A 113,887-nucleotide genomic window follows, 5' to 3' on the forward strand; every position below is an offset into this window, starting at 1 on the left:
CGCGCCCGCCGCGCGCTTGACGAGATGGTCGTCGACGGGATGGCCACCGCGCTGCCGTTCCACCGGCTGGTCGTGCGGGACGAGGCGTTCACCGCCGAACCGTTCACCGTGCACACCCGGTGGATCGAGACGGAGTTCCACAACACCGTGCCGCCGTTCGCCGCCGCCGCCGCCGCCGAGGCGCCGGCCGAGCGCGACACCGTCGTGGTCGAGGTGGGCGGCAAGCGCCTGGAGGTCAGCCTCCCCGCCGGCTTCGGCGGGAGTACGACCACCGCGGCACCCGCCACCCGTAAGCCGGGACGACGCGGCGGCGCGGCCAAGGGGGGCGCGCCGGTCAGCGGCGACGCGCTCACCTCACCCATGCAGGGCACCATCGTCAAGATCGCGGTAGCCGACGGCGACACCGTGGCCGAGGGGGACCTGGTGGTGGTGCTGGAGGCGATGAAGATGGAGCAGCCGCTGCACGCCCACAAGTCGGGCACGGTGAGCGGGCTCACCGCCGAGGTCGGCGCGGTGCTCACCGCCGGTGCTCCCATCTGCACCATCGCCTGACGGGCTTTGACCCTAGTCCTGCTACTTCGTCCTGCCGGCGGGGTGGTTTGCGGCACCGAGGCGGGCGCGGACGGCCGTGGCCGGGAATGATGGCCGGGTGCGGTTCCTTCACGGCGCGGCCCCCGCGCACGATCTGACCTATACCGACGTCTTCATGGCGCCGGCCCGCTCCGACCTGGGTTCCCGGCTCGACGTCGACCTGTCCACCGGTGACGGCACCGGCACCACCATCCCGCTCGTGGTGTCCAACATGACAGCGGTCGCCGGCCGGCGGATGGCCGAGACGGTGGCCCGCCGAGGCGCGATCACGGTGATCCCGCAGGACATCCCGATCGAGGTGGTGGCGAATGTCGTCGCCTGGGTCAAGCAGCGGCACCTGGTCTACGACACGCCCATCACCCTGGGCCCGACGGAGACCGTGGGTGACGCCATCCACCTGCTGCCCAAGCGCTCGCACGCCGCGGTGATCGTGGTCGACGACGCCGGCCGGCCGATGGGCGTGGTCACCGAGGCGGACACCACGGGAGTGGATCGGTTCGCCCAGCTCCGTCACGTGATGTCCACCGAGCTGCACACCGTCCCGGCCGACGCCGACCCGCGTACCGGCTTCGACCTGCTCTCCGCGGGCCGTCGTCGGCTCGCACCGGTGGTGGACGCCGACGGTCGGCTGGTCGGGGTGCTGACCCGCCAGGGCGCGCTGCGCGCCACCCTCTACACGCCGGCCGTGGACGACCGGGGCCGGCTGCGCATCGCGGCGGCCGTCGGGATCAACGGCGACGTGACCGGCAAGGCCGCCGCGCTGCTGGAGGCGGGGGTGGACACGCTTGTCGTGGACACCGCACACGGCCACCAGTCGCGGATGATCTCCGCGCTCCAGGCGGTCCGCAAGCTGGACCCGGGGGTCCCCGTCGCGGCCGGCAACGTGGTCACCGCTGAGGGAGTACGTGACCTCGTCGAGGCGGGTGCGGACATCATCAAGGTCGGCGTCGGGCCGGGCGCGATGTGCACCACCCGGATGATGACCGGCGTGGGTCGGCCGCAGTTCTCCGCCGTACTCGACTGCGCGGCCGCAGCCCGGCAACTGGGCCGGCACGTCTGGGCCGACGGCGGGGTGCGGCACCCCCGGGACGTGGCGCTCGCGCTCGCCGCCGGGGCGTCGAACGTGATGATCGGTTCGTGGTTCGCCGGCACCTACGAGTCTCCCGGCGACCTGTACACCGAGCCGGACGGCCGGCGCTACAAGGAGAGCTTCGGGATGGCCTCGGCTCGGGCCGTCAGTGCCCGTACCGCCGACGACAGCCCGTACGACCGGGCTCGCAAGGCGGTGTTCGAGGAGGGCATCTCCTCGGCGCGGATGTACCTGGACCCGGTCCGACCCGGCGTCGAGGACCTGATCGACGAGATCATCGCCGGTGTTCGCAGCGCCTTCACCTACGCCGGCGCACGAAACCTGACGCAGTTCCACGAGCGGGCGATCGTCGGCGTGCAGAGCGCCGCCGGCTTCACCGAAGGAATGCCCCTGCCCACGAGCTGGTGACCCCGGCCCCGCCTGCGTCACGATGGAGTTGCGCCGCCTTGTTCGACGGGCGGCAAGGGGCGAAACCACCACCACTTTATGAACGACGCCCGGGCGGGCGTGCCGAGGAGCTGAGCGGCGAGCGGCATCGGCCGCCGCCGTGCCGGCGCTGCTCGCGCCGCCCATGAACCGTTTGGCCGCCGGACGCGGATAACAGGTGACCCATCCCGCTCCGCGAAAGGCTTTATATGAAGCACCTGCGGCGAGCAAAAGATGTCGATGTCGGTGCGATGGCGGACGGAGCGATTATCGCCCGGTCCGTGCAGGAACCGGAGATCTTCTCGGTCATCTTCGACCGACACGCGCCGCACATCCATCGTTACCTGGCCCGTCGTCTCGGCGGGCCGGCGGCGGACGACCTGGTTGCTGAGACGTTTCTCGCGGGATTTCGTCGTCGGGATCGATTCGACGTCACCCACTCGAACGCCCGGCCATGGCTGTATGGAATCGCAGCCAACATCGTCAGCCAACACTGGCGCAATGAGGAGCGGGAGTACCGGTTACGGCAGGCGTACGTCCCCCCGACGAGCGAGACGGAGCACGCCGACCGGGTCACCAATGTGGTGACCGCGCAATCGCTACGTCGACTCCTTGTGGACGCGTTGGCCGTGCTCTCCGACGGAGACCGCGACGTGTTGCTGCTGGTCGCGTGGGAGGACCTGACCTACGACGAGGTTGCCGCCGCTCTGACGATTCCGGTCGGCACCGTGCGATCACGACTCAACCGAGCCCGCCGGCTGCTCCGTGAGCGGTTGGGCGGCGAACCGGCCGGCACTATCAAGGAGGCACTGCGCAATGGATGAGATGCGGCTGCTCCAGCAACTCGGTGGCGAGACCGGGCTGCCGACGACCGAGCGGTTGGAGCCGGCCCGTAACCGGCTGACGACCGCGATGACCACCCTGCCCTCCGTACCCGTGACGACGGTCGTACTTCCGGCGCCTCCTCGCTCGCGGCAGCCCGTTTGGCGGCTCGTGCTCAGCGGGGTGGCGGCGGCCAGCGTAGCTGCGTCGCTGGCTGCCGTACTGGTCCTTGCCCCGGACCGGCTCGGTGGCAGCACGCCGGCCGCCCGGGCCGATGCGGCCCAGGTTCTCCGGAACGCGGCGGCCGCTGCGCTGGAGCTGCCCGACGTCAATCCCCGGCCACATCAGTTTGTCTACTCGCGCAGCCAGCAGGGTCCGGAAATCCGGGAAAGTTGGCAGTCGGTGGACGGAGTCCGGGACGGTCTGATCATCGAGACCGCTACCGGTGGCCGCACGGAGACCATCCTGCCCGGCTGCCGGAACGGAAGGTCCGCGGTGACTAGGGGCAACCAGGTGGTGCCGGGCGAGACCGAGCGGTGCACTCCAACGCCCGCCTACCGTGCCGACATGCCCACCGACGCCGCCGCCATGCGGGCCTTCCTGACGAAGAATCGCAGCGGTGGACCGGGTGACGCCAATGCTGCCGGCAAGGACCTCCTCTACTACCTCGGCGAGGGCTACCTACGCCCCCGATCACGTGCGGCGCTCTACGAGGCGGCGGCGACGACGCCGGGCCTGCGGGCTGTGGAGCACGCCAAGGACGGCGCGGGCCGATCGGGTATCGGGATCACCTGGTCGTCGACGGGCGGCCCGGGACAGATCGTGCTGGTCTTCCATCCCGAGACCTACGCCTTCCTCGGCGTGGGTGGGTCGGCGGGATCGTCGGCCGTGCTGGCTCTCGCCATCGTCGACCGAGTCGGTCAAACACTCTGATCTTGCTCGGACGGGCGGGCGCCTCGGCGCCCGCCCGTCCGGTGGCTGCCGGAGCCGGTGCCGGGAGCAGAGCGGCTGTCGTTTCTCGGGGCGAGCGAAGGCATCATGCGCGTTGACCCCTCGGTGGATGATCATTTTCCGGCGATCGGCTGGTCCGGCCGGAACGGTTCGCGCGCCAGGCGGCTCAGGACTTCGCGGGCCGCGTCCCGGGGGTTGTCGCCTACCCGGTCGGGGAGAGCGCCGGCCAGCCAGAGGGTCGCGAAGCCGTGCGCGATCGACCAGGCGGCGAGCGCGTCCCGGTCGGTGTCGGCGGGCGTGTCGCCGGAGGGCAGTGTTGCCACCTGGGACCGCAGTGCGGCACCGGCACGCTCCCGCGCGGCGATCAGCTCGGGGTCGTCGGCCCGGTACAGCTCCGGCCGGAACATCACCTCGAAGTGCGCACGGTGTCGGACGGCGAAGTCGACGTACGCGACCCCGGCGGCCAGCAGGTCGTCACCCGCCGCCGCCAACTCCTGGGCCAGCAGGTCGAAGCCCTGGGTGGCGAGCGCGGTGCGCAGGCCGGCCTTGTCGCCGAAGTGATGCGCGGGTGCGGCGTGCGAGACACCGGCCCGACGGGCCAGGTCACGCAGGCTCAGCGTGGCCTGCCCGTCCTCCTCGATCGCGTCGAGCGCGGCGGCGAGCAGGGCGCGACGGAGGTCGCCGTGGTGGTAGCCGCGCGTCTCGGTCATGCCCGAATTCTATCTTGTCGTTGACAAGATGCCACCCGAAGGGCAATCTTGCCAGCGACAAGATTGCTCGAGGAGGTTTCCGATGGCACCCCTGATCGCCCTGATCGTCGGCACCGCGCTGGCCCGACTGGCCGGCCTGGCCGGCATCTCCGCGCTGGACGGATGGCATCCCGCACTGCGGGTCGGGCTGGCCCTGCTGTTCGTGCTGACCGGTGTCGCGCACTTCGTCGGTCCGCGCCGCGCCGACCTGATCGCGATGGTCCCGCCACGACTACCCCGCCCGGATCTGCTGGTCACCCTCACCGGCGTCCTCGAACTCGTCGGCGCCGTCGGGCTGCTGATCCCGGCGACAGCACGGCCGGCCGCGGCCGGGCTGGGCCTGCTCATGCTCGCCATGTTTCCCGCCAACGTGTCGGCCGCCCGCCGGAAGCTCACCCTCGCCGGACGTCCGGTGACACCGCTCGCCCAGCGCACGGTCCTGCAGATCGTGTTCGTGGTCACGGCCGCGATTATTTCGTTTGGCCCCTGACTATCAGGTGGCTAAGGTGCTTCTCGTGGACCTCGTGACCCTCCAGGACGTGCCGCTCGGCCGCCTCCTACTGGTGGCCGGGCACCTCGTCGAACAGCGGTGGAACCGCTATCTCGCCGAGGAGCACGGGCTCACCCATGCCGGCATGGTGACCCTGATGACACTCGCCCGACACGGCGAGCTGCCGCACCGTGAGGTCGCCGAGATGGGCTTCGTCCGCCCGGCGACCCTGACCGGCATCGTGGACACGCTGGCCCGGGACGGGTTGGTCGAGCGGCAGCGCGACGACAGCGACAGGCGCAGCATCCGGCTCGCCATCACCCCCGCCGGTCGGGAACGGGTGGCGAAACTCACCGCCATGATCCACTCCGGACGCCCCATCACCTCGGTCGACGCCGACCCGGTGAAGGCCCAGGTGATCCGGGAGTTCCTGCTAGAGGTCATCGGCAGCGGGGACGACCCGCGGATGACCGGCCGCCCTACCGATCCGAAGGACCCGGCGTGCTGATCCGACTGTTGCGCGGCCAACTGCGCACCTACAAACGACCGTTGCTGGCGGTGGTGCTGCTCCAGTTCGTGGGCACCATGGCCTCGCTCTACCTGCCCAGCCTCAACGCCGACATCATCGACAAGGGCGTGGCGCGGGGCGACACCGACTACATCGTCCACACCGGCGGCTGGATGCTGCTGGTCAGCCTGATCCAGATCGTCTGTGCGACCGCCGCGGTCTACCTGGGCGCGCGGACCGCGATGGGCTTCGGCCGGGACGTCCGGGCCAAGCTGTTCGGGCACGTCAACCGCTTCTCCGCCCGCGAGGTGGCCCGATTCGGAGCACCCTCGCTGATCACCCGCAACACGAACGACGTGCAACAGGTGCAGATGCTCGTCCTGATGAGCTGCACCATGCTGGTCGCCGCCCCGATCATGAGCGTTGGCGGCGTGGTGATGGCGCTGCGCGAGGACGTCGGGCTCTCCTGGCTGATGCTTGTCAGCGTGCCGGTCCTGGCCATCACGCTCGGCGCGATCATCCGTCGGATGGTGCCGGGCTTCCGGCTGATGCAGACCCGCATCGACACGGTCAACCGGGTGCTGCGCGAGCAGATCACCGGCATCCGGGTCGTCCGCGCGTTCGTCCGCGAACCGTACGAGACGGACCGGTTCGGCGTCGCCAACGCCGACCTGACCGCCACCGCGCTGCGGACCGGCCGGTTGCTGGCGCTGATCTTCCCGGTGGTCATGCTGGTGCTGAACGTGTCAAGCGTGGCGGTGCTCTGGTTCGGCGCGCAACGGGTGGACGCCAACGCGATCCAGGTCGGCGCGCTCACCGCCTTCCTGCAGTACCTGATGCAGATCCTGATGGCCGTGATGATGGCCACCTTCATGCTGATGATGGTGCCCCGGGCCGCGGTCTGCGCCGAGCGGATCGTCGAGGTGCTGGACACCGACTCCTCGGTGGTCCCCGCCGCCGAGCCGGTCAGCGAGCTGGCCACCCGGGCCGAGTTGGAGCTACGCGGCGTGCGCTTCCAGTACCCCGGCGCGGTCGAGCCGGTGCTGCGCGACATCTCCTTCCGGGCCACACCGGGCACCACCACGGCGATCATCGGCAGCACCGGCGCCGGCAAGACGACCCTGCTGTCGCTGATTCCCCGCCTGGTCGACGTCACCGCCGGCGCGGTGCTCGTCGACGGGGTGGACGTGCGTGAGCTGGCGCCGGACGAGCTGTGGCGGCGGATCGGCCTGGTGCCGCAGCGGCCGTACCTGTTCACCGGGACGGTCGCCAGCAACCTGCGCTACGGCAACCCGGACGCCACCGACGAGGAGCTGTGGGCGGCACTGGAGATCGCCCAGGCTCGGGACTTCGTGGCCCAGATGCCCGGCGGCCTGGAGGCACCGATCGCCCAGGGCGGCACCACCGTCTCCGGTGGGCAGCGGCAACGCCTGGCGATCGCGCGGGCGCTGGTCCGGCAACCCGAGATCTACCTCTTCGACGACTCGTTCTCGGCGCTCGACCTGGGCACCGACGCGCGACTCAGAGCCGCCCTGCGGCCGATCACCGCGCAGTCCGCGATGGTGATCGTGGCCCAGCGGGTGTCCACGATCATCGACGCCGACCAGATCATCGTTCTGGAGAACGGAGGGGTCGTCGGAGTGGGACGACACGCGGAACTGTTGGAGACCTGCCCGACGTACGCCGAGATCGTGGCGTCCCAGCAGACGACGGAGGTGGCGGCGTGAGCGAGCGCGACGAGCCGCGGACCGCGGCCGTACCCAGTCAGAAGCCGGCCGGCGACGAGCGGACGCCGGGAGGGGACGCGTCGCCGCCCGGCGGCGGCGCGGTGACGCCGAAGCGGCTGCCGCCCGGCCGTCCGGGCGGTGGTCCGCCGTGGATGAGTGCCGGGATGCCCGCCGAGAAGTCGATGAACTTCGGGCCGTCCGCCCGCCGGTTGCTCGGCCGGCTGCGCTCGCACCGACTGCACCTGGCCGCGATCATCACGTTGGCCGTGGTGAGCGTCGGGTTCAGCGTGGCCGGGCCGAAGATCCTCGGCCACGCGACCGACCTGATCTTCACGGGGGTGGTCGGCCGGGACCTGCGCGCCGGCACCACCGTCGCGCAGGCCGTCGCCGAGGCGCGGGCCAACGGCAACGACAGTTACGCCGACATGCTGACCCGGATGGACGTGGTGCCCGGCGTGGGCATCGACTTCACCGCCCTGGGGTGGGTGCTGCTGCTGGCGCTCGGGCTCTACCTGGCCGCGAGCGTGCTGGCCTGGTGGCAGGGCTGGCTGCTCAACGGGGTGGTCCAGCGCACCGTGCTGCGGCTGCGCGCCGAGGTGGAGGAGAAGCTCAACCGGCTGCCGCTGCCGTACTTCGACAGGCAGCCCCGCGGCGAGCTGCTCAGTCGGGTCACCAACGACATCGACAACATCTCGACGAGCCTCCAGCAGACGCTGAGCCAGCTGCTCACCTCACTGCTGACCGTGATCGGCGTGCTGGCCGCGATGTTCTGGATCTCACCGCTGCTGGCCCTGGTGGCCCTGGTCGCGGTGCCGCTGTCGGTGCTCGTCACCCAGCGCATCGCCAAACGCTCACAGAAGCAGTTCATCGCCCAGTGGACCCACACCGGCGAGTTGAACAGCCAGATCGAGGAGGCGTACACCGGTCATGAGCTGGTGAAGGTCTTCGGCCGGCAGCGTGAGGTGGAGGCCTCGTTCCACGCGAAGAACGAGGAGCTGTTCCGGGCGAGCTTCGGGGCGCAGTTCGTCTCCGGGATCATCATGCCGTCGATGATGTTCATCGGAAACCTGAGCTACGTGGCGATCGCCGTGGTCGGTGGGCTGCGGGTCGCCTCCGGCACGATGAGCCTGGGCGACGTGCAGGCGTTCATCCAGTACTCCCGGCAGTTCACCCAGCCGCTCACCCAACTGGCCTCGATGGCCAACCTGCTCCAGTCCGGGGTGGCCTCGGCCGAGCGCGTCTTCGCGGTGCTCGACGCCGACGAGCAGACCCCCGACCCGGTCGAGCCGGCCCGGGTCACCGACCCGCACGGGCGGGTCGAGTTCGAGCACGTCTCGTTCCGCTACGAGCCGGACAAGCCGCTGATCGACGACCTGTCGCTGGTCGCCGAGCCGGGGCACACGGTGGCGATCGTCGGCCCGACCGGCGCCGGCAAGACCACACTCGTCAACCTGGTCATGCGCTTCTACGAGCTGGACGCCGGCCGGATCACGCTCGACGGGGTGGACATCACGACGTTGCGCCGCGACGACCTGCGCGGCCGGATCGGCATGGTGCTGCAGGACACCTGGCTCTTCGGCGGCACCATCCGCGACAACATCGCCTACGGGCGGCCGGACGCCACCGAGGAGGAGATCCTCGCCGCGGCTCGGGCCACGTTCGTGGACCGGTTCGTGCGCAGCCTGCCGGACGGCTACGACACGGTCATCGACGAGGAGGGCAGCAACGTCAGCGCCGGCGAGAAGCAGCTCATCACCATCGCCCGCGCGTTCCTCGCCGAGCCGTCGCTGCTGATCCTGGACGAGGCCACCAGCTCGGTGGACACCCGCACCGAGGTGCTGCTGCAACGGGCGATGGCCGCGCTGCGTTCGGACCGGACCAGCTTCGTCATCGCGCACCGGCTGTCCACCATCCGCGACGCCGACCTGATCCTGATGATGGAGGACGGCCGGATCGTCGAGCAGGGCACCCACGAGCAACTGCTCGCCGCCCACGGCGCGTACCACCGGCTCTACCGCTCCCAGTTCACCGGCGGGGTGACCGACGAGGAACCGGCCGACCCCGCCGCCCAGCCGGCGTCGGTCTGAGAGGCGGGTCGCCGCCGTGCGCGCCACGCGACCGGCGGCGACCCACCCCCGCTCGGCGGGTGGGTCAGCCCGCCGGGAGCAGCTCGGTGGCGCGGGCGGCGACCTGCCCGCCGATCAGGGCCAGCGCCGCGTCGGCGGGCATCGGGTCCAGGGCCCGGCCGCCGCGCAGGCGCAACGCGAGGCGCCCGTCGGCCGCCTCCCGGGAACCCAACACCCCGAGGTACGGGACGCGACGGCGGGCCGCGTCCCGGATCCGGGCACCCAACGAACCGGTGCCGTCCACCTCGACCCGCAGGCCGGCGTCGACGGCCCGGCGGGCCAGGTCGTCCGCCGCGTCGGCCTGCCCGTCGTCGACCGGCAGCAGCACCAGTTGGACAGGCGCGTACCAGGCCGGGAAGGCTCCCTCGTGCACCTCGATCAGGTACGCGAAGAGCCGCTCCATGCTGCCGACCAGGCTGCGGTGCACCAGCACCGGTCGACGCCGGCTGCCGTCCGAGTCGGTGTACGACAGGTCGAACCGTTCCGGCTTGTCGAAGTCGAGCTGGATGGTGGAGATGGTCGACTCCCGGCCGGCCGCGTCGACGATCTGAATGTCGATCTTCGGGCCGTAGAAGGCGGCCTCGCCGGGCGCCTCGACGTACTCCACCCCGGCCAGCGCGCCCCGGAGCAGCTCCTCCGCGTGCGCCCACTGCGCGTCGTCGCCGACGTACTTCTCCCCCGGCCCGCGCAACGAGAGCCGGAAGCCGGCCGGGCGGACGCCGAGCGCGGCGTGCGCGGCGCGGATCAACCCGAGGATCTCGACGACCTCCCCGCCCACCTGCTCGGGGGCGCAGAAGGTGTGCGCGTCGTTGAGCGAGATGGCCCGCACCCGGGCCAGCCCGCCGAGCACCCCGGAGCGCTCCGAGCGGTACATGCCGCCCAGCTCCGCGATCCGCAACGGCAGTTCCCGGTAGGAGCGGCCCCGGGCCCGGAAGACCAGGGCGTGGTGCGGGCAGAGGGCGGGGCGGAGCACGAACTCGTCGTCGGCGCTCAACCGCATCGGCGGAAACATGTCGTCGGCGAAGTAGCCGAGGTGCCCGGAGAGCTCGAAGAGTTCGCGCTTGCCCAGCGGGGGCGAGTAGACGTGCTGGTGGCCGGAGACGCGCTCCAACTCCCGGACGTACTCCTCGACGGCATGCCGGGCGGCGGCGCCGGCCGGCAGCCAGATCGGCAGGCCGGCGCCGGCCAGCGGATCGGAGACGAAGAGGTCCAGCTCACGGCCGAGCCTACGGTGGTCGATCATGTCGGGCTCCTGGATCGGGTACGACCCGGAGGCGACCTGGGACCCGTTCGGCGCGCGGCCCTCGGGGGCGGATCGCCCCGGGGCCTGGTCGACTGTGGTTACGTCAGAGCGGCACGCCGGGGATTCCCGGCGTCGTGGTCACCACTACCGCGCTGCGCATACGGCGACCGTACTCGCGGGGCAACCGGGGACGCACCCGGATTTACGGCGGCGAGCAGAGAGGTGGGCCGCCGGCGCGGGACCCGCCGGCGGCCCTGGCGGCCCGAATCGTCAGGAACGGGGGACCCGACGGGCATGGGCCGCGCCCGTCAACGGTACGCCGACGTACGCCGATCCGCCGACCGGTACCGGACGGGTGGGACGGGCGGCGAACCCGTCACCCGGGATCGGTTGACCTCGTTGTACCTGGGTGGCCCCCGTCGTGTCGACCGTCACGACGGGCCGGGCCCGTCCTCGGTGACGCCGGACACGCCGTCAGGCTCAAGACACCCAATCGGCCGCATTCGGCGAGGTGGCAGGCGTGCCCGAACTACTGACTGACGTCGCATCGCCGACGTGGGCGTACCTGGTGCTGCTCGCCCTGCTGATCGCGGACGCCTTCGTTCCGGTGATCCCCACCCAGATCATCATGATCACCAGTGGGGCGCTCACCGTCTACGGCGGGCTCAACCTGCCGGTCACCATCGCCGTCGGCGCACTCGGTGTCTTCGCCGGGGACCTGGCCTGTTATCTGCTCGGACGGGTCGCACCGGACCGACGGCCACCCCGGCACGCCGAGCTGAGCCGGGCCCGCCGGATGGCCAGTCGGGTGACGCAGGGGCTCCGCCAACCCGGACCGCTCGTCATCCTGCTCTGCCGGTTCGTGCCCGGCGGCCGGATGGCGGCCTGCTTCTCGGCCGGCCGCAGCCGTTACCCGTACCGGCTGTTCGTGCTCTACGAGGCCGTCGCCGCGCTGGGCTGGGCCACCTACGGCGCGCTGGTGGGGCACCTCGGCGGCACCGCGCTCACCGAGTCGGCGTGGCGACTGGCCATCATCGCCACCGCCGCCGCGGCCGGCTTCGCCGCGGCGGGATGGGCGATGACTCTGGTCAGCGCCCGCCATGCCCGCGCCGCCGCGGTAGACGTCCCCATCGACTGAGTGTGGGCCCGTCGGCCCCACAAGATTGCCTGCGACTGGCGTACCTCTAGGGGTGGTCCCTCGGGGCGATGTCGGTGGGCTTCCCGGATCCGGTTCGGGTGCCCTCGGCGACAGGCTGAGGCATGCCCGTTACCCGGAACACCGGCCTGCTGGCTCTCGGCGGGATCGCCCTGGCGGCCCTGCTCACCGTGATCGGTCACCTCGAAGTCAACAACGACCTCAACCCGTGGGCGCTGACCGTCAGCGACTTCGCGGTCTCCGACCGGGGCGGTGTCATCGACGTCGCCATGGTGGTGCTGGCGCTCGCCACGGTGGCGCTGCTGTGGGGGCTGCGCCGCACCGGCCCACCCCGACCGCGCGCCGGGACCGCGGAGGTGCTGCTCGGCGCGTGGGTGGGCGGGCTGCTGCTGGCCGCGCTGGTGCCGACGAACGAGCCGGGCACCGCCATGACCACGTCGGCCTACCTGCACCGGTACGCCTCGGTCGTCGCCTTCCTGGCGCTGCCGGTCGGCGGCTGGCTGCTCGCCCGGCGGCCGGATCTGGCCACCGCGGCCCGGACGCTGCGCACCCTCGTCCTGCTCAGCCTGGCCCTGGCGGCGGCCATGGTCTGGTCCGCCTACCCCGGCGACCGGGCGCTCATCGGCCTGGCCGAACGCCTGCTCATCCTCACCGAGGTAGCGGTCCTCGCCACGGTGGCGGTCACCCAGACCCGAGCCGTCGATCATGGAGTCGTGGTGCGCCGCGAGAGGGACGTGACGGTGTGAACCCGCCACCACCACTCCATGATCGACCTGAGCGGACGGGGGCGGGAGCTACTCCAGCTCGTGGAGCATCAGCTGGCGGGCCGCTTCCGTGATGGAGCCGGAGAGGCTCGGGTAGATGGTGATGGTCTGGGCCAGCTCGTTGACCGTCAGGTTGTTCTCCACGGCCATGGTGATGGGCAGGATCAGCTCGCTGGCCTTCGGCGCGACCACCACACCGCCGATCACCTGGCCGCTGGCCGGCCGGCAGAACAGCTTCACGAAACCGTCGGAGAGATCGTCCATCTTCGCCCGGGCGTTGCCGGACAACGGCAGCATCACCTGCCGGGCCGGGGTCTTGCCCGCGTCCACCTCGTCCTGCGAGACGCCAACGGTGGCCAGCTCCGGGTCGGTGAAGACGTTCGCCGCGACGGTACGCAGCCGCAGCGGACGCACCGCCTCGCCGAGCGCGTGCCACATGGCGATCCGGCCCTGCATCGCGGCGACACTTGCCAGCAGCAGCACCCCGGTGCAGTCACCGGCGGCGTAGATGCCGGGCACGTTGGTCCGGGAGGCCCGGTCGACAGTGACGTAGCCGCCCCGGCCCAGCTCGACGCCGTACTCGGTCAGGCCCAGGTTCGCCGTGTTCGGGATCGACCCGACGGTGATCAGCGCGTGCGAGCCGGTGACCCGGCGGCCGTCGGACAACTCCACCTCGACGCCGTCGGCGGTACGCCGGACCGCGTCCGCCCGGGAGTTGTTGAGGATCTCCATGCCCCGGTTGCGGAACACCCGCTCGATCGCCGACGCGGCGTCGGCGTCCTCGTGCGGCATCACCCGGTCCCGGCTGGACACCAGGGTGACCTGGACCCCCATGGCCAGGTACGCGCTCGCGAACTCCGCTCCGGTGACACCCGAGCCGACCACGATCAGGTGCTCGGGCAGCTCCGGCAGGTCGTACACCTGACGCCAGGTCAGGATGCGCTCACCGTCCGGTACGGCGGTGGGCAACTGGCGGGGTGTCGAGCCGGTGGCCACCAGCACCGTGGTCGCCGCGATGGAGTATTCCTCCGTGCCGTCGGCGGGCGTCACGACGACCCGGTGGGTGTGCCCGAGGGCGTCCTCGCCGAGCCGGGCGGAGCCGGCCACGAACGTGACGCCGGCCTTGAGCAGCTTGGCGTGGATGTCGGCGGACTGCGCCAACGCCAGACGCTTGACCCGCTCGTGCACGGCCCGCGCGTCGACGGTGACCGCCTCCAGGCCGTCCGAGTGCACCCCGAACTCCTCGGTGTCCCGGTAACCGGTCACCACCTGCGAGCTGGCGATGAAGGTCTTCGACGGTACGCAGTCGGAGAGCACGCAGGCCCCACCGGCACCGTCGGCCTCCACGACTGTGACATCGGCGTCCAGTTGGGCGGCGACCAGGGCCGCCTCGTACCCGGCCGGCCCCCCACCGATGATCACGATCCGGCTCACAGCGTTCGCCCTTCGTCCAATTTCACAGTGACTTTGTTCTCCCGAGCGCATTCGACACGCACTGTCGTATTCTCCCCCACCCGTCCGTCGGGCTATCGTCATCGCCGTGCGTCATCACGCCGCCTACGGCTCAAATCTCGACCCTGCCCGGATGCGCGCCTACTGTCCGCATTCGCCGATGGTGGGCACCGGCTGGCTGGAAGGCTGGCGGCTGACCTTCGCCGGGGCGGACGTGATCGGCTGGGAGGGCGCGGTGAGCACCCTCGTCGAGTCGCCCGGTGACCGGGTCTTCGTCGCGCTCTACGACATCCACCCGTACGACGCCGGCCAGCTCGACGAGATCGAGGGAGTGACCGCCGGCACGTACCGCAAGCTGCACGTCCGGGTCTCCACCCTCGACGGCGACGTGACCGCGTGGATCTACGTCTTCAACGGGTACGAGGGCGGCCTGCCGACCTCGTGGTATCTCTCCGAGATCGCGAACGCCGCCGAGAAGGCGGGCGCCCCGGACGACTACGTCACCGAGTTGCGCTCCCGCCCCACCGGCACCGCGTCGGCGTAGCAGCGCGTATCGCACCTCCCCAGTCTGCTACCGCCGCGCACCGGACCGCGGGTCGGGTGCGACCGGGGTCGGCAATCACACACCGGCGGCGAGGTCGGCCCGGGTGCGGTGCAGCAACTCGACAAGCTCGATGCCGGCAGCCGGGCCGAGGGCCGTGAACGCCGGCGCGACGAGACGGTTGGTCACCGCCTCCGCCCAGAGTCGCCGGCGCACCAACGGCCCGATCGGCGGGTAGGGCGGCGGCCAGCCGCAGGCCACCGCCCCGGCCTCCCCCTCCGGCCCGGACAGCACGGCCTCCAGCGGGGTCATCCCGGCGGCGCGTACCGCCAGCAGGTAGGCGCCTGTGAAGTGTTCCCGGAGCAGTCGCAGCCCGGCCGCACTGCGGGCCCCGGCGGAGAGATCCGGCAGCGGCATGGCCCGCCACGCGGCGAAGAGCGGCATGGCGCTGGCGTCCGCCGCCACCACCGCCCGCTCGACGAGCACCGCCAGGCGTTCGGTGGCGGGCAGGGCGTCGAGCCGCTGCGCGCCCCACCGGCAACACTCGGCGAGGCTCGCTGCGGCCACCTCGACCGGCGAGACGATCCGGGCGGCGGCATCCCACCCGTCGGCGACCGCGTCCGGCGCGATGAACCCGAGCGCCGCGGCGGCCGTCTCGGCCCGCACGTCGCCGAGCGCGCCGGCCCGGCCACTTATGTAGAACGCCCAGCCGGAGATGCCGAGCAGCCGGGCACGGCGCAGCGTGCCCGGGTCCCGGGTGAACGCGTCGCCGAGGTCGAGCACGACCGGCTTGCTGGCGGCAGCGACCTGCTCCGGTGTCATCCGAGTGACCCTCTCGGGCAACCCGATCCGTCGACCACGGCAAGGCCCCGATCCGGGGGCACCCGCCCTGGACGGCCCGCACACTCGTCGTCGTCCATCGATTGTCAGTCTGCCGCGCCACCGCCGGCGTCCGCATTCCCCTCTTCGGCCGCCAACGCCTCCACCGCCGCCTCCACCTCGCCCGCGCGCCGCCGCGCCACGGTGACCGCCCGTTCGGCGGCCCGCCGCGCGAGTTTGGCCCGGCTGAGATCCTGCTCGGCGACCGCCCGCCGCCGCTCCAGCTCGGCCAGTTCGGCCTCGATCCCATCGAGTACGGCGGCATCGTCCCGTTCCTGTCCGGCCGCCTCGGCCAGCTCGGCCTCCGCGCGTTGCTGGTCTTTCCGAGCCTGGGCCAGCTCCCGGTCCAGGGCGCGACGTTGCCGGGCCCGCTCGGCACGGGCGGCCCGCTGCGCCGTCCGCTCGGCCTGCTCGGCGCGCTCCGCGGCCCGATCCGGGCGGGGCACCGCCTCGGGACGCCCTCGCTGGGCACCCGGTCGACGGGCCGGGCGCTCCTCCTCGGGCTCCTCGTCGTCGGCGGTGACCAACCTGAGCTGCGGCCGGGGCACCTCACCGAAACCGGCGTAGCTGGCCGCCCGGAGCAGGCGGCCCGCCCGGACCTGCTCGGCGACCTCGACGTCGGAGAACGCCGCGTTCAGTGTCGACTCCACCTCGGCCAGCGGCAGCCGACCGGCCGGTGGCGCGTCCGGCTCGGCCGCGGCGAGCTTGCGGACCTCGGCGACCAGGGCGCCGACCACCGCCCGGCGCTGCGCGGACAACTCCCGCAGTCGGGGCCCGCGCAGCTCCCGCTGGGCCGTCCGCAGCGCGTCGGCCAACTGGACCAGGTCGGCGACCAACTCCGGACGTGTGATGGCGAGCAGGTTCACCAGCCAGGCCGCCACCGTCGGGCGACGTAGCCGGGCCAACTGTCGGGCGGCGCCCGGATCGCCGGCACGGCGCGCCTCGGCCACGGCGGCGTCCCGGGCGGCCACGAACCGGTCCGGTGGGATGCGGTAGAGCTGCTGCACCAGCTCCGCTGAGGGGCCGGGCATCGCCTCAGACGTCCACCCGGCTACCGGGCTCCAGCCGCTGGTACTCGGTGCCGGACAGCGCGGTGTACTGCCCGTTCAGCACCCGCAGGCCGTTGTCGTTGAGCAGGCCGTCGTGCAGGGCGTACGCCCGCCGGGGCGCGACCGCGCGGATGAAGTCGAGCACCTCGGAGAACTTCGACCAGGGGGCGTGGATCGGCGCGAAGAGCGTGTCGACGGGTGTCTCGTCGGGCACCACCAGGGAGTCGCCCGGGTGGTAGACCACGTCGTTGATCAGGTAACCGAGGTTGTCCACCACCGGGATGTCGGGGTGGATCACGGCGTGTCGCCCCCCGTACGCCCGGACGGCGACCCCGGCGGCGGTGAACGACTCACCGGGGGTGACCGGGCGCAACGCCTCGGCCGCGTCGCCCAGGGTCTCGGCGAGCGAGGCGGGTCCGTAGATCGGGAACGGCTGCCTGTCGAGTTGTCGGCGTACCGCGGCCAGGTCGAGGTGATCGGCGTGCAGGTGGGTGATCAGCACCGCGTCCGCGCCGTCCAACGCCGTCGCGGAGTCGCTGAACACCCCGGGGTCGACGACGAGCACTCCCCCGTCGTGTTCCACCCGGAGGCAGGAGTGGGCGTACTTGGTGAGCCGCATCGTGACTCCTCGATTATCGAATCGTGATGTCCTCAGCGCAGTCTGCCGGAACCAGCCGACGTGTGCGCCGCGTCCGAGCTATCGCCACACCGGACGACGACGAGGGAGCGGGGATGGACGGACAGGTGGTACGACACCGCGGCAGACTGCTGGCGGTGACCGCACTGGCGGCGGCGCTGGCGTTGACCGGCTGCGGGGCCGACGACAGCGGGACCGCGGACTCGGTCGCCCCCGCGGTGGCCAACGGCGACGCCGCTCAGCGGGACAACGCGGCGGCAGCACCCGAGGCCGCCAAACCCGGGGAACCACAGAAGGGTGGGGTCGGGGCACCCCAGCAGGCCGGCACCGGGGCGCCGGACCTGCGCGTCGACCAGCGGGCCATCATCTACACCGGTGCGATGCGGGTGCAGGTGGACGATGTGGACGCCGAAGCCCGGGAGGTGAGCGCCCTGGTCACCCGCGCGGGTGGCTTCATCGGCGGGGACCAGCGGCGCAGTGCCGACGCCGACGCGGTGGCCGAGTTGCAGTTGCGGGTGCCGGCGGAGAAGTTCACAGCCGTGGTGGACGAGATCGCGAGGCGCGGCCGCCAGCAGAGCCGCGAGATCAGCACCGAGGACGCCACCGAGGCGATCGTCGACCTCGACGCGCGGATCACCACTCAGCGGGCCCGGGTGGAGAGCGCCCGCCGGTTGCTGGCCCGCGCCAGCTCGATCACCGACCTGGTGTCGTTGGAGAACGAGTTGGGTCGCCGCGAGGCCGACCTGGCGTCGTTGGAGGCCAAGAAGCGGCGACTGGCCGACCTGACCGCCCTCTCCACGATCACCGTGACACTTGTCGGGCCGGCGGCGAAGGTCACCGAGGAGAAGGACGAGAGCGGCTTCCTGGTCGGGCTCAAGGGCGGCTGGAAGGCGTTCGTCGCCTCGTTGACCGTCCTGCTCACCGTGCTGGGGGCGCTGCTGCCGTGGCTGGTGGCATTCGGCGTACCGGTGGCGGCGCTGCTGCTGGTGCTGCGCCGGCGGAGGAAGGCCCCGACCGTGACCGCTGGAGTCAGCGCGCCGCCGCCAGTGCCCGCAGCGCGGTCTGCACCATGACGCGGACGCCCGCGGGGATCGCCCGCTCGTCCACGTCGAAGCTTGCCCGGTGCAGGTCGACGTTGGGACCCGAGCGGCCCACGCCGAGCCGGGCGAGGGCGCCGGGGACGTACTCCAGATACCAGGAGAAGTCCTCGCCGCCCATGCTCTGCGGCGTCTCGGCGATCCCTTCCGGGCCGAGCGCGGCGGCGGTGGCCGCGGTCAGCACCTGGATGGCCCGGGCGTCGTTGCTGACCGGCGGCCGGCCGCGCAGGTATTCCAGGTCGACGGTGGCGCCGGTCGGCGCGATCACGTCCCGGACCACCTGAGCGACGATCTTGGGTGCCTGCTCCCAGGTGTCGCGGTCCATCACCCGCAGGGTGCCGGAGGCGCTCGCCTCGGAGGGGATGACGTTGTAGCGGGTGCCGGCCGAGGCGTGGCCGAAGACCAGCAGCAGACCACTGTTGGCCGGCACCCGGCGGCTGACCAGGGCGGGCACCTCGGTGACCAACCGGCCGAGCGCGTCGACCAGGTCGACGGTCAGGTGCGGCCGCGCGGTGTGCCCACCCGGGCCGGAGAGCCGGACGGTGACGTTGTCGGCGGCCGCGGTGATCGGGCCGACCCGCAGGCCGACCCGCCCCACCGGCAGGTTCGGGTCGCAGTGCAGCGCGAAGATCTGCACCACGTCGTCCAGGCCGCCGGCCTCGATGACCTCCAGCGAGCCGCAGGGCAGGATCTCCTCGGCCGGCTGGAAGATGAGTCGGACCCGCCCGTCCAGCTCACCGAGGTCGGCGAGCTGGGCCAGCAGCATGCCGACGCCCAGCAGGATCGTGGTGTGCACGTCGTGCCCGCAGGCGTGGCAGACGCCCTCGACGGTCGACCGGTAGGGCACGTCCTTGAGGTCGTCGAGGGGCAGGGCGTCGATGTCGGCGCGCAGCGCGACCACGGGGCCGTCCGGCCGGCCGTTGACGTCACAGATCACACCGTTGCCCTTGGGCAGCAGGCGCGGGTTGAGCCCGGCCAGCGAGAGCTCCCGGGCGATCAGGGCGGCCGTCTCGAACTCGTTGCCGGAGAGCTCAGGGTGCGAGTGGAGGTGACGGCGCGTAGCGATCAGCCCCGGAACCCGGAGGGCGAGGAGGTGGTCCAGTTCACCCGGCAGCGGCTGGGAGCCGGGCGGCGTCTCCAGCCAGGACGCCAGCTGGCCACCCGTGGGCAACGTCAACGCACTCGTCACGTCGAATTCTCGATCACTAGAGATGGATGGATCATCGGGGACAGCAGACAGCCTAGACCTCCGACGGTGACGCTGCGCAACCTCGTTACGGTAGTGATCAGATCGCGCAGCGTCAGATATGCCCTGTTCGGAGCGCTCGGAGATGTGTGGGATAGCAGGTAGATCGCTGTCGAACGCCGACATCCGCCCCTCACCTCCTACAACGCGTAACCGATCGCGGCGGCTCAGAATCCGGCGTGACGCGCGCGGATGCTGGTGCAAATTGTCGCATTAGTCGGGGTGATGAACTGACACTCCGACAATTAGCCGACCACACTCCGCGACAAGCCGGATGGACGCTCACACGGAGCCGTCCGCCACGGGCGCACACCGTGTGCGTCCGCGCTCCTCCGACCCGGTACCCGCCCAGCGCGACGGACACACCGCGACCGGGACGCTCAGAAGCGATCGGTGGGCCGGTACAGCCCCCACACCTCGCGCAGCGTCCCGCACACCTCACCCACGGTGGCCCGGGCCCGCAGCGCCTCCTTCATCGGGTAGAGCACGTTGTCCGAGCCCTCCGCGGCGGCCCGCAGGTCGGCGAGGGCCTGCGTCACGGCCGCGCCGTCCCGCTCGGCGCGCAGCCGCGCCAGCCGCTCGGCCTGGGCCGCCTCGATCGTCGGGTCGACGCGCAGCGGCTCGTACGGCTCCTCCTCGTCCACGGCGAACCGGTTGAGCCCGACCACCACCCGCTCACCCGAGTCGATCTCCTGCGCGATCCGGTACGCGGACTGCTCGATCTCCCGCTTCTGGAACCCGGCCTCGATCGCGTCCACCGCCGAGCCGTGATCGGCCACCCGCTCCATCAACTCGAGGGCGGCGGCCTCGATCTCGGCGGTCATCGCCTCCACCACGTACGACCCGGCGAACGGGTCGACGGTGGCGGTCAGGTCCGTCTCGTACGCCAGCACCTGCTGGGTACGCAGCGCGAGCCGGGCCGCCTTCTCGGTGGGCAGCGCGATCGCCTCGTCGAAGCTGTTGGTGTGCAGCGACTGCGTGCCGCCGAGCACCGCGCCCAGCCCCTGCACCGCCACCCGGACCAGGTTCACCTCCGGCTGCTGCGCGGTGAGCTGCACGCCCGCGGTCTGGGTGTGGAAACGCAACATCATCGACTTCGGATCCTTCGCGCCGAAGTCGTCGTGCATGAGTCGGGCCCAGATCCGCCGGGCGGCGCGGAACTTCGCCACCTCCTCGAGCAGTGTGGTGCGGGCCACGAAGAAGAACGACAGCCGGGGCGCGAAGTCGTCCACCGCGAGCCCGGCGGCCAGCGCCGCCCGCACGTACTCCACGCCGTTGGCCAGGGTGAACGCGATCTCCTGCACGGGTGTCGCGCCGGCCTCGGCCATGTGGTAGCCGGAGATGGAGATGGTGTTCCACTTCGGCACCTCCTTGCGGCAGTACGCGAACGTGTCCGCGACCAGGCGCAGCGACGGCTTCGGCGGGAAGATGTACGTCCCCCGGGCGATGTACTCCTTGAGGATGTCGTTCTGGATCGTGCCGTTGAGCGCCGCGCCGGGTACCCCGTTCTCCTCGGCGACGAGCTGGTAGAGCAGCAGCAGCACCGAGCCGGGCGCGTTGATGGTCATCGAGGTGGAGACCTTGTCCAGCGGGATGTCGGCGAAGAGCAGCCGCATGTCCTCGATGGAGTCGATGGCGACGCCCACCTTGCCGACCTCGCCGTGCGCGATCGGCTCGTCGGAGTCGTAGCCCATCTGGGTCGGCAGGTCGAACGCGACCGAGAGGCCCATCGTGCCGGCCCGCAACAGCTGGTGGTACCGCGCGTTGGACTCGGTGGCGGTGCCGAAGCCGGCGTACTGACGCATGGTCCACGGACGGGAGGTGTACATGGTGGGGTAGACCCCCCGGGTGTACGGAAACTCGCCGGGGGCGCCCAGCCGGGAGTCCAGGTCCTCCGGAAGGTCCGCGCCCGTGTAGACGCCCTTGATCGGAAAATCGGACTCGCTTGACCGCCGTTGGTTCATCCCCGGATGGTAGGACGCGCCGGCGCGTCGTCGGGTGAGGGATACCGCACAGCCCGTTCCGAGCCGTCGACAGGAGGTGAACGACGAGGCACTTTCTGTCGAGTTCGACAAACGTCCGTCGCGTCGGCTTTCGCATCGGGCGTCGGAACCAGCAAGATAGGGGAGTTGTGTCCCAGCCCCCCTCGATTTCCCCCGGTGGCTTTTCTGTGACTCAGATCCCGACGTGGAGCGGCGGACCCGTCAGTCCCGCCAACGGCCGCGCAGCACCCGGCACCACCATCGGTGACCGGTACGCGCTGCGGTCCTCGGTGGGCAACGGCGGCATGGGCACGGTGTGGCGTGCCACCGACACCCTGCTGCGCCGCGACGTGGCGGTGAAGGAGGTCGTCCTGCCTCCGGGGCTGGCCCCCAGCGACCGCGACGCCATGTACGAACGCACCCTGCGCGAGGCGCGGGCCGCCGCCGCCATCCAGCACCCGGCGGTGGTGCAGGTGTACGACGTGGTCACCGAGGCCGGTCGGCCATGGATCGTGATGGAGCTGCTGGACGCCCGCAGCCTCGCCGACATGGTGATCGAGGACGGGCCGGTCGCGCCCCGCGCCGTCGCCAAGATCGGCATAGCGCTGCTCGGCGCCTTGGAGGTGGCGCACGCGATCGGTGTGCTGCACCGCGACGTCAAACCGGCAAACGTGCTGATCTGCTCTGACGGGCGGTGTGTGCTCACCGACTTCGGTGTCGCCCGGATGCCCACCGACGTGCAGCTCACCACCCCCGGCATGGTGCTCGGGTCGCCGCACTTCATCTCGCCCGAGCGGGCCATGGGCCAGGAGTTCGGCCCGCCGAGCGACCTCTTCTCGCTGGGTGTGACGCTCTACACGGCGGTGGAGGGGCGACCCCCGTTCGACAAGGGTGACCCGATCGAGACCATGCACGCGGTGGTCGAGGACCCGCCGGCCCCGCCGCAGCGCAGCGGCCCGCTGACCCGCGTGCTGATGGGCCTGCTGGAGAAGGACCCGGCCCGGCGACTGGACGTGCACACCTCCCGGGCCATGTTGCGCGAGTTGCTCGCCGGCCCGCTCGGCAGCACCGCCACCGCGGTGCACTCGGTCACCGACCCGTACGCGGTGGTGCCGGTGCAGCAACGCCCGGTGCCGGTTCTCCCGCCGCCGCCCCCGCCGGAGCCGAAGCCGGACCACCAGATCGGTGGCCCGGCGATGCTGGCCCCGAACGAGTCCCTGACCGACCGGCTGGCCTCACTGCGCCGGGGCGAGCGCCCCCAGCCGGCCACCCCGGCCGGTGCCACCGGGTTCGACGAGACGAGCGCCGACGCGTTGGCCGGCCCGTTGCACACGCCCACCGGCGCGATGCCCGGCCCGGGCCAGCCGTCCTCCGGGCGCACCTACGGTGGCAGCGCCGACACCACTCAGCGGGTGGACGCCGGCGGGCACCCGGACGCCACCCAGCGGGTCAGCTACGGCAACTCGGCCGACGCCACCCAGCAGGTCGGATACGGCGGCGCGCCGGAGGCAACCCAACGCATCGGCGGCACCTACGGCGGTGGCAACCAGTGGTCGGTGCCCGGCACCGGCCAGCCCTGGGCCACCTCGCCCGCCGCGCCGGCCGGCGGCGCTCTCGGCAGGGTCCGCGCCACAGGTGGTCAGCTCGTCGGCACGGTGAAGGCTTGGCCCCGCAAGGTGCAGCTCGCCGCGGCCGGCGGGTTGGCCGTCGTGCTGCTGCTCACCGTGGTGGCCCTCACCAGCGGCGACGACCCCTCGCCGAACAGCCCGGCGGCGCAGCCACCCGCGTCCGCCCCGGCGGCTCCCACCGTCGAGATGGAGCAGCACGCGGCCCGCGGCATCCAGGTCATGGTGCCGAAGGGGTGGAAGAAGGCCACCGGCGGCACGTACACCGACTACATCGACCCGGAGGACAGCGGCCGCAAGGTCCGCATCATCACCGAGAAGTGGTCGACCGACTCCAACCGGTGGGCGGAGACGGCGGCGAACGGCCTCCAGACCAGGAGCACCTCCTGCGTCAAGCCGTACCAGCAGCTCAACGCCACCGCGACGGAACTGGACAGCAAGCCGGCCGCCGAATTCGAGTACACCTGCGGCGAGGGCGACGTCATGCGGCACGGCGTCTGGCGTGGCGTGGCCGAGGGCGGCAAGGCGTACTCGTTCTACCTCACCTCGACGGACGCCAAGTTCGCGGCGAGCAAGCCGATCTTCGACGAGATGGCCAGGACGTTCAAGCTCACCGGGACAGGCTGAGCCGAGGGAACCGCCAGCGGTGATCCGCCGCCGTGCTATCAAGAGGCATGGCGGCGGACACCACTGACATCGACGACATTCGCGAGCAAGCCCAGCGCTGGCTGGCCGACGACCCCGACCCGGCCAGCCGGGACGAGCTGACGGCGGTGCTCGACCGGCTGCCGGCGAGCGCCCCGGAGCTGGCCGACCGGTTCGCCGGTCCGCTGACCTTCGGCACGGCGGGCCTGCGCGGCCCGCTGCGTGCCGGCCCGAACGGCATGAACCTCGCCGTGGTCACCCAGGCCGCTGCCGGCCTGGTCGGCTGGCTCGGGGCCCAGGGTGGCACCGGTCCCCTGGTGATCGGGTACGACGCCCGGCACGGCTCCCGGCAGTTCGCCGAGCGCACCGCCCAGGTGGCCACCGGGGCGGGCCGGCCGGCGCTGCTGCTGCCCCGCCCCCTGCCCACCCCGGTGCTGGCGTACGCGGTGCGCCAACTCGGCGGGGTCGCCGGAGTGATGGTCACGGCCAGCCACAACCCACCCCAGGACAACGGCTACAAGGTCTACCTCGGCGCGGAGCTGGGCGGTGAGCTGGGTGCCGGCGCGCAGATCGTGCCGCCCGCCGACGCCGGTATCGAGGCGGCCATCCGGGCGGTCGGCCCGCTGACTCAGGTGCCGCTGGGCCCGCCCGGGCAGGTGCTCGGTGACGACCTGGCCGCCTCGTACGTGGAACGGGCCACCGCCGTGATCGATCCGGACGGGCCCCGGGACCTGACCGTGGCGTACACCCCGCTGCACGGGGTGGGCGCGGCGGTGCTCACCGCGGCCTTCGCCAGCGCCGGTTTCCCGGTGCCCGGTGTGGTGCCCGACCAGGCCGAGCCGGACCCGGCGTTTCCGACTGTGTCGTTTCCCAACCCGGAGGAGCCGGGGGCGGTGGACCGGTTGATCGCGCTGGCCGACTCCACGGGCGCGGACCTCGCCATCGCCAACGACCCGGACGCCGACCGCTGCGCGGTGGTCGTCCGCGACAGCGCTGACGGCGGGCAGACCTGGCGGATGCTGCGCGGCGACGAGGTGGGCGTACTGCTCGCCGACCACCTGATGCGCCGTGGGGTGACCGGGCTCTACGCCACCACGATCGTGTCGTCGTCACTGCTGCGGGCGATGTGCGCGGCCCGGGGCCTGCCGTACGACGAGACGCTCACCGGTTTCAAGTGGATCGTCCGGGCCGGCGGCGGCAGCGCACCGCTGGTCTTCGGCTACGAGGAGGCGCTCGGCTACTGCGTGGCGCCCGAGCACGTCCGGGACAAGGACGGCATCACCGCCGCGCTGACCGTGGCCGAGCTGGCCGCCGGCCTGAAGACGCAGGGTCGTACGTTGACCGACCGGCTGGACGAGTTGGCCGCCGAATTCGGCGTACACCACACCGACCAGCTCTCCGCCCGGGTGGACGACCTCCAGGTGATCACCGATGCGATGGCCCGGATCCGGGCGGACACCCCGACCACCCTGCTCGGGCACCCGGTCGACAGCGTTCGGGACCTGCTACCCGAGGCGGACGTGGTGATCCTGCGTACCGGGGTGGCCCGGGTGGTGATCCGCCCGTCCGGGACCGAGCCGAAGCTCAAGGCGTACCTCGAGGTGGTGGAGCCGGTCGTGGACGGTGACGTCCGGACGGCCCGCGGCAGGGCGGCGCAGGCGGTCGCCGCCCTGCGCGGCGAGATCGCCACAGCTCTGGGGCTGTGACCGGCGGGGGTCAGCGGCGCGGGCCGAGGGCCTGGTCGACGGCCCGGCCCAGGGCGGCGACGACCAGGCCGACCGAGGGACGGACCACCGAGTCGTCGGTGCTCACCTCACCGGAGAAGCCGGCGCCGGTGGCGATCTCCTCCAGCCGGCGGCGCGCGTCGGCGGCGGTCTCGCCGTCCACCCCGAGCGCGGCCTCCATCCGCAGCACCACGACCAGGGTGGCCAGCGCGGCGGTCCGCTCGTCCGGGGCCGCCGCGCCGGTCAGCGCCTCGGCCAGCCGCTGCCGGGTCTCCGCCTCCACGGTGGCGTCCACGACCGGGTAGCGGTGCACGTGGATGAAGCCCAACTCGGTCTCGTCGACGTCGCGGACCACACCCTGGCTGCACAGGTCGCCGAGAATCCGGTCCCGCAGGCCGTGCCGCAGGCGCTGCACCCAGGAAGCCGGGCTGTGCGGGGTGTCGGCCGCGACCCGGCCCAGCACCTCGTCGGCGACCGGCTCGCCGGTGGGCGTCGGGTCGATCACTGCCAACGATCCGTCGGCGTACGCGATCCGGCCGGCCAGGGCCAGCTCGACCAGCACCGCGGCGGCCATGCCCAGGTCCAGGCTGATTCGGGGCATGGTCGCCTTGCCGGTCGTGTCGTCGTAGGCGAGGAGCAGCAACTCCTCGGCGAGCGCAACACCAGTCATGGCCGGAGACGGTAGCGGGTCCGTGCACACCGCGCACGGACCCGCCGAACCCGGCACCGACCGGTTGTGCCGCCCTCAGAACCGGGGCATGCCGCCGAACTGGCGGTCGCCGGCGTCCCCGAGCCCGGGGACGATGAACATGCGGTCGTTGAGCCCCTCGTCGATCGAGGCCGTGACCAGGCGCAACGGCAGACCGGAGCGTTCCAGCCGCTCGATGCCGACCGGTGCGGCGAGCACGCAGACGACCGTGATGTCGGTGCAGCCGCGGTCGGCCAGCAGCCGACAGGAGTGCTCCAGCGAGCCACCGGTGGCCAGCATCGGGTCCAGCACCAGCACCGGCAGCCCGGCCAGGTCGCGGGGCAGCGACTCCATGTAGGCGCGCGGCTCGTAGGTCTCCTCGTCGCGGGCCAGGCCGACGAAGCCCATCGAGGACTCCGGCAGCAGGCCGAGCGCGGCGTCCGCCATGCCCAGGCCGGCCCGCAGCACCGGGACCAGCAGCGGCGGGTTGGCCAGCCGGGTGCCCTCGGTGCCGGTGACCGGCGTCTGCACCGGGTACCGCTCGACGGGGAAGGTGCGCGCCGCCTCGTACACCAGCATGGTGGTCAGTTCGTGCAGCGCGGCCCGGAACGTCGAGGAATCGGTGCGCGCGTCCCGCATGGCGGTCAGTCTCGACTGGGCCAGCGGGTGGTCAATGACGTGTACGTCCACGATCGCTCAACCTACCGGTCCGTACGGCACGCCGGTGCGGGTGCGGTCGGACCAGCGACGCCGCTCACGTCCGGCGGCCCGCTGTGAGCAAGATCACTTGGCGTTCCGGTGCGTAGACTTCGGGGCATGACGGCGACAACGACGTCGGCCCGGTCGGAGCTCTCCGAGCTGGGACGATCCGAGACCGCTCTGCGGACCTTCCTGCACGGCCTACCGGGCGTGGACCAGGTCGGCGCGGAGCAGCGGGCGGCACAGCTCGGCACCCGATCCATCAAGACCACCGCCAAGGCCCAGGCGATCGACCTGGCGATCCGGATGGTCGACCTGACCACCCTGGAGGGCGCGGACACCCCCGGCAAGGTGCGCGCGCTCGCCGCGAAGGCGCTGCGCCCCGACCCGGCCGACCCGACCTGCCCGCACGTCGGCGCGGTGTGCGTCTACCCGGCGATGGTCCCGTACGTCGCCGAGGTGCTGCGCGGCAGCGCCGCCGGGGCCGGACGGCCGGCCGGCGGACCGGTCGAGGCGGACGGCTCGGCGCCGGCCGGACCCGGCATCGTGCACCTGGCCAGCGTGGCGACGGCATTCCCGTCCGGCCAGGCGCCGCTGGAGATCAAGCTCGCCGACACCCGGGCCGCCGTGGCGGCCGGCGCCGACGAGATCGACATGGTGATCAACCGGGGCGCGTTCCTGGCCGGGCGGTACTCCGAGGTCTACGACGAGATCGTGGCCACCAAGGAGGCCTGCGGCGACGCCCACCTCAAGGTGATCCTGGAGACCGGCGAGCTGGCCACCTACGACAACGTGCGGCGGGCCTCCTGGCTGGCCATGCTGGCCGGCGGCGACTTCATCAAGACCTCCACCGGCAAGGTGCCGGTCGCGGCGACGATGCCGGTGACGCTCGTGATGCTGGAAGCGGTCCGTGACTTCCGCGAGGCGACCGGGCGGCAGGTGGGCGTGAAGCCCGCCGGTGGCATCAAGACCACCAAGGACGCCATCAAGTACCTGGTGATGGTCAACGAGACCGTCGGCCCGGACTGGCTCGACCCGGACTGGTTCCGCTTCGGCGCGTCCAGCCTGCTCAACGACCTGCTGATGCAGCGCACCAAGCTGACGACCGGCGTCTACTCCGGTCCCGACTACTTCACCCTGGACTGATAGCCGATGTTCGAATACGCCCCCGCCCCCGAGTCCCGCTCGGTGGTGGACCTCAAGCCCTCGTACGGGCTGTTCATCGACGGCACGTTCGTCGACCCGACCGACGGCGGCAGCTTCAAGTCGATCAACCCCGCCTCCGAGGAGGTGCTGGCCGAGATCGCCGAGGCCGGCACTGCCGACGTGGAGCGCGCGGTACGCGCCGCCCGCAAGGCGTACGACAAGGTCTGGGGTCCGATGCCGGGCCGCGACCGGGCGAAGTACCTGTACCGCATCGCCCGGCTCGTCCAGGAACGCTCCCGCGAACTGGCCGTCCTCGAATCACTCGACAACGGCAAGCCGATCCGCGAGTCCCGCGACGTCGACCTGCCGCTTGTCGCCGCGCACTTCTTTTACTACGCGGGCTGGGCCGACAAGCTGGGTCATGCCGGCTTCGGGCCGAACCCGCAGCCGATCGGCGTGGCCGCGCAGGTCATCCCGTGGAACTTCCCGCTGCTCATGCTGGCCTGGAAGATCGCCCCGGCGCTCGCCGCGGGAAACACGGTGGTGCTGAAGCCCGCCGAGACCACCCCGCTGACCGCGCTGCTCTTCGCCGAGATCTGCCAGCAGGCCGACCTGCCGGCCGGCGTGGTCAACATCGTCACCGGGGCCGGCGACACCGGCCGCGCCCTGGTCGAGCACCCCGGCGTCGACAAGGTCGCCTTCACCGGCTCCACCGAGGTCGGCCGGGCCATCGCCCGCTCCGTCGCCGGCACCCGCAAGAAGCTCACCCTGGAGCTGGGCGGCAAGGCCGCCAACATCGTCTTCGACGACGCGCCGATCGACCAGGCCGTCGAGGGCATCGTGAACGGCATCTTCTTCAACCAGGGGCACGTCTGCTGCGCCGGCTCCCGACTGCTGGTCCAGGAGAACGTGGCCGACCGGGTGCTGGAGTCGCTGAAGCGACGAATGGCCCAACTCCGGGTCGGCGACCCACTGGACAAGAACACCGACGTCGGCGCGATCAACTCGGCGGCCCAGTTGGAGCGGATCCGCGAGCTGTCCGACGCCGGCTCCGCCGAGGGCGCCGACCGCTGGTCACCGCCGTGCGAGCTGCCCGACCGGGGCTTCTGGTTCGCGCCGACGATCTTCACAGGCGTCACCCAGGCCCACCGCATCGCCCGCGAGGAGATCTTCGGCCCGGTGCTGTCGGTGCTCACCTTCCGCACCCCGGCCGAGGCCGTGGAGAAGGCCAACAACACGCCGTACGGGCTGTCGGCCGGGATCTGGACCGACAAGGGCTCCCGGATCCTGTGGATGGCCGACCGGCTGCGCGCCGGCGTCGTCTGGGCCAACACGTTCAACAAGTTCGACCCCACCTCGCCGTTCGGTGGCTACAAGGAGTCGGGTTACGGTCGCGAGGGCGGCCGGCACGGGCTGGAGGGCTACCTCAATGTCTGAGCGGGTCGCGGTACGCAAGACGTACAAGCTCTTCATCGGCGGGAAGTTCCCGCGCAGCGAGTCGGGACGGTCGTATCTCGTGCAGTCCTCGAATGTGTCACTGGCCTCCCGCAAGGACGCCCGGGACGCGGTGGTCGCCGCCCGCGCCGCCGTGAAGGGCTGGGCCGGCGCGACCGCGTACAACAGGGGTCAGATCCTCTACCGGGCCGCCGAGATGCTGGAGGGCCGCCGCGAACAGTTCGTCGCCCTGGGCATCCCCGGCGACGAGGTGGACGCCGCGGTGGACCGCTGGGTCTGGTACGCCGGCTGGGCCGACAAGCTCGCCCAGGTGTACGGCGGGGCCAACCCGGTCGCCGGCCCGTACTTCAACCTCTCCGCCCCGGAGCCGACAGGCGTGGTCGCGGTGGTCGCCCCCGAGCGCCCGGCGCTGCTCGGCCTGGTCAGCGTCATCGCCCCGGCGATCGTCAGCGGAAACACGGTGGTGGTGGCGGCGTCACCGTCGGAGCCACTGGCGGCGGTGACGCTGGCCGAGGTGCTGGCCACCTCCGACCTGCCCGGCGGGGTGGTCAACATCCTTACCGGCGCGATCACCGAAACCGCGCCGGCGCTGGCGGCCCACATGGACGTCAACGCCATCGACCTGACCGGGGTGACCGACACCGCGCTCGCCACCGAGCTGGAGGTCAAGGCCGCGGAGAACCTCAAGCGGGTGCTCCGACCGGCCCCGGCCGACCACGACTGGTCGGCCGACCCGGGTCTGGCTCGGATGACAGTTCTGCTGGAGACGAAGACGGTGTGGCACCCCAAGGGGGTGTGATTCGGTTCTCGGCCTTTGGGTTTTGCGCGGCCTTTGGGTTTGCGCGGCCTTTGGGTTTGCGCGGCCTTTGGGTTTGCGCGGCCTTTGGGTTTGCGCGGCCTTTGGGTTTTCCGGGGGAGCCCGCCCACTCCGGGCGGTCAGGCTTGATCCCTGCGTGGGCGGGCTCCCCCGGAAAACCTGACGTGGGCCGGGTTCGTACGGGGGGGTCGTCTCGCGACTCCTGCCTGACGCCGAGTTGCCGACCAGCGGGGTGGCCCCGCCGCCCCGCTGCCATCCCTCCGGCCACCCAAGATCCACCTACCCACCGTGCCGCCGTCGCGGCCAAGATCTGCGCAACTTCAGGGATGTTGCTGCCTCCGGGGCGCTGGAGGCAGCAACATCCCTGTTCTTGTGCGGATCTTGCACCCTCTCGGCGACCTCGGCCGGTGATCATGGGGTTAGCCGGGCAGCTGGCCTCAATGAGGCCGGCCAACCTCATGATCACCCCGGGGGTGGGCGGGGTCCGGGGCAAGAGGGCGGGGTCGGGGCAAGAGGGTGGGGTCCGGGGCAAGAGGGCCGGGTCCGGGGCAAGAGGGCGGGGTCGGGGCAAGAGGGTGGGGTCCGGGGCAAGAGGGCGGGGTCCGGGGCAAGAGGGCGGGGTCCGGGGCAAGAGGGCGGGGGTCCGGGGCAGGAGGGTGGGGTCCGGGGTGGGTGGGGGTTCCGGGGTGGGTGGGGGTTCCGGGGTGGGTGGGGGTTCCGGGGTGGGTGGGGGTCCGGGGCAAGGGGGTGGGGGTCCGGGGCAAGGGGGTGGGGGTCCGGGGCAAGGGGGTGGGGTCCGGGGCAAGGGGGTGGGGTCCGGGGCAAGGGGGTGGGGTCCGGGGTGGGTGGGGGGTCTACTACCGGGGGTAGGATTGGGCTGTGACTCGGTTGGGCGATCTTGAGCGTGCGGTGATGGACGTGTTGTGGGACGTGGTCCCCGGCACGTCGGATGGTGTGACCGTGCGCGAGGTGGCCGACGCGCTCGACGGCCGTGAGCTGGCGTACACGACGGTGATGACCGTTCTGGACCGGCTCGCCGGCAAGGGCATGGTGTCGCGCGAGCGCGAGGGTCGGGCCTGGCGATACCGGCCAGCGGCCAGCCGCGAGGCGCACATCGCCCAGCTCATGCTCGACGCCCTCGACCTGGGCGGCAGCCGGGACGCCGCGCTGGTGCGCTTCGCCCGCTCGGTCACCGGCACCGAGGCCGAGGTGCTGCGCGCGGCGCTGGGCAGCGAGGCCGGCCTGACCGGGCCGGACACCACAGGCACGGGTGTCGCCGGGCCAGACGGGCCGAGCCGGGCCGGGTCGGGCGCCGAACTGACCGATCGGGTGGACGGGCCGGCGGGCCGGCGACCCGCCGGCGAGACAGCGGAGCGGTAGGGCGCGCGCCATGGCCTACGCCGTGCACTTCGCCGCCACCATGCTGGCCTGCTATCTGACGGCTCAGGTGCTGGCCCGCTCCACCTGGACGTGGCGCAGCCCCCGAGTGGCGATCATCTGCTGGCAGGCCGTCGGGTTGGCGCTGGGCCTCTCCGCGATGGGCCTGCCGATGGCGCTCGGCCTGAGCACGTACGACCTGCCGACCGGAAGCGCACTACTCGCCCTCGCCAACGACCTCGGCCACGGCACCCTGCCGGCCGGGATGAGCACCTTCCACCTGGCCGGCGTCGGGGTGGGCTTCGGCATCGGCGCGGTGTTGGTCACCACGACCGTGCGCAGCATCCACGGCACCGTACGCGCCCAGCGCCGGCACCGGGACCTGCTCTCCCTTGTCGCCAGGGACGATCCGGCCGCCCCCGGCGCGCTGGTGCTGGACCATCCGAGTGCCGCCGCGTACTGCCTGCCGGGGGTGAAACCGCAGGTGGTGGTCAGCGCCGGCACGCTGAGCCTGCTGGATCGGGCCGAGTTGGCCGCCGTACTCAGTCACGAGCGCGCGCATGCCCACGAACGGCACGACCTGGTGCTGCTGCCGTTCACCGCGCTGTGCCGCGCGTTGCCGTGGTTCGCCTGGGTCCGCGACGCGCACGAGCGGGTCGCCCTGCTGGTCGAGATGCGAGCCGACGACAAGGCCCGCGAGCTACACGCCGAGGCGCCGTTGGCGGGAGCGCTGCGCCGGTTCGCCGCCGCTGGCCACCGCATCACCCCGGCGGGTGCGCTGGGCATGGGCGACCGCGATCTTGATGTACGGGTCCAGCGCCTCCTGGTCAGCGACCGCCCACCCCGGGTGCTCGGCGCCACCGCCCTCGCGGTCGCCACCACGCTCGTCGCCCTCCCGGTCACGCTCTTCCTGAGCTAACCCCAGCACCCCGCGCACCCCCGGGCACCCCCCACGGACCCGTGCCCGCGCGCTCGCACGCGTCCCCGCGCGCCGCGCCGCCTCCCGATCTGAAGATCGCGCTCGATCCAGGATCGAGTGGCATCCGCGGCTGAACGAGGCCACTACAACCTGGATCGAGCGCGATCTTGCGCGGTCAGCACGACCCCCTGCCGCCATCAGCACGAGCGACAGCCCGGCCGGCGCGCCCTCGTCCGGCCAGCACGACCCCGCCCCACCATCGCCACGCCGTCCGGCGACCCGCCACCCGCCCGACCAGCACAAACCCGCCCACCACCGCGTCGCCATCGGGCCCGGCCGCCGCGCCCGCCACCCTGTCCGGCAGCGCGATCGTGCCGACACCCTTAACTACTACGCGATGTCGTAGACTTGCCTACGACGTCGCGTAGTAGACAGACGTGTAGAGAAACTACGTGTAGGGTGGCTACGACAAGGGAGCCAACACTACGGAGAGCCGGCCATGGACACCCTGCTCCTCGCCCGCCTGCAGTTCGCCACCACCACCTCGATCCACTTCCTGTTCGTGGTCGTCACGCTCGGGCTGGTCACCCTGCTGGTCGGGATGCAGACCGCCTGGGTCCTCACCGGCAACCCGAAGTGGGAGCGGCTGACCCGTTACTGGGGCCAGCTCTACGTGATCAATTACGTGCTCGGCATCGCCACCGGCATCGTGATGGAGTTCCAGTTCGGGCTGAACTGGAGTGGCCTGTCGCGCTACGTCGGCAACGTCTTCGGCGCGCCACTGGCCCTGGAGACGCTTGTGGCGTTCTTCCTGGAGTCCACGTTCCTCGGGATGTGGATCTTCGGCTGGCACCGGCTCCGCAAGGGGGTCCACCTCGCCCTGCTGTGGGGCGTGGCGATCACCGCGTACGCGTCGGCCTTCTGGATCATGGTGGCCAACTCCTGGTTGCAGAACCCGGTCGGCTACGAGGTCCGCGACGGGATCGCCCACCTCACCGACTTCGGCGCGCTCCTCACCAACCCCAGTCTCGGGATGGCGTTCGGGCACGTGGTGTCGGCAGCGTTGCTGATCGGCGGGATGCTGATGGCGGCGGTCAGCGCGTGGCACCTGATCCGGCGTACCCCGGACTTCGCGCTCTTCCGCACGTCGCTGCGGATCGGCCTGGTCACCTCGGCGTTGGCGATCAGCATGGTGCAGGGCTTCGGTTTCGCCCAGTTCGGCCCGGTCGGCAGCGTGCAGCCCACCAAGTTCGGTGGCGACGGGCCGGAGGCCCAGGCGCTGATCGCCGAGTGGACCGCGCGCTTCGGCCCCGGCGACTACACCCCGCCGGTGCTGGCCAGCGTCGGGCTCGGCTTCATGATCCTGACCGGGCTCACCCTCGGCTGCCTCTGGTTGCTGTTGCCCCTGCTCTTCCGTGACTGGATCATCCGGCTGCGCTTCCCGCTCTGGCTGATCCTGCTGGCCCTGCCGCTGCCGTTCGTCGCGGTGATCCTCGGCTGGATCTCCCGGGAGGTCGGCCGGCAGCCCTGGGTGGCGTACGGGCTGCTCCCCACCGAGCAGGCGGTCTCCCCGGTCGGCGCGCCGGTGATGCTGGCCTCGCTCGTCGGCTTCAGCCTGCTGCTGGGCGCCCTCGCCGTCACCAACTGGCGGCTGCTCGCCCGGTACGCGAAACGCGGCGCGCTCGACCCGGCGCTCGGCCGCCCGCCGACGCCGCCCGACGAGCCGGCCCGTCCCGAACCCGCACTCGTCTGAGGATCTGAGGAGAAGACCGTGGACCTCGCCTGGTACGCCCTGCTCGGCCTCTTCTTCGCCAGCTACCTGGTGCTCGCCGGCTACGACTACGGCGTCGGCCTGCTGCTCGCACGCGGCGGAAGTCCCGCCGGGCGGCGGGCCTCGCTCACCGCGCTCGGCCCGTTCTTCCTCGGCAACGAGGTGTGGCTGGTGGCCGCCGTGGGCATCCTGTTCGGCGCGTTTCCCGTGCTGGAGGGTGAGCTGCTGTCCGGCTGCTATCCGGCCGTCGCGGGCGCCCTGGTCGGCGTCATCCTGGTCACCGCAGGTGTGCAACTGCGCAGCCGGCACGCCGACGAGCGGATCCGCGCCCGCTGGGACCGCATCGTGACGATCGGCAGCGCGCTCGCCGCACTGGGCTGGGGTGTGGTGCTCGCCGCGCTGCTCCAGGGCGTACCCCGTCAGGCCGACGGGCACGTCGCCGGTGTGTCGCACCTCGCCACCCCGTTCGCCGCCGCCGCCGGGCTGGCCATGGTCGCCCTGGTCGCGGTGCACGGTGCGACATTCCTCACCCTGCGACTGCCGGCCGCCGAGGCCGCCGTGGTCGGCCGCACGGCCCGCCGGCTGGTGCCGGTGGCGCTCACCGCTGTCGCGCTGGCCACCGTCGTGGGCCTGCTCTCCGCCCGGGTACGCGACGCGGTCCAGCGGCCGGCGCTGGCCGTACTCCTGCCGGTGCTCCTGGTGGCGGCGTTGCTGGTGGCCCGCGCGGCGCTGGGGCGGCGGCGGCCGGGGTGGGCTCTGGTCGCCACCGGCGCGGCCCTGGCGCTGCCGGTGGTGCTCGTCGGCGCCGCCCTCTGGCCCTACGTGCTGGTGTCCACGACCGACCCGGGCGCCTCGCTCGCGGTGGCCGACGCCGCCGCCAGCGCACCGACCCTGCGGCTGCTCGGCTGGGTGGCGCTGCCGCTGCTTCCGGCCCTACTAGGCTTCCAGGCGATGTGCTGGTGGGTTTTCCGAGGACGAACCGACGGTAGGGCACCGGTGTACTGGTGAGCCGCCGTCCGTTCGACAGGCGTCTGCTGCGCCGGGTCCCTGCGGCCCGGCGCGATCTTGCCGTGCTCGGGCTGCTGGGTGTGCTCGCCGCCGGGTTGATCGTGGCGCAGGCCACGGCACTCGCGGCCGTGCTGGCCACCGCCGTCGACGGACGACTCGATCGACAGGCGCTGGCCGGCTTCGTGCTCGCTGTCGCCGCCCGCTCGGCGTTGGTCTGGGCGCAGGGCACGGTCTCCGCGCGGGTGGCCGCCACGGTCAAGGCCACGCTGCGGGCCGACCTGCTCGGCGCGGTGGGGCGGCACGGCCCCGGCTGGGTGGCAGGTCAGCGCGCCGGTCAGCTCGCCACCCTGGCCGGGCGCGGGTTGGACGCGCTGGACGCCTACTTCACCGGGTACCTGCCGCAGTTGGTGCTGAGCGTGACGGTGCCGCTGGCGGTGCTGGCCCGGGTCGTCTTCGCCGACTGGAGCTCGGCGGTGATCATCGCGCTGACCCTGCCGCTGATCCCGGTCTTCGGCGCACTGCTCGGCTGGCAGGCGCAGGCCGCCACCGAACGGCAGTGGCGGCGGCTGTCGCTGCTCGGCGGTCATTTCCTGGACATGGTCGCCGGGCTGCCCACCCTGCGCGCGTTCGGACGGGCCCGGGCACAGACCGACGTGGTACGCCGGATGGCCGACGGACACCGCGTCGCCACCATGAAGACGCTGCGCATCGTGTTCCTCTCCGCGCTCGTGCTGGAACTCGTCGCGACCCTCTCGGTGGCCCTGGTCGCGGTGCCGGTCGGCATCCGGCTGCTCGGCGGCGGGCTGGCCCTGCAGACCGCGCTGCTGGTGCTGCTGCTCACCCCCGAGGCGTACCTGCCGCTGCGGTCCGCCGGCAGCCGCTTCCACGCCAGCATGGAGGGGCTCGCCGCGCTGGACGAGGCGCTGACCATCTCGGCCGCGCCCGTCGCACCCCGCGCCGCCGAGGGCGCCACCACCCCGGACGCGCGGCGCGAGATCCGGTTCGAGGGGGTGACCGTGGCGTACGAGCGGACCACCGCGCTGCGGGACGTGACCCTGACCATCCGGCCCGGCGAACGGATCGCCGTCATCGGGCCCAGCGGCGCCGGGAAGAGCACACTGCTCGGCCTGCTGCTCGGCTTCGTGACGCCGACAAGTGGCCGGGTCACCGTGGACGGGGTCGACCTCGCCACCGCCGACCCGGACGCCTGGCGCCGGCAACTCGCCTGGGTGCCGCAGCGGGCCCACCTCTTCGCCGCCTCGCTTGCCGACAACATCCGGCTGGGCGCTCCGGACACCCCGCCCGACGTACTGGCCGCGGCGGTGCGCGACGCCGCCCTGGACGACGTGGTGGCCGGTCTGCCGGACGGCCTGGACACCCTGCTCGGCGAACGCGGCCACGGACTGTCCAGCGGGCAGCGGCAGCGGGTCGCCCTGGCCCGAGCCTTCCTGCGCGCCGCACCTGTGGTGCTGCTCGACGAGCCCACCGCCCGCCTGGACACAGCCGCCGAGACGGTGGTGCTCGACGCCACCCGCCGTCTGGTCGCCGGCCGGACCGCGGTGCTTGTCGCACACCGGCCGGCGCTGCTCGCCGACGCCGACCGGATCCTGCGCGTCGAGGACGGTCGGGTCACCGAGCTGACGCCCGAACCGACCGGAAAGGCACCCCGATGAGCGCGGCAAACGGGTCGGGCCCGGTCGACCCACGGCCGGTCGACGCGGGCCCGGTCGACGCGGGGCCGGTCGACCCGGGGCCGGTCGACCCGGGGCCGGCCGACGCGGCACCGCAGGGGCGGGTCGGCGCCGAACGGGCCGTGCTGCGGCTGGCCCGGCCGTACCTGGGCCGCCTGGTCGGTGCCGGGCTGCTCGCGGCCGCCACCGAGTTCGCCGGGCTGGCCCTGATGGCCACGGCCACCTGGCTGTTGATGAGCGCCGCCGGTCAACCCCCACTGGACCGGCTCACCGTGGCGATCGTCGCGGTCCGGGCGCTGGCGATCAGTCGGGGCGTGTTGCGCTACACCGAACGGCTCGCCGGGCACGACGCGGTGCTCCGCATGATCACCGACGTCCGGGCCCAGGTCTTCGCCACCCTCGCGGCCCGTCGCGACGCCGTACACCGCTCGGGAGACGTGCTGAGTCGGCTGGTCTCGGACGTCGAGGCGGTCCAGGACCTGCTGCTGCGAGTGCTGGTCCCGGGCTCGGCGGCGGCCCTGGTCGGTGTCCTGGCGGTCACCGGGGCCGCGCTGATCTCGCCGCCGGCCGCCGGAGCGCTCGCCCTCGGGCTGCTGGTCGCCGGCGTGGCGCTGCCCGCGCTGGCGACGGCGGTCACCCGCCGCAGCGCGGCCGAGGTGGCCCCGCTGCGCGGCGCGCTGGCCACCGACGCGATCGACCTCACCCATGGCGCCGCCGACCTGGCCGCGTTCGGCGCGACCGGCGGCGCGCTGCACGCCGCCGAGGAGCGCGCCCGACGGCTGGCCCGACTCGAACGCCGGCTGGCCGCCACCGGGTTCGCCGTGGACGCGGCCGGGGTGCTGACCGCCGGGTCGACCGCCGCGGCGGTGGTGCTGGCGGCGCTGTCCGCCGACGTCCCCGGCGTGCTGGTGGGCGTCCTGGCCGTCGGCGCGCTGGCCGCCGTCGAGGTGACCCTGGCGCTTGTCGGGGCGGCCCGACAATGGACACAACTGCGGCCCGGCCTGGCCCGGGTGGCCACCCTGCTCGACGCCGGCCCGCCGGCCCGCCCGGCCACGGACGGCAGCACCGACCTGACCGGCCCGTCGGAGCTGCGCTTCGACGACGTGACCGTGCGGTACCGGGCCGGCGCGGCCCCCGCCCTGGACGGCATCAGCCTGGACCTGCCGGCCGGGCGGAGGATCGCGGTGGTCGGCCCGAGCGGCGCCGGCAAGAGCACCCTGGCCGGCGTGCTGACCGGCACCGTCCGGCCGGTGTCCGGCCGGGTCACCCTCGACGGTCGAGACCTGTCGGCGTACGCCGAGGAGGCCCTGCCCCGCGCGGTCGGCGGGCTGCTCGCCGAGGCGTACGTCTTCCATGCCACGGTGCGGGAGAACCTGCTGCTCGGACGGGCCGGGGCCGGCGAGGACGAGCTGACCGCCGCCACCGCGGCGGCCGGCCTGTTGGAGTGGATACGCGCCCAGCCGGCAGGCTGGGACACGCTCGTCGGCGAGGAGGGCGGGCAGCTCTCCGGCGGCCAGCGGCAGCGGCTGGCGCTCGCTCGGGCCCTGCTCGCCGCGCCGCCGGTGCTGGTGCTCGACGAGCCCACCGAAGGGCTGGACCCGACCGCCGCGGACGCGGTGCTCGCGTCCGCCCTCGCCGCCACCCCTACCGGGCACTCGGTGCTGCTGATCACCCACCGTCTCAGCGGGCTCGCCGAACTGGACGAGATCGTCGTCCTCGACGGAGGTCGGGTGACCCAGCGCGGTCGGCACGCCGAGCTCGTCGCCACCGACGGCTGGTACCGCGACCAGTGGCTGCTCCAGGCGGCTGCCGAACGGGGTTACCTGGCGCTCGCGCCCTGACCTGGCTCGGGGACGGACCAGGGTTCTCCCCGACGTCGGGGCTCCGGAGTCCGTGGCAGGGTGGTGGCATGCCGCGCTGTGAGGATGTGTTGGTCGACGAGCACCTGCGGGACCTGGCCGCCCGGTTGCAGGGGCCGGCGCGACTCAAGTCCGACCTGCTGATCGAGGCCCGGCACGGGCTGCTGGACGCCGTCGAGGCGTACCAGGAGAGCGGCGTGCCGCCCACGGAGGCGCAGCGCCGCGCGGTGGTCGAGTTCGGCTCACCGGCGCAGTTGCTCCCCTCCTGGCAGGCCGAGCTGGCGGTGGGCGCGCTGCGGGGCCTGTCCCTGCGGATGCTGGCCGTCGCCGGGGTGGGGATGGCCGCTGGCGACCTGACCTGGCGTGGGGCGAGCTGGAGTGACGGCCCTCGCCCGCCGGCCGGCTACCTGCTGCTCTCCGACTCGGTCGACCTGATCTGGATGAGCACGCTGCTGCTCGCGGTGGTCGGTCTGCTCGTGGTGGCGGCGAGCGCCCGTTCGGCACGACCGGGGCTGGTCATGGCGCAACGCGCGGTGGGCGCCGGCCTGACCGGCCTGCTGGCCCTCGCCATGGTGACCGGATGCGCCCTCTTCACCTGGTCCCTCAACCTCTGGGACGCGGCGCTGAGCTGGCCACCGATGATCATCGGCGGGGTGTTGGTGAGCGGCGCGTACTTCTCGCTGACCCGCGCGACGCGCGGCTGGCTGCTGGCCATCGCCCGCTGACCCACGCCGCCCTGCTCTGCCCCGCGCCAGCCGTGTCGGCGCTGACCCCGCGTCGTGCACGCCCGCTCGCGGTCGGGCGCGGGCGGGCACGGTCCGGCCGGGTCAGGCCGGGGTGGGCGGGCTGCCGGGGTCGAGGAACCGGCCGACCGTCAGTTGGAACTCGTGCCAACCGGCGCGCTCTCCGGCCAGCGCGCGGCGGCCGGAGTCGGTGAGCTGGTACGTCCGCCGCTCCCGACCGTTGACAGTGCTCCAGGTGCTCGCCACGTGCCCCGCGCGTTCCAGGCGACGTAGCGCGGGATAGATGGTGCCGGTGGGCAGATCCAGGCTGCCATCACTGCGCTCCCGCAGCGCCTCGATGATGGCGTAGCCGTGCTGCTCGCCCTGCTCCAGCACGGCGAGCAGCAGAGCGTCGAGATGGCCGTGCAACGACTGGGCCTTCATACGTAGCTACGCTACTTGTCGAGCGGCCCGTTCGCCAGCGTCGGCCACCAGCAGGTCGAACCCGTGCGCCAACCGGCCACCGGGGTGCGGGCATCGGTCACCCAGCGCCGCCGACTAGGGTATGTGCCCAGAGTCACTCGTCGGACAGAGACCCCGACGGGTGGGCAACCCGAAGCACACGGAGGTCAGCGTGGCCCGCCAGTCGCCCCAACGGCCCGACGCCGACGAGCCCGAGCTCGACGACACCACGAACGCGGCCGAGCCAGAGGAGGCCGCGGAGACCGACGGCCCGTCGGCTTCGATCGACAGGTCGCTCTGGGACGAGCTGCGCATCGATCCGGTGGAGATCTCCCTGCCCGCCGGCACCGGTTTCACGCTGCGGGCGTACCGGCCGGCCAGCGCGCTGACCCCGACCGATGTGACCGAACGCGACCAGGACGACCCGTTCCTCGCCCGCCGCCAGGTCGTCGAGGAGGAGGACGACGAGACGGTCGTCATCCTCGACGAGGACCTGGCCGAGGAGTTCGCCGAGAGCGACGAGGACGAGTCGACGCGCCGCCGCGCCGACAGCAAGGCCGAGGACGAGGCCGAGGGCGACGAGGCGGACGAGGACGTCCCGGACGAGGCGGACGACGAGGAGGTGCCGGTCTTCCTCAGCCACCGGGGCAAGCTGCTGCTGTTCAAGACCCCCGAGTCGTTGGTCAGTTTCATCCGGTCCGGCGCGCCAAACGATCTGTCCCAACTGGACAGCTGGAATGAATTGGCCGAACGGGTGGAGCCGGCCGATATCGTTCCACTGGACGAGGACAACTACGAACTCGACCTGGTCGTGGAGAACCTGCGCGGTGGCCACGACACCTGGGATTCGACCCTGCTGATCGAGGCCGGCGAGATCGCCCGCGACATCTCGTACGCATTGCGGCTGCCTGCGGTCCTGGACATGCTCTCCGCCGGCTCCAGCCTCGACGACCTGGACGAGGCGCTGCGGGCCACCGCCAACGGCGGAATCGGTGCTTTCCTGGGTCGACGGCGGCTGAAGAAGATCGGAGCACAGACCGCGAGTTTGGGTTGGCGCACCATTGTCGGCAAGATCTCTGCGGTGGTGGACTGGCGCGACTGACCCGTACCGGGGAGCATCAGTTGCTGGCAGAGGAAAGACCTGTCCCGGGAGGAGGACGACGCCGTGGCGCTCGTGCGCGTTTACTGCGGTCTGGCCTCGGCGGATCCGGCTGACCGACCGGCCTCCGCCGGTTCGACGCTGACGTCCGCTGTGGTCGACGACGCAGGCCGTCTGCTGCATGTCTGCGAGATCAGCGACGACGCCGCTGGCTACGCCCAGCTCGTCGCGCTGCTCGTGGAGCGGTCGGGCGGGCCGAGCGGAGCGGCCATCGCCGCCGACAGTGACGACCACACGGTCACCTCGCTGCTGAGCGCGGCGGGGCGACCCTTGGCCATTGCCGACGACGACTCGGTGGACGACTTCGCCGAGCGGTTCGCCGACGACGACTCGCTGGAGGAGATGCAGTCGCCTCCGGCCGAACGACGGGCCGTCGGCCTGGCCCGCGCGTTGCAGGCGGGCGCGCTCTCCGCGGTCACCCTGCCGGCGCCCCGGGACCTCGCCGGCTACAAGCAGGTGCTCGCCGCGCACGCCGCCCTGGCCAGCGGTCGACACTCCGCCGCCGTGGCGCTGCGTGAGGTGTTGCGTGAGCTCTACCCGGCGGCCCTGCGGGCGTACCCGGACCCGGCCGAGCCGGTCTCGCTCGCGGTGCTGGACGCGCTGCCCGAGCCGGGCATGCTCGGCGGCACCGTCGCCCGGGGCCGCGAGGTGTCGGTCGCGGCGGATGCGATCGCCGCGCACCTCGCCGCCGACGGGGTCGCCGACGCCGAGGAAATCAACGAGGCGGTCACCGCACTGCGGGTCGCCATCTCCGAGACGCCGCGCCGCGCGGCGGTCAACCGGGCTCTCACGTCCGCGGTGGCCGAGACGGTCCGCCAGGCCGTCGCCTCCGTACGAGCCTGCGACGCGGGCTGTGAGGCGCTGGTCAGCGCCCTCAGCTCTCGGGTCAGCACGCCCGCCCAGGCGCCTGGGCGCCGGGCCGCTGCCCGCCGTGGTGAGTCGGTCGGTGAGCTGACCGGCCTGGCCGGTGCCAACGCCGGGTTGACCGGCGCCAACGCCGGGTTGACCGGTCTCGCCGGCACCAACGCCGGGTTGCGGTCGGTCCGACCCCCCACGCCAGCCGCCGACCCGGCACCCGCCGTCGGTCGGCGCAGCCGTCCCGAGCCGGTCCCCGGTAACGCGCCGTTGGCGTCACCCCGTCCACTCGGGCCGCCGCCTGTCGCACCCGCCCCGGTCACGCCGCCGCCTGTCGCACCCGCGCCGATGACTCCGGCGGCGATGGCTGGGCCTCCGGCGTCCACGCTGCCCAGTCGCAGCGAGCCGCTCCCCAGCCGGATCGACGGCCCGACCAACCGGCCGGTCTCCTCGCCGCCGCCTCCGCCGCCCGGGATCACCCCGATCGCGCCGGCGCAGCGCGGCATGGTGCCTCCGGCCGAGGCCGGTGAGCCGTTCCGGCCGACGCTGACCACCGCCGCGATCAACAATGCGCGCGCCGAACGGCAGCGTACGGTCATCCCGCCCCGCCCGAAGACCAACGGCGAACCCCGGCCGAGTCACCTGCAACGCCCGGTCGACGAGCCGCCGACGGGCGGGTTCAGCGCCACCGATCTGAGCATTCCGGTGCCGACTCCCCGGCCTGGTCAGGAGTCGGCACCGCCCGGCTCCCGCGCCAACTGGCCGCTTGTCAACAACCCGGAGGACCCGGCCGACAGCCCACCGAACAACCCGGCGGCCTATCCCTACGGCGGCAGCCGCGGCATCGACCCTCCGACCGACCCGGGTCGCGCCGACGGTCGGGTCACCCCGCCCTGGTTGGCGGACGACCTGCCGCAGGAGCCCCCGATGCTGCGCCTGGTGGAGCCACCGCCACTCGCTGATCGGGCGCTGCGTGAGGGGCTCAGCCCACAGGCGGACCCGCACCTGGAGACGCCGCCGCTGCGGTTGGTCGACCGGGAGCAGGCCGCGCGGAACGGCCGAGCGGCCGCACGCGCCGCCGAGCACCGGCCGCCACCCCCGGTGGAGCACCGGCCGCCTCCGCTGGAGCACCGGCCGCCTCCGCTGGAGCGCCGAACGCCTCCGGTCGAGCACCGGCCACCACCTGTCGCCGACGAGGGCGACGGCGACCTGCTGATCTTCGCGCAGGCCAAGTCGGCCTGGTTCGTGGGGCAGGCCGAGGAGACCGACCTGGACTGGTCGACCACCGCCGACACCGGCTGGCAGGCCGCCGAGCAGGCAGCCCGCCCCGCGGTGGGAGCCGCGACAAACGCCGGGCTGCCCAAGCGTGTGCCACAGGCCAATCTGGTCCCCGGTTCCCCGATACGCGAGGAGCGCCCATTGCGCATAGTGCGTGATGCGGCGAGCCTCGCGGAGAACACCACGGGTTACTTCCGCGGTTGGCGTCGCGGGCAGGAGATCGGCGGTTTCGCGGTAGGCGGACGACCAGGCCGCGAGGCGGCCGGTGGCTGGGACTTCAGCCGCGACCACGGCGACCGGGACGACGACCGGGAGTACGAGTACCGCTCCGCCGGCTACCAGTCCTGACCGTCAGCAGCTCCCCCACCACACGCGAATCGCGCCCCCAGTCAGCCGACTGGGGGCGCGATCGTGTCGGCGGGACGGAACGTCGACGCGAAAACGCCGCCCCTCGAAGACCCAGGCCGGACGTCAGTTCCCCGAGCGGGGCAGACATCCGCCAGAGCTCAAGAAGGCGGCGTGGGGTGCCCGCCGGCACCAGCAGCACGACGGGCAAGGCGAAACGCCCGGTGGCGGCCGGAGCCACCACCGGGCCTGCGGTGCCCGATCAGGCCGGGGCCACCGCGCGCGTACGGCGCATGGTGAGCACGTACTCGACAAGCGAGATCAGCACGTGCTTCGTCGACTCCCGGTTACGGGCGTCGCACGCCACCACCGGCACGTCGCTCGAGATCGCCAAGGCGTCCCGAACGTCCTGCGGGTCGTGGTACTGCATCCCGTCGAAGCAGTTGATCGCCACCAGGTACGGGAGGCGTCGGTGCTCGAAGAAGTCGATCGCCGCGAAGCAGTCGGCCAGCCGGCGGGTGTCCACCAGCACGACCGCACCGATGGCGCCCCGGACCAGTTCGTCCCACATGAACCAGAACCGGGTCTGACCCGGCGTACCGAACAGGTACAGAATCAGGTCACGGTCGATCGAGATCCGGCCGAAGTCCATAGCCACCGTGGTCGTCGTCTTCCCCGGCACCTGCCGGTTGTCGTCGACGCCCACGCCGGCGGAGGTCATGATGGCCTCGGTGGTCAGCGGCGTGATCTCCGAGACCGAGCCGACCAGCGTCGTCTTGCCGACGCCGAATCCACCGGCGATAACGATCTTCGCCGACGTCACGCGCCCACTCGGGTTCGGTGGGCGGTGCGACATGTCAGAGCCTGCGAAGTCCACTCAGCACCCTCTCCAGCAGTTCAGTGCCCACCGCGTCGTCGGAGTCGTCCAAAATGGTCGGCTCGTGGACCGCGACCAGGCCGTCCGTCGCCATGTCGGCGATGAGCACCCGGGCCACACCGAGCGGGAGCTGCATCCGCGCCGCGATCTCTGCGAGCGATTGCACGCGTCCGTCACACAGCGCGGCGATGTACTGGTGTTCGCGGCCCTGGCCGCCGTTGCCATTGGCAGCGGCCCGGCCGCGCACCGTCGTCTCGACGAGCGCCTCCAGCGCGATGTCGAGCCGAGGACGGGTACGACCACGGGTCACGGCGTATGGACGGACCAGCGCTCCGGTTGGTTCGTCACGATCGGCCATCTCGCCGCTCACCTCCTTCGTACCCGCTACCGGCTCCCACCGGTGAAACCCGTCGTTGTCGTCGTTGCAGTCGTGCCGACCTCACGATCGGCGAGGCGTCAGCCAAGCATGCCCGCGGCCGCACGCGGCTGCGGGGTCAGGGCGTCGCCCACCCGGTCGACAAGCAGCGCCATCTCGTAGCCAACCTGGCCCACGTCGGAGCTGCGGGCGGCCAGCACGGCGAAGGACGAACCGTCGGAGATGGACATCAGGAACAGGAAGCCATTGTCCATCTCCACCACGGTCTGCAACACCGCCCCTCCCTCGAAGCAGCGGGCTGCACCCTGGGTCAGGCTGACCAGACCCGATGAGATCGCGGCAAGCTGATCCGCCCGGTCGCGCGGCAGATCCCGTGACGACGCGAGGAGTAGGCCGTCCGCCGAGACGGCGACCGCATGCGCGACGCCGGGCACCCGGTCGGCGAAGTTGGCCAGCAGCCAACCAAGATCCTGCGTAGTTGTCATCCTTCTTGCTCCTTCTGCCCGCTCCCGGCCACCGGGCCTGAGCCAGACTGCGAGGATTGCCCTCCCGGAGTCGCCTCCGGGTTGGTCGGGTTGTCCGAGGTGCTACGCCCTCGCTGCACGCCCCGGTGGTAGGCGGAGAGCAGTCCACGGACCGCCTCCGGAGAACGGCGCTGGACCGAGGTGGTGGGCTTTTCCACCGCACCCGGCACGAGCTGCGCCATCGGCTTGCGCTTCGGCAGGCCGGTAGTGGTGGTCTCGCTCACCGGCACCGCGCCGGCCGCGGCCGAGGCGGCACGCCAACCATCGTCGGCTGCGGTCTGCCAGCCGTTGCTCTGCTGCGGCTGGGGCCGGCGGTTCGGCAGGCTCTCGGCGAGGCCGGGGCGGGTGCCCTCGCTCGCTGTGGAGCCGTTGTCCCGCGGCGCTCCTCCGGACATCGGAGTGTCTGCCATCGGCGTGTTACCTGTCGTCCCGGGTGGTGTCTTGTGGACTGTCCGACCGGTAGCCTCGACCGTGGCGAACTGCTGGGTCGCGGTGTCGCCGTTCGTGCTCGGCTGGGCATCAGCCGCGGACTCCTCGGAGCCCGGACGGCGGGTGCGGAACCAGGCCGACTCCAGCTCCCGGAAGATCGGCAGCTCCATCGTCTCGTCCGCGTACCGCTGCCGGTTCTGCGCCTGGGATTGCTGCGGCGTCGGCCGGGTCTGCGGTGCTGGCGCCGGCGTCGGAGCTGGCGCGGGAACCGGAGGCTGGGCCGCGGCCGGCTGCTCGCCGGGTCGCGGCACCCGCGGCAGCTCCGTCGTCATGTCCAGGGCGGCGGCGAGCCGCTCCGGCACCGGCGGGGTCACCGCGTCCCGGTCGCCGCCCGGCACCGGCGGCCAGGCCGGCGGCGCGGGGACGCTCGGCGCCTGCGCGGGTGGCGCGGATCGGGGCGCGAACCCGCTGAACGACTGGCTGGAGGCGGGTGGCACCGAGTACGGCTGACCCGAGTACGGCTGACCGGAGGCCGGCGACGCGGACACCGGCGGACCGGTGTACGGCTGACCGGAGGCCGGGGCCGCGGACACCGGCGGACCGCCGTACGGCGCACCCGAGTAGGGCTGCCCGGAGTACGGCTGACCCGAGGCCGGCGAGGCGGAGACCGGCGCGCCGGAGTAGGGCTGCGCGGAGACCGGCGGCGTCGAGTACGGGTACGTCTCGGGGCTGCTCGGCAACTGCCGGGGAATGGACGGCTGCTGACCGGTGGTCGGGGTGTCGTCCCCGGAGCGGCGCTGCGGCAACGGATCGATCGGCTGGCCGTTGGCCGGCCTCGGGGTGAACCCGTCGCCGCCGTTGACGCCGTTCGTTCCGGCCGCACCGGTCAGATCCGACCAGGCCGGCATCGAACCGTACGCACCGGTGTTGGCGGGGGTGCCGGCACCGTTGCGCGTCGCGGGCTCGAACGGACGACCGCCGAGGGTGACCTGGTTGCCGGATTCGCTGGAGCGCGGGTGGTTGCCCAGCGCGGGCAGCGCGCCGAAGACCGGCGCGGGCGCACCGTGCTGAGGACCGCCGGCCGCGGGAAGTGCCGGCGGCTGCTGCACCCGGCCGGAGAGCGCACGGGGCACCAGCACCGAGGTGGGCAGGGTCACGTCGGCGACCGTGCCGCGGTCGGATCCGGGGCGCAGTTCGACCCGGACACCGTGCCGGGACGCCAGCCGGGCGACCACGACGAGGCCCATCATCCGGGACACCGCCACGTCCACCTGCGGCGGCGTCGCGAGCCGCTCGTTGAGGTCCTGCAACTGCTCGGCGCTGATGCCGATGCCGCGGTCCTCGACGTAGAGCGAGGAGCGGTCACCGACCCGGCGGGCCTCGACCATCACCTGCGAGTCGGGCGGCGAGAACGCGGTGGCGTTGTCGAACAGCTCCGCCACGAGGTGCACCAGGTCGTTTACCGCGTGAGCGGCGACCTCGATGTCGCGGTCGATGACACCGAACTCGATGCGGGTGTAGTGCTCGACCTCGGACTGCGCGGCGCGCAGCACGTCGATGAGCGCGGCCGGCTCCCGCTGGACGCGAGTGGAGTCGGCACCGGCGAGCACCAGCAGGTTCTCGTCGTTGCGGCGCATCCGGGTGGCCAGGTGGTCGAGCTGGAACAGCTCGGCCAGCCGGTCCGGGTCCTCCTCGCCGCGCTCCAGCCGGTCGAGGTGCCCGATGAGGCGGTCGACCAGGATCTGTGAACGGCGGGCCAGGTTGACGAACATGGTCGCGACGGAGGCACGCAGTGCGGCCTGCTCGGCGGCCGTCCGGACGGCTTCCAGGTGGACGGCGTTGAACGCCTCGGTCACCTGACCGAATTCGTCCCTGCTGCGCACCGGTAGCGGCTCGGCGATCTGGTTGGCCAGCTGCACCGGGGAGAGTTGCCCGACGACCTGCGGGTCGCGCAGTCGGGCCACCGCCTGCGGCAGGCCGTACTGGGCGACGGACAGCGCGCCCTGGCGCAGCTCACGCAGCGAGCGGGCCATCGAGCGGGCGACCAGGTACGCGAAGAGGATGGCCAGGAGCAGCATGCTGAGCAGCAGGCCGGTTTCCAGGAAGACCTGGCGCTGGACGTCCGCGCGGAGGGTGTCGGCCCCGGTGACCACCTCACCGTCGAGCTTCCGCTCGACGGTGCGGATCAGCCGGGCGTTGGCCGTCATGGCGGCCTCCCACTGGTCCGGCTTGAACGGCGCGCCGCGCATGTCGCCAGTGGTGTTGCCGTCGATCCAGCCGGTGTAGTTCTGCGCCTCCCGACGGTCGCCGCCCGCGACCGTCTGGTCGTGGAACTTCGCGTCGTCCGGGGTGGCGACGGCCTTGAAGCTCTGCAGCGCCTGCTGCTGGCCGGTGCCGCTGGCGATGTAGTCGGTGCGCAGCGCGGGGGTCAGGCGCTGACCGCCCTTCACGCCCAGCGCGCGGTGGACCACGACCCGGCGTGCGGCGAGGAACTCCTTCTCCCGGGCGACCGCCGCGGCGGCGCGCATCCGGTCGCTCAGGTCGTTGTCGCCGGCGAGCTGCGTGGCCGAGTCGCGGATGGCGAGCAGGTCGCTGATCAGACCCTCGTACGCCTGGACGGTCTCGGTGAGCGCGAGCTTGCCGTTGAACACCTGGCTGCGGATGCCGGACAGGTCCTGCAGGTTCTGGTCGATGCCGTCGAGCAGTGTCTCGAGGCTGCTCGGCAGGTCCTCGACCTCGGTGCGCTGCTGCCGGTAGGGACCCGCCTCTTGATCCACCCGGGAGTTCACCCGGTTGTAGGCCTCCTGGTACTGCGCTGTCGGCTGCGTGCCGTCCGCGCCGAGCAGCAGCACGGCGGCGGTCCGCTCGTCCTGCAAAGCGTCGACCAGGTCACCCGAATAGCTCGACAGGTTGGCCAGGTCGCCGGCTCGATTGGCATTGTTGAGCGTCTCCACGTGGTCGACAAGACCACTGGTGCCCACTACGACCGTGGCGATGGTCGGCACGATCATGATGAGACCGAGCTTGGACCAGATCGGCATGTCCCGGAGCCGGCTGGCCGGCCGGCGCAGCCGCGACAGGAAGGAGCCCGCCGTCTTTGGCCGTTTGCTCACGTCACCGCCCTCGCGATTTACAGCTTGAACGCGTTGCCTCCGGGCAACGCCCAGCGACCGACCCGGCGGGTCGGACCCCCGAGATTCCATCACGCCCGTCGACAAGAAGAAAGCCCAGGTTGTCACCTACCGAAGGTGTGATGAGATGTTGATGCGATTTGATAGCAGTCCGTCTGGCCGGAGTAACTGAAGGTAATGGAACATCCGCACCGCGTTGTCCTGCTCGCCGGTCCATCAGGGTCCGGAAAGTCGTACATAGCGCAGCAAACCGGCCTGCCGGTGCTCTGCTTGGACGACTTCTACAAAGACGGCGATGACCCTACGTTGCCGCGACGAAACGACCAGGTGGATTGGGAATCACCGCAGTCCTGGGACGCCCCGAGTGCGGTGGAAATCATTGCCCGACTAGCTCGCGAGGGTCGAGCCGATGTGCCGGTTTATGCGATCGGCGCAGATCGACGGGTGGCCACCCGGTCATTTGATCTCGCCGGATCGCCACTTTTCGTGGCCGAAGGGATTTTCGCCGCCGAGATCGTGGAGGAGTGTCGTCGCCTCGGGCTGCTCGCCGGAGCGTACGCGCTGCGCCGGCCGCGCGGTGCGACCTTCCTGCGCCGGCTGGTCCGCGACCTGTCCGAGCAGCGCAAGGCACCCCGGGTGCTGGTCCGGCGCGGCGTGGCGCTGCTGCGGGCCGAGCCCGCGGTGCTGCGCCGGCAGACCGGGTTGGGCGCGGAGTCGGCCCGTGCCCGGGAGGTGCTGCGTCGGGTGGCCGGCCTGCTCGCTGGCCACCCGCACGGCTGAGCGGGAGTCAGGCCAGCAGTTCGGCGTACGCCGGCTTGATCACCTCATCGATGATCCGCAGCCGCTCGTCGAACGGGATGAAGGCGCTCTTCATCGCGTTGATGGTGAACCACTGCAACTCCTTCCAGCCGTAGCCGAACGTCTCCACCAGCAGCGACATCTCCCGCGACATCGAGGTGCCGCTCATCAGCCGGTTGTCGGTGTTGACGGTGGCCCGGAACCGCAGGTCCCGCAGCAGGCCGATCGGGTGGTCGGCGATCGAGGCCACCGCGCCGGTCTGCACGTTCGACGAGGGGCACAGCTCCAGCGGGATCCGCTTGTCCCGCACGTACGCGGCCAGCCGACCGAGCGATCCGTCGGAGGCGATGTCGTCGACGATCCGTACCCCGTGGCCGAGCCGGTCCGCCCCGCACCACTGGATCGCCTGCCAGATCGACGGCAGACCGAAGGCCTCGCCGGCGTGGATGGTGAAGTGGAAGTTCTCCCGTTGCAGGTATTCGAAGGCGTCCAGGTGCCGGGTGGGCGGGAAGCCCGCCTCGGCGCCGGCGATGTCGAAGCCGACCACCCCGGCGTCGCGGTGCCGCACGGCCAGCTCCGCGATCTCCTGCGAACGGGCGGCGTGGCGCATCGCGGTGAGCAGTGTGCCCACCCGGATGGTCAGGCCCGCCTCGACGGCCTGGGCGGTGCCCTCGGCGAACCCGGCCAGCACCGCCTCGACGACCTCGTCCAGGGTCAGGTCCTGCTCCAGGTGCTGCTCCGGGGCGAAGCGCACCTCGGCGTAGACCACCCCGTCGGCGGCCAGGTCCAGTGCGCACTCGCGGGCCACCCGACGCAGCGCGGACGGGGTCTGCATGACCGCCACGGTGTGCGCGAACGTCTCGAGGTAGCGCTCCAGGGAGCCGGAGTTGGCGGCGTCCACGAACCAGCGTCCGAGCGCCTCGGGATCGGTGGTGGGCAGCTCGTGGCTCACCTCCGCGGCCAGGTCGACGATCGTCGCCGGCCGCAGCCCGCCGTCCAGGTGGTCGTGCAGCAGCGCCTTCGGAACCTTGACAATGTCCTCGTACCGGATAGTTGCGACCATGCTCAGACCCTAGTCAGCGACGGGTGTGACCGGGTGTAGGAGGTCGCTCACCTCGGTGCGCCGCCGCTGTCGACCTGCGTCCTGGCCGCTCCGCTCAGGCGCCGGCGCCGCCGTCGACCGGCAGGATCGCGCCGGTCACCATCGAGGCGCGGTCGCTGAGCAGCCACGCGGCCGCCTCGGCGACCTCGCGGGGCTCGGCCATCCGGCCGAGCGGGGTCGCCGCGCTGCTGGCCTCGATGATGCCGGGGCTGATCGACGACCTCCGCGCCACGAACCCCGACTTCGCCCGGCTCTGGGAACGGCGCGACGTACAGGCCGCGCCGATGCTCACCAAGACCTTCCGCCACCCGGCCGTCGGCGAGATCACCGTCGACTGCGACACACTCACCCTCACCGACCGCGACCAGTTCCTTGTGCTCTTCACCGCACCACCGGGTTCGCCCGGCGCCGAGGGGCTGGCCCTCCTGGACGTCCTGGGATCGCAGGCCAGCAGCTACGTGCGGTAGAACCGCGTCGTCCCCGATCGGCCGCCCCGGGCACAGGTCCGCAAGGCCTGCCCGGACCCGGCCCGAACTAAGCTGGGCGGCATGGGAGCACCACGGTGAGGGTCCGCGCGCGACGCGGCCCGACGGCCTGACGTGGACCCCCGCATCCTCGACCGGCTGCGCTGCCCGGTCTGCGGCGACCCACTGGGGCAGGCCACCGACACGGGGGCGCTGCGCTGCCCGCGGCGGCACAGCTTCGACATCGCCCGCCAGGGCTACGTCAACCTGCTCACCGGTCGGGCCCCGCACGTCGGTGACACCGCCGAGATGGTCGCGGCCCGTGCGGATTTCCAGGCCGCCGGGCACTACGACGTCATCTCGGCCGCCCTCGCCGCCGCCGCAACGGAGGCCGTCGCACGGCTCCGCGCCTCGGCCGCGACGTCCACGGTCCCAACTCCGGAACCCGGCGTCGGGGCGTACCCCCTGGTGGTGGATGCCGGCGCCGGCACGGGCCGCTACCTCGGCGCGGTGCTGGCGGCGCTGCCGGACGCCGTGGGTCTGGCCCTGGACGTGTCCAAGCCGGCGCTGCGCCGCGCGGCCCGCGCGCACCCCCGGGCCGCCGCGGCGCTCGCCGACACCTGGCAGCGGCTGCCGCTCGCGGACGCCTCGACCGCCGTGCTGCTGAACGTCTTCGCCCCGCGTAACGGCCCGGAGTTCCACCGGGTGCTCGACCCGGCCGGCACCCTGCTGGTGGTCACACCCGACACCGACCACCTCAGCGAACTGGTGGGCGCGCTGGGCCTGCTGCGGGTGGACCCGGACAAGGCCGACCGGGTGACCGGCAGCCTGGGCGGGCACTTCACCGCGGTCAGCTCGGCGGTGCACCGGGCGGAGCTGACCCTGACCCGGCCGGAGGTCGCCACCCTGGTGGGGATGGGCCCGAACGCGTGGCACACCGACCCCGAAGCGCTCACCGCCCGGTTGGCCGCGCTGCCCGAGCCGGTCCGGGTGACCGTGGCCGTCCGGGTGGACGCGTACCGACCTCGCTGAACTCAGGTGGAGAGGTCTACCTCTTCCCAGCCCGGCGGCTCGTCGTGGTACGGCCCGCGCAGGATCACCGCCCACTCCAGCGCCCAACGGCGCTGCCCGATCGCGTTCGCGTCGATCAGGCCCGGGGCCCGCCGACCACCGCGCTCGGTCTCCAGGTACGCCCAGTCCAGGCAGTAGTGCAGGTCGAGCAGGGCGGCCGCGTCGGCCGGGTGCTGCGGCGCGGTGAGGATCCGGGTCCGCCAGTGCGGGAACGTCTCGCCCTCGGCGATGTGCGGCAGCTGCTCGACCAGCCTCTCGTCGACGGCCAGCGTCGGGTCGAGCTGCTTGCTCAACCCGAGCACCCAGGCCAGCGCGAAGAGCGCGTCGTGGTGCAGCACGAACGAGCGGTGGTCACCCTTGCCGCCCATCACGAACTGCCACTCCGGCGGCGTGACCATCTCGACCAGGTGCGAGCCGAGCAGCCAGCTCATCGCCGCCTCCGGTGGCATCCCGAAGCAGCGCGCCAGGATCAGGTGCAGCACCGCGATCCGCGCCTCGATCTCCACAGTGGGACGAAGATCGATCGCGTCACCCGGCTCCCAGACCAGCGGAAACTGGGCCGGCGGCAGCGGCAGGCCGAGCCGGGACAGCTCGTCCAGGCTCGCCTCGCGCACCTCGCGTGGGTCGGGAGCAGCAACTGTCACGGCGGGTCTTCCTGTCTGCTCGCGCCGGCTCAAGGCCGGTTGTCCCCCCTTGGCCTGCGACAATAGCGCTCCCAGGGGACCGGCACCATGGCACCCCGACCCCGGGTTCGCCTCAGCCGATGCGCTCGATGACAAGCGGCGTCGCCGCCCCGGCGGTCGACGCGATCCGCACCGCGTCGGCGGCCTCGGCAAGCGCCGCCGGAATCCGCGCCGGGTCCTCGGCGCGCAGCTCGTAGAGGGGGTCACCGGCCCGCACCGGGTCACCCGGCCGCTTGTGCAACACCACACCGGCGGGCACGCTCACCGGGTCCTCCTTGCGGGCCCGACCCGCGCCGAGCCGCCACGCCGCAACCCCCATGGCGTACGCGTCGACGGCGGCGACGTGCCCGTCCCGCTCGGCGCGGACCACCTCGACCTCGTTGGCGGTCGGCATCGGCGCGTCCGGGTCACCGCCCTGCGCGCGGATCATCGCCCGCCAGGAGTCCATCGCCCGGCCGTCCCGCAACGCCGCCGCCGGGTCGGCGTCCGGCAGGCCGGCCGCGTCGAGCATCTCCCGGGCCAGGGCCAGCGTCAGCTCCACCACGTCGGCGGGGCCACCACCGGCCAGCACCTCGACCGACTCGGTCACCTCCACCGCGTTGCCGATGGCCAGGCCGAGCGGGGTGGACATGTCGGTGAGCAGGGCGACCGTCCGAACTCCGTGCGCCCCGCCCAACTCGACCATCGTGCGGGCCAGCTCGCGGGCCTGGTCGACGGACTTCATGAAGGCGCCCGAGCCGACCTTGACGTCGAGGACCAACGCGCCGGTGCCCTCGGCGATCTTCTTGCTCATGATCGAGCTGGCGATCAGCGGGATCGCCTCCACGGTGCCGGTGACGTCGCGCAGGGCGTACAGCTTGCGGTCGGCGGGGGCGAGCCCGGCACCGGCCGCGCAGATCACCGCGCCGACCTCGTCCAGTTGGGCGATGAACTCGTCGTTGCTCACCGTGGCCCGCCAGCCCGGGATGGACTCCAACTTGTCGAGCGTGCCGCCGGTGTGCCCGAGGCCACGGCCGCTCAGCTGCGGCACGGCCGCGCCGCACGCCGCCACGAGCGGGGTGAGCGGCAGCGTGATCTTGTCGCCGACGCCGCCGGTGGAGTGCTTGTCGACGGTCGGCCGGCGTACCGCCGAGAGGTCCAGCCGCTCACCGCTGGCGATCATCGCGGCGGTCCACCTGGCGATCTCCGGGCCGGTCATGCCGTTGAGCAGGATCGCCATCGCCAGCGCCGACATCTGCTCGTCGGCGACAATGCCCCGGGTGTACGCGTCGACCACCCAGTCGATCTGCGCGTCCGACAGCACCCCGCCATCCCGCTTGACCCGAATAACGTCAACAGCAGCAAAACCACTCATCAAAAGATCTTCCCTAGTCATTTGGAGGAACCGACCGGCGGTCCGTGCCCAGGTCGGGGCGGGGGCCGACCGTGCCCGGCGGAGGGATCAAGCCTGACCGCCCGGAGCCGGGCACGGTCGGCCCCCGCACCCAACCGCAGCCACAATCAAGACCAGCGAACCGGGATCTCCAAAGGCGGCTCACCCTCGCCGGCCCAGAAGATGGTGCCGGTCGCGTCGACCACCACCACGCGCGGTGTCCGGGCCAGGCCCCAGGTGATCGCCTCGGCCGGGTCGTCCCAGCTCGGGGCCTCCTCCAGCACCCCGGTCTCGGCGCCGACGTCGTCCCCGGCCGACCGCTCCCAGTACGCGGTCCAGACCTGCTGCCCGGCCGACATGTCCGGGTGGACGAAGACGGTGCCGCGCCCACGCCAGGCGGCCAGCCGCTCCGGCACCACAGGCACCGGAGTCTCCCCGGTGACGGCTTCCAGGTCCTCCACACCGAAGGCGTGCGGCAGCAACTCGGCCATCCGCAGCGGGCGGGTCTTGCTCTCGATCAGGCACTCCGGCCCGCCGTGCTCCCAGAGCAACTGCCGGCAGCGACCGCACGGCATCAGCGGTTCACCTGTCGCGTCGACGCAGGACAGCGCCACGAGCCGACCACCACCTGTGGCGTGCAGGCTGGAGACGACCCCACACTCGGCGCACAGCGTCACCCCGTACGCCGCGTTCTCCACGTTGCAGCCGACCACCACGCGTCCGTCGTCGACAAGCGCGGCCGCGCCGACCGGAAACGTCGAGTACGGCGCGTACGCGTGCCGCATCGCCTCGGTTGCGGCGGCGCGCAGCCGCGCCCAGTCAATGTCGGTCATGCCACCATTCTGCCCAAGGAGCCCAGGTCAGAAGCGAGCAGGGCCGGCTGCACGGGCACCCTTCGGAAACTCGGCCGCGCCACCGCACCCGCTCCGGTGATCAGGTGATGAAAAGTAGGTCGGAGTCGCCCCTGAGACCTACTTTTCATCACCCGATCATGGGATGGACGCGGAGCGTGCCCGGCGGGGAGACCCGCCGGGCACGGCTCAGGCGTCAGCCCTTGATGTACGGCTTGCCGTCGGCGGCCGGTGCCCGGACCCGACCGACCAGGCCGGCGACCGCCAGGATGGTCGCCAGGTAGGGCAGCATGGCCAGGAACTGGCTGGGGATCGAGCTGCTGATCGCGCCCAGGTAGGTGGCGAGTTGGTCGGCGAACCCGAAGAAGAGCGCGGCGAGCAGCGCGCCCGTCGGGTTCCATCGGCCGAAGATCAGTGCGGCAAGCGCGATGAAGCCCTTGCCGCCGATCATGTTCTTGGTGAACGAGTAGAGCGCCAGCGTGTAGGACGCGCCGCCGATGCCGGCGACCACACCGGCCAGCAGCACGTTGCGGTAGCGCACCCGCAGCACCTTGACGCCGAGCGTGTCGGCGGCGATCGGGTGTTCGCCCACCGAACGGGTCCGCAGCCCCCACCGGGTCCGGAACAACCCGATGTGGATCACCAGGACCAGCAACAGGCCGAGGTAGAGGAAGATGTTGCCGCGGAACAGCGCCGGCCCGAGCACCGGGATGTCCTTCAGCAGCGGGATCTCCCAGTTGCTGAACCGGGGCGCGCTGTTGTATTTCGCCGCGTCGGTCTGCATCAGCCGCTCGTAGAGGAAGCCGGTGACGCCCACCGCGAGCAGGTTCAGCACGATGCCCATGACGACCTGGTCGACCAGGTAGCGGATGGCGAACACGGCCAGCAGCAGCGAGATGAACGCGCCGCCGATCGCGGCGGCCACCAGACCCACCCAGACGCTGCCCGAGATGCTGCCGAAGAGCGCGCCGCTGAAGGCCCCCATCAGCAACTGACCCTCGATGGCCACGTTGACCACACCGGAGCGTTCGCAGAGCACCCCGGCGAGCGCGCCGAAGATCAACGGCAGGGCCAGGATGAACGTGCCCCGGATGATGTTGACAAGCGGCATGAAGTTCTGCCCGGCCGGCGCGGCGGAGACCTGCCAGCAGAGGAACGACAGCACGAAGCCGACAAGCCCCACCCCGAGCACGGGGAGGAACCACCGCTTCGGCACCCCGGCGAGCAGGGCCGCTCCGGCGGCGATGGCGATGATCCCGAACAGGATCGCCCCGATCGTGCCGTTGATCTCCAGTGCGGCGCCGGCGGCGTCGTCGCTGAGCGTGAACCGGGCCTGCTGGTCGGTGGCGAGCGCGCCGAAGAGCACCGCGGCCAGCAGGCCGAGCCCCAGCAGGGTGAGGCCGACCTTGCGGCTCCGGGTCCAGAAGCCCTCGTCGACCGGGGCGACGGCGATGTCGGGGACAGCCATGGTGGACATGAGTTACCAGCCCTTCGCCAGGCTCGTCTGCAACCGGGCGGCGCGCGCGGCCCGGAGCTGGAAGATCGCCTTCACCAGGGCCGGCGCGGCGATGAAGATGACGATCAGCGCCTGCAGCACGGTCACCAGCTCAAGCGAGATCCCGGAGTACGACTGCATCCGGTTGCCACCGGCCTGCAGCGCCCCGAACAGCAACGCGGCGAGCAGCACCCCCCAGGGCTTCACCCGCCCCAGCAGGGCCACCAGGATGCCGTCGAAGCCGATCTGCGCGACCACGAGCGGGGTCAACGCGCTGGCGGTCGAGCCGAGCACCATGTTCGAGCCGCCGAGACCCGCCAGGATGCCGGCGAAGACCATGATCAGGATGTACGTCCGCGTGACGCTGATACCCGCGGTGCGGGCGGCGTCCGGGTTGGCGCCGACCGCGCGCAGCTCGAAGCCGAGCGTCGAGCGGTTCAGCAGCCAGGCCACCGCCCAGGTGGCCAGCACGGCGAGCAGGATGCCGGCGTGCACCCGCAGGTTGTCGCCGAGCAGCCGAGGCAGCTGGGCGGAGGTGTCCACCGCCTTGCTGATCGCGTCGGTACGGGTCGGGTCCTGCACGCCGTTCTGCACGATCAACCAGGTGAGGAAGTACGTGGCGACGTAGTTGAGCATGATCGTGTTGATCACCTCGTGCGCGCCGGCGCGGGCCTTGAGGATGCCGGGGATGAAACCCCAGATCGCCCCGCCCAGCGCGCCGGCCAGCACCGCCACCAGCAGGTGCAGGCCGGGCGGCAGGGGCAGCAGGAAGCCGGCCAGAGCCGCCATGATCACGCCGATGGTGGCCTGACCCTGGGCGCCGATGTTGAACAGGCCGCCTCGGAAGGCCAGCGCCACCGACAGGCCGGTGAAGACGAGCGGCGCGGCGTAGGTGAGCGTCTCGGAGATCGGCGCGAGAACTGCCTGCCAGCTACCGGTGCCGTCCGCCCAGGCGGAGAACGCCTCGGGGTCGAAGACCGAGCCCTTGAACAGGTTCGCGTACGCCTCGCTGACAAGCGTCCAGCTGGAGTTGATCGCGTCGGACGGTCGGGAGGTGATGTACGAGTAGGTGGACAGCACCGTCGGATCGGAAACGATCATCAGCACCGCGCCGACCACGATCGCCAGCACCAGCGACAGCAGGGTCACCGTGAAGGTGTTCGCCGCCCAGAGGTTGTCCATGAACAACCGGCCCAGACTCGGCTTCTGCTGCGGCGCCGGGCTGCCCGGCTTCGTCGCCACCTCGGCCCGTTCGGTGTTGCCGAGCGTGTTCTGCGCGGCCTGCGCCTCGCTCGCCGGCTCCTTGTCCGGCGAGCCGGACTGCGGGTTGGGGGGGTTGGTCATGCCTCGTCCTCGCTCGCGGAGCCCGGGTCGCTCGCCGGGCTCCCGTCGGTGGCCGGCCCGTCGCTGGGCACGGCGTCCGGGTTGCGCTCGTGGGCCACGTCCGGGCTGATGCCGGCCATCAACAGGCCGATCTCCTCACGCGGGGTGTCCGGGCCGACGATGCCGATGATCCGACCGCGGTACATCACCGCGATCCGGTCGGCCAGCCCGATCACCTCGTCGAGTTCGCTGGAGACCACCATGACGGCGGTGCCGATGTCCCGCTCGCGGATGATCTGGCTGTGGATGAACTCGATCGACCCGACGTCGACGCCGCGGGTCGGCTGGGCGGCGATGAAGAGCTTCAGCGGCCGGGACAGCTCCCGGGCCACGATCACCTTCTGCTGGTTGCCGCCGGAGAGGGTGCCCACCGCCGCGTCGGCCGATGAGGTGCGGACGTCGAACTGCTCGATCCGCTCCTTCGCCGAGGCGGCGATCGCGTCCGGCTTCAGCGCGAGCCCGGCGCCGAACGGCGGCCGGTCGTAGATGTCCAGCACCAGGTTCTCCGCGACGCTGAACTCCTTGACCAGGCCGTCCACGCTGCGGTCCTCGGGCACGTAGCCGACGCCCGCCCGGAGCACCTTCTTGGGCTTCCAGCCGTCGATCCGGTCGCCGACCAGGCTGACCGTGCCGGCGAGCACCGGCCGCAGGCCCATGATCGCCTCGATCAGTTCGGTCTGACCGTTGCCCTGTACGCCCGCCACGCCGAGCACCTCACCGGCGCGCACGGTCAGGTCCACCCCGTCGACCGCGCGGATCTGCCGGTCGTCGTCGACGACGAGCCCGGCCACCTCCAGCACGGGCTCACCGGGAGTGGCCGGGACCTTGTCCACCGTCAGCCGGACGTTGCGCCCGACCATCAGTGCCGCCAGCTCGTCCCGGCTGGCCTCCGGCGACGCGGTGCCCACGGTCTTTCCGCGTCGGATCACCGTAATCCGGTCGGCGATGGCCTTGACCTCGCCAAGCTTGTGGGTGATGAAGACGATCGACTTGCCGGCCGCCTTGAGCGACCGCATGACCGTCAGCAGTTCCTCGGTCTCCTGCGGGGTGAGCACGGCGGTCGGCTCGTCCAGGATGAGCAGGTCGACGTCGCGGGTGAGCGCCTTGACGATCTCGACACGCTGCTGGATGCCGACCGGCAGGTCCTCGATCACCGCGTCCGGGTCGACCCGCAGGTTGTAGCGCTCGGACACCTCGGTGACCTCGCGCCGGGCCCGACGCCGGTCCAGGAAGCCGGCGATGCCGCCCCTGGTCTGCTCGGCGCCGAGCATGATGTTTTCGGCGACGGTGAAGACCGGCACCAGCATGAAGTGCTGGTGCACCATGCCGATCCCGGCGCCGATCGCGTCGGACGGGCCCTTCAGCTTCAGCGGCTCGCCGTCGACCAGGATCTCGCCCTCGTCGGGCTGGTAGAGCCCGTAGAGCACGTTCATCAGTGTCGACTTGCCCGCGCCGTTCTCGCCGAGCAGGGCGTGAATCTCTCCAGGCTCCACCGTCAGGTCGATGTGGTCGTTGGCGACCAGATCACCGAACCGCTTGGTGATGCCGCGCAGTTCGAGTCTCAGCGCAACCTCCTGGAGTGCGAGCGATGGTGCAGCCTAGCTGCCGTCGAACCGACCGGAGCGGCCTGGTTGACGTGGTGCGCGATCGGCCGCTCCGACCCCACGGTCACCCGCGGGGCCAGAGCGGCCGGTCGGTCGTACCTGTCCCCGCCGACCCCCCGATGATCTCACCGGAGGGGCCGGCCGGTTGTCACTTGGTCGGCTGGGCCTTCGAGGTGACGGTGATGGTGCCGGCGGCGATGTCGGCCTTGATCTTGTCGATCTCCGCCTTCAGCTCGGCCGGGACCTTGCTGTCGAAGTCGTGGTACGGGGCGAGCGAGACACCGTTGTTGGCCAGGGTGCCGACGAAGCCCGGCTTGGCCGGCAGCTTGTCACCGCCAGCGGCCTTGACCACGGCCTCCTTGACGGCCTCCGGGATGTTCTTGACCACGGTGGTGATGATCGCCGAGCAGTCCGGGGTGCTCTGGCAGCCGTCGACGTCCACCCAGATGGTGCTGTACTTGCCGCCCGAGGCCTTGGCCGCGGCGGTGGTGCCGAGGCCGGAGCCGCCGGCGACCGGCATGATGATGTCCGCGCCCTGGGCGACCAGCGCGTCGGAGACCTTCTTGCCCTCGTCCTGCTTGGCGAAGTCGTTGGTGAAGGAGCCCTTCTGGGTCTCCTTGTTCCAACCCAGCGCCTGGACGTTCTTCTTCTTGGTGGTGTTGAAGTACGTCACGCCGTCGACGAAGCCGTCCATGAAGATGGTGACCGGCGGGATCGGCAGGGCGCCGTAGGTGGCGACCTTGCCGCTCTTGGTCATCCCGGCGGCCAGGTAACCGGCCTGGAACGCGGCCTGGGCGGTGTCGAACTGCATCGGGTAGACGTTGGCGTCACCCGGGTTCGCGTCGACGATGCCGAACTCCTGGTTGGGGTTCGCCTTGGCGATCTTCGAGGTGGCGTCGGCCATCAGGCCACCGACAGCCAGGATGAAGTCGCACTTCTGGTTGACGTACTGCGTCAGGTTCGGCTCGTAGTCGGCCTGCGCCTTCGACGCGACGAACTTGATGTCGATATTGTCGTTGGCGGCCTTGGCCTCCTGCAGGCCCTTCCAGGCCGAGGCGTTGAACGACTTGTCGTCGATGCCGCCGACGTCGGTCACCATGCAGGCGCTGAACTTCTTGGCGCCACTGCCGGCGTTGTTGTCATCCTTGGGGGCCTCGCCACAAGCGGCGGCGGTGAGCGCGAGCCCACCCACCGCGACGATCGAGGCGATCCGCATCCCACGCACCGAGCGCAAGACGTCTCCTTCCCATTGCTCACCGCGCCTAGTGCGGTGGCAGCCCATCAGCCGACCTGCGGTGTGCCGCCGGCTGTCCCACGTTACGGACGGGAGCGTACGCCCGCGCCCACCCACCGGCCGACAATCGTGCACGACTGTTGAGCGCCTGTTACCCGGGTGTAACCCTTGCGTGGGGCACGTCACTCCTGGCGCTGGTAACGGCGTGTCCAGGCGTCCCTAACGTCCGTTTCCCGGGGGCGGCGGCCCCCCTCGGACGTTACCGCCAAAAGACCGCGACCGCCGCGTTGACCAGGGTCAGACCGACTATCGCGAGGAAATGACCGCGATTTACCACGTCCCGCTTCCGCGAGAAGAAGACCATGACGAAGATCAGCAACGCGATGACCAACTTCGTCACAAGTTTCGCGGGTGCCGGCTCGTCGCCGTCGCGCAGCGGCGCGGAGAGGCCGAGCCCGGTCAGCAACTGGATCACCGCCCCCCAGAGCATCGCCGGGTTGATCCGCAGCCGGCCACTGATGTATTGGGCGATCGAGCCGCCGAGCAGCAGGGCGAAGCCGATCAGGTGGACATAGAGGAGGATGAGTCGCAGCGCTTCCACGTCGCCCATCCTCCCCCATCAACGACACTTTGTAGTAGGGGGTCCGACCGGTCGGCGCGTCGGCGCCCCTCGGCGCTGCCGCGGGCCCCGGCCGCGTGTCGTGTCGGCGAGCCAGGGAAGCCGCAGCCGGCAACTTGTTGCCGGAGTTGCAATGGTTTGCAGAGCGCCTCGCAAGAACTTGCCGGTGGGCTAAAGTGCCGCCATGCGCGCTCGACTGTCCGACATCGCCCAGCAGGCCGGAGTCAGCGAGGCCACGGTGTCGCGGGTGCTCAACGACCGCCCCGGCGTGGCAGCGGAGACCCGGCAGGCCGTCCTCACCGCACTTGACGTGCTCGGCTACGAGCGCCCGGCCCGGCTGCGCAAGCGCAGCGCCGGGCTGGTCGGCCTCGTGGTGCCGGAGCTGGACAACCCGATCTTCCCGGCCTTCGCCCAGGTCATCGAGTCGACCCTGGCGCAGAGCGGGTTCACCCCGGTGCTCTGCACCCAGACCGCCGGCGGCGTGACCGAGGACGAGTACGTGGAGATGCTGCTGGACCGGCAGGTCTCCGGCATCGTCTTCGTCTCCGGTCTGCACGCCGACACCGCCGCCAACCACGACCGTTACCGGGCGCTGCTCGCCCGACCGCTGCCGATCGTGATGATCAATGGACACGTGCCGGACGTCGGCGCCCCCTTCGTCTCCTGTGACGACCGGGAGGCCGCCGAACTGGCCGTCGCCCACCTGGTCGCGCTCGGGCACCGACGGATCGGCCTGATCACCGGCCCGGACCGGTTCGTTCCGGTGCGGCGCAAGGTGGCCGGCTGGCGCTCCGCGATGACCCGACTCGCGGGTGTCGCGGAGGCCAACCTCGACCCACTCGCCGAGCTGTCGCTGTTCGGTGTGGAGGGTGGCGAGGCGGCCGCCGGCCGACTGCTCGACCGGGGTGTCACGGGCGTCGTCTGCGGTTCCGACCTGATGGCGCTCGGCGCGATCCGGGCGGCCCGCCAACGCGGCCTCCGCGTGCCCGCCGACGTCTCCGTGGTCGGCTACGACGACTCGCCGCTGATGGCCTTCACCGACCCGCCGCTGACCACCGTGCGGCAGCCGGTCGCCGCGATGGCGGTGGCCGCCGTCCGCGCGCTGGTGGACGAGATCAACGGGTACGGCGCTCCGCACTCGGAGTACCTGTTCCGCCCGGAGCTGGTGGTGCGCGGCTCCACCGCCGTCGTGCCGAGCGCCGCACGTCTGCCTTACGCAAGATCTGCTTGACTCTTGCAGCTGCCGGGCGGCATATTGCTCCGATGATCAGCACCGCCACCCCACCCCGCACCGATGATCACAACTGGTGGCGCTCGGCGGTCGTCTACCAGGTGTACGTCCGCAGCTTCGCCGACAGCGACGGCGACGGCACCGGCGATCTCCAGGGCATCCGGCAACGTCTGCCGTACCTGCGCGACCTCGGGGTGGACGCGCTCTGGCTGACACCCTTCTACACCTCCCCGATGATCGACGGCGGGTACGACGTCGCCGACTACCGGGACGTCGACCCGATGTTCGGCACCCTCGCCGACTTCGACGCGATGATCGGCGACGCGCACGCCCTCGGTCTGCGGATCATCGTCGACCTGGTGCCCAACCACACCTCCCACGCACACACGTGGTTCACCGCCGCGCTCGCCGCCGGCCCCGGCTCGGCGGCGCGGGCCCGCTACCTCTTCGCCGAGGGCCAGGGCACACACGGCGAGCTGCCCCCGAACGACTGGGAGAGCATCTTCGGCGGCCCCGCCTGGACCCGGGTCGCGGACGGCCAGTGGTACCTGCACCTGTTCGACCCCGCGCAACCGGATCTGAACTGGCGGCACCCGGAGGTCCGCGCCGAATTCGAGGACGTGCTGCGGTTCTGGCTGGACCGGGGCGTGGACGGATTCCGCGTCGACGTGGCGCACGGCATGATCAAGGCCGAGGGGCTGCCGGACGTCGGCTTCAGCACGACGACCACCGGCCAGCGTCAGGTCGAACTGCTCGGCAAGGGCCGCCTCCCGTATTTCGACCAGGACGAGGTGCACGAGATCTACCGCGCCTGGCGGCCCATCCTGGACAGCTACCCCGGCGGTCGGATGGCGGTCGCCGAGGCGTGGGCCGAGACACCCCAGCGCCTGGCGCGCTACATCGGCCCGGACGAGTTGCACCAGGCGTTCAGCTTCGACTTCCTCGACGCCACCTGGTCGGCCGACTCGTTCCGCAAGGTGATCGACACGGCTCTGGCCGAGGCGAGCGTCGTCGGGGCGCCGACCACCTGGGTGCTGTCCAACCACGACAAGCAGCGGCACGTCACCCGTTACGGCGACGGCGTCGAAGGGCTGCGCCGGGCCCGCGCCGCCAGCCTGCTGATGCTCGCCCTGCCCGGCTGCGCCTACCTCTACCAGGGCGAGGAACTGGGCCTGCCGGAGGTCCTCGACCTTCCGGACGAGCTGCGCCAGGACCCGGCGTTCCTGCGCACCGGCGAGAGCCGCGACGGCTGCCGGGTGCCCATCCCGTGGAGCGGCGAGCTGGCCCCGTACGGCTTCGGCCCGGCCGGCAGCGAGCTGAGCTGGCTGCCCACCCCGGCAACCTGGCGGGCCCTGTCCGTCACCGCGCAGACCGGCGTGCCCGACTCGACGTTGGAGCTGTACCGGACCGCGCTGCGGATCCGGCACCAGCACCCGGCGCTGGCCGACGAGGCCGACGGGATCACCTGGCTGGAGAGCGAGCCGGGCGTGCTGGCCTTCGCCCGCGACGCCGGCGACAGCGCACTGACCTGCGTGGTCAACCTCAGCGGCGCACCGGTCCCGATCGACGGGTACGGTCTGCCGCTCGTCGCCAGCGACGCGCTCACCGGGCCGGACGCCGGCCGGTTGCTGCCCGTCGACGCGGCTGTCTGGTTACAACGGCGCTGAGCGGGTAACAACCTCTCGACCTGGTCGTTCGTTGTGCCCCGCGCCGACGGGCGACTGGGCTACCGGCCCCTTGTGGTGGGGGGTGAGGTGTCACCGGCGCCACGCGGAGTCCGCTCCGCGTGGCGCCGGTGTCCGTGTGCCGCCGGTGGTGTTGCCGGCCGCCGTCGCGGGTACCGCATCGGGCACCGTCACTACGGAGGTGAACCCATGGGGGTACGGGTCGCGCAGTGCACACTCGACGTCGAAGACCTGGACGTGATGGTCGCGTTCTGGTCCGCGGCGCTCGGCTACGAGGTCGAGCAGGGCGACGACGGCAGCGCCAAGCTCTGGCCGCCGGAGCAGTCGTCGGCCGCCGCGCCCACCGTGTGGTTGCAGGGCTCCGCCACCCTCAAGCGGGGCAAGAACCGGCTGCACCTCGACCTGGTCGCGGACGTTGACCCCGAGGCCGAGGTACGACGGCTGCTGAGCCTCGGTGCCCGGCACGTCGACGTCGGGCAGACCGGGACCGAGGGGTTCACGGTGCTCGCCGACCCGGAGGGCAACGAGTTCTGCGTGCTGGACGGCCCGCCGACCCGCTGACGCCCGCTGGGTTCACTTCGCGGTGAGCAGCGCCGCGATCCGGGTGAGGCCGGCACGTACCTCGGCCTCGTCCGGCGGCTCGGCGGGCGCACCGTGGCCAGCCTCGTCGGCGGCGGCGTCCAACTCCTCGTCGATCACGTCCTCGAAGTCGCCGTACAGATCGGCCCCCTCGACCTGGCGGGCCTCGTCCTCGGCGGCGACCTGGGCGGCGGCGATCTCACTGCGGATCTCGTCGGCGGACAGCGCCGGCAGCAACGGCTCCACCACCGCCATCAGTTGCTCCTCGGCCACCACCGCCTCGGCCAGCGCCAACGCGTGCGGCCGCTCGTACGGCCCGCAGACGACCGGCTCCCACTCGTCGAGGTCACCGAGCGGACCGAAGGTGATGATCCAGGGCAGCCCGAGGAGCGGCGAGTCGGCCGGCAGGTCAAGTGTCATGAGTGCGCCCACCGGCTCATCATGGTCCGCTAACGCGAGCGCCGACGCCTTTCGGCTCAGTTTCCGCCCGTCCGGTGGGCGACCTGCGGCGGTCAGCCGGGGCGGACGGCATCCAGGGCGGCGCGGACCAGGGCGAGCGCGGTGGCCGGCGGCACGCCGAGCCGCGCCGCCTCGGCCGCGTAGCCGGCCGCCGCCCGCTGGAGCCGATCCACGGCGTCGTCCCGGCCGGGGGCGACGAAGGTGCCGTTGCGCCCGCGGGTCTCCAGCAGCCCCGCGGCCTCCAACTCCCGGTACGCCCGAGCCACCGTGTTCACGGCCAGGCTGAGGTCGGCGGCGAGCTGCCGGACGGTGGGCAGTCGGCACCCGACCGGCAGCCGACCGTCGCCGATCAGCTCGGCGAGCTGCCCCCTGACCTGCTCGTACGGGGGCACCGACGAGTCCGGGTCGACCGAGATCAGCATCCGCACACCTTCCGTCCTCAACTCGCGCCACCTGGCGTACCGGGATCGGTGTCCTCGTCGACCACGCCCGCCGGGGCGGCGGCCTCGGCCAGGTCCACCACCCGCCCGTTCCTGCTGGTGGCGAGGAGCGCGGCGCCGAACAGCACGAGTTGGTTGAGCAGATAGAGGTAGAGCAGCAGACCGACGGCACCGGCCACCACCGTGTACGCCGGATTACGCTCGGTACGCACCACGTAGTACCGCCCCACCGTGTTCAGCAGGGTGATGCCGACCGCCACCAGCAGCACCACCGGGCGCAGCCGGGACCGGCTCATCCGCAGCCGGGGCACCGCGAGCAGCAACGCGGTGGCGAGGACCGCGTTGACGAGCACGCTGAGCACCGCGCTGACCGTGGTGAGACCCACCGACCCGGTACTGCGCAGCAGGAAGCGCAGGAACGACTCCAGCGCGTCCACCGCCGCGACCGAGACGCCGAGCAGCACGAAGATGCCGATCATCACGCCCAGGTCGACCAACCGCCGGATCACCAGATTTCCCGGCTGCTGGTTGAGGTGGTACATCAGCCGCTGCGAGGACCGGATGGCCTCCACCCAGCCGATGCCGGTGAAGACCAGGATGACCAGGCCGACCACACCGACCGTGCCGCTGGAGTTGGCGATCTGCTCGGCGTCCAGGAAGGGCAGGTTCTCCTTGAGGAAGTCGGCTGCCGCGGCGCTGACGTCGTCGTTGTCCTCCAGGATCGCGCCGAAGATGGAGAACGCGACAAGGGCGAGGGCGAACACCGCGAAGAAGCCGTAGTAGGCGATCGCGGCGGCCAGCCGCCCGGCCAGCACCTCCCCGTACAGGGCGCCGGCGCGCCACACGTGATCGAAGAGCCCCGACCGGTGGCGCGCGGCGCTCACCCAGCGGTCGATGCCCGCTTCGATCCAGCCGATCACGTTCACGCGATCATCCTCGCCGATCTCCCACCGCCGTCGTGGCAACCGGCTGCCGATGCGCACCTGCCGGCGCGTCGCCGACGGGTCAGGCGCCGAGGCGGAAGTCCCGACGCGGCTGCCACCGAGCCTCTCCGCTGTGCGAGAAGAGGGTGAACGCGTCGACCTCGAACATCGCGGAGAAGTCGGCCAGATCCTCGTACACCCGGTCCAGGGTCTCCGGTGCCACGTCCTGCGCCACGGTGACGTGCGGATGGTACGGGAAGCGGGTCTTGCGGTGAAGGTCCGGCGTCGCGGTGATGGCGGCGGCCAGCAACTCACACTCGCTGATGCCGGCGGCCACCGCGACGAACACGACCTGGGTGACCGGACGGAACGTGCCGGTGCCCCGCAGGTGCAGCGCGAACGGCAGGTGTGTGGCGGCGACGTCGGCCAGGTGCCGCTCGACTGCGGGCAGGCTGGCCGACCGGATCTCGGTGGGCCCGAGCAACGTCACGTGTGCGGGCACCGCGAGCGAGTCGCCGGCCTCGACCCGCCGCCGGGTGAGCTGGGCACCCCAGGGCTCGGGAATGTCCACAGCGATGCCGATCTGGATGGTGTCGCCGGTCGGCGGCACCCCGCCACTGCGATCCACGCTTCGCGCCGCCCCTCCGGCCACCGACCCGTTCACCTGTCCCGCGGAGCTACTCGCCGCGCACGGGCGGGAAGAACCCGACCCGCTCGTACGTGGACTTCAGGGTCGCCGCCGCCACCGCGCGGGCCTTCTCCGCGCCGGCGGCGAGCAGCTTGTCCAACTGCGCCGGGTCGTCGAGGTAGGCGCGGGTGCGCTCCTGGACCGGACGGACGAACTCCGCCACCACCTCGGCCAGCTCCTTCTTCAGGTCGCCGTAGCCGCGGCCCGCGAACGCGGCCACCAAGTCGTCGATCCCGCGGCCACTGAGCGCCGAGTAGATGGTCAGCAGATTGGACACGCCCGGCTTCGTCTCGGCGTCGAAGACGATCTCCCGACCGGTGTCCGTCACCGCCGACCGGATCTTCTTCGCGGACCGGGCCGGATCCTCCAGCAGGTCGATGATGCCGGCCGGCGAGGACGACGACTTGGACATCTTCGCCGTCGGGTCCTGAAGGTCGGTGATCTTCGCGGTGTCCTTGACGATGTGCGGCGCGGGCACCGTGAACGTCGGGCCGAACAGCGAGTTGAACCGCTGGGCCAGATCCCGGGACAGCTCCAGGTGCTGGCGCTGGTCCTCGCCGACCGGCACCGCGTTGGCCTGGTAGAGCAGGATGTCGGCGGCCTGCAGGACCGGGTAGGTGAACAGCCCGACGCTGGCCCGCTCGTTGCCCTGCTTCTGCGACTTGTCCTTGAACTGGGTCATCCGGCTGGCCTCGCCGAAGCCGGTGATGCAGCCGAGCACCCAGGCCAACTGCGGGTGCTCGGGCACCTGCGACTGCACGAACAGGGTGCTGCGATCCGGGTCGAGCCCGACCGCGAAGAGCTGGGCGGCGGCCACCCGCGTCCGCTGCCGCAACAGCGCCGGGTCGTGCCCCGCGGTGATGGCGTGCAGGTCCACCACGCAGTAGAACGCGTCGTGGGTGTCCTGCAACGCCACCCAGTGCCGCACCGCGCCCAGATAGTTGCCGAGATGGAACGAGTCGGCCGTCGGCTGGATGCCGGAGAAGACGCGGGGACGGGCGGGAACGTCGGACATGGCGATAATTCTGTCAGCAAGCAAGCGGGTCCGTCATGACGGGCCGGCGGGTCGGCCACGGCCCGCCGGTGTCGGGGCGCTGACCTCGGGTGGCGCGCCCGGACCGACCCGTCGCGTCGGCCCGGCAAGCGACCCACGGCGCTGCCCGGCCACCGTCTCCCGCGCCGACCCGACACCGTGCTCGCGGGGCTGCCCGGTGTCCTGCTCGCGGCGCTGCCCGGTGTCCTGCTCGCGGCGCTGGTCCGGCACGCGGACGGCGGAGACCGCGAGCCGCGCCACCCGACGGCCGTCCAGCGCGAGGACCCGCAGCAGCCAGCCCTCCGGCGGGTCGGCCGGATCCGGCCCGCCGACGTCGGCCGGCTCACCGGGCACCGGCACCTCGTCGCCGGTCACCGGAAGCCGACCCAGCGCGGCCATCACGAAACCGCCGACCGTCTCGTACGGCCCGACGGGCAGCGCCACCCCGGTCCGTTCGGCGAAGTCGGCGAGGTTGAGGCGGCCGTCCACCACGGCCGGCAGGCCGGCGTGCACCGGGTCCGGCGGGGTGTCGTACTCGTCGCGGATCTCGCCGATCAACTCCTCGATGAGGTCCTCCAGCGTGACGATGCCGGCGGTGCCGCCGTACTCGTCGACCACCACCGCCAGGTGCTGGCCCTCCCGGCGCATCTCGGTCAGCGCGGGCAACACCCGCTTGCTACCGGGAAGTCGCTTCACCTCCCGGGCCAGTTCGCCGACGGTGGCACACGGATCGGCGTCCGGGCGCAGCAGCACGTCCCGGAGGTGCACGAAGCCGACCACGTCGTCGTGGGTGCCGTCGGTGACCGGGTAGCGGGTGTGCGTCTCGGCGCGGACCAGCCGGGCAGCCTCGGTGATGGTGAGCCGCGCCGGGAGGAAGACGACCTCGGTGCGCGGCATCATCACCTCGCGGATCAGGCTGGCGCCGGCCACCAGGACCTCGTCGATGATCCGCCGCTCGTCCGGGTCGAGCAGCGTGTTCGCCGCCACCAGGTCCCGCAACTCGGCCTCGGTGATGCGCTCCCGGCCGGCCGCCGGACCGGCTCCGAGCAGGTCGGTGACGAGTCGGGAAGCGCCGTCGGCGGTGCGGACCAGCACGCGGGCCACGGCTCGGGCGAGCGGCCCGGGGTCGCGGCGGGGTCGCACCCGCACGCGTCGCCGGAGCCCGGTACGGGCCGCTTCCCGCATGACAGAGATGGTAGACACCGATTGCTCGCCGCACCGGGAATCGGGCGGAGCGTACCCGACATGTTCGGCTCTGTTTAATCATGAGAGTTTATGATGGAATGAGGTTGGCGGTGCCGTCGGTTCGGGCACCGGCCGCCACCCTAGGGTGATCAGCGAAGGCCACGTCCCGGGCGGGCCAGGCAGGAGGCAAACGACGTGAAACTGCTCGTCACCGGGGGCGCCGGCTTCATCGGCAGCGTAGTGACCCGGATGCTGCTCGACGCGGGTCACCAGGTGGTCGTCCTCGACGACCTGCGCACCGGGCACCGCGAGTCACTCGCCCCGGACGCGACCCACGTCGAGGCGTCCATCCACGACGCCGCCCGCGTCCTCACCCCCGACGCCGGCTTCGACGGGGTGCTGCACTTCGCGGCCCTGATCGCCGCCGGCGAGTCGATGGTCAAGCCGGAGCTGTACTGGCAGAACAACACGGTCGGCACGCTCGCCCTGATCGACGCGGTCCGGGCCGCCGGGGTGCCCCGCATGGTCTTCTCCTCCACCGCGGCCGTCTACGGCAACCCCACCGAGCTGCCGATTCCGGAGACCGCGGTCAAGGCGCCCACGAACACGTACGGCGCCACGAAGCTCGCCGCCGACATGGTGCTCACCTCCGAGACGATCGCGCACGGGCTGGCCGCCGTGTCGCTGCGCTACTTCAACGTGGCGGGCGCCCATCTCGACGGCGACGTCGCGCTCGGCGAACGGCACGACCCGGAGACGCACCTGATCCCGATCGCGCTCGAGGTCGCCGCCGGCCGGCGGGAGAAGCTCCAGCTCTTCGGCGACGACTACCCCACCCTGGACGGCACCTGCGTCCGCGACTACATCCACGTCGCCGACCTGGCCCGCGCGCACCTGCTGGCGCTGGACGCGGCCACCAGCGGCCAACACCGGATCTACAACCTGGGCAACGGCAACGGCTTCACCAACCGCCAGGTCGCCGACGTGGTCCGCGAGGTCACCGGGCACCACCTGCCCGTCGAGGTGGCCCCGCGCCGCGAGGGTGACCCGGCCGAGTTGGTCGCCTCCTCCGCGTTGGCCCGCGACGAGTTGGGCTGGGTGCCGCAGAAGCCGACCCTGCACGACATGGTCGGCGACGCCTGGGCCTTCTACCGCACGCACATCCTGGAGCAGCAGCCGTGACCGACCCCACGCGTGCCGTCGCCGACCGGGCCGCCGCCGGCTTCACCACGCGGTACGGCGGCCAGGCCGCCGGCCGCTGGGCGGCTCCCGGCCGGGTCAACCTGATCGGCGAGCACACCGACTACAACGAAGGGTTCGTGCTGCCCTTCGCGCTGCCGTTGCGGACCGTCGTCGCCGCCGACCGGCAGGACGCGGAGCAGTGGACGGTCTGGTCCGAGCTGTCCGACGAGACGATCACCTTCGGGGCGGACGACGTCGCCGAGGCCGGCCGGGTGACCGGCTGGGGCGCGTACGTCGCCGGGGTGGTCTGGGCGCTGCGCGAGGCCGGCCATCCGGTTCCGGGCGCACGGCTGGCGATCGCCTCCGACGTGCCGCTGGGCTCCGGGCTCTCCTCCTCGGCCGCGTTGGAGTCGGCCGTGCTGGCTGCCCTGCTCGACCTGGGTGGGCTGGAGTTGCCCGCGGAGCTCCAGCCCCGGCTGGCGCAGCGGGCGGAGAACGTCTACGTGGGCGCCCCGACGGGGATCATGGACCAGTCCGCGGTGATCCGCTGCCGTGCCGGGCGCGCCCTCTTCCTGGACTGCCGCGACGAGTCGGTCGAGCAGATCCCGTTCGACCTGGACGCCGCCGGTCTCGCGGTGCTTGTCATCGACAGCCGGGCGCCGCACCGGCACGCCGACGGTGAGTACGCGGCCCGCCGCCGCTCCTGCGAGGCCGGGGCCGCCGCGCTCGGCGTCGCCGCGCTGCGCGACGTGGGTGTCGACCAGCTCGACACCGCGCTGGCCCAGCTCGACGACGAGGAGACTCGGCGACGGGTCCGGCACGTGGTCACCGAGGACCAACGCGTACTGGACACCGTGGCGCTGCTGCGCGCGGCCCGGGTCCGCGACATCGGCCCGCTGCTCACCGCGTCGCACGTCTCCATGCGCGACGACTTCGAGATCACCGTGCCGGAGATCGACACGGCGGTCGAGGCGGCGTTGGCGGCCGGCGCGCTCGGCGCCCGGATGACCGGCGGCGGCTTCGGCGGCTGTGTCCTGGCCCTGATCGAGGCCGACCGCGCCGACGAGACCGCCGCCGCCGTCGAGGCCGCCTACGCCGAGCGAGGTTTCACGGCCCCCGGCACCCTGACGGTCCTCCCCTCCCCCGGCGCCACCCGCCTGCCCTGACCCCCCACCCCGTCGGGAGATGGGTCGGGGTGATCGTGCTCGAACATGGAAGTAGTGGCCTCGCCCGTTGGGCGAGGCCACTACTTCGTGGATCGAGCGCGATCTTGCCGGCGGCCGGCGGGCGGCGGGCGGCGGGCGGCGGGCGGCGGGCGGCGGGCGGCGGGCGGCGGGCGGCGGGGCGGCGCGATCTTGCCGGCGGCCGGAGGACCGCCGCGCGGCGGGCCGCCGGCGGGGCGGCGGGCCGGACCTCGGGGTCAGGTGGCCTCGACGATCATGGCGGCGCCTACCGTGCGGTTCGTGGTCTCGTCGATGATGACGAAGCCTCCGGTGGTGCGGTTGCGGCGGTACTCGTCGGCGAGCAGCGGCACCGTCGTCCGCAGCCGCACCCGGCCGATCTCGTTGAGCCGCAACTCGTCGGCCGACTCGTCGCGGTGCAGCGAGTTGATGTCCAACCGGTAGTGCAACCCCCGCACGATCGCCCGTGCCGACCGGGTGGTGTGCTTGATCGCGTAGCGACCGCCGACCCGCAGTGGGGCCGTCTCGTCCATCCAGCAGACCATCGCCTCGATGTCCTGGGCCACCGCCGGCGCGTTGTTCGGCCGGCAGATCAGGTCACCCCGGGAGATGTCGATCTCGTCGGCCAGCCGTACCGTCACCGACATCGGCGGGAACGCCTCCGGCACCGGCCCGTCGGCGGTCTCCACGGCGGAGATCCGACTGGTGAAGCCGGACGGCAGCACCATCACCTCGTCGCCCGGCTTGAGCACCCCGGAGGCCACCTGTCCGGCGTAGCCGCGGTAGTCGGTGACAGTGGTGGACTGCGGCCGGATCACGTACTGCACCGGAAACCGGACGTCGACCAGGTTGCGGTCGCTCGCGATGTGCACCCGCTCCAGGTGGTGCAGCAGCGACGGGCCCTCGTACCAGGGCATGTTCTCCGAGCGGGCGACGATGTTGTCGCCGCGCAGCGCGGAGATCGGCACCACTGTCAGGTCCGGTGCGTCGAGCTTCGCGGCGAACGCGGTGAACTCGTCGGCGATCTGCTCGTAGACCTCCTGCGACCAGTCCACCAGGTCCATCTTGTTGACACAGAGGACCAGGTGCGGCACCCGCAGCAGCGAGCACAGGAACGCGTGCCGGCGGGACTGCTCGACCAGGCCCTTGCGCGCGTCCACCAGGATCAACGCGAGGTCGGCGGTGGACGCCCCGGTGACCATGTTGCGGGTGTACTGGATGTGCCCGGGGGTGTCGGCGATGATGAACTTGCGGCGCGGGGTGGCGAAGTACCGGTACGCCACGTCGATGGTGATGCCCTGCTCCCGCTCGGCCCGCAGACCGTCGGTGAGCAGTGCCAGGTTCGTGTACTCGTCACCGCGGGCCGCGCTGACCGCCTCCACCGCTGCCAACTGGTCGGTGAAGAGCGACTTGGTGTCGTAGAGCAGCCGGCCGATCAGTGTCGACTTGCCGTCGTCCACGCTGCCGGCCGTGGCGAAGCGCAGCAGGTCCATCGCCCGCGCCTCGGCGGCCGGGGCCATGATCTCGGTGCTCATCAGAAGTAGCCCTCCCGCTTGCGGTCCTCCATGGCGGCCTCGCTGACCCGGTCGTCACCACGGGTGGCGCCGCGCTCGGTGATCCGGGTGGCCGCCACCTCCTCGATGACCTTCTCCACGGTGTCCGCGTCGGAGCGGACCGCCGCGGTGCAGGAGGCGTCGCCAACGGTGCGGTAGCGCACCTGCGCCTTGAACCGCTCCTCACCCGCGCGGGGGCGGAAGAACTCGTTCACCGCGTAGACCATGCCGTCGCGCTCGATCACCTCGCGCTCGTGCGCGTAGTAGATCGAGGGCAGCGGGATGCGTTCCCGGGCGATGTAGTGCCAGACGTCCAGCTCGGTCCAGTTGGACAGCGGGAAGATCCGGATCGACTCGCCCGGGTGGTGGCGGCCGTTGTAGAGCGACCACAGCTCCGGTCGCTGGTTCTTCGGGTCCCACTGGCCGAACTCGTCGCGGAAGCTGAACACCCGCTCCTTGGCCCGCGCCTTCTCCTCGTCGCGGCGCGCGCCGCCGAACAGCGCGTCGAAGCGGTGTTTCTCCACCGCGTCCAGCAGCACCGGCGTCTGGATCCGGTTGCGCATCCCGTCGCCGGACTCCCGGACCATGCCGCTGGCCAGCGCCTCCGGCACGCTCGCGACCACGAGTTGCAACCCCAGCTCGGCGACCCGCTGGTCGCGGTATTCCAACACCTCGGGGAAGTTGTGCCCGGTGTCGACGTGCATGACGGGGAAGGGAATGCTGGCCGGGGCGAACGCCTTCTGCGCCAACCGCAGCATGACGATCGAATCCTTGCCGCCGGAGAAGAGCAGCACCGGGCGTTCCATCTCGGCGACCACCTCGCGCATCACGAAGATGCTCTCCGCCTCCAGGGCGTCCAGGTGGGAGACCCGGTAGGCGGCGGGGGTGGTCATGACACCGGCTCGATTCGCTCGCTCATCCGATTTCCAGACCTTTCCGGTCGGACATGTCAAGAAAGTGCGCTCAGGCTACCCGGAATGTCTCTGCAACGCTGCAAGCAACCGGCTGGCGAGATCCTTGCGACAGACCAGCAGGTCCGGCAGGCGCGGATCCGCCTCGTTGTATTTCAGCGCAGATCCATCGATCCGGGAAGCGTGCAGTCCGGTGGCCGTCGCCACAGCAACCGGTGCCGCCGAGTCCCACTCGTACTGCCCACCGGCGTGGATGTACGCGTCGACCTCGCCGGTGACCACTGCGGCGATCTTCGCGCCGGCCGAGCCCATCGGCACCAGATGCGCGCCGACGTCCTCGGCCAGGTCGGTCAGGAAGACGGGCGGTCGGCTCCGGCTGGCCGCCAGGCGGATCTTCCGCACGCCGGCCGTCGCGGCCTCCACAGTCATCGGCGGGTACGCCGGCGGGTAGTCCGTGCCCAGCACCCGGTGCTGCGCCGGCAGCCCCACCGCCCCGGCGACCAGCCCGTGTGGGCTCGGCGCGCTGCGCGCCCAGAGCGCCACGTGCACCGCCCAGTCCGAGCGGCCCTCCTCGGAGAACTCGCGGGTACCGTCCAGCGGATCGATGATCCACACTCGGTCCGAGGTCAACCGCGACACCGCCCCGGCGTTCACCTCCGCCGCCCAGGCCAACCGCGACCCCTCGTCCTCCTCGGAGAGCACCGCGTCGCCGGGCCGCCACTTCGCCAACTCCGTGCGGATCAGGTCGTGCGACACCTTGTCCCCGGCCGACTTCAGCGCGCCACCGTCCGCGAAGCCCATCTCGGCGCGCAGGTCGAGCAGCGCCTGCCCGGCCCGGGACGCCAACCATCGGGCGAACGCGCCGTCGATCATCGGAGGACTGGTCATCTGCCCGCTCCTGTCGCCTCGCCGCGACCCGTGCCCGCACGGACCGATTCGCCGCGACCACGTCGCCGGTCGCGGCACGCCGAAAGGCGCAGACTACCGGCCAACCGTTTCCGATCCGGTACGCCTCGCCCGGTTCAGCCCCCGTGGTAGAGGTTCTGCGTCGGCTCCACGCCCTTGACGATCACCGACTCCACCACGTCAGCAGCCCGGTCGACCAGGAAATCCACTTCCTTGCGCTCTGCCGTGCCGAAATCCGACAGCACGTAATCCGCCGGATCCTGCCGCCCCGGCGGTCGACCGACGCCGAACCGGACCCGAGCGTAGTCCTTCGTGCCCAACGACTTCGACATCGAGCGCAGGCCGTTGTGCCCGCCCTCGCCGCCGCCGAACTTGATCCGCACCTGGCCGAAGTCGATGTCCAACTCGTCGTGCACCGCGATCACCTGGCTCGTCGGCACCTTGTAGAACTGGGCCAGAGAGGCCACCGGGCCACCGGAGAGGTTCATGTACGTCAGTGGCTTCGCCAGCACCAGCTTCGGCCCACCGAATCCCAGTCGCGCCTCGGCCACCTCGGCCACCGCCCGCTTGTGCCGGCCGAACCGCGCGCCCAGTCGCCCGGCCAGCAGGTCGACCACCATGAACCCGACGTTGTGCCGGTTCCCGGCGTACTCCCGACCCGGGTTGCCCAGGCCGACCACCAGCCACGGCCCCGCCACCTCGTCCGTCACGACCCGTCCCTTCCGACGCTCATCCCACCCGATACGCCGACAGGCGCTCCCGAACGTCGGGAGCGCCTGTCGCAGAGTACGAACCGATCAGGCCTCGGTACGCGCCTCGGTGGTCTCTCCGCCCTCGGCGGTGTCCGCACCCTCGGAGCCCTCGGTGGTCTCGCCAACCTCGGCCTCAGCCTCGTCGGTGGCCGCCTCGACCTCGGGCAGCGTCGCCTCAAGCTGCTCGGCGGTCGGGGCAGCGGTCACCGATGCGACGGTCAGCTCCGAGTCGGCGACCAGCTCGACGCCGGACGGCAGCTCGACGTCGGCGGCGGTCACCTGGCTGCCCGCCTCCAGGCCCTCGATCGACGCCTCGAGGTGGTCCGGAACCTTTGTGGCGTCGGCGGTCACCGAGAGGGTGTCGTGGTCGTGCACGATCAGGGTGTCGCGGGCGGCCTCGCCGGTCAGCTGCACCGGAACGTCGACGGTGACCTTCTCGCCCCGGCGGACCAGGATCAGGTCGACGTGCTCGAAGGTGTCCCGGATCGGGTCCCGCTGGATCGCCTTCGGCAGCGCCAGCACCTGGGTGCCGTCGGTGATGTCGATCGCGAAGAGCTGGTTGGCGCCGCCCTTACGGATCGCGGCGGCGAACTCCCGCGACGGCAGCGCGATGTGCTTGGGCTTCTCGCCGTGGCCGTAAAGCACGGCGGGCACCAAGCCGGCCCGGCGGGTACGGCGGGCACCACCCTTGCCGAACTCGGTGCGGGGCTCGGCGCTGATCTTTACCTCGGACACGGGGAAACTCCTGATGCTTTTCGCTGCGGCGGCTTGTCGTCTGGCGGTGCTGGGGCGAGGGGCTCGCTGGGGCTCATGCGTCATGAACGACTGCCCGGAGCACCGCGTCGATGACGGTGCCTCCGTGCGGCGCTTTTCAGCGGCCCGCCGGGCACCCTCGCCGTGGCAACCGCACCAGTCTACCCGAGCTGTTTCCAGGGTTTCCGGCAGTCCCCGGTCACAGCTCCGAGCCGCCGCGCCGACGGTGTTCCCGCCAGCGCGCCAGCCCCGTTTCCCCCAGTTTGTCAGTCCGATGACCCACCGGCGTGTCGACTGGCGGAAACGGGGCTCAAGCCGCGCTCAGCTCAGGCCGCGCTCAGCTCAGGCCGCCGAAGAGGGTGGTCACCGAGCCGTCGTCGAAGACCTCCCGGATCGCCCGCGCCAGCAGCGGCGCGATCGACAGCACGGTGAGCTTGTCCAGCTGCTTCTCCGGCGGGAGCGGCAACGTGTTGGTCACCACGATCTCGCTGATCGAGCTGTTCTTCAGGCGCTCCGTCGCCGGATCGGACAGCAGCGCGTGGGTGGACGCGACAACGATCTCCGCCGCGCCCGACTCCTTGAGGATGTCCGCGGCCTTGGCGATCGTGCCACCGGTGTCGATCATGTCGTCGACGATCAGACAGACCCGGCCCTCCACCTCGCCGACCACCCGGTTGGCCACGACCTGGTTCGGCTTCATCGGGTCACGGGTCTTGTGGATGAACGCCAGCGGGCAACCGCCCAGCCGGTCGGTCCACCGCTCGGCCACCCGTACCCGGCCGGAGTCCGGTGCCACCACTGTCATCGGTCGCCCCGCGTACTTGTGCTCCACGTACTCGGCCAGGATGTCCATGGCGAAGAGGTGGTCGACCGGGCCGTCGAAGAAGCCCTGGATCTGCGCGGTGTGCAGGTCGACGGTGAGGATGCGGTTCGCGCCGGCGGTCTTCAACAGGTCCGCCACGAGACGGGCCGAGATCGGCTCCCGACCGCGGTGCTTCTTGTCCTGTCGCGCGTACGGGTAGAACGGCAGCACCACGGTGATCCGCTTGGCCGACCCCCGCTTCAGCGCGTCCACCATGATCAGGGTCTCCATGACCCAGGTGTTCACCCCGTGCGTGACGGACTGCACCACGAAGGCGTCCGATCCACGGACCGAGTCCCGGAACCGTACGAAGATCTCGCCGTTGGCGAACTCGTAGGCGTCGGCCGGGGTCGGCGCGACGCCGAGCACCTCACCGATCTCCTTGGCCAACTCCGGAAAGCCACGTCCGGAAAAGAGCATCAGGCTTTTGCGGTTTTCGGCGACGATGCTGCCCATGGGCCCGTCTGCTCCCGTTATGTCGGCGGTACCCGAACCGGTGGTGGTGGGTCGGGGACTATTCGGTTGCAGTATCTCCCGCGCCGGATGTGCCGCCCACCGTCTCGGCCACGCCGTGCATTGCCTCACTGTCGCTTGCGGCGCCGGACATCTCCGACGCACCCTTCGCGTCGCCGGCCCGCTGCGCACCCTTCGCGTCGCCGGCCCGCTGCGCGGCCTCGGCCGCCGGCGTACCGGCCCGCCGCTTCACCACCCAGCCCTCGATGTTGCGCTGGCGCGCCCGGGCGACACCCATCGCGCCCGCCGGCACGTCGTCCACGATCACCGAGCCGGCCGCCGTGTACGCGCCGTCGCCCACCTCGACCGGCGCCACGAACATGTTGTCCGCGCCCGTCCGGGCGTGACTGCCGATCACCGTGCGGTGCTTGTTGACCCCGTCGTAGTTCACGAAGATCGACGCCGCGCCGATGTTGGTCTGCTCGCCGATGGTCGCGTCACCCACGTAGGTCAGGTGCGGCACCTTCGAGCCGGCGCCGATCTCGGAGTTCTTCACCTCGACGAACGTGCCGACCTTCGCCTTGGCGGCGAGCCGCGCGGCGGGCCGCAGGTACGCGTACGGCCCGACGCTGGCGCCCGCGCCGACCTCGGCGCCGACGGCGTGGCTGCGGACCACTGACGCGTCGGGGCCGACGATCGTGTCGACAAGCGTGACGTCCGGCCCGATCGACGCTCCCGCACCGACCACCGTCGCGCCGCGCAACTGGGTGTTCTGGTCGATCACCGCGTCGCGATCCAGCGCCACTGTCACGTCGATCCACGTGGTCACGGGGTCGAGCAGGCTCACCCCGGTACGCATCCACGCCTCGTTGACCCGGTCGCGCAGCAGCCGGCGCAGCGCCGCCAACTCCACCCGGTCGTTGCAGCCCAACGTCTCGACGTGGTCGACGGCCATGTGCACGGCGACCGGCTCACCCGCGGAACGGAGCAGGCCGAAGACGTCGGTCAGGTACTCCTCGCCCTGGTCGTTGTCGGTGGAGAGCTTGCTCAGCGCCTCGCGCAGCCGCACCGCGTCGAACGCGTAGATGCCGGCGTTGATCTCTCGGATCGCGCGCTGCGTCGCGTCGGCGTCGCGCTCCTCGACGATCTGCTCCAGGCGGCCGTCGGCGTCCCGGACGATCCGCCCGAGCCCGGTCGGGTCGGGCACCTCGGCGGCCAGCACGGTGGCGGCCGCAGCCGCCTCCTCGTGCGCTGTCACGAGCGCGCCGACCGTCTCGGGACGCAGCAGCGGCACGTCCCCGTTGATCACCACAACCGTCCCGGCGCCGTCCGGGACGGCGTCCAGCGCGATCCGCACGGCGTGTCCGGTGCCGAGCTGTTCGGCCTGGAGCACGGGCGTGCTGTCGGGTGCGATCTCGGTCAGGTGCCCCCGAACCTGGTCGGCGCCGTGCCCCACCACGACGACGGTCCGGTCCGCGGCCAACGGCGCGGCGGCGCTCAGCACGTGACCGAGCAGCGTCCGACCGAGCAGGGGGTGCAGCACCTTGGGCAGTGTCGACTTCATCCGCTTGCCCTCACCGGCGGCGAGCACGACGACGGTACGAAGGTGGGGCTCGGGCACGACGTGGCTCCCGTCGGGACGGCGGACACTTCCGCGGCCATGCTAACCGCGAGGCCCGGCACCTCTCCCTCTTACCCCCACCCCAGCCGAAAACGGACGTACGTGGGTAGCTCGGCCGCCAGGGTTCGAACCTGAAATACGGGTACCAAAGACCCGGGTGTTGCCAATTACACCACGGCCGATCAGCGACGCGAGGACGTCGCGCGGGTGACGAACACCCGCCGCTACACCTTAGCGCCCCCGCCACCGGACGCCATCGCTCATCCCCGCCGACGCAAGCACAGATCAACTCAGTCCCCACCGGCGCCCAGCACATCCCAGCGCCGGCCCCCGCCTGCCACCACCCCGGTGATCATGGAGTTGTCGCCCGACACGCCGACAACACGCGCGGACAACTCCATGATCAACGCGCGGGGGATGGGTCCCTCGCGTGGGCTGCCTGGTTCGCCTTTGTAGGGCTTCTCACCTGGGGCTTTGGTTGGCTACGCGAGGAGGGTTCGAAACTTCCCCGTGCGATCTACGGTGCCGTAAGTTACGGTGACGTAGGCGTAGCTTCGTGATTCCCCCGTCCCCCCTGCGAGGTCTCATGTCCACCACCCTGCTCGATCCGAACCCGGCCGCCAACGGTCCCAAACCACTCACCGACGGCAGTCAGGCCACCGGCATCCTGGCCGCCCTCTGGGCCTTCGTGGTGATCCCCTTCGTCGCCCTGCTGGTCGCCGTGCCGGTGGCCTGGGGTGGCTGGCTGGGCTGGAGCGACGTAGTCATCGGCCTGGTCTGGTACGTCGTCTCCGGGCTCGGCATCACCGTCGGCTTCCACCGCTACTTCACGCACGGCTCGTTCAAGGCCAAGCGCTGGCTGCGCGTGACGCTCGCGGTCGCGGGGTCACTCGCGGTGCAGGGCGAGATCATCCAGTGGGTCGCCGACCACAGGCGCCACCACGCGTTCTCCGACCTGGAGGGTGACCCCCACTCCCCCTGGCGCTTCGGCACCAGCTTCTGGGCGTTGACCCGGGGGCTGTTCCACGCGCACGTGGGCTGGCTGTTCCGCCGGGAGCTGTCCAACCGGGAGCGTTTCGCCCCGGACCTCATCGCCGACCGGGACATCAGCCGGGTCGACCGGCTCTTCCCGGTGCTGGTGGTCATCTCGCTGCTCGGCCCGGCGCTGATCGGCGGCCTGGTGACCTGGTCCTGGCAGGGTGCGCTCACCGCGTTCTTCTGGGCTGGGCTGGTCCGGATCGGCCTGCTGCACCACGTCACCTGGGCGATCAACTCGGTCTGCCACGTCTACGGCGAGCGTCCGTTCGCGATGCGCCAGGGCGACCGCGCGTCGAACTTCTGGCCGCTGGCGATCCTGTCGTTCGGCGAGAGCTGGCACAACCTGCACCACGCCGACCCGACCAGCGCCCGGCACGGCGTGCTGCGCGGCCAGGTGGACATCTCGGCGCGGGTGATCTGGTTGTTCGAGAAGACCGGCGCGGCGACGCAGGTGCGCTGGCCAAAGCCGGAACGACTCGCCGCCAAGCTGGTGAAGCCTGTCGCACCCCACTAAAAGCGGGCGGTACGCCGGGTTGCCGCCTGGCAGGATGGCCGGATGATCGAGCCACGCGGGGGACCGGACGGCTCGGCAGACGGGGGCCGGGCCCGATCCGGGTACGGTCGGACGGGCGGCAGAGCGGTCGGACCGCCGGCCAGTGAGGCGACGACGTGAACGGGCACAGCGGAGGCACCATTCCACGGCAGGGCGTCACCGAGCGCCAGCGAGGCGGCGACATGCCTGAGGTCAGTGACGGTGTCGGCGGCCGGCGGGTGACACCGCCGGTCCCGACGCCCAAGCCCAAACCCACCTCCCGAATCCGCATGTCGGCGGCTCAGCGACGCGAGCAGTTGATCGCGACCGGTCGGCAGCTCTTCGCCGAGCGCGGTTTCGACGCCACCTCCATCGAGGAGGTGGCGGCCCGCGCCAAGGTCTCCAAGCCTGTCGTCTACGAGCACTTCGGCGGCAAGGAAGGGCTCTACGCGGTGGTGGTGGACCGGGAGGTCCGGGCCCTGCTGGACCGGATCACCACGGCGTTGACCGCCGGGCACCCGCGGGAGTTGCTGGAGCAGGCGGCGCTGGCCCTGCTGACCTACATCGAGGAGGAGACCAGCGGTTTCCGGGTGCTGGTCCGCGAGTCGCCGCTGATGTCCGGCACGGCCAACTTCAGCAGCGTGATGAACGACGTCGCACACCAGGTCGAGCACATCCTGGGCGCCGAGTACAAGAGCCGGGGGTACGACCCGAAGCTTGCCGAGCTGTACTCGCAGGCGCTCGTCGGCATGGTGGCACTGACCGGCCGCTGGTGGCTGGAGGTGCGCAAGCCGCGCAAGGAGACGGTGGCGGCGCACCTCGTCAACCTGGCCTGGAACGGGCTGTCGCACCTGGAGGCGAAGCCGACGTTGATCACCGCCCGGCGTTCCTGACCGTTCGTCAGCCGCGGTGCACGTCGGCCACCGGGTGTTTGCGGTTCGCCAGCTCCGCCTCGGCGTGTTCCGCCGGGCCGACCTTGTCGTACAGGCCGGTGCCGAGCAGGATCAGGCCGAACAGCATCGACACGACCACTGTCGACATCGAGAAGTTGAGGAAGTTCGCCCCGGTCTGCAGCACCGACATCATCAGGATGCTGGTCACCAGGAACACCACACCGGCCGTGAGGTTCATGTAGTGGCCGAGGTTCGTGCGCCGGGACGCCCCGATGATCAGGACGACGCCGAAGACCACCGAGGCGAGTGAGAAGGCCAGGTTGGTCCGCAGGCCGAGGGCCCAGGTGCTGCTTCGGTCGAAGAGTGGGTCGCCGATCGTCTCGGCGACGCCCCAGACGCCGAACACCAGGATGTAGACGCCGATCAGACCGGAGAGGACCCGGTAGAGCGGCCGTGCCGGATGGTTAACCGGAAAGTGCGGCATACCCAACCCCCTGATTGACCGGTTTCAGGAGGATTGTCGCCCAGGTAAGAGCCAACTGTCCGAAGAACCCCAAAGCCGAAGGGGTCCGCCGAAGGCTGGACCAGGTCAGGTTTTCGCCGGAGCCCGAGCTGCGCAGGGATCAAGCCTGACCGCCCGGAGCAGCTCGGGCTCCGGCGAAAACCACTACCGCGACCAAACTCGGGCTCCGGCGAAAACCACAACCGCGACCAAACTCGGGCTCCGGCGAAAACCACTACCGCGACCAAACAAACTCAGAGCACAAGCCGAGCCTTCTGGAAAGCCTCCGCCTCGTCCTCCGACCCGACCTTGCCGTACATCCCGACCATGAGCAGCACCAGGGCGACGGCCATCACGACGATGACGGTGACGATGCTGAAGTTGAGGATGTTGGCGTCGGTCCGGATGAAGGCGAGGCTGGCCAGGCTGACCACCATCAGGGCGTACGACATCCACTGGTTGATCGCCACGTCGATGTTGCGGCCGAGCGCGGTGCCGACCAGCACGACGATCCCGAGCAGCACGCTGATCAGCGAGAAGCCGAGGTTCGTGCCCTGACCGAGGACCCGGGTGTCGTCCTGGGCGAGGATCTCGTTGCCGGTGCTCACGATGATGCCGAGCACGCCGAAGACCACCAGGTACAGACCGGTCAGCCCGCCGATCGCCCGGTAGATCGGCCGCGCGGGGTGGTTGACGGGGGTGTGGGCCATGTCTGAGTCTCCAACGCCGTGGGGTAGGTGTCGCCGACGATTGTCCCGCATGTGGCGGTGTGACGCCGCACACGGCCCCCGGGCCCGTGCGTCCGGCCCGGTCAACTCTCCGGAAGCTCCTCGGCGAGCGTCATCCAGGTCTCCTCGATCCGCTCCCGCTCGGCGCGCAGATCCTTGAGCTGAGCGTCCAGGTCGGCGACCCGCGCATAGTCGGTGGCGTCCGCCGCGAGCTGGTCGAGCAGGGTGGTCTCGCGCTGGTCGAGCTTGCCGAGCTGCCGTTCCAGTCGGGTCAACTCCTTGCGGGCCTGGCGGACCTCGGCGGCGGACATGCCGCCTCCCGAGGAAGCGGCGGGCGCGGAGGACGAGGTGACGCCCGCCCGGGAGAAGCCGGCCCGCTCCGCGGTCCGGGCGAGGTACTCGTCGACACCGCCCGGCAGGTGCACCAGCCGGCCGTCGCCGAACATCCCGTACGCGGTGTCGGTGACCCGCTCGATGAGGTAACGGTCGTGGCTCGCCACGATGATCGTGCCGGGCCACGAGTCGAGCAGGTCCTCCAGCGCGGCGAGGGTGTCGGTGTCCAGGTCGTTGGTGGGCTCGTCGAAGAGCAGGACGTTTGGCTCGCCGGCGAGCAACCGCAGCATCTGCAACCGGCGGCGCTCCCCACCGGAGAGGTCGCTGACCGGGGTCCAGAGCCGGCGGTCGTCGAAGCCGAACACCTCGGCGAGCTGCGCGGCGGAGACCTCCCGGTCGCCGAGCTGCACCCGACGGGCGACCTCCTCGACGGCTTCGAGCACCCGCAGGTGCCCGGGCAGCTCGGTGAGCTCCTGCGACAGGAACGCGGGCCGCACCGTCGAGCCGGTGCCGAGGCGACCACCGTCGGGGCGGGTGATGCCGGCGAGCATCCGCAGCAGCGTGGTCTTGCCGGCACCGTTGGCGCCGAGGATGGCGATCCGGTCACCCGGGCCGACCAGCCAGGTGACGTCGCGCAGGATCTCCTTCGGGCCGGCGTGCAGCTCGACGTTCTCCAGGTCGTACACCTGCTTGCCGAGCCGGGAGGTGGCCATGCGCTGCAGGGACATGGTGTCGCGCGCCGGTGGCACGTCGGCGATCAGCGCGTTCGCGGCGTCGATGCGGAACTGGGGCTTGGAGGTCCGGGCCGGCGGCCCACGGCGCAGCCAGGCGATCTCCTTGCGGAGCAGGTTCTGCCGGCGGGCCTCGGTCGCGGCGGCGACGCGTTCGCGCTCGGCGCGGGCGAGGGTCCAGGCGGCGAAACCACCCTCGTAGGCGCGGACGGTCTGGTCGGCGACCTCCCAGGTGTTGGTGCAGACCGCGTCGAGGAACCACCTGTCGTGGGTGACCACGACCAGCGAGCCCTTGCGCCCCACCAGGTGCCGGGCCAGCCAGTCGACACCGCCGACGTCGAGGTGGTTTGTGGGCTCGTCGAGAATGAGCAGGTCGGAGTCGCGGACGAGCAGCGCGGCGAGAGCCACCCGCCGCCGTTCGCCACCGGACATCGGGCCGACCGGCTGGTCGAGGCCGAGGTGCGGCATGCCGAGGCCGTCGAGGATGCCCCGGACACCTGCGTCGCCGGCCCACTCGTGCTCGGCGCCCATGCCCTCGTTGAGCCAGGCGGTGCCGAGCACGACATCCCGGACGGTGGCGTCGGGCGCGAGGGTGAGCTGCTGCGGCAGCCAGAGCACGCGGAGGTCGCGGCGGTGGGTCACCCGGCCGTCGTCGGGGTCCTCCTGCTTGGTGAGAAGCCGCAGCAGGGTGGACTTCCCGGCGCCGTTGAGGCCGACCACGCCGATCCGGTCGGCGTCGTCCAGGCCGAGCGAGACGTCCGTGAGCAGCCGCCCTGCCGCGCCGTACCCCTTGGACACCCGGTCCAGATTGACGATGTTCGCCACGTTCCACCCTTCATGATCAAGGCGTCCGGGTGCCGGCGGGCACCTGGACGCCTGACCCAAGGGTACGCGGATGCCCGCGCTGCCCGCGCCGCGCGCCCGCCGGGACGCGCGTCAGCCGACGCGGGCGCCGGCGACCGGACCGTGCGCGACCCGCGCCTGGCGGCACACGCCGGCAGCGGTCAGCTCGGCGGCGATCCGCTCCGCGTCGGCCGCGTCGGCGGCGAGGAACACGCAGGTGGGCCCGGAACCGGAGACGATGCCGGTGAGCGCACCGGCCGCCTCACCGGCCTTGAGCGTGTCGGCGAGCGCCGGGCGCATGGCCAGCGCGGCGTCCTGGAGGTCGTTGCCGAGCGTCCGGGCCAGCACCCGGGGGTCGCGCTGGCGCAGCGCGCCCAGCAGCCCGTCGGTGCTGCCCAACGGGGCACCGGCGGCGCCGGTGTCGCGGAGCCGATCCAACTCCCGGTACGCGGCCGGGGTGGACAGGCCGACGTCGGCGATCGCCACCACCCAGTGCCAGGAGGTGGGGCGGACCAGGACCGGGCTGATCGCCTCGCCCCGGCCGGTGCCCAGCGCGGTGCCGCCGTAGATCAGGAACGGCACGTCGGAGCCCAGGTCGGCGGCGATCCCGGCCAACTCGTCGCGGGACAGCCCGGTGCCCCAGAGGGCGTCGCAGGCCACCAGGGCGGCAGCCGCGTCGGCGCTGCCACCGGCCAGCCCACCGGCGAGCGGGATCTGCTTGCGCAGGTGCAGTCGGGCGTGCGGCAGCACCCCGGCGTACCCGGCGAGAGCGTGCGCGGCGCGGATCACCAGGTTGCTGTCGTCGAGCGCCAGCTCACCGGTGCCCTCGCCCTCCATGGTCAGGGCGAGCGTGTCGCCCCGGCGGGCCGTCAACTCGTCGTAGATCGAGATGGCGTGGTAGACGGTGTTCAACTCGTGGTAGCCGTCGCGGCGCAGCGGGCCCACCCCGAGGTGAAGATTGACCTTCGCGGGCACCCGGACCTTCACCGGCCCGATGGCCCCACGCCGCTCGTCCTCGCCGTCCGGTCGCCAGGCCTCGGTCACGGGGTGATGTCCCGCACGCGCAGGCGGATGTCGAACGGCTTGGCCACGATCAGCTCCTCGGCAGAGTCAGCGGCCAGCTCGTAGCGGCCGTCGACCAGGTCGTACGCGTACACGTGCACCGGATTCTGCTCGATCCGCCAGTAGTGCGGAATCCCGGCATCGGCGTAGTCGGCCGGCTTCTCCAGCCGGTCCCGCCGTCGGGTGCCGGGCGAGACAACCTCGACGGCCAGCATGACCTGCTCAGCATCGAAGTAGTGGCTGGTGCCAACGAGGGGGCGGCGCAACAGCACCACGTCCGGCTCAAGGGTGTTGCGGTGGTTGATCGCCACTCCGATGGCGGTAGCTGGCGACAGATCCAGCGGGGCGTGCTGTCGCAGCCACATCCAGAGCAGGCTGCTGATGTTCTGGTGGTCATAGGTGGGGGAAGGGACCACGACGAGGACTCCGTCACGTAGCTCGACGCGGGGGGCGTCGTCGGGCAGGGCCAGCACGTCCTCGATGGTGTGGTTGGCCAGCCGCTGCCGGACGGGATCCGGGGTCCACATCCCGTGGGCGGCGGGCTCGATCGGCTGCGCGGTCACTCGTACACCTCCTCGGCGGGCACGGCGTCAGCCTACTTCGCGGTACGCGTACCGGTCGGAGCCGACGCGGCGATGGCGGCGAACTGCTCGACGGTCAGCGACTCCCCCCGGGCGCCGGGGTCGACGCCGGCCGCGGTGAGGGCGGCGGCGGCCCGGTCCGGGCCGCCGGCCCAGCCGGCCAGGGCGGCGCGCAGCGTCTTGCGGCGCTGCGCGAACGCCGCGTCGACAACGGCGAAGACCTGCTCCCGGGGTACGTCGACGCGGGGCGGTTGGCGGCAGCTGAAGGCGACCAGACCGGAGTCGACGTTCGGCACCGGCCAGAACACGTTCGGCGGCACCCGCCCGGCACCTCGGGCCTGGGCGTACCAGGCGAGCTTTACCGACGGGATGCCGTACACCTTGGAGCCGGGGCCGGCGACCAGCCGGTCGGCGACCTCCTTCTGCACCATCACCAGCCCGTGCCGCAGGGTGGGCAGCACGGCGAGCAGGTGCAGCACCACGGGCACCGCCACGTTGTAGGGCAGGTTCGCCACCAGCGCGGTCGGCGGCGGGTCGGCCAGCTCGGCGGCGTCGACGCGCAGCGCGTCGGCGCGGTGCACGGTGAGCCGGCCGGCGTCCGCGCCGGCGTGCCGGGCGACGGTCTCCGGCAGCGCCCCGGCGAGCACCGGGTCGATCTCCACGGCGTGCACGTGCCCGGCGACCGGCAGCAGCCCCAGGGTCAACGAACCGAGCCCGGGGCCGACCTCCAGGGCCACGTCGTCGGGGGTCAGCCCGGCGGCGGTGACGATCCGGCGGACGGTGTTCGGGTCGTGCACGAAGTTCTGGCCCAGCTTCTTGGTGGGCGCGACACCCAGCCGGGCGGCGAGTTCCCGGATCTCCGCCGGGCCGAGGAGACCGGTCATGGCTGGCAGCGTAACGACGGGGTCGGCGCCGACCGGCGGGCCGGGCTCACCACGGGCCGAAGGCCCGGTCGCCGGTGGCGGAGATGGCCGCGCACAGCTCGTCCAGGTCACTGCCGGTGGTCGCGGCGAGCGCGCGGACGGTGACCGGGATCAGGTACGAGGCGTTCGGCCGTCCCCGGTGCGGCGTCGGCGTGAGGTACGGGGCGTCGGTCTCCACCAGCAACTGGTCCAGCGGGGTGAGCGCGGCGGCCTCGCGCAGCGCGGTGGCGCTGCCGAAGGTGACGGTGCCGGCGAAGCTGAGCAGGTAGCCGCGGCGGACGCACTCGCGGGCGAACTCGGCGTCGCCGGAAAAGCAGTGCAGCACGACCGTGTCCGGGGCACCCTCGTCGTCGAGGATTCGCAGCACGTCGGCGTGGGCGTCCCGGTCGTGGATGACGAGCGCCTTGTCGTACCGCTTGGCGATGGCGATGTGCGCCCGGAAGCTGGCCTCCTGCGCGGCACGCCCCTCGTCGCCGGTCCGGAAGAAGTCCATGCCGGTCTCGCCGATCCCCCGGACCCGTTCGCGGGCGGCGAGGGACTCGATCTCCCGCAGCGCCTCGTCGAGGTCGTCGAGGCGAGGCGCCTCGTTGGGGTGCAGCGCCACGGTGGCCAGCACGGCGGAATACTTGTCGGCGGTGTCCGCGCCCCACCGCGAGGAGGCGACGTCGACCCCGACCTGGACCAGCCGGTCCACGCCGACAGTGGTGGCCAACGCGATCGCCACGGCAACCGGGTCGTCGGCCGGCCCGCCGCCGGGCACGCCGGCCTCGCTGACCGTGATGTCCAGGTGGGTGTGGCTGTCCAGCACCGGCCGGGGCAGCGGCTCGGGGGCGGGCGGAAACTCTCCGGCCCGCCGGGCGGCACGCTCTCGACGGGATTCAGTGGGCTCGCTCATCAGCGACAGCATCACACACCGGGCCTGTCCATCTGCCCGCCACCCGACGTTCACCTCGGCTACGCCGCGCGACTCTACCGTCGCCGCGTGAGCGAGCGCAGCGAGCGAACCATCAGGTGCGGCAGCGTGGCGTCTCACGCCGCTGCCGAGCGCAGCGAGGCGGTGGCGTGAGCGAGCGCAGCGAGCGAACCATGAGGCACAGCAGCGTGGCGTCTCACGCCGCTGCCGAGCGCAGCGAGGCGGCGGCGTGAGCATCACACCCCACGCGAGCGGCGCGGCCGACGAACGCACCGGGCTGCGCGTGGCGTTCGGCGGGGGTGTCTACCCGGCCGAGGAGATCGCCCGGGGCGCCGCGTACGAGCTGTTCAGCGCCGACGAGGTGGCCGGCTTCGAGTGGGCGCCCCGACCGGGCAGCGCGCTGCCGTGGCACCGGTTCGTGCACGTCAGCGAGGTGACCGCGGTGCACGGGGCCACGGAGCCGGCCGACGAGCCGGAGACGCCGCTGATGGTGCCGGCGCACCGCGAGCGGGGTTGGGCGTACCTGCACCAGCTCAGTCAGCAGCCGGCCGCCGCGGCGGACCCGACGCTGACGATGGCACGCGCGTCGGCGGTGGTCCGGCGGGGCACCCGGATGGTGAAGGTGCTCTCCGCCCAGCAGCTCGCCGGGTACGTACGAGGCTGGTTGCCGCACGGCTTCTGCTACCGCGAGCACGACGTGGCGCATCTGCGGACGCCGGCGACGACGACGGTGCTGCGTACCGACGGGGAGGTCAGCAGGGACGGTCCGGAGGTGGCGTACGCGTTGCGCTGGCGGGCGTCCGACCCGGGTGACTACGACGTGCCGGTGGGCGAGGCACACCGCGGCCTGACCGCGCTGGGATCCCGCGACCGGCTCGGCGCGCCGGTGCTGGGCACGGGCTTCGTGCCGAGCAACGGTCAGCTCATCCCGGAGTTCGTCACCCGCGACTTCGCCGACCTGCCGATGCCGGCGAACGCCGCCCTGATCGCCTACCCGCCGGAGGGGGTGGAGGTGGTGCTCTACACCTACCAGGCCGAGCAGCGCGCGTGGCTGCGGATGGTGGGCCCGCAGTGGCGACACCTGCTGGCCGCGGTGCCCGGCCTCTCCCCGGACCAGGAGTACGTGCCGAACGCCGACGCGCCGCGCTCCACCCAGCTTGTCGGCTGGTACGGCGACACCGAGTACGAGGCGGTGGCCGACCTGCCCGGCGGGTTCCGGGTGCTGGCGATGACCCGGGCGGCCCGTTACCCGGTGAGCGCGGTGGCCCGCCGGGTCCGGTTCGCCCAGTGGCGCGGCGTGCCGTGCCTGGTGCTGCGGGAGGAGGCCGGTTGGTTGCGGGTGCGGCTGCGCTACCCGAACCCGGACGCGGTGGTCGCGACCGGCGCGCAGTGCCACGAACGGGGGGTCTACGAGGCGTGGGCGCCGGGTGCCGAGGTGACCGACGACCAGGTGATGGACGCCCGGTACGCGATGTGACGGTCCCGGGCGGCGGGATGCCCCGCCGCCCGGGGTGTCGAGCGGTTCAGTCGGCCAGCCGGGCCAGCTCCTCGTCGACGATCGACGGGTCGAGCTTGCGGAACACCGGCTTCGGCGTGGCCAGCGGCCGGCCCGCCTCGATCGACACCGACTCCCAGCGCGCGCCGACCGTGTAGTCCCCGGTCAGCACCGGGTACGCCGGACCGCCGTCCAGGTCGTCGACCTGCTCGATGACCGGCATCGGCGCGTGCACGCCGGTGCCACCGAGCAGCTCGTGCACCTGCTGCGCGGAGTGCGGCAGGAACGGGGTGAGCAGCGTGTTGGCGTCGCTGATCACCTGGAGGGCGACGTGCAGGATGGTGCCCATCCGGGGCTTGTCCGCCTCGGCCTTGAGCTTCCAGGGCGCCTGCTCGGAGAGGTACTTGTTGGCCTCGGCGACCACCTTCATGGCCTCGCCGATGGCCTGCTTCTGCCGGTGCCGGCCGATCAGGTCGCCGACTCCCGCGAAGCCGGCGCGGGCCACCGCGAGCAGCGCCTCGTCGGCCTCGGTGAGCCCGGCCGGGTCGACCGGCGGGATCGCCCCGAAGTTCTTCGCCGCCATCGACACGCACCTGTTGACCAGGTTGCCCCAGCCGGCGACCAGCTCGTCGTTGTTGCGGCGGAGGAACTCGGCCCAGGTGAAGTCGGTGTCGTTGCTCTCCGGGCCGGCGGCGGCGATGAAGTAGCGCAGCGCGTCGGCGTCGTAGCGCTCCAGGAAGTCGCGAACGTAGATGACCACCTTGCGGGACGAGGAGAACTTGCGCCCCTCCATGGTCAGGTATTCGCTGGAGACCACCTCGGTGGGCAGGTTGAGCCGGCCCAACTCGCCCGGCTCACCGTCGCGGGAGCCCTCGCCGGAGTATCCGGAGAGCAGCGCCGGCCAGATCACCGAGTGGAAGACGATGTTGTCCTTGCCCATGAAGTAGTAGGAGCGGGAGTCCTTGCCCTCCCCGTCGGTCGACCACCACTTACGCCACGCCTGCGGGTCGCCGGAGCGGCGGGCCCACTCGATGGAGGCGGACAGGTAGCCGATCACCGCGTCGAACCAGACGTAGATCCGCTTGTCGGACCGGTCCCGCCAGCCGTCCAGCGGGATCGGCACGCCCCACTCCAGGTCCCGGGTGATCGCCCGGGGCTGGAGGTCGTCGAGCAGGTTGCGGGAGAAGCGCAGCACGTTGGGCCGCCACCCGTCCCGGGTGTCCAGCCACTGCCGCAGCACCTCGGCCAGGGCCGGCAGGTCCAGGAAGAAGTGCTCGGTCTCGACGAACTTCGGGGTCTCCCCGTTGATCCGCGACTTCGGGTCGATCAGGTCGATCGGGTCGAGCTGGTTGCCGCAGTTGTCACACTGGTCGCCGCGCGCGCTGTCGTACCCGCAGATCGGGCAGGTGCCCTCGATGTAGCGGTCGGGCAGGGTGCGCCCGGTGGACGGCGAGATCGCGCCCATGGTGGTCTTCGGCACGATGTAGCCGTTGCGGTACATCCCCTCGAACAGCTCCTGCACCACCGCGTAGTGATTGCGGGTGGTGGTGCGGGTGAACAGGTCGTAGGAGAGGCCGAGGCCGTGCAGGTCCTCGACGATCACCCTGTTGTACCGGTCGGCCAGCTCGCGCGGGGTCACCCCGTCGGCGTCGGCCTGCACCTGGATCGGGGTGCCGTGCTCGTCGGTGCCGGAGACCATGAGCACGTCGTGGCCGGCCATCCGCATGTACCGGGCGAAGACGTCGGAGGGAACGCCGAAACCGGAGACGTGGCCGATGTGGCGGGGGCCGTTGGCGTACGGCCAGGCCACTGCCGCGAGAACGTGACTCATGAGCAGCAAGCCTAGTGACCCGGCCGGGGCGACCGCGAACCAATAGGGGGTGCCGGGCCGGCGGACCGGACCGACCACCCGCCCAATGGTCCGATTTGTCGCCGACACGCGGCTCAACTGCCCGATCCGCCCTCCCGAGCGGTGTGCAATGAACCTCGTGACTGGCAGACGAGCGGCACGGGACCGCGAGGACCGTCCCACCGGCCCGACGGTCGGCGGCGATCCCGACCCGGCCGCGCCCCGCGAAGCCGGGGTCGCGCCCCAGCCTCGGCCGGTGCCGGGCCTCGACCCGGGTTTCGCGGCGCGACCGAGCCCGGCCCCACGACCGGGCCCTGCCGCCGACCGGCCGGCGGACCAGCGGCCCGCGCCGTCCGGACGGGCGGTCGCGCCGAGGCGCGACGACCCCGCGAGTCTCGCCGCCGCACCGGCCCGGCCCACCCCCGTCCGTCCGACCCCGGCGGCGCCCGCGCCCAGCCCGGCCCGACCCGGCCCGCCGGTCCCGCCGGTCGGCGCGGAGGCCGTCGAGGTGGAGCCGACGACCGGGGCGCCGGTGGACGCGGTGCCGAGTCGGGTGCCCGTCCGGCAGCAGAGCGGCAGGCAGCGGGGCCACCCGCCCGGCGGTGACCGACCGGACGACGACGGCGCCTTCTGGGCGCCGATCGAGGAGGTGCACTGGGACGGCACCCCGGTCCGGGAGGACCCGTCGCCGGAGCGCGACCGCGGCTCACGATCGGCGGGCCGCCGCGTTCCGAGCCGTGCCGTCCCACCTCCCGATCCCCTGCCCGGGCTCGCCGCGCTTGTGGCGCTGGCCCTGGTCACGGCCTTCTTCGCCTGGGTCAGCGCCGGCCCGTTCTGGCTGGCGGTCGGGCACGCGCGGGCGGGCACCGTGGTGATCGCCGAGTGCACCGGCAGCGGGCTCACCCAGCGGTGCCGAGGGATCTTCACGGCGCAGGACGGGCGGTTCGTCGCGCACGGGGTACGGGTCAGCGGCGTGCCCGCCGGCGCGGACGCGACCGGCACACCGCTACCGGCGCGGATGACCGGCCCCGACGGCGGCACCGCGTACGCGGACACCGGGGTGGTCCAGCACCTGCGCTGGCTGCCCGGCCTGCTTGTGGTGCTGGGCTGCGTCGCCGGCATCGTGCGGTGGACCGGGTCGGCCCGGCTGCCCGGCCGCCGGCACCGCCGCTGGGCCGTGGCGGTCGCCGTCACCGGCCCGGTGCTGATCACCGTCGGCTTCCTGGCCGCCGCCTGGTGAACCCGCCGTCCGGTGCGCCGCAGCGCGGCTTCGGTCAGCTGTGCACGATCGTGTAGACGTCCCGGCGGCGCAGCGCGTACTCGGTGGCGACGTCGGTGATGGCGTCGCGGCGGGACCGGCCGCCGGCCTCCCGCTCGGCGACCGCCGCGCGCAGGGTGTCGTCGTCGGGGCGCTCCGGAGCGGTCACCGGCGCCCCGGCCACCACCAGGGTGATCTCGCCGCGCGGGTCGCCCTCGGCGGCCCACCGGGCCAACTCGCCGAGGGGACGCCGGAGCACCTCCTCGTAGGTCTTGGTGAGCTCGCGGCAGAGCGCGGCCGGACGATCCGCGCCGAACGTGTCGGCCAGGTCGGTGAGCGCCGCGCCGATCCGGTGCGGGGCCTCGAAGAAGACGAGCGTGCGCTCCTCGGCGGCGAGGGCGCGCAGCCGGGATCGGCGGGCGCCGGGGGTGCGGGGCAGGAAGCCCTCGAAGCAGAACCTGTCGCAGGGCAGCCCGGACACCGCCAGCGCGGTGGTGACGGCGCTCGGTCCGGGAGCGACGGTGACCGGCGCCCCGACGTCCAACGCGGCCCGGACCAGCCGGTAGCCGGGGTCGGAGACGCTCGGCATCCCTCCGTCGGTGACCAGGGCCACCACGTACCCGCCGAGGATCACCTCGACCAGCTCGGGCGTACGCCGCTCCTCGTTGCCCTCGAAGTAGGAGACGATGCGACCGCCGACGGTGATGTCGAGATCGCGGGCCAGCCGGGTGAGCCGGCGAGTGTCCTCGGCCGCGACGACGTCGGCGGTGCTCAGCACCTCCCGGAGTCGGGCCGAGGCGTCGGCGGGGTTGCCGAGCGGGGCACCGAGCAGGATCAGGCGCCCAGCTTCGGACATTTCACCCACGAATTCGTCTCCTTCATCGACAGCGAGTACCGGTATCGGGGACGACGGGCGCCACCGAGCACCTTGGCAGCCTACGATCGCCGGGTGACGAGTGCGTCGACTGCGCAGAGCCCGAGCGCCGATCCTGCCAAGATGGTCGAGGTGACGGGCGAGCCCAGCCCCCACCAGGAGCCGACGGCGCCGCCCGCCGGTGCGGGCGGTGCGCCCGCCCAGGTCCGACGACGGTTCGCCACCGTCGACAGCCAACTGGACCGGTTCTCCTGGGCGGCCACGGCTGTGGTCGTGGCCATCGCGGCGATCCTGCGCTTCGTCGGGCTCTCCGACATCAAGGGCAAGATCTTCGACGAGACGTACTACGCCAAGGACGGCTACGGGCTGATCAGCCGCGGCGTCGAATGGAACTACAAGGACAACGGCCCGTCGTACGTCGTGCACCCGCCGCTGGGCAAGTGGCTGATCGGCCTCGGCGAGTGGGCGTTCGGCTATCAGGACGCCGACTCGAAGGTCTCGGTCCCCGGGCACCTGATGACCACCGCGCCGGAGTTCGGCTGGCGGTTCTCGGCGGCCGTGATCGGCACGCTGTCGGTGTTGCTGCTGGTGCGCATCGGTCGGCGGATGTTCCACTCGACGGTGCTCGGCTGCGCCGCCGGCCTGCTGCTCGCCCTGGACGGCTTCCACCTGGTGCTGTCCCGGGCGGCCCTGCTCGACATCTTCCTGCTCTTCTTCGTGCTGGCCGCGTTCGGCGCGTTGGTGCTCGATCGGGACGCCCGCCGTCGCCGCTGGGCGCGGGCCCTGGACGACGGGCTCGACCCGAGTCAGCCGGGTCGGGCCGGCCGACCGCCGACCGGTTGGCGCACCTGGCCGTGGTGGCGGCTGGCCGCCGGGGTGCTGATCGGCTGCGCCTGCGCGGTGAAGTGGAGCGCACTGTATTTCGTCCCGGCCTTCGCGCTGCTCGTCGTCCTCTGGGAGGTCGGCGTCCGCCGCTCGGCGGGGGCCCGCCGGCCCTGGCGGGACGCCCTGCTCGACGAGCTGCCCTGGCTGCTGCTGGCCGGCGTGCTCATGATCGGCACCTATCTCGCCACCTGGTCGGGTTGGCTGATCACCGATGACGGCTACTACCGGCTCGCGTCCGCCTACCCGGCCGCCCACCTCAGTGACCGCCCGGTGATCGGCCCGCTGATCAACCTCTTCGAGTACCACAAGGCGGCGTACGGCTTCCACGCCCAGCTCGACGACGCGCACAAGTACCAGTCGTGGCCGTGGCAGTGGCTGCTGCTCGGCCGCCCGGTGGCGTTCCACTGGGCCGGCGACGGCACCAACTGGGCCTCGGAGATCCTGCTGCTGGGCACCCCGTTGCTCTGGTGGTCGTTCCTGCCGGCCCTGGCGGCGCTGGCCTGGCTGGGCGTGGCCCGTCGCGACTGGCGGGCCGGCGCGATCCTGCTCACCGTGGCCGCCGGGCTGCTGCCGTGGTTCTGGTTCGCCCTCGACGGCCGGACGATGTTCTCGTTCTACGCCGCGCCGGCGCTGCCCTTCCTCGTGCTGGCCGTGGTGTACGTGCTCGGCGCGCTGATCGCCCCCGCCGGGAGTGAGGTGGGCACGGTGGCGCCGTTGGTGCCCGGCGACCCGAGTTACGAGCGTCGGTTCGTGGGCGGCATCGCGGCCGGGGCGTACGTGCTGCTGGTGGCGCTCTGCTTCGCGTACTTCTACCCGATCTTCGTCGGCAAGAGCATCGCGTATTCGGACTGGTTGTCCCGAATGTGGCTCGACGGCCGGTGGATATAAGCACCGACAGGCGACGCGCCGCACAGCGCGACGGAGAAGGGCCCGCACGCCGAAGCGTGCGGGCCCTTCTGACATAGACGCGCGCCCCGATCGCCTGCCACGGGGGAAGCGGGCGATTGGGGCGCGCATGAAGAGCTTAACCACCGTGCACCACCGGCACAACGGGTCAACTTAAGTCAGATTTCCGACCGATGGCGGCCGAACCGATGCTTGCCATCGAGCAGTTGACCGAGGGTGACCTGGCGTGGACCCAGCGCACGAAGGCGGCCGACCAGCGGTGCTCGTCGACTCGGCCGGGAACGGCAGGCCGGAAACCCGCACCAACCCCAGTGATCATCCAAAGTGGATCTCACTACACTGCGGACCGTGATCAACTTCAAACGATCGGCGGCTGTCCTTCTCGGACTGTTGGCGACCACCGCGCTGGCCGGGCCGGTCCCGGCGCAGGCCGACGAGGAGCAGGTGCCCGAGCCTCCCCGGGTCGAGCTCGTGCTCGACGTCAGCGGCTCGATGCGCGCCGCCGACATCGACGGACGCAGCCGGATCTCGGTCGCCCAGCAGGCCTTCAACGAGGTGGTGGACGCCCTGCCGGAGGACACCCAGCTCGGCATCCGGGTGCTCGGCGCGACCTACCACGGCAAGGACAAGAAGGTCGGCTGCCAGGATACCCAGCAGATCGTCCCGGTCGGTCCGGTGGACCGCTCCGCGGCCAAGGCCGCGGTGGCGACGCTGCGACCGACCGGGTTCACACCTGTCGGCCTCGCACTGCGCTCGGCCGCACAGGACCTGGGCACCGGGGCCACCACCCGACGGATCGTGCTGATCACCGACGGGGAGGACACCTGCGCCCCGCCGGACCCGTGCGAGGTGGCCCGCGAGGTGGCCGCCCAGGGCACCAGCCTGGTCGTCGACACCCTCGGCCTGGCCCCCGACGAGAAGGTACGCCGGCAACTGCTCTGCATCGCCAGCGCGACCGGGGGCACCTACACCGCCGCCCAGAGCGCCGAGGAGCTGACCGGCCGGATCAAGCAGCTCGTCGAGCGGGCCGGCGCCACCAACACCCGGGCGCCGACGGTCGTCGGCGGCGCGAACGCCTGCGCCTCGGCGCCACTGCTCGCCCCCGGCGTCTACGCCGACCGGGAGGCGTTCTCCGAGCACCGCTACTACCGGGTGCCGGTACGCCCCGGGCAGGAGCTGCGGGCGTCGGTGAGCATGGCGCTGGACCGGGCGGTCAACCGGGACTACGGGGTGCTGCTGCGGGCCACCGCGGCGGACGGCCGGGAACTGGTCCGGGGCGCGGACGCCGGCAGCGGGCGAGCCGACGTGCTCTCCGCCGGGCTGCGCTGGTCCGCCACCGCCGACGACGAGGACGCACCGAGAGCCGAGGAGAGCGCCAACCCGGTCGTCGAGCCCACCACCGTCTGCCTGGTGGTGAGCAACTCGTTCGCCCCGCGACCCGGCACCGCGGCGACTCCGGGCATGCCCGTGGAGTTGACCATCGACGTGGTCGCCGCCGCGCCCACGCCCAACGGACCGGACCTCGGCCGGGGCTGGGTCCTGCTCGCCCTGCTCACCATCGCCGGGTTGCTCACCGGGCTGCTCGTCGGCCTACTCAGCCGCTGGTGGGTCGCCACCTGGAGGGAGAACTGATGCGTACCCCACTGTCGCGTTCGCTGGCGGCGCTGCTCGCCGCCGGCGGGGCCGCGCTGCTCCCGGCCGCGGCCGTCGCCGCGCCGAGCCCCTCCCCCGGAGCCACGCCGGTGAACCGGGCCGGCACGTCGTTCCTCAGCGCCACCCCGATCGCCGCCGGACAACCGGTGCGGGTGGACGCCTCGATCGGCGACCACCTCTACTGGTCGTTCCCGGCTACCGCCGGTCAGGTGCAGGAGATCAGCGCCACCGTCACCTTCCCGAAGGGGCGCAGCGGAGCATCCACCTGGACGGTCGACGTCTTCGACGGGCTGCGTCGGCGTCAGGCGTGCACGGCGGGGGCGCAGACCCCGACCGTGGACGCCGCGGCGACGAACGTGGCGCTCGGCTGCACGCTGCGCGAGGTACGGCCGTGGGCCGAGCCCTGGTCGGCCGACCCGCTGCCCGGCACGTACGTCGTCCGGCTCTCGGTGATCGACCTGCCGGAGCCGGATCTGGGCGCGCCGATCGACGTGGACCTGCTGGTCGGCACGATCGCCGATCGGGGCGCCTCGGCCGACGACGGCGAGTTGGCCGCACCGCTGGTGCCGAACACCAAGGCGGGCACGGTGCTCACCGCCGTACCCCCGGACGAGCCGGCTGCCGACGACGAGAGCGACCCGCTCGCGGACTGGTTGCCGGACCTCGGCTCGCGTTGGGTCTGGACCGGCATCGGCGGCGTGCTCGCCGCGGTGGCCGGCGTGCTGGGTTTCACGATGACCCGGCGGCCCCGGCGCCGCTGAACGACGGCCGGCCCCGCTGGTGGCCCCGCCCGACGGTGGGGCCACCAGCGGTTCAGCCGCGTCGAGGGCCGCGGGGCAGCCAGCCGATGAAACGGTCCTGGAGAGACATCACCGGGGCGGTACGCAGATCCTCCGTGGCGGCGGCGAGGCAGGAACCCAGATAGACGCTGAGCATTGCCCGGTCGCTGCCGTACTCGGCCAACAACCGGCTGCGTTTCGTCGCACAGGGCCACTCGTCACCGCACGACACGCAGCTCCAGCAGGGGGTCTTCGGGGCGTGATCATCGGCTCGCACCCCCGACCGTTCGGCACTGTCGGTCATCGCACGTCCTTCCAGATGTCCACGGGTCTGGCCAGCAGCGGTGCCCGGCCAGGGTTCGATGGTGGTCCCCCCGGAGCCATCAGAGAGGGCGATGCGCGGCCCTCCGGTGTTACATCCTTGCGGTACCTTCTCCGGTTGTGGGAGTCGGAAATTTGACTGTTGACCCGATGCGTCATTCCTACCGGCGGGTAAGCCAGCGCGATGCGTGACCTGTTGCCGGCGACGGTCGCGGTCGCCGTCGCCGGGCCGGACGACTGGGTCGGCGAGCTGCTCGCCGCCGAGCGGGCGTGCCTCAGCGAACGGGCCGTACCGACCCGTCGGAGGGACTTCACCGCCGGGCGGGTCTGCGCCCGCCGGGCACTGACCGGGCTTGGCCTGCCACCCACCGCCGTGCCGGCCGCCGCCGACCGCGCGCCGATCTGGCCGGCGGGGGTGGTCGGCAGCATCACGCACACCGACGGCTACTGCGCCGCAGCGGCGGCGCACGCCACCGACATCCGGTCCGTCGGCATGGACGCCGAGCAGCACCGCGAGATCAGCCCGGGAGTACGCCGACTCGTGCTGCTGCCCGAGGAGGAGGCCGACGTGGCGCGGCTGCCCGGCGACATCCTCTGGCCGATCGTGCTGTTCAGTGCCAAGGAGACCGTCTACAAGGTCTGGCATCCGGTCGTCGGGAACTGGTTGGATTTCCACGACGCCCGGCTCGACATCGATCCGGACGCGGGCAGGTTCACGGCCCGGATCGCGCCGGCCCGCGTGGACGAGGCCGAGGTCGACGACCCGCCGGCCTCGATAAGCGGACGTTTCGTGGTCGCCGACGGGTTGGTCCGCACCGCCGCCGTGCTGCCCCTCCGCTGACCTGCGAAGTCACCCACCGCGACGGGTGGGTCGACAGTCCATGGTGGCGCACCGCCGGGCCGTCTCCGTCCAGGCTGGCCGGAGGGACGCACCGTCGGCGCCGGTCGGCACGGTCCGGCGCGACGGCCGGGCCGTCGGCCACGCACGGTAGCGTCGATGGAGTTCTCGAACCGCACGTACCGAGGCGTCAAGGAGTACGGTGACCCACCCCCAGCCCTCCGTCGGGCCGCACCATCGCCAGCAGCCGAACGCGGCGCCCACCCATCCGTTCGCGGCGACACCGCAGCCACCGTTCTCCGGCGCCGCGTACCCGACAGCTGGCGGCGCGTTCCCGGTGACGGGCATGCCGGGTTATCCGCTCGTCCCACCCGCGACCGAGCGGACGAACGCCGCCAAGACGACGGCCGTGGTCGTCGCGGTCAGCGCGGCGGTGCTCACCCTGCTCTGCTGCGCGGGCGGCATCGTGGCGGTCGTCATCGGCACCAACCGGCCCGACCACACAAGCGCCAACGCGATCGGAGCCACCGGCTCCTGGACCTCGTAACGCCCCCACCGCCGCACGCGAAGCGGGCGAGCATCCCATTCGGATGCTCGCCCGCCTCAGTGACGATCAGGTGCCGTTGCCGGCCGGGTCAGCAGCCCGTCCAGCGCACCGGGGTGAGTCGCTCCCCGTTGCGGAATCCGACGATGGTGCCGGTGTCGGAGATGGAGCGCGCGCCGATGCCCACCCCGTCGCCGCCTCCCGGCAGCTCCCGGGAGGTGGTACCGCGCCCGACCCGGTCGCCGCCCACGACGACGCCCTTGGCGTTGACGTCATCCAACAACGGCAACTGCTGGTCGAGCGTCGTGTACGAGCCGTCCCGGAGGTTCCACCGCACCGCGACCCAGGGGCTGTCCGGCAGGTCGACGTGGCCGATCGCCCAGTGACCCGTCGCCGCGTTGACCTGGGCCGTCTGGGCGCCGGGGACCGTGAGTGCGTCGTACCGGCCGTTCGGCCGGCGGACCCAACCGGTCCAGTACCCGAATTCGCCGGCGGTGACGACGATGGTCCCGTTGTCGGTGATTCCGGTCGGCTGGGCATTGGCCGGGGCGTCGAGCACCTCGACCGTGCCCGGCCGCGCCGCCGGCCAGCGCACCGCGAAGTACTCCCCGGTGTCGGTGTCACTACCGAGGCCGACGATGTCGCCGGCCTTGTTGATGGCGGTGACGAAGAGGCCGTAGGCGGACGGCACCAGTGGCAGTTGCTCGATCCTGCCGTCGCGGTACCGCCACGGCTGGCCGCTGTTGCCCCAGCCGTTGCCGATCACGACGCCGTCCGCGTTGACGTCGACGGGGGTCGCCATGCTCGGCGCCTCGACCTCGGTGAGCCGATTCCGGTCCCAGAACAGCAGCAGGTACTGGTTGCCGCTCTCCGTCTTGCGCAGCCCGTCGCCGGCGATGTAGCGGCCGGACGGGTCGATGACGTACGCGTCGGCCCGGTAGGTGTCGGTCGGGTACGGCAGTGTGCTGATCGTGCAGGTGTCGAGGGCGGTGCCCCTGGGCGCGGCGGTCGCCGGTGCGGAGACAGCGACGCCGAGAGCGGTGGTCAGCAGGCCGGCGGCGGTGATGCCGGCCAGCGTGCGTCGAGCGGTGTGAGTCATCTTCACTCCCCGTGTGAGCCCGGCTGATCCCGGGCGCCGATTACTACTTGAGTCACCCTCGAGCGGGTCGCCCGGTTGCGGCGTGCCGGAGAAAAGACAACCAAAAAAATCCGGCTGGCCTACGGTGCCCAGGTCACGTGGCCTCTCGCCGGATTCGGGTCGTACGCCACGACTGGTGGCGGACACTCCTCTTTGTACGGCTTGTCGCACCGGCCGACTGTGACAATCGGGGCCGGCCCCGGCCTCGACCTGTCCGACATCGGGCGGGGCTGCGACGATGCGACCGGCATCAGCCCGTTCGGCAGGGGTCTGGCCGAGGCCATCACCCGGGCCATCGGCTACGACACCCCGCACGACGAGTACGTCTTCGTGACCGACACCTCGACCGTCAGGCTCACCCGCTCCTGACCCGTCCGGCCTGGCGGCCGGGCACGACCCGGCCGCCAGGCGCTACGGTTGCCGGGTCCGCGACGGAAGCACGACGAAAGATGTCACCGATGGCTGCCAACCTCGTGCGCGCCGTGCCTCGTCCGGCGGTCACCACGGTGCACCAGTCACCGTCCTCGCTGGACTATTACCTGGTCCTGCCTCGACCCGACGACCCCGACACGACAAGCGCGGTCGCGGGGCTCGTCGTCGAGGAGTTCACCCGGGAACGCGACCACGTCAGCACGGGTCTGGACAGCGCGGGCTGGACGCCGGCCGCCGGCTGGTGGAGTTCCGCGGCCCTCAGCCGAAGCATCCGCACCGACCCGGACATGGTGGCCCGGGTGCTCCCCACCTCTCGCGCCGAGGCCGAGGGGCACTACCGTGCCCTCGGTGGCGGGCAACTGCCCGACGAGACGGTGCTGCGCTCGTACTTCCTCGTCCACCAGCCGATCGCGACCGCCGCGCCGCTGCGGCTCGGCCCCGCACAGCCGCCGGACGGCTGGCACGAGCGGCGCGTCTACCGCGTCCTCTTCGCCAAGGACCTCCACCCGGACCAGGTGACGAGCCTCCGGGCGAGCTGGCGCACGCCTGTCGACGGCACGAGCGCGTCAGCCGCGAGCGGTCACCTGGAGAAGGGCGGCGACCGGTTCGGCTGGGAGCTACGGCGGGTCGGCCACACCCGCGCCTGGGCCCTCGACGTGACAGTCCTGCTGGGCGCCGCCGCCGACGACGCGGTGGGTCCGGCCCTGTCCGACCTGACGACGGTCCTGCGACGGCACGGTCTGCTACCCGTGACGACCGAGCGGTTCAGTTAGCTGTCGGCCGCCGCGTCGTACCGCCACAGTTGCGGCACCGCCCGGACGATGCCTGCCACGGACAGGATGGTCAGCACCCCTCCCACCGAAATCGCCAGGCGCGGTCCCCACGCCGCACCCGTCACACCGTGCAGGAGGTTGCCGACCTGTGGGCCGCCCATCGTGACGACGATCATCGAGCCCTCGATCCTGCCGCGCAGCGTGTCGTCGGTACTCGCCTGGCTGATGGCCCGCCGAAACATGCTGAGCACGAAGTTCACGCCACCGCCCACCAGCAGCGCCGCGACGGCGACCCAAAGCCCGGGCGCGAGCCCCAGCAGGACGACTGTCACGCCCCAGGCGACAGCCGCGGACACCATCAGCACGCCGTGCCGCCGCGCACGGGTGAACACGCCCGACACCATCCCGACCGCGAACACACCTGCCGGGTAGCTGGCGTACAGCACACCGAGCGCGAACCCACCCCCGGCCGGGCCGCCGAACTCGCGCTGGGCAAGCTCCGGGTAGAGCGCCCACGGTGCCCCGAACACCATCGCCGCCAGGTCCACCCCGATCAGCCCGACCAGCAGCGGCCGGGAGAAGAGATACCGGAAGCCGTCCAGCAGTTGGCCGACCGTCGAACGACGTGGCACGGCGCTCGCGGCAGGCGTTGGTGCCGGTGATCGCGGCGGGAGCCGGGGCAGCCGGAACACCGACCACAGGACGACCACCAGCGCCAGCGCGTCCAACAGGTACAACGCACCGAGTCCCAGCACCGGGATCAGCACCCCGGCCAGCAGCGGGCCCACGATCGACCCGGTATACCGGACCAGCGAGCTCAATCCGTTCGCGGCGGCCAGCAGATCGGCCGGCACCACGCGCGGCACCGCCGCCCCCATCGTCACCATGACCGCTCCGTAGCTGAGGCCCTGGCAGGCGACAAGTCCCATCAACACCGGCACCGATCGCAGGTCCAGCGCCGCCTGCGCCCACAGCCCCGCGTACGTCAGAGCCAGGCACCCGTGTGCGACGAGGAGCAGCCGACGCCGGTCCGTGACGTCGGCGAGGGCGCCACACCACAACGCCGAGACCACGAGCGCGGCCAGCGACACCGCCGCCGAGACGCCAACGGACGTGGACGAGCCGGTCAACGTGAACAGTTGCGTGGGGATGGCGAGCACACCGAACGAACCACCCACCGCGGCGATCAACGACGCGACCCACAGCCGCCGGTACGCGGGGATGCCCAGCGGCCGCCGGTCCACCAGATACGCGCCTGGTCGGCGTCCCCCGGCGCTGTCGGTTGCCGCCGTCGTCGTCGGCGCTCCCATGCCCCTGACCTCCGGTCGGCTCACGCCGGCTGTGCCCGGCACCGACGATGCTGGGGCTTACCCCAGGGGCAAGGTCCAGCGCGACAGGGGCCTGCCGCGTGCCGGTGGCCGAAACGGACAAACAGCGAAGGGCGAGCTCTCGATCATCCGAGAACCCGCCCTGACCTGCTGTTTCGTGGTGGAGCTGAGGGGATTTGAACCCCTGACCCCCTCGATGCGAACGAGGTGCGCTACCAGTCTGCGCCACAGCCCCCCGCCGGCGAACCGGCTTCGGTCCCACCCGGCTTACACCGGGCGGGCCGGCAGCAAGGCTAACAGGTCGCCGGCCCGTACCGCGAATCCGCCCCCGGTACGGCGCTCCACCGGGCCCGGAGATCCACTCGGCTTCCGGGAAACCGGGGCATCCGGGACGCCGCGACACCCCACCTTCCGGCAAACCGAGTCGATCAAGCCGCCGGCCGGCACGGGACGCCGAGGGTCAGGCGCCTCGGCCGGCCTCGTAGGGGCGGCCGCGTAGCCCGCCCGCCCGTCGGTACGAGACCGAGCCCCCGTTGACCGCCGCTGGGAGGTCTCCGGGGCGGTCCAGGCCCATGGCGGCTCGGCGTACCCCCTCGCGCTGGGCGGCCAGGCGGCGCTGCGCCTCCCGACGGGCCGCGGCGCGACGGGCCTGTTCGCGGCGCACCTCGGCCTGTCGGGCGGCCAGCCAGGCGGCCTCCCGGGCTCGGGCGCGGCGGCGACGGCGTCCCGCGAGGGCCCGACCGCGCAGGTGGACGACGTACACGGCCAGGAGCAGGAAGGTGACCGCGAACCCGATCCAGAAGCCGGGGCTGGCGAACAGCACGCCGATCAGCTCGACGACGTTGAGCAGCAGTAGGGCGGCGAGCACCCGGCGACGCCGGTACACGGCCGGGGTGTGCTGACGACGGGACGGCGGGCGGCGGCGGGACCGCTTCGGTGCGGGTGGCACGGCGCGCAGGCGACCGGAGCGACGGCCGGCCGGAGGCGCGGAAACCGGCGCGGTCAACGTTCCGGTAGTCGCATCCTCGCTGAGCGTGACGACGAGTGAGCGCGGCGGGTGGACCGGACGCCGTCCCGGGACAGTACGGCGTCGCCGGCGGCGCTGGAGCACCCGCGCCGTCGACTGCGCCCGCTCCGCCACCAGCCGCTCGGTGGCGTCGTACCGGCGAACCAACGCCGGGGCCAGGGCGAGCAGGCCGGCGGCGGCGAGGACGGCGAGGAGCACCGAGGTCGGCACCCTCACCCCTCCCGTCACCGAATTCGGAGCAACCGCCACCCCACCGCAGGATCTTCCACCGATCGCGCCTAGGTGCGTGGATCGTCCGGCCGGAGAGCGCTCGCCGCAACTTGCAGTTACTTGAGGTTACGGCGCGCCGACCAGGAAGCCGTCGCGCCGCGCCGATCCCGTCCGTGGGACAGCCTCTCAGCGTGCGGAGGCGCGTACCCGGTGCCAGCGGGCCAGCAGACCGCCCTCGGCGGCGATCTCCTCACTCGTCAGCGCGTATCCGATGTGGTCACGCCACGCGCCGTCGATGTGCATGTAGCGCACGTGGTACGACTCCTCGCGGAAACCCAACTTCTCCACCACCCGCCGCGACGGCCGATTCTCCGGACGGATGTTGACCTCCACCCGGTGCAGCCCACCCGGGCCGAACGCGTGGTCCACGGCGAGCGCGAGCGCCGTCGGGATCACGCCCTGGCCGGCGACCCGGGCGTCCACCCAGTAGCCGACATAGCCGGAGCAGAGCGCCCGTCGCACGATGCTGCCCACGTTGATGTGCCCGACCAGCCGGTCCCGGTCGGCCTCGCGCAGGCAGACCGCGAAGGGCATCCCGTCACCCTCGCGGGCCGAGCGCCGCTGGTCACGCAGCACCCAGCGGAACGCGGCAGGTGAGTTCAGTTCGTCCCAACCGCCGGGCAGCGACGACTCCCAGGGCGCCAACCAGGCCCGGTTGGCCCGCCGGATCTCCGACCACGGCGCCGCGTCGGAGCGCCGGTAGGGCCGCAACGACACCGGGCCGTCCGCCAGCTCCACCGGCCAGCCCGGTGCCCGCGGGGGTCCGAAGAGACTCACCCCTACAGTCTCCCGCGCGCGGCGGTGACGCGCGCAAGTGGACCCGCCAGGACCCGACAACCGTCCGGCCGGGACACCGTCACCGGCGGCGGTCCAGCAGCAGGACATCCACGGTGGACCCGGCCGCGGCCGTGTTGACCCGCTCACCGAGCACGAGCAGACCGTTCGCCTCGGCCAGCCCGGAGAGGGTGAACGGCCCACCGCTGAGCGGCTGCACCGTGTATCCGCCCCCGCGCCGCTCGGCGACGTGCGCCGGCCGGAACTCACGCAGCCCCGCCGGGGACGACACGGTCTCCAGCAGGTGCGCCCGCACGCTGGGGCGGAAAACCGGCTCGGCGCCGGCGAGCAGTTGGATGGCGGGACGGGCCAGCACCTCGAACCCGATCAACGCGGCACCCGGGTCGCCGGGCAGGCAGACCACCGGCACCTCCTCGGCGCCGACCGTGCCGAACCCGAGCGCGGTGCCGGGATAGAGCGCCACGTCGGTGAACGTGACCGGCCCGACCCGGCCACCCTCGCGGCGGGACAGGATCCGGCGCACCATGTCTCCGGGGCCGGTGCCGGTGCCCCCGGTGGTGATGATGAGGTCGGCGCGCAGGGTCTGGTCCTCCAGCAGCCCGCGCAGCCCCTCCGGGTCGTCGTCGCAGATCCCCACCCGGTACGCCAGTGCGCCCACCTCGGCCGCCGCCGCGGTCAGCGCGTGCGAGTTGGCGTCCACCACCTGCCCCGGCTGACTGCCCCGACCCACGTCGACAAGTTCGTCGCCGGTGGCCACGATGACCACCCGTGGGCTGGGCCGGACCACCACGTGCCCGATGCCGGTGGCGGCGAAGACCGCGACCAGGGCCGGGGAGACGTACGTGCCGGCGCGGGCGAGCAGGGTGCCGGCGGGCAGTTCCGCACCGGCGCGGCGGACCCCGTACCCCCGCTTGGGGGTGCGGAAGATCTCCACCGCGGCCATGCCCTGGTCGGTCCACTCGACCGGGACCACCACGTCGGCGGCGACCGGCAGCGGCGCCCCGGCGGCCACCGAGAAGCACGAGCCGGGGGTAAGTCGCACCGGCCGCCAGCTCGCCGCCCCCAGATCGCCGACGACGTTGAGCCGGATGGTCCGCCCGCCGGGTGTGCCGGAGGGGGCCGGGACGTAACTCGGGCCCCGGCCCCCTCCGGAAATGTCCTCCCAGCGGGCCGCGTAACCGTCCACGGCAGCCTGGTCGAAGGCCGGGAAGGCGTGCGGCGCGACGACGTCCTCGGCGAGGACGTTGCCGTGCGCCTGGGTGAGGTCGAGGTCGAGTGGCGGCAGCGCGCGCAACCTGCGCAGCACGCTGCCCAGGTAGTCGGCGAGCGGCGTCAACTCGTTCGCGGCCGCCTCGGCGTCGGCCGTCGCGGTCATGTACCAGATCCGCCTGCCGCGTCGGCCTTGACGAAGTCGGCCAGCCAGGAGCGGAACTCGGCGCCCAGATCCTCGCGCTCGGCGGCGATCTGCACCACCGTCTGGAGGTAGCCCAGCGGCATGCCGGTGTCGTAACGGGTGCCGCGGTAGACGATCGCGTGCACCGGAGTGCCCTCGGTGCGCAGCAGCTCCATCGCGTCGGTCAGCTGGATCTCGCCGCCACTGCCCGGCTTGGTCCGCCGGATCGCGTCGAAGATCTTGCCCGGCAGCACGTACCGGCCGAGCACCGCGAGGTTGCTCGGGGCGTCCTCGGGCTGCGGCTTCTCCACCATCCCGGTCACCCTGACGACCTCACCGATGTCGGTCAGCTCCGTCTCGGCCGGTTCGACGGAGGCGATGCCGTACCGCTTGGTCTCGGACGGGTCGACCTCGAAGAAGGCGAGCACCACACCGCCGGTGCGGGCCTGCAGCTCCAGCATCGCCGGCAGCAGCGGCTCCGACGGCTTGACGAACTCGTCGCCGAGCAGCACCGCGAAGGGCTGGTCGCCGACGTGCGACTCGGCGTACCCGATGGCGTGGCCGAGCCCGAGCTGCTCGGGCTGCCGCACGGTGTAGATCTCGGCCAGCTCGCTGGGCCGCCGTACGGCGGCCAACCGCTCGGCGTCGCCCTTCTCCTCCAACCTGGTCTCCAGGTCCGGGCGACGGTCGAAGTGGTCCACCATCGATGTCTTACCCCGACCGGTGATCAGCAACACGTCACCGATGCCGGCCTGGGTGGCCTCTTCGACGATGTACTGCAGAACCGGCCGGTCCACCACCGGCAGCAACTCCTTGGGCACCGCCTTGGTGGCTGGCAGGAACCGGGTGGCCAGTCCGGCGGCCGGGATGACGGCCTTGACCGCCAGGGGACGGCCGGTTGCGGCGGCCGCCGATGAGGGGTTCGCTGAGTGCTCCGACATGCCGCGAGACTATCGGCCACGGCTCTGCCGCGGCGGGTGTGGCCCAGAAGACGCGCCGCCACCCGGCCCCGGCCGGGCGGCATCCGGGCCGGCGCGGGCCGCATCAGCGTCGATGCCCGCCGGGTCGTCGGCCGGATCCGGCCGTGCGTGCGGCGGCAACCCGTCCGGTACGCCCACCGCCGGCTCCGACCGGGCGGGCCCGCCCGGCTCCCGGTTGACGGGCACGGGCTGGCCGGCGCGCGGCAGCCCGTCGGGTGGGCTCACGGCACCCGCGAGCACCGGTATCTCCCGGGTGGCCACGTCCGGGCGTACCTCGGCGACGCGGTAGGTGTCGCGGCCGGCCGCCTTGGCCGCGTAGAGCGCGTCGTCGGCGGCCTCCAGCACCTCCCGCCCGGTGCTGCCGTTGTCCGGGTAGACGGCGATGCCCACCGAGACGGTCACCACGACCGGCCCGGCGTACGCCTCGACGGCGATCGGCGTATCGCGGACCGCCGCGCCGAGCCGCTCGGCCACGATCGCCGCGCCCCGCGCGTCGGTCTCCGGCAGCAGCAGCACGAACTCCTCACCGCCCTGCCGGAACGCGAGGTCGACCTCACGGATCTCGCCGCGCACCCGCCTGGCGAACTCGGCGAGCACGGTGTCCCCGGCGGCGTGCCCGTAGGTGTCGTTGACGTCCTTGAACCGGTCGAGGTCCAGGGCGAGGACGCTGAGCATCCGCCCGAAGCGGCTGGCCCGTTCCACCTCACGCCGGATCGACTCGCGCAGGTAGCGGTAGTTCCACAGCCCGGTGAGCGGGTCGGTGAGGGAGAGCCGTTGGGCCTCCTCGTGCACCCGGACGTTGTCGACCGCCACCGCCGCGTGTCCGGCGAAGGTGCGCAGGGTGGCCAGGTCGTCGTCGTCGAACTCGTCGGCGCCCAGGCGGTCGTAGAGAGCCAGCACGCCGAGCGCCGCCGCCGAGCCGGCCTCGTCGGCCGGGCCGGAGGATCCGCTGAGGGTGGCCGCGGTCGAGCCCGGGGTGGCGAACGGGACCGCGACGTACGTGCGGCAGCGCGGCTCGATGGACGGGGTGTCGGTCGGCTCCGCCCTGCCCCGCTGTGGCTCCCCGGTGGCGGCGACGGCGCCGACCACCCCGACCCCGACCGGCACCCGGAGCGTGGACGGCCCGTCCGCGTCCGCCGCCGGCCAGCGCCCGTCCAACCCCTCGGTGCACTGTGCGACGAGCATCCCGCCGGTCTCCACGAGCAGCACGGCGCCGGCCCGCGCGCCGGTGGCGCCGATGGCGCTGTGCAGGATCACCCGCAGGATGCGTTGCAGGTCGTGCGTGCTGGCCAGGGTGTCGCCGAGCACCGCGAGGTGACCGCGGAGCTGGTCGCGGTTGCTGGTCAGCGCCGCGACGTAGGCCCCGGTCTCCCGGGTCATCCGGTTGAACGCGGCGGCCAGCCGGCCCAACTCGTCGCGGCTGCGGACCGGAACCCGGGCGGTCAGGTCGCCGTGGGCCACCCGGTCGACCGCGCCGGCCAACTCCATCAGCGGTCGGGTGGTCATCCGGGCCAGCCGCCAGGCGGTCAGCACGGCGAGCAACGCGGCCACCACGACCACCCCGATCAACGTGGCGTGCAGCCCCGCCGGGCGCTCACTGGGCACGGAGACCACGAGCGGCAGTGGCTGCGCGTCGGACGGCCCGATCCTGCGCACGTACCGGCCCTGGCTGGTCTCGGTCACCCGCTCACCCTTGACGGTGCTGGCGGCGGCCAGCACCGCGTCGCGTACCTCGCGGGATTCGGTCGTGTGGGTGACCCGGGCGGCGCTGGCTCCGCTGTCGAGCAGGGTGACCGCCACCCCGGTCACCGCCGCCAGCCGGGCCACGAAGGCCGGGTCGACAAGGTGCGCGGCGGTCACCGTGCCCAGCGGCGCGCCGGCGCGGTCGTGCAGGTCGACGTGGGCGGCGAGCGCGCGGACCGGGTTTGTCACATCCGTGGTCGGGCCGCCGGAGCAGTCCCGCCACGGTGTCGACGGCGCACCGGGCGAGACATAGGTGACCTGGCCGTGCACATCGGTGATCAGCACCGCGGCGACCAGGCCCCGGCCGATCAGTTGGGCGGCGGCGACGGCCGGATCCGCGCTGAGGGCCACCACGTCGGCGGTGGCGCGGAGCTGCTGGCACAGCGCGTCGACCGAGGTCCGCACGGTGGACGCCGCCACCGCCAGGCGCTCGGTGGAGCGGCTGCGGTCGACGGCGCTGACGGTGGAGGCGACGAAGAGCGCGCCGAGCAGGACCGGGCCGAGCACCACCACGAGGAAGGCTGCCGTCAACCGTCCGCGTAGCGTCACTCGGTCCCCCCGGAAGTTCCGCCTCCGTTGCTTGCGATGCTGACACAGTGCAACCGTGAGTGAGGCGTTGCGTCAGGAGTGTTGCGTGGCGGAATTTTCTGATGAAGCGGAAGTGACACGTGGGGCCAAGCGCGACGCCCGCGTCGAGGTGCTCGCCCGCCGCCGGTCACTGAGCGACCCCACCCGGGCCGTCGCCGCCGGGCGCGTGCAGGCCGAGCTGGTCACACTTGTCCGCCGGCTGCGCCCGCGCCGGATGACGGCGTACGTGCCGGTCGGCTCCGAACCGGGCGGCGCGGACCTGCCGGAGGTGCTGCGAGCTGCCCTTGCGGCCGATGCCGAGCTGCTGCTGCCGGTCCTCCTCCCCGACCTGGATCTGGACTGGGCGGCATATACCGGGCCGGAGGCCTTGATCGCCGCCGGTCGGGGTATCCGAGAGCCGGACGGTGTCCGTCTCGGGGTGACCGCCGTGGCGGGGGCGGACCTGGTGCTCGTACCGGCTCTCGCGGTCGACCGCCTCGGTCGGCGGCTCGGACGCGGCGGCGGCTCGTACGACCGGGCCCTCGCCCGGGTGCCCGAGACGACGCTGACGGTGGTGCCCCTGCACGACGGCGAGCTGGTCGAGGCGCTGCCGGCGGAGCCGCACGACCGTCGTGTCCGCGCGGTCGTCACCCCCGCCGGCGGGGTGCGTACGCTTGACGCCGGCCCGGGTACGCCGCATGATGTCGCGCCCCACACGTCCGCTGGACGAACCCGGGGCGAATGACGCACCATTGGCACTCGAATAGGTCGAGTGCCAACTGGCTGAGCCCAGATCCGGAGGAGAACGTGCCCACGTACCAGTACGCCTGCACCACGTGCGGTCACCAGCTCGAGGCGGTGCAGTCCTTCTCTGACGAGCCGCTGACCGAGTGCCCGGCGTGTCAGGGGCGGCTGCGCAAGGTCTTCAACTCGGTCGGCATCGTCTTCAAGGGTTCGGGCTTCTACCGCACCGACTCGCGCGCGTCCGGCTCCGAGGTGTCGGCCGGCGGCACAGGCGGCAAGCCGGGGAAGTCCGACTCGTCGTCCTCGGGTGCGGACTCCGGGTCGTCGGGCTCGTCCTCGTCGGGTTCGTCCTCGTCGTCGGGCTCGTCGTCCTCCGGGTCGTCGGGCTCGTCGTCGTCCGGGTCGGGTTCGTCCGGGTCGGGCTCGTCCTCGTCCGGCGGGTCGAGCGGCGGCAAGGCACCGGCGGCCAGCTCCGCGTCCTGATCCGCCAGCGCCGACTCGCTCGGCGACCGGTGATCCCCTCGAATTCACGGAAGTCGGCCTGTCCAGCTTGACCGGACACCCCGGCCTCCGTGAACCCGAGTCGATCAGCAGACCGCGCGGCTCGGCCCTTTCGCCCGCCCAGGGCGGGTGTCAACGCCCCTGGCCGGCCGAAGACGGTTTTAGCAGATCGGGCGGGCATTCGGGCGTTGTCCACAGGCCGTCCGGTTATCCACAGGCGCCGGCGAACGGCCGCCCGACCAGGGCCTGCGCCGCCTAGTCTGCCGCCCACGGGTCGTCACCACGACACCCGTGGGCGGGAGGCGACAGAGGCGATGGGCGATCCAGACTCCGCGCGGGCGTTGCGTCCGCTGCGCCGACCCACCCTGCCCGGCGGGCCTACCCTGCTCCGGGCCGGTCTGGTCGCCGCCCTGCTCGGCCTGGCCGCCACCGTCCTACACACGCCGACCGGCTGCCCGCCGGCCACCGCGCCGGCCACCGCGGGACCGACGGGAGCCGCACCCACGTCCGGGCCGGCCGCCGCTCCCGCCGCGGGGCCGACGAGAGCCGCCGCCACGTCCGGACCGGCCGCCGACGGCAGCCCGATCACCCACGGCACACCGGACGACGGCGAGGCCGGCCCCGCCGCCGCCGGCGCAACGGCCGGTCCATCGCCATCGAGCACCACCACCGGGAGCGGCGCGGCGGGTCCGCTGCCGCTGCCGAGCGGCGCTGTCGGGGTGCCGGTCCGGTTGGCCGAGCCGGCCGCCCTGGCGGTGGTCCGTCCAGGAGCCCGGGTCGATCTGCTCGCGGCGGCACCGGGCGGGGCGAGCACGGAAGCGGCGTTGCTCGCGCCCGCGGCGCTGGTGCTCGACGTGCTGGGCGCCGACACGACCGACGGGTCCTCGGCGCTCTATCTCGCGCTCCGCCCGGACCAGGCGAAACGCACGGTCGGGCTGCCGGAGGGCACCCGCTTCGCGATCGTCGTGCGCGACTGAACAGCGACGGAAGCGGGCCGCGCGGCGTCAGTCCCCGTGCGGAAGGCGTTCGGCGGGCCGCGCGGCGTCAGTCCCAGTGCGGAGGGCGTTCGGCGAGCAGCCAGTCGTCGTTGCCACGCGCCCGCTCGCCCCAGCCCCGGTCGGTGTCGTCGGAGGTCTGCTCGGGCAGCACCACGAAGTCTTCGCTCAGGTCGACGGTGCGGTCGTCGTCGGGCGCGGCCGGGGTGCCGGGGTCCATGGTGCTCACGAGCGGCAAGACTAGCGCAGCGGACGGGCTGCGGACGGGCAGCGGACCGGTCACCGACGTCGGCGCGTCACGCAGAAGCGGACGGGCCGCCGGCCGCGTTGGTAGCGTCGGACGGCGTGACGACCCCCAGCGGTGGCAGCGCCCCGGACGACTACTGGCGACGGCCCGACACCGGTGACGAATCGGTGGCGCAGCAACCCCTCGCCCCGTCCGCGAACACCCCCGCGAGCGGCTATGCCGGCCCGCCGCCGAGCGTGCCGCCGCCGACCGGTTGGCGTCCACCCGTTCATCTGCGGCCGGCGCCACCACG

The 113,887-nt window shown here is 72.2% G+C and carries 103 protein-coding genes, 2 tRNA genes and 3 pseudogenes (2 of these 108 running past the window's edge); 49 read left to right on the top strand and 59 right to left on the bottom strand.

Features of this window, described 5'->3' with window-relative positions:
* The 4 genes from ACPXBU_RS13375 to ACPXBU_RS13390 form a co-directional block, all read left to right on the top strand.
* Positions 1-552, top strand: the final stretch of a protein-coding gene (locus ACPXBU_RS13375; protein WP_425758254.1) for an acetyl/propionyl/methylcrotonyl-CoA carboxylase subunit alpha. 1,197 nt of this gene lie to the left of the window's left edge; 552 of the gene's 1,749 nt are visible here — the last part of the coding sequence; its start codon lies off the left edge, out of view; the stop codon is at positions 550-552.
* Between the two features lie 97 nt (positions 553-649).
* Complete coding sequence (locus ACPXBU_RS13380) at positions 650-2,089, top strand: GuaB1 family IMP dehydrogenase-related protein (protein WP_425758255.1); 1,440 nt, start codon at positions 650-652, stop codon at positions 2,087-2,089.
* Positions 2,090-2,316: 227 nt separating this feature from the next.
* Positions 2,317-2,931: an RNA polymerase sigma factor gene (locus ACPXBU_RS13385; RefSeq protein ID WP_425758256.1), complete on the top strand. Its 615-nt coding sequence runs from the start codon at positions 2,317-2,319 to the stop codon at positions 2,929-2,931.
* The gene (locus tag ACPXBU_RS13390; RefSeq protein ID WP_425758257.1) at positions 2,924-3,862 is read left to right on the top strand and encodes a CU044_5270 family protein; all 939 of its coding nucleotides are present in this window, start codon (positions 2,924-2,926) and stop codon (positions 3,860-3,862) included. The genes ACPXBU_RS13385 and ACPXBU_RS13390 overlap by 8 nt, the downstream gene beginning before the upstream one ends.
* A 131-nt stretch (positions 3,863-3,993) precedes the next feature.
* Here the strand turns inward: ACPXBU_RS13390 and ACPXBU_RS13395 are convergent, their stop codons facing one another.
* Positions 3,994-4,590, bottom strand: coding sequence for a WHG domain-containing protein (locus tag ACPXBU_RS13395; RefSeq protein ID WP_425758258.1), 597 nt, complete (start codon positions 4,588-4,590; stop codon positions 3,994-3,996).
* Positions 4,591-4,672: 82 nt separating this feature from the next.
* Between ACPXBU_RS13395 and ACPXBU_RS13400 the strand changes: the two genes are divergently transcribed.
* From ACPXBU_RS13400 to ACPXBU_RS13415, 4 genes are read left to right on the top strand one after another with little or no spacing between them, the layout of a single operon-like run.
* Positions 4,673-5,119, top strand: coding sequence for a DoxX family protein (locus ACPXBU_RS13400; protein WP_393366348.1), 447 nt, complete (start codon positions 4,673-4,675; stop codon positions 5,117-5,119).
* Positions 5,120-5,144: 25 nt separating this feature from the next.
* Positions 5,145-5,627 (top strand): MarR family winged helix-turn-helix transcriptional regulator, encoded by a 483-nt coding sequence (locus ACPXBU_RS13405; RefSeq protein WP_425758259.1) that lies wholly within the window; start codon positions 5,145-5,147, stop codon positions 5,625-5,627.
* Entirely contained in the window at positions 5,621-7,354 is a 1,734-nt protein-coding gene (locus tag ACPXBU_RS13410) for an ABC transporter ATP-binding protein (protein WP_425758260.1), read from the top strand. Before ACPXBU_RS13405 ends, ACPXBU_RS13410 begins: the two co-directional genes overlap by 7 nt.
* The gene (locus tag ACPXBU_RS13415) at positions 7,351-9,441 is read left to right on the top strand and encodes an ABC transporter ATP-binding protein (RefSeq protein WP_425758261.1); all 2,091 of its coding nucleotides are present in this window, start codon (positions 7,351-7,353) and stop codon (positions 9,439-9,441) included. Before ACPXBU_RS13410 ends, ACPXBU_RS13415 begins: the two co-directional genes overlap by 4 nt.
* A gap of 64 nt (positions 9,442-9,505) precedes the next feature.
* On the opposite strand, the gene thrS is transcribed toward ACPXBU_RS13415, so the two are convergent.
* Positions 9,506-10,723: a threonine--tRNA ligase gene (gene thrS, locus ACPXBU_RS13420; RefSeq protein ID WP_425758262.1), complete on the bottom strand. Its 1,218-nt coding sequence runs from the start codon at positions 10,721-10,723 to the stop codon at positions 9,506-9,508.
* A gap of 520 nt (positions 10,724-11,243) precedes the next feature.
* On the opposite strand from thrS, the gene ACPXBU_RS13425 reads away from it, so the two are divergent.
* Positions 11,244-11,861, top strand: coding sequence for a DedA family protein (locus ACPXBU_RS13425; protein WP_393366339.1), 618 nt, complete (start codon positions 11,244-11,246; stop codon positions 11,859-11,861).
* A 122-nt stretch (positions 11,862-11,983) separates the two neighbouring features.
* Positions 11,984-12,625 (top strand): DUF998 domain-containing protein, encoded by a 642-nt coding sequence (locus ACPXBU_RS13430; protein ID WP_425758263.1) that lies wholly within the window; start codon positions 11,984-11,986, stop codon positions 12,623-12,625.
* Between the two features lie 48 nt (positions 12,626-12,673).
* On the opposite strand, the gene ACPXBU_RS13435 is transcribed toward ACPXBU_RS13430, so the two are convergent.
* Positions 12,674-14,077 carry an NAD(P)H-quinone dehydrogenase gene (locus tag ACPXBU_RS13435; RefSeq protein WP_425758264.1) on the bottom strand — a complete coding sequence of 468 codons (1,404 nt, stop codon included), beginning with the start codon at positions 14,075-14,077 and terminating at the stop codon, positions 12,674-12,676.
* Positions 14,078-14,183: 106 nt separating this feature from the next.
* Between ACPXBU_RS13435 and ACPXBU_RS13440 the strand changes: the two genes are divergently transcribed.
* Entirely contained in the window at positions 14,184-14,639 is a 456-nt protein-coding gene (locus ACPXBU_RS13440; protein WP_130407236.1) for a gamma-glutamylcyclotransferase, read from the top strand.
* A 75-nt stretch (positions 14,640-14,714) separates the two neighbouring features.
* Here the strand turns inward: ACPXBU_RS13440 and ACPXBU_RS13445 are convergent, their stop codons facing one another.
* The 3 genes from ACPXBU_RS13445 to ACPXBU_RS13455 all read right to left on the bottom strand — a co-directional run bounded on the left by ACPXBU_RS13445 (position 14,715) and on the right by ACPXBU_RS13455 (position 17,183).
* Positions 14,715-15,458 carry an SCO6745 family protein gene (locus tag ACPXBU_RS13445; protein ID WP_393366333.1) on the bottom strand — a complete coding sequence of 248 codons (744 nt, stop codon included), beginning with the start codon at positions 15,456-15,458 and terminating at the stop codon, positions 14,715-14,717.
* 104 nt (positions 15,459-15,562) lie between these two features.
* Positions 15,563-16,546 (bottom strand): hypothetical protein, encoded by a 984-nt coding sequence (locus tag ACPXBU_RS13450; RefSeq protein WP_425758265.1) that lies wholly within the window; start codon positions 16,544-16,546, stop codon positions 15,563-15,565.
* 4 nt (positions 16,547-16,550) lie between these two features.
* On the bottom strand, positions 16,551-17,183 hold the full coding sequence (locus tag ACPXBU_RS13455; RefSeq protein WP_393366330.1) for an MBL fold metallo-hydrolase: 633 nt from the start codon (positions 17,181-17,183) through the stop codon (positions 16,551-16,553).
* Between the two features lie 113 nt (positions 17,184-17,296).
* Here ACPXBU_RS13455 and ACPXBU_RS13460 point away from each other — a divergent pair, with 113 nt between their 5' ends.
* Positions 17,297-18,274, top strand: a complete 978-nt coding sequence (locus tag ACPXBU_RS13460; protein WP_425758266.1) for a DUF4349 domain-containing protein — start codon at positions 17,297-17,299, stop codon at positions 18,272-18,274.
* On the opposite strand, the gene ACPXBU_RS13465 is transcribed toward ACPXBU_RS13460, so the two are convergent.
* Positions 18,231-19,487: an amidohydrolase gene (locus ACPXBU_RS13465; protein WP_393366326.1), complete on the bottom strand. Its 1,257-nt coding sequence runs from the start codon at positions 19,485-19,487 to the stop codon at positions 18,231-18,233. The genes ACPXBU_RS13460 and ACPXBU_RS13465 overlap by 44 nt on opposite strands.
* Positions 19,488-19,924: 437 nt before the next feature.
* A complete protein-coding gene (locus tag ACPXBU_RS13470) occupies positions 19,925-21,508 on the bottom strand; it encodes an acyl-CoA mutase large subunit family protein (protein ID WP_425758267.1) in 1,584 nt (527 codons plus the stop codon).
* 206 nt (positions 21,509-21,714) lie between these two features.
* On the opposite strand from ACPXBU_RS13470, the gene ACPXBU_RS13475 reads away from it, so the two are divergent.
* Positions 21,715-23,778: a serine/threonine-protein kinase gene (locus ACPXBU_RS13475; RefSeq protein WP_393366322.1), complete on the top strand. Its 2,064-nt coding sequence runs from the start codon at positions 21,715-21,717 to the stop codon at positions 23,776-23,778.
* Positions 23,779-23,825: 47 nt separating this feature from the next.
* Positions 23,826-25,502: a phospho-sugar mutase gene (locus tag ACPXBU_RS13480; protein ID WP_425758268.1), complete on the top strand. Its 1,677-nt coding sequence runs from the start codon at positions 23,826-23,828 to the stop codon at positions 25,500-25,502.
* Between the two features lie 10 nt (positions 25,503-25,512).
* Here the strand turns inward: ACPXBU_RS13480 and ACPXBU_RS13485 are convergent, their stop codons facing one another.
* Positions 25,513-26,190: a GOLPH3/VPS74 family protein gene (locus tag ACPXBU_RS13485; RefSeq protein ID WP_425758269.1), complete on the bottom strand. Its 678-nt coding sequence runs from the start codon at positions 26,188-26,190 to the stop codon at positions 25,513-25,515.
* Positions 26,191-26,265: 75 nt separating this feature from the next.
* Entirely contained in the window at positions 26,266-26,898 is a 633-nt protein-coding gene (gene upp / locus ACPXBU_RS13490; RefSeq protein WP_425758270.1) for a uracil phosphoribosyltransferase, read from the bottom strand.
* A 126-nt stretch (positions 26,899-27,024) separates the two neighbouring features.
* Between upp and deoC the strand changes: the two genes are divergently transcribed.
* From deoC to ACPXBU_RS13540, 10 genes are all read left to right on the top strand, one after another.
* Positions 27,025-28,053 carry a deoxyribose-phosphate aldolase gene (gene deoC / locus ACPXBU_RS13495; protein ID WP_425758271.1) on the top strand — a complete coding sequence of 343 codons (1,029 nt, stop codon included), beginning with the start codon at positions 27,025-27,027 and terminating at the stop codon, positions 28,051-28,053.
* A gap of 6 nt (positions 28,054-28,059) precedes the next feature.
* The gene (locus tag ACPXBU_RS13500) at positions 28,060-29,490 is read left to right on the top strand and encodes an aldehyde dehydrogenase family protein (RefSeq protein WP_425758272.1); all 1,431 of its coding nucleotides are present in this window, start codon (positions 28,060-28,062) and stop codon (positions 29,488-29,490) included.
* Positions 29,483-30,307, top strand: coding sequence for an aldehyde dehydrogenase family protein (locus tag ACPXBU_RS13505; RefSeq protein ID WP_393366269.1), 825 nt, complete (start codon positions 29,483-29,485; stop codon positions 30,305-30,307). The genes ACPXBU_RS13500 and ACPXBU_RS13505 overlap by 8 nt, the downstream gene beginning before the upstream one ends.
* Positions 30,308-31,204: 897 nt before the next feature.
* Positions 31,205-31,705 carry a BlaI/MecI/CopY family transcriptional regulator gene (locus ACPXBU_RS13510; protein WP_425758273.1) on the top strand — a complete coding sequence of 167 codons (501 nt, stop codon included), beginning with the start codon at positions 31,205-31,207 and terminating at the stop codon, positions 31,703-31,705.
* Between the two features lie 10 nt (positions 31,706-31,715).
* Complete coding sequence (locus tag ACPXBU_RS13515; protein ID WP_355031910.1) at positions 31,716-32,621, top strand: M56 family metallopeptidase; 906 nt, start codon at positions 31,716-31,718, stop codon at positions 32,619-32,621.
* 499 nt (positions 32,622-33,120) lie between these two features.
* A complete protein-coding gene (locus ACPXBU_RS13520; RefSeq protein WP_425758274.1) occupies positions 33,121-34,374 on the top strand; it encodes a cytochrome ubiquinol oxidase subunit I in 1,254 nt (417 codons plus the stop codon).
* An 18-nt stretch (positions 34,375-34,392) separates the two neighbouring features.
* Positions 34,393-35,400, top strand: coding sequence for a cytochrome d ubiquinol oxidase subunit II (locus ACPXBU_RS13525; protein WP_425758275.1), 1,008 nt, complete (start codon positions 34,393-34,395; stop codon positions 35,398-35,400).
* Positions 35,397-37,073: a thiol reductant ABC exporter subunit CydD gene (gene cydD / locus ACPXBU_RS13530; RefSeq protein WP_425758276.1), complete on the top strand. Its 1,677-nt coding sequence runs from the start codon at positions 35,397-35,399 to the stop codon at positions 37,071-37,073. The genes ACPXBU_RS13525 and cydD overlap by 4 nt, the downstream gene beginning before the upstream one ends.
* Complete coding sequence (gene cydC / locus ACPXBU_RS13535) at positions 37,070-38,932, top strand: thiol reductant ABC exporter subunit CydC (RefSeq protein WP_425758277.1); 1,863 nt, start codon at positions 37,070-37,072, stop codon at positions 38,930-38,932. The genes cydD and cydC overlap by 4 nt, the downstream gene beginning before the upstream one ends.
* A gap of 68 nt (positions 38,933-39,000) precedes the next feature.
* Positions 39,001-39,675 carry a permease prefix domain 1-containing protein gene (locus ACPXBU_RS13540; protein ID WP_425758278.1) on the top strand — a complete coding sequence of 225 codons (675 nt, stop codon included), beginning with the start codon at positions 39,001-39,003 and terminating at the stop codon, positions 39,673-39,675.
* A 102-nt stretch (positions 39,676-39,777) separates the two neighbouring features.
* On the opposite strand, the gene ACPXBU_RS13545 is transcribed toward ACPXBU_RS13540, so the two are convergent.
* Positions 39,778-40,116 carry a PadR family transcriptional regulator gene (locus ACPXBU_RS13545; protein ID WP_393366254.1) on the bottom strand — a complete coding sequence of 113 codons (339 nt, stop codon included), beginning with the start codon at positions 40,114-40,116 and terminating at the stop codon, positions 39,778-39,780.
* Between the two features lie 160 nt (positions 40,117-40,276).
* On the opposite strand from ACPXBU_RS13545, the gene ACPXBU_RS13550 reads away from it, so the two are divergent.
* Together ACPXBU_RS13550 and ACPXBU_RS13555 are read left to right on the top strand one after the other, a co-directional pair.
* Entirely contained in the window at positions 40,277-41,236 is a 960-nt protein-coding gene (locus ACPXBU_RS13550; protein WP_425758279.1) for a DNA primase, read from the top strand.
* Positions 41,237-41,275: 39 nt separating this feature from the next.
* Entirely contained in the window at positions 41,276-43,774 is a 2,499-nt protein-coding gene (locus ACPXBU_RS13555) for a transposase (protein ID WP_425758372.1), read from the top strand.
* 259 nt (positions 43,775-44,033) lie between these two features.
* Here the strand turns inward: ACPXBU_RS13555 and ACPXBU_RS13560 are convergent, their stop codons facing one another.
* The 4 genes from ACPXBU_RS13560 to ACPXBU_RS13575 all read right to left on the bottom strand — a co-directional run bounded on the left by ACPXBU_RS13560 (position 44,034) and on the right by ACPXBU_RS13575 (position 49,090).
* A complete protein-coding gene (locus ACPXBU_RS13560; protein WP_357814297.1) occupies positions 44,034-44,627 on the bottom strand; it encodes a GTP-binding protein in 594 nt (197 codons plus the stop codon).
* 1 nt (position 44,628) lies between these two features.
* Complete coding sequence (locus ACPXBU_RS13565) at positions 44,629-45,006, bottom strand: DUF742 domain-containing protein (protein WP_030329021.1); 378 nt, start codon at positions 45,004-45,006, stop codon at positions 44,629-44,631.
* Between the two features lie 98 nt (positions 45,007-45,104).
* On the bottom strand, positions 45,105-45,509 hold the full coding sequence (locus tag ACPXBU_RS13570; RefSeq protein WP_030329023.1) for a roadblock/LC7 domain-containing protein: 405 nt from the start codon (positions 45,507-45,509) through the stop codon (positions 45,105-45,107).
* Complete coding sequence (locus ACPXBU_RS13575; protein WP_425758280.1) at positions 45,506-49,090, bottom strand: nitrate- and nitrite sensing domain-containing protein; 3,585 nt, start codon at positions 49,088-49,090, stop codon at positions 45,506-45,508. The genes ACPXBU_RS13570 and ACPXBU_RS13575 overlap by 4 nt, the downstream gene beginning before the upstream one ends.
* Positions 49,091-49,594: 504 nt before the next feature.
* Between ACPXBU_RS13575 and ACPXBU_RS13580 the strand changes: the two genes are divergently transcribed.
* Positions 49,595-49,888, top strand: a complete 294-nt coding sequence (locus ACPXBU_RS13580) for a hypothetical protein (RefSeq protein WP_393366248.1) — start codon at positions 49,595-49,597, stop codon at positions 49,886-49,888.
* 7 nt (positions 49,889-49,895) lie between these two features.
* On the opposite strand, the gene ACPXBU_RS13585 is transcribed toward ACPXBU_RS13580, so the two are convergent.
* Together ACPXBU_RS13585 and ACPXBU_RS13590 are read right to left on the bottom strand one after the other, a co-directional pair.
* Positions 49,896-50,969, bottom strand: a complete 1,074-nt coding sequence (locus tag ACPXBU_RS13585) for an adenosine deaminase (protein WP_393366246.1) — start codon at positions 50,967-50,969, stop codon at positions 49,896-49,898.
* A 94-nt stretch (positions 50,970-51,063) separates the two neighbouring features.
* Positions 51,064-51,189, bottom strand: a pseudogene (locus ACPXBU_RS13590) (SDR family oxidoreductase); the annotation flags it as partial.
* Positions 51,190-51,205: 16 nt separating this feature from the next.
* Here ACPXBU_RS13590 and ACPXBU_RS13595 point away from each other — a divergent pair.
* A complete protein-coding gene (locus ACPXBU_RS13595; protein WP_425758281.1) occupies positions 51,206-51,475 on the top strand; it encodes a hypothetical protein in 270 nt (89 codons plus the stop codon).
* Positions 51,476-51,607: 132 nt separating this feature from the next.
* Positions 51,608-52,504 carry a putative RNA methyltransferase gene (locus ACPXBU_RS13600; protein ID WP_393366240.1) on the top strand — a complete coding sequence of 299 codons (897 nt, stop codon included), beginning with the start codon at positions 51,608-51,610 and terminating at the stop codon, positions 52,502-52,504.
* A 2-nt stretch (positions 52,505-52,506) separates the two neighbouring features.
* On the opposite strand, the gene ACPXBU_RS13605 is transcribed toward ACPXBU_RS13600, so the two are convergent.
* The 8 genes from ACPXBU_RS13605 to ACPXBU_RS13640 form a co-directional block, all read right to left on the bottom strand.
* Entirely contained in the window at positions 52,507-53,187 is a 681-nt protein-coding gene (locus ACPXBU_RS13605) for a DUF4272 domain-containing protein (protein ID WP_393366238.1), read from the bottom strand.
* A gap of 112 nt (positions 53,188-53,299) precedes the next feature.
* Positions 53,300-54,580, bottom strand: coding sequence for a thymidine phosphorylase (locus tag ACPXBU_RS13610; RefSeq protein WP_425758282.1), 1,281 nt, complete (start codon positions 54,578-54,580; stop codon positions 53,300-53,302).
* A 146-nt stretch (positions 54,581-54,726) separates the two neighbouring features.
* Complete coding sequence (locus ACPXBU_RS13615; protein ID WP_393366234.1) at positions 54,727-55,431, bottom strand: cytidine deaminase; 705 nt, start codon at positions 55,429-55,431, stop codon at positions 54,727-54,729.
* Positions 55,432-55,645: 214 nt separating this feature from the next.
* Positions 55,646-56,926 (bottom strand): ABC transporter permease, encoded by a 1,281-nt coding sequence (locus ACPXBU_RS13620; RefSeq protein WP_357241422.1) that lies wholly within the window; start codon positions 56,924-56,926, stop codon positions 55,646-55,648.
* A 3-nt stretch (positions 56,927-56,929) separates the two neighbouring features.
* Positions 56,930-58,288, bottom strand: coding sequence for an ABC transporter permease (locus ACPXBU_RS13625; RefSeq protein ID WP_425758283.1), 1,359 nt, complete (start codon positions 58,286-58,288; stop codon positions 56,930-56,932).
* Positions 58,285-59,892 (bottom strand): ABC transporter ATP-binding protein, encoded by a 1,608-nt coding sequence (locus ACPXBU_RS13630; protein WP_425758373.1) that lies wholly within the window; start codon positions 59,890-59,892, stop codon positions 58,285-58,287. Before ACPXBU_RS13630 ends, ACPXBU_RS13625 begins: the two co-directional genes overlap by 4 nt.
* Positions 59,893-60,079: 187 nt before the next feature.
* Positions 60,080-61,147: a BMP family lipoprotein gene (locus ACPXBU_RS13635; protein ID WP_425758374.1), complete on the bottom strand. Its 1,068-nt coding sequence runs from the start codon at positions 61,145-61,147 to the stop codon at positions 60,080-60,082.
* A gap of 277 nt (positions 61,148-61,424) precedes the next feature.
* Positions 61,425-61,766: a hypothetical protein gene (locus ACPXBU_RS13640; protein ID WP_355031947.1), complete on the bottom strand. Its 342-nt coding sequence runs from the start codon at positions 61,764-61,766 to the stop codon at positions 61,425-61,427.
* Positions 61,767-61,968: 202 nt separating this feature from the next.
* Between ACPXBU_RS13640 and ACPXBU_RS13645 the strand changes: the two genes are divergently transcribed.
* From ACPXBU_RS13645 to ACPXBU_RS13655, 3 genes are all read left to right on the top strand, one after another.
* Positions 61,969-63,015, top strand: coding sequence for a LacI family DNA-binding transcriptional regulator (locus ACPXBU_RS13645; RefSeq protein WP_393366228.1), 1,047 nt, complete (start codon positions 61,969-61,971; stop codon positions 63,013-63,015).
* A gap of 32 nt (positions 63,016-63,047) precedes the next feature.
* Positions 63,048-64,682: a glycoside hydrolase family 13 protein gene (locus ACPXBU_RS13650; RefSeq protein WP_425758284.1), complete on the top strand. Its 1,635-nt coding sequence runs from the start codon at positions 63,048-63,050 to the stop codon at positions 64,680-64,682.
* Positions 64,683-64,889: 207 nt separating this feature from the next.
* On the top strand, positions 64,890-65,261 hold the full coding sequence (locus tag ACPXBU_RS13655; RefSeq protein ID WP_425758285.1) for a VOC family protein: 372 nt from the start codon (positions 64,890-64,892) through the stop codon (positions 65,259-65,261).
* Positions 65,262-65,273: 12 nt separating this feature from the next.
* On the opposite strand, the gene ACPXBU_RS13660 is transcribed toward ACPXBU_RS13655, so the two are convergent.
* The 6 genes and pseudogenes from ACPXBU_RS13660 to ACPXBU_RS13685 form a co-directional block, all read right to left on the bottom strand.
* Positions 65,274-65,711 carry a hypothetical protein gene (locus ACPXBU_RS13660; RefSeq protein ID WP_393366222.1) on the bottom strand — a complete coding sequence of 146 codons (438 nt, stop codon included), beginning with the start codon at positions 65,709-65,711 and terminating at the stop codon, positions 65,274-65,276.
* Between the two features lie 80 nt (positions 65,712-65,791).
* Complete coding sequence (locus ACPXBU_RS13665; protein WP_425758286.1) at positions 65,792-66,160, bottom strand: GntR family transcriptional regulator; 369 nt, start codon at positions 66,158-66,160, stop codon at positions 65,792-65,794.
* A 17-nt stretch (positions 66,161-66,177) separates the two neighbouring features.
* Entirely contained in the window at positions 66,178-67,104 is a 927-nt protein-coding gene (locus tag ACPXBU_RS13670) for a YihY/virulence factor BrkB family protein (protein ID WP_393366218.1), read from the bottom strand.
* A 79-nt stretch (positions 67,105-67,183) separates the two neighbouring features.
* Positions 67,184-67,765, bottom strand: coding sequence for a 2'-5' RNA ligase family protein (locus ACPXBU_RS13675; RefSeq protein ID WP_393366216.1), 582 nt, complete (start codon positions 67,763-67,765; stop codon positions 67,184-67,186).
* Positions 67,766-67,778: 13 nt separating this feature from the next.
* A complete protein-coding gene (gene trpS, locus ACPXBU_RS13680; protein ID WP_393366214.1) occupies positions 67,779-68,804 on the bottom strand; it encodes a tryptophan--tRNA ligase in 1,026 nt (341 codons plus the stop codon).
* Between the two features lie 198 nt (positions 68,805-69,002).
* A pseudogene (locus ACPXBU_RS13685) lies at positions 69,003-70,007 on the bottom strand (hemolysin family protein); the annotation flags it as partial.
* Between the two features lie 195 nt (positions 70,008-70,202).
* Here ACPXBU_RS13685 and galE point away from each other — a divergent pair.
* Both galE and galK read left to right on the top strand, forming a co-directional pair.
* Positions 70,203-71,189 carry a UDP-glucose 4-epimerase GalE gene (gene galE, locus ACPXBU_RS13690; RefSeq protein WP_393366212.1) on the top strand — a complete coding sequence of 329 codons (987 nt, stop codon included), beginning with the start codon at positions 70,203-70,205 and terminating at the stop codon, positions 71,187-71,189.
* Positions 71,186-72,355: a galactokinase gene (galK, locus tag ACPXBU_RS13695; protein WP_425758287.1), complete on the top strand. Its 1,170-nt coding sequence runs from the start codon at positions 71,186-71,188 to the stop codon at positions 72,353-72,355. Before galE ends, galK begins: the two co-directional genes overlap by 4 nt.
* 254 nt (positions 72,356-72,609) lie before the next feature.
* Here the strand turns inward: galK and ACPXBU_RS13700 are convergent, their stop codons facing one another.
* The 8 genes from ACPXBU_RS13700 to ACPXBU_RS13735 form a co-directional block, all read right to left on the bottom strand.
* Positions 72,610-73,905 (bottom strand): sulfate adenylyltransferase subunit 1, encoded by a 1,296-nt coding sequence (locus ACPXBU_RS13700; RefSeq protein WP_393366208.1) that lies wholly within the window; start codon positions 73,903-73,905, stop codon positions 72,610-72,612.
* On the bottom strand, positions 73,905-74,816 hold the full coding sequence (gene cysD / locus ACPXBU_RS13705; RefSeq protein WP_357241383.1) for a sulfate adenylyltransferase subunit CysD: 912 nt from the start codon (positions 74,814-74,816) through the stop codon (positions 73,905-73,907). The genes ACPXBU_RS13700 and cysD overlap by 1 nt, the downstream gene beginning before the upstream one ends.
* A 75-nt stretch (positions 74,817-74,891) precedes the next feature.
* Positions 74,892-75,722 carry an inositol monophosphatase family protein gene (locus tag ACPXBU_RS13710; RefSeq protein ID WP_393366206.1) on the bottom strand — a complete coding sequence of 277 codons (831 nt, stop codon included), beginning with the start codon at positions 75,720-75,722 and terminating at the stop codon, positions 74,892-74,894.
* A 134-nt stretch (positions 75,723-75,856) separates the two neighbouring features.
* A complete protein-coding gene (gene pth, locus ACPXBU_RS13715; RefSeq protein ID WP_393366204.1) occupies positions 75,857-76,450 on the bottom strand; it encodes an aminoacyl-tRNA hydrolase in 594 nt (197 codons plus the stop codon).
* 87 nt (positions 76,451-76,537) lie between these two features.
* The gene (locus tag ACPXBU_RS13720) at positions 76,538-77,227 is read right to left on the bottom strand and encodes a 50S ribosomal protein L25/general stress protein Ctc (protein WP_393366202.1); all 690 of its coding nucleotides are present in this window, start codon (positions 77,225-77,227) and stop codon (positions 76,538-76,540) included.
* A gap of 355 nt (positions 77,228-77,582) precedes the next feature.
* Positions 77,583-78,563 (bottom strand): ribose-phosphate diphosphokinase, encoded by a 981-nt coding sequence (locus ACPXBU_RS13725; RefSeq protein ID WP_393366200.1) that lies wholly within the window; start codon positions 78,561-78,563, stop codon positions 77,583-77,585.
* 58 nt (positions 78,564-78,621) lie between these two features.
* Positions 78,622-80,181 (bottom strand): bifunctional UDP-N-acetylglucosamine diphosphorylase/glucosamine-1-phosphate N-acetyltransferase GlmU, encoded by a 1,560-nt coding sequence (glmU, locus tag ACPXBU_RS13730; protein ID WP_425758288.1) that lies wholly within the window; start codon positions 80,179-80,181, stop codon positions 78,622-78,624.
* A gap of 110 nt (positions 80,182-80,291) precedes the next feature.
* Positions 80,292-80,363: transfer RNA gene (locus ACPXBU_RS13735), tRNA-Gln, on the bottom strand.
* A 404-nt stretch (positions 80,364-80,767) separates the two neighbouring features.
* On the opposite strand from ACPXBU_RS13735, the gene ACPXBU_RS13740 reads away from it, so the two are divergent.
* Both ACPXBU_RS13740 and ACPXBU_RS13745 read left to right on the top strand, forming a co-directional pair.
* Positions 80,768-81,733, top strand: a complete 966-nt coding sequence (locus ACPXBU_RS13740) for an acyl-CoA desaturase (RefSeq protein WP_393366196.1) — start codon at positions 80,768-80,770, stop codon at positions 81,731-81,733.
* A gap of 221 nt (positions 81,734-81,954) precedes the next feature.
* Entirely contained in the window at positions 81,955-82,644 is a 690-nt protein-coding gene (locus ACPXBU_RS13745; protein WP_393366194.1) for a TetR family transcriptional regulator, read from the top strand.
* A gap of 7 nt (positions 82,645-82,651) precedes the next feature.
* Here the strand turns inward: ACPXBU_RS13745 and ACPXBU_RS13750 are convergent, their stop codons facing one another.
* From ACPXBU_RS13750 to ACPXBU_RS13780, 7 genes are all read right to left on the bottom strand, one after another.
* The gene (locus ACPXBU_RS13750) at positions 82,652-83,128 is read right to left on the bottom strand and encodes a DUF4383 domain-containing protein (RefSeq protein ID WP_357075661.1); all 477 of its coding nucleotides are present in this window, start codon (positions 83,126-83,128) and stop codon (positions 82,652-82,654) included.
* Between the two features lie 272 nt (positions 83,129-83,400).
* Positions 83,401-83,856 carry a DUF4383 domain-containing protein gene (locus tag ACPXBU_RS13755; protein WP_425758289.1) on the bottom strand — a complete coding sequence of 152 codons (456 nt, stop codon included), beginning with the start codon at positions 83,854-83,856 and terminating at the stop codon, positions 83,401-83,403.
* A 101-nt stretch (positions 83,857-83,957) separates the two neighbouring features.
* The gene (locus ACPXBU_RS13760) at positions 83,958-85,763 is read right to left on the bottom strand and encodes an ABC-F family ATP-binding cassette domain-containing protein (protein ID WP_393366190.1); all 1,806 of its coding nucleotides are present in this window, start codon (positions 85,761-85,763) and stop codon (positions 83,958-83,960) included.
* Positions 85,764-85,874: 111 nt separating this feature from the next.
* Positions 85,875-86,825: a 4-(cytidine 5'-diphospho)-2-C-methyl-D-erythritol kinase gene (locus ACPXBU_RS13765; RefSeq protein WP_393366188.1), complete on the bottom strand. Its 951-nt coding sequence runs from the start codon at positions 86,823-86,825 to the stop codon at positions 85,875-85,877.
* A complete protein-coding gene (locus tag ACPXBU_RS13770; RefSeq protein ID WP_393366187.1) occupies positions 86,822-87,406 on the bottom strand; it encodes a Uma2 family endonuclease in 585 nt (194 codons plus the stop codon). The genes ACPXBU_RS13765 and ACPXBU_RS13770 overlap by 4 nt, the downstream gene beginning before the upstream one ends.
* Positions 87,407-87,438: 32 nt before the next feature.
* Positions 87,439-88,308 (bottom strand): 16S rRNA (adenine(1518)-N(6)/adenine(1519)-N(6))-dimethyltransferase RsmA, encoded by an 870-nt coding sequence (gene rsmA, locus ACPXBU_RS13775; protein ID WP_425758290.1) that lies wholly within the window; start codon positions 88,306-88,308, stop codon positions 87,439-87,441.
* 46 nt (positions 88,309-88,354) lie between these two features.
* On the bottom strand, positions 88,355-89,254 hold the full coding sequence (locus ACPXBU_RS13780) for a TatD family hydrolase (protein ID WP_425758291.1): 900 nt from the start codon (positions 89,252-89,254) through the stop codon (positions 88,355-88,357).
* Between the two features lie 235 nt (positions 89,255-89,489).
* On the opposite strand from ACPXBU_RS13780, the gene ACPXBU_RS13785 reads away from it, so the two are divergent.
* Positions 89,490-90,737 carry a hypothetical protein gene (locus tag ACPXBU_RS13785; RefSeq protein WP_425758292.1) on the top strand — a complete coding sequence of 416 codons (1,248 nt, stop codon included), beginning with the start codon at positions 89,490-89,492 and terminating at the stop codon, positions 90,735-90,737.
* Positions 90,738-90,783: 46 nt separating this feature from the next.
* Here ACPXBU_RS13785 and metG read toward each other — a convergent pair whose 3' ends face one another.
* Positions 90,784-92,586, bottom strand: a complete 1,803-nt coding sequence (metG, locus tag ACPXBU_RS13790) for a methionine--tRNA ligase (RefSeq protein ID WP_393366179.1) — start codon at positions 92,584-92,586, stop codon at positions 90,784-90,786.
* A gap of 157 nt (positions 92,587-92,743) precedes the next feature.
* Between metG and ACPXBU_RS13795 the strand changes: the two genes are divergently transcribed.
* A complete protein-coding gene (locus ACPXBU_RS13795) occupies positions 92,744-93,844 on the top strand; it encodes a hypothetical protein (RefSeq protein WP_425758293.1) in 1,101 nt (366 codons plus the stop codon).
* A gap of 34 nt (positions 93,845-93,878) precedes the next feature.
* On the opposite strand, the gene rsmI is transcribed toward ACPXBU_RS13795, so the two are convergent.
* A complete protein-coding gene (gene rsmI, locus ACPXBU_RS13800) occupies positions 93,879-94,718 on the bottom strand; it encodes a 16S rRNA (cytidine(1402)-2'-O)-methyltransferase (protein ID WP_393367077.1) in 840 nt (279 codons plus the stop codon).
* Positions 94,719-94,859: 141 nt separating this feature from the next.
* On the opposite strand from rsmI, the gene ACPXBU_RS13805 reads away from it, so the two are divergent.
* The 3 genes from ACPXBU_RS13805 to ACPXBU_RS13815 all read left to right on the top strand — a co-directional run bounded on the left by ACPXBU_RS13805 (position 94,860) and on the right by ACPXBU_RS13815 (position 98,941).
* Complete coding sequence (locus tag ACPXBU_RS13805) at positions 94,860-96,509, top strand: dolichyl-phosphate-mannose--protein mannosyltransferase (protein ID WP_425758294.1); 1,650 nt, start codon at positions 94,860-94,862, stop codon at positions 96,507-96,509.
* A 366-nt stretch (positions 96,510-96,875) separates the two neighbouring features.
* Entirely contained in the window at positions 96,876-98,159 is a 1,284-nt protein-coding gene (locus ACPXBU_RS13810) for a VWA domain-containing protein (RefSeq protein WP_425758295.1), read from the top strand.
* Complete coding sequence (locus tag ACPXBU_RS13815; RefSeq protein WP_393366171.1) at positions 98,159-98,941, top strand: peptidase; 783 nt, start codon at positions 98,159-98,161, stop codon at positions 98,939-98,941. The genes ACPXBU_RS13810 and ACPXBU_RS13815 overlap by 1 nt, the downstream gene beginning before the upstream one ends.
* 52 nt (positions 98,942-98,993) lie before the next feature.
* Here the strand turns inward: ACPXBU_RS13815 and ACPXBU_RS13820 are convergent, their stop codons facing one another.
* Complete coding sequence (locus ACPXBU_RS13820; RefSeq protein ID WP_393366169.1) at positions 98,994-99,263, bottom strand: hypothetical protein; 270 nt, start codon at positions 99,261-99,263, stop codon at positions 98,994-98,996.
* 201 nt (positions 99,264-99,464) lie between these two features.
* Here ACPXBU_RS13820 and ACPXBU_RS13825 point away from each other — a divergent pair, with 201 nt between their 5' ends.
* Together ACPXBU_RS13825 and ACPXBU_RS13830 are read left to right on the top strand one after the other, a co-directional pair.
* Positions 99,465-100,121, top strand: coding sequence for a 4'-phosphopantetheinyl transferase family protein (locus tag ACPXBU_RS13825; protein WP_425758296.1), 657 nt, complete (start codon positions 99,465-99,467; stop codon positions 100,119-100,121).
* A gap of 199 nt (positions 100,122-100,320) precedes the next feature.
* Entirely contained in the window at positions 100,321-100,665 is a 345-nt protein-coding gene (locus ACPXBU_RS13830; RefSeq protein ID WP_393366165.1) for a hypothetical protein, read from the top strand.
* Positions 100,666-100,753: 88 nt separating this feature from the next.
* Here the strand turns inward: ACPXBU_RS13830 and ACPXBU_RS13835 are convergent, their stop codons facing one another.
* Positions 100,754-101,761: a hypothetical protein gene (locus ACPXBU_RS13835; RefSeq protein WP_425758297.1), complete on the bottom strand. Its 1,008-nt coding sequence runs from the start codon at positions 101,759-101,761 to the stop codon at positions 100,754-100,756.
* A 219-nt stretch (positions 101,762-101,980) separates the two neighbouring features.
* Between ACPXBU_RS13835 and ACPXBU_RS13840 the strand changes: the two genes are divergently transcribed.
* On the top strand, positions 101,981-102,169 hold the full coding sequence (locus ACPXBU_RS13840; protein ID WP_425758298.1) for a hypothetical protein: 189 nt from the start codon (positions 101,981-101,983) through the stop codon (positions 102,167-102,169).
* A gap of 89 nt (positions 102,170-102,258) precedes the next feature.
* Complete coding sequence (locus ACPXBU_RS13845) at positions 102,259-103,005, top strand: hypothetical protein (protein WP_425758299.1); 747 nt, start codon at positions 102,259-102,261, stop codon at positions 103,003-103,005.
* Here the strand turns inward: ACPXBU_RS13845 and ACPXBU_RS13850 are convergent.
* From ACPXBU_RS13850 to ACPXBU_RS13880, 7 genes are all read right to left on the bottom strand, one after another.
* Positions 103,002-104,315, bottom strand: coding sequence for an MFS transporter (locus ACPXBU_RS13850; protein ID WP_393366157.1), 1,314 nt, complete (start codon positions 104,313-104,315; stop codon positions 103,002-103,004). The genes ACPXBU_RS13845 and ACPXBU_RS13850 overlap by 4 nt on opposite strands.
* A gap of 176 nt (positions 104,316-104,491) precedes the next feature.
* Positions 104,492-104,568: transfer RNA gene (locus ACPXBU_RS13855), tRNA-Ala, on the bottom strand.
* Between the two features lie 225 nt (positions 104,569-104,793).
* Positions 104,794-105,576 (bottom strand): divisome protein SepX/GlpR, encoded by a 783-nt coding sequence (locus ACPXBU_RS13860; protein ID WP_393366155.1) that lies wholly within the window; start codon positions 105,574-105,576, stop codon positions 104,794-104,796.
* A 180-nt stretch (positions 105,577-105,756) separates the two neighbouring features.
* Entirely contained in the window at positions 105,757-106,407 is a 651-nt protein-coding gene (locus tag ACPXBU_RS13865) for a GNAT family N-acetyltransferase (RefSeq protein ID WP_425758300.1), read from the bottom strand.
* Positions 106,408-106,486: 79 nt separating this feature from the next.
* Positions 106,487-107,800: a molybdopterin molybdotransferase MoeA gene (gene glp, locus ACPXBU_RS13870; protein WP_393366151.1), complete on the bottom strand. Its 1,314-nt coding sequence runs from the start codon at positions 107,798-107,800 to the stop codon at positions 106,487-106,489.
* Entirely contained in the window at positions 107,797-108,759 is a 963-nt protein-coding gene (locus tag ACPXBU_RS13875; RefSeq protein ID WP_393366149.1) for a UTP--glucose-1-phosphate uridylyltransferase, read from the bottom strand. Before ACPXBU_RS13875 ends, glp begins: the two co-directional genes overlap by 4 nt.
* A gap of 9 nt (positions 108,760-108,768) precedes the next feature.
* Positions 108,769-111,090: a diguanylate cyclase gene (locus tag ACPXBU_RS13880; protein ID WP_425758301.1), complete on the bottom strand. Its 2,322-nt coding sequence runs from the start codon at positions 111,088-111,090 to the stop codon at positions 108,769-108,771.
* 85 nt (positions 111,091-111,175) lie between these two features.
* On the opposite strand from ACPXBU_RS13880, the gene ACPXBU_RS13885 reads away from it, so the two are divergent.
* Both ACPXBU_RS13885 and ACPXBU_RS13890 read left to right on the top strand, forming a co-directional pair.
* A complete protein-coding gene (locus tag ACPXBU_RS13885) occupies positions 111,176-111,853 on the top strand; it encodes a 5-formyltetrahydrofolate cyclo-ligase (RefSeq protein WP_425758302.1) in 678 nt (225 codons plus the stop codon).
* Positions 111,850-112,008 (top strand): annotated as a pseudogene (locus tag ACPXBU_RS13890) (FmdB family zinc ribbon protein); the annotation flags it as partial. The gene ACPXBU_RS13885 and the pseudogene ACPXBU_RS13890, both read left to right, overlap by 4 nt.
* 62 nt (positions 112,009-112,070) lie before the next feature.
* Here the strand turns inward: ACPXBU_RS13890 and ACPXBU_RS13895 are convergent.
* Complete coding sequence (locus ACPXBU_RS13895; RefSeq protein WP_425758379.1) at positions 112,071-112,307, bottom strand: hypothetical protein; 237 nt, start codon at positions 112,305-112,307, stop codon at positions 112,071-112,073.
* Between the two features lie 360 nt (positions 112,308-112,667).
* Between ACPXBU_RS13895 and ACPXBU_RS13900 the strand changes: the two genes are divergently transcribed.
* Positions 112,668-113,330 (top strand): flagellar biosynthesis protein FlgA, encoded by a 663-nt coding sequence (locus ACPXBU_RS13900; protein ID WP_425758303.1) that lies wholly within the window; start codon positions 112,668-112,670, stop codon positions 113,328-113,330.
* Between the two features lie 67 nt (positions 113,331-113,397).
* Here the strand turns inward: ACPXBU_RS13900 and ACPXBU_RS13905 are convergent, their stop codons facing one another.
* Positions 113,398-113,577, bottom strand: coding sequence for a hypothetical protein (locus ACPXBU_RS13905; protein ID WP_393366142.1), 180 nt, complete (start codon positions 113,575-113,577; stop codon positions 113,398-113,400).
* Positions 113,578-113,693: 116 nt separating this feature from the next.
* On the opposite strand from ACPXBU_RS13905, the gene ACPXBU_RS13910 reads away from it, so the two are divergent.
* Positions 113,694-113,887, top strand: the 5' portion of a protein-coding gene (locus tag ACPXBU_RS13910; RefSeq protein ID WP_393366139.1) for a hypothetical protein. Its footprint extends 139 nt past the window's final position; the window shows 194 of its 333 coding nt (coding positions 1-194); the start codon lies at positions 113,694-113,696; the stop codon falls past the right edge of the window.

It is taken from the genome of Micromonospora sp. DT231 (assembly GCF_049847025.1).
GTDB lineage: Bacteria > Actinomycetota > Actinomycetes > Mycobacteriales > Micromonosporaceae > Micromonospora.

Excerpts from the sequence above, each read along its gene's own strand:
- ACPXBU_RS13385 (WP_425758256.1), top strand. The coding sequence starts at position 2,317 with ATGAAGCACCTGCGGCGAGCAAAAGATGTCGATGTCGGTGCGATGGCG.
- ACPXBU_RS13390 (WP_425758257.1), top strand. The coding sequence starts at position 2,924 with ATGGATGAGATGCGGCTGCTCCAGCAACTCGGTGGCGAGACCGGGCTG.
- ACPXBU_RS13395 (WP_425758258.1), bottom strand. The coding sequence starts at position 4,590 with ATGACCGAGACGCGCGGCTACCACCACGGCGACCTCCGTCGCGCCCTG.
- ACPXBU_RS13400 (WP_393366348.1), top strand. The coding sequence starts at position 4,673 with ATGGCACCCCTGATCGCCCTGATCGTCGGCACCGCGCTGGCCCGACTG.
- thrS (WP_425758262.1), bottom strand. The coding sequence starts at position 10,723 with ATGATCGACCACCGTAGGCTCGGCCGTGAGCTGGACCTCTTCGTCTCC.
- ACPXBU_RS13430 (WP_425758263.1), top strand. The coding sequence starts at position 11,984 with ATGCCCGTTACCCGGAACACCGGCCTGCTGGCTCTCGGCGGGATCGCC.
- ACPXBU_RS13445 (WP_393366333.1), bottom strand. The coding sequence starts at position 15,458 with ATGACACCGGAGCAGGTCGCTGCCGCCAGCAAGCCGGTCGTGCTCGAC.
- ACPXBU_RS13450 (WP_425758265.1), bottom strand. The coding sequence starts at position 16,546 with ATGCCCGGCCCCTCAGCGGAGCTGGTGCAGCAGCTCTACCGCATCCCA.
- ACPXBU_RS13455 (WP_393366330.1), bottom strand. The coding sequence starts at position 17,183 with ATGCGGCTCACCAAGTACGCCCACTCCTGCCTCCGGGTGGAACACGAC.
- ACPXBU_RS13460 (WP_425758266.1), top strand. The coding sequence starts at position 17,297 with ATGGACGGACAGGTGGTACGACACCGCGGCAGACTGCTGGCGGTGACC.
- ACPXBU_RS13470 (WP_425758267.1), bottom strand. The coding sequence starts at position 21,508 with ATGAACCAACGGCGGTCAAGCGAGTCCGATTTTCCGATCAAGGGCGTC.
- ACPXBU_RS13480 (WP_425758268.1), top strand. The coding sequence starts at position 23,826 with ATGGCGGCGGACACCACTGACATCGACGACATTCGCGAGCAAGCCCAG.
- ACPXBU_RS13485 (WP_425758269.1), bottom strand. The coding sequence starts at position 26,190 with ATGACTGGTGTTGCGCTCGCCGAGGAGTTGCTGCTCCTCGCCTACGAC.
- deoC (WP_425758271.1), top strand. The coding sequence starts at position 27,025 with ATGACGGCGACAACGACGTCGGCCCGGTCGGAGCTCTCCGAGCTGGGA.
- ACPXBU_RS13500 (WP_425758272.1), top strand. The coding sequence starts at position 28,060 with ATGTTCGAATACGCCCCCGCCCCCGAGTCCCGCTCGGTGGTGGACCTC.
- ACPXBU_RS13505 (WP_393366269.1), top strand. The coding sequence starts at position 29,483 with ATGTCTGAGCGGGTCGCGGTACGCAAGACGTACAAGCTCTTCATCGGC.
- ACPXBU_RS13515 (WP_355031910.1), top strand. The coding sequence starts at position 31,716 with ATGGCCTACGCCGTGCACTTCGCCGCCACCATGCTGGCCTGCTATCTG.
- ACPXBU_RS13520 (WP_425758274.1), top strand. The coding sequence starts at position 33,121 with ATGGACACCCTGCTCCTCGCCCGCCTGCAGTTCGCCACCACCACCTCG.
- cydC (WP_425758277.1), top strand. The coding sequence starts at position 37,070 with ATGAGCGCGGCAAACGGGTCGGGCCCGGTCGACCCACGGCCGGTCGAC.
- ACPXBU_RS13540 (WP_425758278.1), top strand. The coding sequence starts at position 39,001 with ATGCCGCGCTGTGAGGATGTGTTGGTCGACGAGCACCTGCGGGACCTG.
- ACPXBU_RS13545 (WP_393366254.1), bottom strand. The coding sequence starts at position 40,116 with ATGAAGGCCCAGTCGTTGCACGGCCATCTCGACGCTCTGCTGCTCGCC.
- ACPXBU_RS13560 (WP_357814297.1), bottom strand. The coding sequence starts at position 44,627 with ATGTCGCACCGCCCACCGAACCCGAGTGGGCGCGTGACGTCGGCGAAG.
- ACPXBU_RS13565 (WP_030329021.1), bottom strand. The coding sequence starts at position 45,006 with ATGGCCGATCGTGACGAACCAACCGGAGCGCTGGTCCGTCCATACGCC.
- ACPXBU_RS13570 (WP_030329023.1), bottom strand. The coding sequence starts at position 45,509 with ATGACAACTACGCAGGATCTTGGTTGGCTGCTGGCCAACTTCGCCGAC.
- ACPXBU_RS13585 (WP_393366246.1), bottom strand. The coding sequence starts at position 50,969 with ATGGTCGCAACTATCCGGTACGAGGACATTGTCAAGGTTCCGAAGGCG.
- ACPXBU_RS13595 (WP_425758281.1), top strand. The coding sequence starts at position 51,206 with ATGATGCCGGGGCTGATCGACGACCTCCGCGCCACGAACCCCGACTTC.
- ACPXBU_RS13610 (WP_425758282.1), bottom strand. The coding sequence starts at position 54,580 with ATGAGTGGTTTTGCTGCTGTTGACGTTATTCGGGTCAAGCGGGATGGC.
- ACPXBU_RS13615 (WP_393366234.1), bottom strand. The coding sequence starts at position 55,431 with ATGACCGACATTGACTGGGCGCGGCTGCGCGCCGCCGCAACCGAGGCG.
- ACPXBU_RS13620 (WP_357241422.1), bottom strand. The coding sequence starts at position 56,926 with ATGTCCACCATGGCTGTCCCCGACATCGCCGTCGCCCCGGTCGACGAG.
- ACPXBU_RS13625 (WP_425758283.1), bottom strand. The coding sequence starts at position 58,288 with ATGACCAACCCCCCCAACCCGCAGTCCGGCTCGCCGGACAAGGAGCCG.
- ACPXBU_RS13635 (WP_425758374.1), bottom strand. The coding sequence starts at position 61,147 with ATGCGGATCGCCTCGATCGTCGCGGTGGGTGGGCTCGCGCTCACCGCC.
- ACPXBU_RS13645 (WP_393366228.1), top strand. The coding sequence starts at position 61,969 with ATGCGCGCTCGACTGTCCGACATCGCCCAGCAGGCCGGAGTCAGCGAG.
- ACPXBU_RS13650 (WP_425758284.1), top strand. The coding sequence starts at position 63,048 with ATGATCAGCACCGCCACCCCACCCCGCACCGATGATCACAACTGGTGG.
- ACPXBU_RS13655 (WP_425758285.1), top strand. The coding sequence starts at position 64,890 with ATGGGGGTACGGGTCGCGCAGTGCACACTCGACGTCGAAGACCTGGAC.
- ACPXBU_RS13665 (WP_425758286.1), bottom strand. The coding sequence starts at position 66,160 with ATGCTGATCTCGGTCGACCCGGACTCGTCGGTGCCCCCGTACGAGCAG.
- trpS (WP_393366214.1), bottom strand. The coding sequence starts at position 68,804 with ATGTCCGACGTTCCCGCCCGTCCCCGCGTCTTCTCCGGCATCCAGCCG.
- ACPXBU_RS13700 (WP_393366208.1), bottom strand. The coding sequence starts at position 73,905 with ATGAGCACCGAGATCATGGCCCCGGCCGCCGAGGCGCGGGCGATGGAC.
- cysD (WP_357241383.1), bottom strand. The coding sequence starts at position 74,816 with ATGACCACCCCCGCCGCCTACCGGGTCTCCCACCTGGACGCCCTGGAG.
- ACPXBU_RS13710 (WP_393366206.1), bottom strand. The coding sequence starts at position 75,722 with ATGACCAGTCCTCCGATGATCGACGGCGCGTTCGCCCGATGGTTGGCG.
- ACPXBU_RS13725 (WP_393366200.1), bottom strand. The coding sequence starts at position 78,563 with ATGGGCAGCATCGTCGCCGAAAACCGCAAAAGCCTGATGCTCTTTTCC.
- ACPXBU_RS13740 (WP_393366196.1), top strand. The coding sequence starts at position 80,768 with ATGTCCACCACCCTGCTCGATCCGAACCCGGCCGCCAACGGTCCCAAA.
- ACPXBU_RS13745 (WP_393366194.1), top strand. The coding sequence starts at position 81,955 with ATGCCTGAGGTCAGTGACGGTGTCGGCGGCCGGCGGGTGACACCGCCG.
- ACPXBU_RS13750 (WP_357075661.1), bottom strand. The coding sequence starts at position 83,128 with ATGCCGCACTTTCCGGTTAACCATCCGGCACGGCCGCTCTACCGGGTC.
- ACPXBU_RS13755 (WP_425758289.1), bottom strand. The coding sequence starts at position 83,856 with ATGGCCCACACCCCCGTCAACCACCCCGCGCGGCCGATCTACCGGGCG.
- rsmA (WP_425758290.1), bottom strand. The coding sequence starts at position 88,308 with ATGACCGGTCTCCTCGGCCCGGCGGAGATCCGGGAACTCGCCGCCCGG.
- ACPXBU_RS13780 (WP_425758291.1), bottom strand. The coding sequence starts at position 89,254 with ATGCTGTCGCTGATGAGCGAGCCCACTGAATCCCGTCGAGAGCGTGCC.
- metG (WP_393366179.1), bottom strand. The coding sequence starts at position 92,586 with ATGAGTCACGTTCTCGCGGCAGTGGCCTGGCCGTACGCCAACGGCCCC.
- rsmI (WP_393367077.1), bottom strand. The coding sequence starts at position 94,718 with ATGTCCGAAGCTGGGCGCCTGATCCTGCTCGGTGCCCCGCTCGGCAAC.
- ACPXBU_RS13805 (WP_425758294.1), top strand. The coding sequence starts at position 94,860 with ATGGTCGAGGTGACGGGCGAGCCCAGCCCCCACCAGGAGCCGACGGCG.
- ACPXBU_RS13815 (WP_393366171.1), top strand. The coding sequence starts at position 98,159 with ATGCGTACCCCACTGTCGCGTTCGCTGGCGGCGCTGCTCGCCGCCGGC.
- ACPXBU_RS13820 (WP_393366169.1), bottom strand. The coding sequence starts at position 99,263 with ATGACCGACAGTGCCGAACGGTCGGGGGTGCGAGCCGATGATCACGCC.
- ACPXBU_RS13825 (WP_425758296.1), top strand. The coding sequence starts at position 99,465 with ATGCGTGACCTGTTGCCGGCGACGGTCGCGGTCGCCGTCGCCGGGCCG.
- ACPXBU_RS13835 (WP_425758297.1), bottom strand. The coding sequence starts at position 101,761 with ATGACTCACACCGCTCGACGCACGCTGGCCGGCATCACCGCCGCCGGC.
- ACPXBU_RS13845 (WP_425758299.1), top strand. The coding sequence starts at position 102,259 with ATGGCTGCCAACCTCGTGCGCGCCGTGCCTCGTCCGGCGGTCACCACG.
- ACPXBU_RS13850 (WP_393366157.1), bottom strand. The coding sequence starts at position 104,315 with ATGGGAGCGCCGACGACGACGGCGGCAACCGACAGCGCCGGGGGACGC.
- glp (WP_393366151.1), bottom strand. The coding sequence starts at position 107,800 with ATGACCGCGACGGCCGACGCCGAGGCGGCCGCGAACGAGTTGACGCCG.
- ACPXBU_RS13875 (WP_393366149.1), bottom strand. The coding sequence starts at position 108,759 with ATGTCGGAGCACTCAGCGAACCCCTCATCGGCGGCCGCCGCAACCGGC.
- ACPXBU_RS13900 (WP_425758303.1), top strand. The coding sequence starts at position 112,668 with ATGGGCGATCCAGACTCCGCGCGGGCGTTGCGTCCGCTGCGCCGACCC.